Origin of the sequence: Actinomadura sp. NBRC 104425, assembly GCF_030269545.1 — a bacterium.
Taxonomy (GTDB): domain Bacteria; phylum Actinomycetota; class Actinomycetes; order Streptosporangiales; family Streptosporangiaceae; genus Spirillospora; species Spirillospora keratinilytica.
The window spans coordinates 428,757-540,926 of sequence record NZ_BSTN01000001.1; the positions used below are offsets into that span (position 1 = coordinate 428,757).

Consider the following 112,170-nt stretch of genomic DNA (forward strand, 5'->3'; position numbering starts at 1 on the left):
CCAGGCTCAGCAGGAGGTTGGGCGAGGCGGGCGCGGTGGGGCGGTCCGCCGCGCCCATGAGGGCGGCGTGGACGCCGGTCTCCTGGGAGCGGACCGCGCTGTAGCGGACCAGGGCGTCTGCGGCGGCGTTGGCGTAGGCGACGGCGGCGTCGGCGGTGTGCGCCGAGCCGGTGAGCTGGATGAGGGGCGTGTCGGGCGACGTGGACGCCCGGACGTGCTTGGTCGGGTTCGCCCCCCGGGGGACCGGGGGGCTGACGGCCCACGCGAGGGTCTGCCGCTGGACGGCGAGCCTTCCGTACGCCTGGGCGAAGTTGACGGCGAGCTGGTCGGAGCCTTTCTGCTCGGTCACCACGATGACGTGGGACGTCGCCTTGTAGACCGGGGGCGTGACCAGCGCGTGGATAAGGCCGCCCAGGGTCCCCAGCAGCACGACGAGCACGAACAGCGCCGCCCGCGACATCAGGTGGCGGGCGAACCGCCACACGCCCGGCGGCTGACCGGACCGCTTCGGCCAGGGCCGCCGCGGGCGTTCGCCGTCCGGGCGCGGTGACCTCCTCCGCGTCACCAGCGCCAGGGGCGACCTCCCCCGGGACGGCTTGGTTTCGGGCCGTTCGCGGTCGATGGACTTAGAGTCCGGCATTCTCCGCCCTTTCGTACTGTTGCGGCACCCCCGCCGCCCGGGCCCTCCTGCCCGGGCGGTTGCGGTGGCTCTCATACAGTTCGGCAAGCGCCTTCGCGTGGACGCGGATGTCGTAGTACTGCACGGCTTCGGGTGTGGGCCACCGTGTGGAACCTTGGCTCAGGCACAGGGCCAGTGCCGCCCGCCAGGCCTCCAGTGCGGCGGGCACGTGCCGCGCCTGGGGCGGGACCTTCCCGGGCGGCAGGTCGTCCAGGGCGGGACAGGCCGTGTAGAGGACGGGGAGCCCGGCGGCGAGGCCCTCGATGACGGAGAGGCCGAACGTCTCCTGCTCGGAGGGGGCGGCCAGCACGTCCATGGCGGAGAGCATGTCGGGCACGTGGCCGGTGTCCCCCGCGAACATCGTCCGCGCCGCCGCGCCGCAGGCGTCCGCGAGGCGTTGGAGCGCCGCGCGCTGGGGGCCGTCCCCCACGATCAGCAGCAGCCCGTCGTCGAGATGGGCGAACGCCTGGATGAGCAGGTCGAAGCGTTTGGTCGGGACCAGCCGCCCCACAGCGCCGAAGACGAAGGCGTTCGGGTCGAGGCCGAGCCGCGCGCGGACGCGTGCCCGCCGCTCGGCGTGAAAGGCGAACGCATCCGCGTCGAGGCCGTTCGGGATCACCGTGATGCGACCGGGGGGCACGCCCCAGCCGCGCAGGCGTTCGGCCACGGTCGGGGACACCGCGACGGTCACCGTGCCCAGGCGTTCGGTGGCGGTGTACAGCATCCGCACCGCGGCCGTGGTGGCGCGGCCCTCGATGTGCCCGTGCCCCAGGGAGTGCTCTGTGGCGACGACCGTCCGCACTCCCGCCATGCGCGCGGCGACGCGTCCGAACACGCACGCCCGGTAGAGGTGGGTGTGGACGACGTCGTAGCACCCGGCGCGGATCAGCCGTACGAGTTCGGGCAGGGCGGTCAGGTCCCGGTTGCCGCGCATGCCGACCTCGTATACGGGCACGCCGCGGTCCCGCAGCGCGTCGGCGACGGGGCCGGGCCGCGACAGCACCGCGACCTCGTGGTCGACCAGCCCGGACGTGTGCCGCACCACGTCCAGCAGCTGCCGCTCGGCGCCGCCGCGTCCGAGCCCTGTGATGATGTGCAGGACCCGGGTCATATCCGCGTCCTCCACCGCAGCTGGTGCCGCACGACCTTCACGCGCATGCGCAGGCCGCCGTCCCGTTCGCCGATGTAGGTGCGGGCCAGGGCGTGCACGTCGTAGGTGTCGGACCAGATGGCGCACCCGTAGTCGTAGCCGGCGGCGCGTACCGCGTCGATCTCACGGCGGCCGACGTGGCCGTAGGGGTAGGCGAATCCGGTCACCGGTTCCTCGATGACTTCTTCGAGGAGGGCGCGGCTGCGGCGCAGCTCGGTGCACAGCTCGTCGTCGTCGGTGTCCGGGAGGGAGACGTGCCGCAGCCCATGGGAAGCGACCTCCATGCCCATGGCGCGCACCTGGCAGATCTGGTCCGCCGTCATCAGGGGCTTGCACGGCCCCTCGTCCCAGGTGTTGTAGGAACCGATGCGTTCGGCGACCACGAACACGGTCGCGGTGAAACCGAACCGCAGCAACGTGGGGACGACCCGTACCGCGAAGTCGGCGTAGCCGTCGTCGAACGTCAGGCCCACCAGGCCCCGCACTCCCCCGCCGGTCTCGGCGCGCCGCAGCTCGCGCATGCTCACCCCGCGCAGGCCCCGCGACTTGAGCCAGCGCATCTGACGCGTGAACTGCGCCGGCGACACCGTGATCAGGTGCGGGTCGTCGTCCGTGCGGCCCACCGAGTGGTACATCAGAATCCACGGCATTCTGGTGCGCGGTCCGTCCGCCGGTCGCCGTTGTTCCGCCGGCTGCTGCTCCTGCGGTTGCTGCTCCTCCGACTGGCGCGGCCGCATCGGCTGCTGTTCCACCTGCTGCTCTCGCCCCACCGGCTGTCCTTGGATCACCGGACTCCCCCTCGATCAAGACGACTGACGACACGACTGGTGGCCCGAACGACGAAGGGGAAGTAGAACTCCAGCGGGCTCGTTCCTTCTCCTGTGGCCGCCCCCCGCGCCGGGTTGGTGAACCCTCGGCACGCGCACGCCACCAGCAGCGACGTACCGAACACCGCGAGCAAGACGACGCCTCCCAGCACGAGCAGGAGGACGGGGGGCATGCTCTCCGCGAGCCCCTCCTGCAGGAGGTACCCGGCGGCGGCGGCGGGCGCGGCCGCGAACAGCAGCGTGGTGAAGTCCTTCCCGGTGCGGCGCAGGGACAGCGGTGCCACGCGCGTGCGCATGCCCACGAACAGCAGGACGGCCGCGACGCTGATGCCCAGCGCGTTGGCCGCTGCGAGACCGGCCACCCCGAACGCGCCCAGGGTCGCGACGCCCACGACCGCGGTGACCACCAGACCGACGGCGACGCACACGACCGGGTACCAGCGGGGCGTGCGGTTGGCGAAGAACCCGCGTCCGGCCACGGCGACCATCGCCTGCCCCAGGAGGCCCAGCGAGTAGACGCGCATGGCGAGCGCGGTGGTGTCGGTGTCGGTCTCGGTGAAGCGGCCGTGCTGGAACAGGATCGCGATGACCGACGGCGCGAACGCGACCAGGAACGCCGTCGAGCAGAGCACCATGGCGCCCACCCCGACCACGTCCGTCTCCATGCGCCGGCGGATCTGCCCCACGTCGCCGTCGGCCGATGCCCGCGCCAGCCGGGGGAACGTCACCGTCACCAGCAGCAGCGCCAGCATCACCGGCACCTGCGCCACCTTCTGGGCGTAGTTGAGGTAGGAGATCGAGCCTTCGGCCAGGGACGACCCCAGGAACCGCTCGACCAGCGTCTGGGCCTGGCGGGTCAGGCTCCAGATGACGATGGGGGCGAGAGCGGCCAGCCCCACGATGGCCGCCTGGCCGCCCGCCTCGCCCGGCTCCGTCCGGGCGGAGGTGCGGGCCGGCGTCAGGCAGCGCGCGAAGGTCGGCGTCACCATCGCGACCATGAGCAGGCTGCCGATCGCGACGCCCAGGGCCGCGCTGGTGACGCCCAGCGGCCCGTGGAACGCACCGATCATCGCCAGGATGCCCACGTTGTAGGCGGCGTAGATCGCCGCGGGCGGGCCGAAGCAGTGGTGGGCCCGCAGGGTCGCGGCCATGAACCCGGCGATGCCGAACGTCAGGATGGTCAGCGACGTGAACCGCACGCAGCGGATCGCGTCGGCGGGGTCGTCCAGGCCGGGGGCGAGCACGGCGACCAGGTACGGCGCCGCCAGGGCGGTCAGCAGGGCCGTCAGGGCCAGCAGGGCGGCGAGGCGGGACAGCGCGGCGGCCACCAGCGGCCGCACGCCGCCGTGCCGGTGCAGGGCGTAGCTGATGGCGGGCGTCACCGCCAGCGCCATGGCGTCCTCGATCAGCAGCGGCGACACCGTCTCGGGGATCGTCCAGCCGACCAGGAACGCGTCGGTGCCGCTGCTGGCCCCGAAGTGGTGCGCCAGGGTCAGGTCGCGCAGGAATCCCAGCAGCGTCCCCGTGCCGATGAGAAGCCCGGAGAGGGCCGTGGCGCGCCCGATGGACACCCTGCGTACGGGTGCGGCTTCAACGGCCGTCATCGGCGCCTCCAGGTGCGCGGCGGCCGCCTCGCGGCGCGGGCCCTCCGGTCGGCCCGCCGGAACGTGCGGCTTGCGATCCTTCGAGCCCGGCGGCGCCGTCCGCCCACGGCGGACCGAGGGCGATCACGGCGGTCAGCCCGATCATCACCGATGTCAGCACGGACGTGGGCCCTCCCAGGTCTCCGTACAGGAAATCGACCAGCAGCGCCGTCATGAACCCGGCCGCGACCAGCCACAGCGGGTCCCGGCGCGCGCACTTGAGGGAGCCGCCCGGCGGACGCAGCAGCCCCCACAGCAGGGTCGCCACCAGCACCGCGAACCCGGTGAACCCCAGCAGCCCCTGCTCGCTGAGGATGAGCAGGTACTCGTTGTGCGGTGACAGCAGCGGCTGGCGGACGAAGCCGTTGACCGAGTCGGCGGTGTCGCTGGCCGCCGACAACTGGAGCGGCGCGTAGGTGTCGCGGTAGGCGGCGAAGTTCTTGACCCCCACCCCCGCCGCGGGGTGGTCCTGCCAGATGCCGGCGGCCGTGCTCCACAGGCTGTAGCGGTCGACCACCGACTGGTCGGGGGTGCTCGTCGTCTCGGTGATGGACCGGGCGCGTTCCACGAGCGTCTGCGAAGCGATCCCCAGTCCGCCGACCATGACGACCGCGACGGCGCCCGCACAGACCGCGACGCGCAGCGCCAGCATCCGGCTGTAGAGCACCACCATCACCGTCAGAGCCGCCCCTACCGCGATCCAGTGGCCCCGGCTCAGCGCCAGGGCCAGCGCCACCGCCAGGACGCCGAACGCGCACCACAGGAAGGCGGTGAGCGCGTCGGCCCGCCGTCGGGGCAGCGCACCGGCCCGCCGTCGGGACGGCGCCGTCAGCAGGAACGCCAGGGCGATGACGAGCCCGTAACCGGCGACGGACGCCAGGGCCATGACGTCCATCGCGCCGAACGTCCCGACGGCCCGCACGCCGCGCCCCCCGTAGGAGGCGCCCGTGCCCGTGGCCACCTGGACGATCCCGTACACCGCCTCGAACAGCCCGGCGGCCAGCACGGCACCGCACACCAGCACCAGGTGGCGGCGCTCCCGGACGGCCAGCATCACCGCCAGCGGGACCAGCGCGAAGACCTGCAGGAACCGGGCCGCCCCCACCAGGCTCACCGGGATGTCCGTGGACAGGACCGTCGTCACGCCCAGCGCGGCGATCAGCGGACCGAACGCGAGGAGCGCGCGCGGAGGCAGCCTGCGCCGTCCCAGCACCACCGCGAGGGCGGCCACCGCGACGAGCACGGCGCTGGCCACGTCGGCCGGTGTCACCTGCACCGTCGCGTCCAGGTCGGCCGGCCCCCGGGGCAAGCACACGCACACCACCGTGGCGGCGATGAGCGCGGGCGGAACGAACGCCGTCCTCATCACGGCGCCTTCACCACGGCCTGCAGGGTCAGCAGCAGAATCTTCAGGTCGCCCCAGAAGGACCAGTTGTCGATGTAGTGGTTGTCGTACCTGGCGCGCAGTTCGATCGAGGTGTCGCCGCGGAGCCCGTGGATCTGGGACCAGCCGGTGATGCCGGCGGGCACCCTGTGCCGCATGGCGTAGCCGGTGTACTCGTCGGAGAACCGCTTGACGAAGTGGGGACGCTCGGGGCGCGGCCCGACGAGGCTCATGTCGCCCCGCAGCACGTTCCACAACTGCGGCAGCTCGTCCAGGGAGGAGCGCCGCAGGAACCTTCCGACCGGCCCCATGCGGTCGTCGCCGTCGACGCTCCAGCGAGTGTCGGACTCCTTCTCGTCGGCGGGCTTGAGCGTGCGGAACTTCAGCACCATGAAGGTCCGGCCCCCGGCACCGACCCGGCGCTGCCTGAACAGCACCCCGGGGCCGCCCTCGATGCGCACCGCGATCGCGCAGGCCGCCATGAGCGGCCAGACGGCGGCGAGGGCGAGCGCGGCGACGAGGACGTCGAAGGCGCGCTTGGCCGACCACGAGGGGAGCCCGTGGGGGCGGTGCGGGATCGCCACGCAGGGGATGCCGCGCAGATGCTCCGCGCGCGTCCCGGCACCGGAGATGAGTTCCACGGTCGAGGGCACGAGGAGCACCTCGCACCCCAGCGCTCCGCAGACCCGGGCCACCACCTCGATGTGGCGGCGCGGCACCTCCTCGGCGACGATGACCGCGGTTGTGACGCCGTGCGCCCCGATGACGCGGCGCAGGTCGAGCAGGCCGCCGAGGACGCGGGTGTGCCCCTCCGTCTGCGGCACCGATCCGTAGCACACCAGCTGCCCCACGGGCCGCAGGCCGAACTCGGCGTGTCGCTGCAGCACGTCGAGCACGTGGCCGGTGAACGGGCCGCTTCCTATGACGAGGGCGGACGGCGCGGCGATCCGCCTCTTGCGCCATGTCCGCACCGCCGCGTAGCACAGGGACCGGGCCGCCAGCGCCGTCACGCAGAACAGGAAGGCGACCCGCAGGCCGAGCGCGCAGGTGTCGGAGAACGGCGTCCACGGGCTGCTCAGAAATGCCAGTGCGGCGACCATCCCGGCGACGAGCGCGGGGATCATCATCGCCCGCAGGTCGTCCAGCAGGGAAAGCGCCCGGCGGCGCTGGTAGAGCGCGCCGGAAAGGCCGCACGACGCGACCGCCAAGGCGGCGGCACCGAATACCGCGACGGGCCGCGAGGCCCCTGCGGACAGGGCCGCGAGCGTCATCGCGGCCCCGTCCACCGCGGGCAGGAAGAATGAGAAGAAGACGCTTTCGCGCCGTCCGCCCCGGGCGGATCGGGAAAGGCCTGGAACGGCGGCGATATCGGCTTCGATTTCCTCTGTGGAAAGCGTCGCCGCCGCCGGGGCGGTCCGCCCGTTCCGCTGCGGAGCGGTCTTCGCACTCAGCCCCTGGGCTCCCATCTCGCGCACCCCTTCAAAGACAAGAACTCACCGGCGAGTGACGTCCGAGAACAACGAATGAGGCCGGATGGAAGCGGTGCTGCGAACACCGCCCGGCCGGTGCCCGTTTCGTGTCGGCGGGCCCGTGACTCAGGATGACACCGGAGCGGCGAAGTACACCTGGCCACCTGATTTCTTTAACAAGATCAACCGTTCCCTTGATCAAGGCGCCGAATGTCCGGCACGCCCTTTTCGCGCCCCGGACAGGCCGCGGCGGAACACCATTTCAAAAACGCCGGAAAATGCCGCAACCGGCACCGGGGCCGCAAGCCGGATGAGCACGGCGTCTCCTCCGGCGGCAGACATATCCGCGCACCGCGGCGGGCACGGCGCGACGTTCTCCTCGAATTCCGGCTTATGCCGCCACCGGCATTCCAGCGCGGCAATAGCGCATCCCGCCCCCGATCCGGCCGACGACCGGCTTATGCGCGCACCCGGGCTCATCCGCACAGCCCGGGATCAGCCAGATGACCCGGCGAAGCGAACCGGTGCCATCGCCCGCCGGGGCCGTCAGCCCAGGGCGGTCGGGCGCCCGTTGCCGTTCCACAGGATCCGGGCGGCCATGCGCGCGACCAGCTCGGCGGCGAGCGCATGGGCCAGCGGATCGTCCATCATGTCGCAGGATTCCAGGAATGTCAGGGCTTGTTCGAGTTCTTCGGGCGACATTCGGTTCGGCGGTTTGCGCGCCCAGCCGAAGCGGCTCAGCCGATCGCGTTCGAAGCCGTCCACTCCGCGTCCCTCCGCGCCGCGGCCCAGAATCGCTCCCCGGCGTCATCCTCTCCTCCGTGCCCGGCAATCAGTCGGCCAACAAGATGCCAATACGGCCGCCCCGGCGTGGAAGGTGGGTATGACCACGGGCGACAGGCCCGGCGATTGTTCACCGGCCGCCCGGATTCCGGTGGTGCGTCCGAGCCGACAACCCGTTTCAGGCTAGTGGAAACGCACCCCGCGACCGGCGACCCGAATGGCCGGAGTGTGGCGCCCATGTTTCCCGAATCCTCGGCTGGAAGTGGAATTGTCTGCTCACTCGTTCATCAGATTCGGCATGGCGGCGCTCGGCGGCGCGCTCACGGCGGCGCTCGCGCCCGGCGCACCGACGGCGACCGCGACTCCGACCGCGATGGCGGCCGCACCCGCGGCACCAGGGGCACCCAGAGCACCCGCGGCGACGGCGGCACCCGCCGTGCCCGCGCGCCCCGCCGTGTCCGCGAAACCCGCGGCGGCCCGTGCGCGCGGCCCCGGGCGCCGTTCCGCCACCACGACGCTCCTCATCATTCCGCGCCTGCACAAGCGGCTGCGGGTCAGAGAAGGCGTGTCGCAGCGCGTGCTGGCCCGGGGCGTGGGCCACTACCCGGGCACGGCGCGTCCCGGCGCGATCGGCAACGTGGTGCTGCTCGGCCACCGCACGACGCACACGGCGCCGTTCCGGCGGCTGCACCGGTTGCGCAACGGTGATCCGCTCGTGCTGGCGCGGGGGACGCAGCGGCACACCTACCGGGTGTACCGGAAGACGGTGATGTCGCCGCGCCGGCGGTCGGTGCTCGCGCCGGTGCCGTTCCGGCCGGCCGCCGCGCCGCGCACCCGGTTGCTCACGCTGATCACGTGCCATCCGCCGGGCTCGGAAAGGCAGCGGCTGGTCGTCCTGGCCAAGAGCGATGCGGGGTGAGCATGGACAGCAGCACACGGCGCCGCCGGACGGGCGGGCACGGGCGCACGGTCGTGTTGGGCCTGGCGGCGCTGGGGGCGCTCGGTGCGCTGGTCACGGCGGGGCCGTCGGCGCGCGCGCCCGCGCCGGCGGACCGGGCGGCGCCCAGCCGCGCGCCGGACCCGCCGGCGGCGGCCGGGGCACCGGGCACGCGCGCGTCGCGGATCGCCGCCGTGCCGTGCCCGCGGGAGGCGCTGCGGGTCGTGCGCATGCCCCACGTCATCGACATGACCCGGTGCGACCCGCGGTCCGCGCTGGTGGAGGGGCCGGACGGCCTGGGCGCCGTGGTGCCCGCCGACGGCTCCTCGGTGGCGGCGTCCAGGCTCGGCACCCGGCCCGGGGAGGGCATGCGGTCGCTGGTCGTGCAGGTCGATCTCGCCAAGAAGCTGGTCGTGGTGTCCGACCGGGAGCCCGGCGCGCCGAGGGAGGCCTCCGGCCCGGCGGCGACCCGCGGGCCGGACCCGGTCCGCGCCGTGACCGCCGCTCCCCCTTCCAACCCTCCGGCTCCGGCCGTCGCGCCCATCCCGGCGTGCAGGGACTCCGCCTACCGGCACGACGGCGCCCCGATCCCGTCCAAGCGCCGCGGCCGCGCGGTGCTGAAATGGTGGTACTACCCGGGCGACGGCCGGGTGCGCAGGCTGAGCGTCGCGCAGCAGAAGAGGGCGTTCACCCGGGGGGTCCGCATCGCCGCGGAGGGACGCAACAACTGCCGCCTGGGGCGGATCGCCGTCCGCCAGGTCCTGCTGGGGAACACCTGGCGTCCGCCCGGAGTCATCTCCAGCGGGGCGTGCGGCCTGGCCGACGGGCGCAACGTCCGCGGCTGGATGCGGTTCACCAGCGGCGAGACGATCCTCGGCCTGACCTGCAAGTGGTTCCGCAGAGGCAAAGTGGTCGAAGGCGACGTCGCCCTCAACGGCGCCGGAGTGACCTGGACGACCAGCAGCAGGCGCTGCCGCGGCAACACCTATGACGCGGTCGGCGTCGCCGCGCACGAGAACCTGCACCACATGGGCCTCGCCCACGTCGACGGCTCCGCCCACCGCAACCTCACGATGTTCCCGGCCATCGGCGCCTGCGAGTTCCACTGGCGCACCCTGGGCCGGGGGGACTTCCTCGGCTTGAAGCGCTACTACGGCGCCCGCTGAACAACGACCGCGCGCCGTGCGAGGGGATCGCCGCGGGCCGTGCCGCAGGACGCCCCCGGACGCCAGCATCCCCGCCCGCACTTAACGAAGATCGGCCCGTAACCTGGCGCCGATTTTGATCCGTAACAGTTTGAGCACGGCGTGTTACTGAAAGGTATCTGTGCGCGGGCCCCGTTCCCTCGTCCGTCGCGGAACGGGGCCGTAACCGTCGATTCTCGCCACGGGGGCGTGGCCGCGCCATGCCCTGCGTGCGAGCAACCGTGCTCAGGAAACCGTGCTCACGAAAGGGACCCGCGATGAAGGCGAACAAGGCACGCAAGTCGTCGAACAAGGCTCGTCGGCCGCAGCGCAGGACGTCGCGGATCGGCACGTGGGCCAAGTGGGGCGCCACCGGTCTGACCGCGGTCGTCACGCTCGCCGGCTCGATCGCCGCGATCGCGATGCTCCGCTCCTGGTTCGCCCGGCCGAGCACGCAGCGCCGCGACTGGTCCGCCGCGACCCACGGCGACCGGCGGGAAGAGGCGCAGCGCGCATCCATGTGAGCACGTCCCGCCCCCGCGGTCCGCACGCGCCGCTCCGGGACGGGCAGCCCCGTCCCCGCGGCCGGGCCGCACCGATTCGGCGGCGACGTGGCCGGTCCGTCCGGCGACGTCGCCGGCGCGAAGGGTCAGCAACTTTCCTCCGTGGTTCCGGCCCGGTGCGCCACCATCCGCACCCCCGCACATCACGAAAGATCTCTCTTCCCCATCGCGGTGACCGGCCGGCGTGATCGGCCGGACGGGCGGCCGACGGCACGACGGCCCGGCGGCCCGCGGGTGCCGGCCGTGCCGCGCGAGTGGGGCCGACTGCTCCCGGAGGTGACCCGTGAAGATCGCCATGATCTCCGCACACGCCAGCCCGCTGGCCGTCCGCGCCGCCGACCCGGACGAGGAGGGCGACGCCGAGGCCGGACCCGCCGAACCGGGCGTGCAGCACGTGTTCGTCGCCGACCTGGCGGCGCGGCTGGGGGCGCAGGGTCACCACGTCACCGTCTACACCCGCCGCGACGACCCGGACCTGCCCGCGCGGGTGCGGCTGGAGCCCGGGGTGACCGTCGAGCACGTGCCCGCCGGGCCGGCCAGGCCGATCCCGCGTGACCAGCTGCTCCCCTGGATCCCCGACTTCGGCCACTACCTGGGCGAACGCTGGGTCGACGACCAGCCCGAGATCACCCACGCGCACTTTTGGATGAGCGGCTTGGCCGCCCTCCAGGCCATCCGGCATCTCGGCGGGCGGCGCGTCCCGATGGTTCAGGCCTACCACGCGCTGGGCACGGTCGAGCACCGGCACGGCGGGGCGGAGGACACCGGGCCGGCCGGACGCATCCGGCTGGAACGCGCCATCGGCCAGGCCGCCGACGCGGTGATCGCGACGAGCTCGGAGCAGGCCGAGGAGCTGGTGCGCATGGGGGTGCCGCGCGAGCGCATCACGATCGTCCCGTGCGGGGTGGACCTGGAGTTCTTCAGCCCGGACGGGCCGGCCGACCCGTCCCGGCGGGGGCGGCGGCTGCTCATGCTGTCGCGGCTGGGCGAACGCCACGGCGTGGACACCGCGATCCAGGCGCTCCCCCGGATCCCCGGCGCGGAGCTGATCGTCGCCGGGGGCCCGCCGTACGAGCGGATCGACGAGGACCCGGACGTGCAGCGGCTGCGCCGGCTGGCCGAGGAGGCCGGGGTCGCCCGGCGGGTGGCGTTCCTGGGGCGGGTGACCCGGGCGGAGGTGCCCCGGCTGCTGCGGTCGGCGGACCTGGTGGTGACCCTGCCCTGGTACGAACCGTTCGGCATGGTGCCCCTGGAGGCGATGGCCTGCGGCGTGCCGGTCGTCGCCACCGCCGTCGGCGGTCACCTGGACACCGTCATCGACGGTGTCACCGGGGTGCACGTGGCACCGCGCAAGCCCGAGCAGACGGCCCGTGTCATCCGGTCGCTGCTCGCCGACCCCACCCGCCGCGCGGCCATGGGTTTCGCGGGCAGCGACCGTGCCCGCTCCCGGTATTCGTGGGACCGCATCGCCCTGGAGACCGTCAAGGCGTACCGGCGTGCGCTGGCGCGTGCCCGGGTCCCCGCATGATCAATTCGCCGCCGGTAAAAACTCAGGTAAAACTTTCGACATCGGGGGGTGCGCCGCCCGGTGCGCGCCAGCCCTTCCCGCCCAAGGGATTCGCGTCAACGCAGGGCTCGCGGGCCGGTGCGGGTGAACGGTCAAATGCCGGGCAAGCCTTGCTAACGTCGAGGTCATGCGAGACAAGCCGTCGCATGCCTTGGCCGGTGTCGCCCGGAGCGTGGGAAACGCCGGGACGGCCGCCATGGCGAGCATACCCGGGCTGCTGGCAGCGGTGGACCAGCACGCCGCCGCGGTGCGCGACCTGCTCGCCGCGTCCGGAAAGACGCTCGACGCCGCATCGCTCGGCGAATACCTGGTCGGTTTCACCGAGTCCGCACTGGAGCGCGGCTGGACGCCCGGCGACACCCGCGACTGGGAGTTCGTGCGGATCGTCGCCGTCTGCTGGCTGATGACACGCCACGACTACTGAGCCCCCGGCGCGACCCCTGACGTCACGCGGGCCCGGACACCGAGCGCCGCCGCCCGCCGTAGCGGCAGGTGATCGGCAGACCACTCGTCGCATGGTTCCGGCCGCTCGTCGCACCGGACGGCCGTCGCGCGTACATACCCGGGCGTAGTGCCTATTTTCGTGCCCGTCGCCGGGTGACCCGGGTCACAGGGGTCCTCGGGGAGGCGCCGTCGGCGGGGCCGACGGGCGACCGTCCCGCACCGGTGCCCGTGGGCTCCGCATGCCCGGCCCCGGCGGCCACGGAGGGGGGAGGGGGCACGCCCACTCACCGGCCCACGGGCGTGCCTCCTCCGTGCGCGGGCCCCTTCCTCCTGCGCGGCCCCTCAGTGCTCCTCTCCCCGCCCCCTCTTTCGGTTTACTGCCGCCCTTTCCGGAAAGCGGGACCGAAGAGGAAGAAAAGGAGGAGCCATGCCGAAGACCACCAAGAGTGGCAAACCGCGGAAGGAAGAGCTCCCGAGCACCCTCCAGCGCTCCAGCAGGGAGGCCCAGGAGACCTTCGCCAAGGCCCACGACAGCGCGGTCGAGACGTACGGCGAGGGCCAGCGGGCGCACCGCACCGCGTACGCGGCGCTCAAGCACAAGTTCGAAAAGCGCGGCGACCGCTGGGTCGAGAAGGCCCGCAAGGGACCGTCCGACCCGCGCGCCAAGAACCCCAGGGCCCGCCAGGGCGAGGGCCGGAGCTTCGGCGGCGTCGACGTCGAGGGCCACTCCAAGCAGGAGCTCTACAAGCGGGCCGCCGAACTGGACGTGCAGGGCCGCTCGCACATGTCCAAGGAGGAACTGGCCGCGGCCATCGCGCGCAAACAGGGGTAGGAGCGGTCATGCCGATGGACGAGCGCACGAAGGCGACGGTGCGCGCCCTGCTGGACCGGCACCCCCGCGGCTACGTCGCCGAGGAGACCGGCTTCACCGTCACCGCCACCGCGGCCGGGCTGTTCCGGTTGCTGTGCCTGTCGGTGCTGGCCGACGACACCGCCCCGTCGCGGGAGGCCGTCGAGGCCACCCGCGCGCTGCTGGCGCGCCGCTGGGACAGCGCGCCCGAGATGAGCAGGACCGGCGACCGCGAACGCGCCGAGGTGATCGCCCGGGCCGGGTACCGCCACGCCGGACGGGCCGCCCGGCTGCTCGGCGCGGCCACCCGCATGGTCGTCGACCGGTACGGCGGCGACCTGCGCAACCTGCGCCGGGCCGCGGGCGGCGACCACGACCGCCTGGCCGATCTGCTGGCGGAGATCCCCGGCATGGACGAGGCGGGCCGCGCGGTCTTCCTCCGCGACGCCCAGATGTTCTGGCCGGAGGCGGGGCCGTTCATGGACCGGCATGCCGTCCGCGCCGCCGAGCGGCTGCACCTGCCGTCCGACGGCGGCACGCTGCTGCGCGACGTGGCCCGCGGCGGCGGCAGCGAGGAGCTGTCGTGGCTGGTCGGCGCGTTGGCGCTCGTCGACGCGCACAACGAGTACGACCGCATCCGCACCTCCGCCCGGGTGTGAGCCGGGCGGGCGCCCCGCGTCCCAGCGCAGGGCGCCCGGCCCGTGCCGAACCTGCGGAGACCGCCCCCTACTCGCCGTTCCACCAGCGGGCGACGGCGGCCTTCAGACCGCCGCGCGACGCCGGGGCCTGAGCGGGCGCCGGCTGCTGCTGGACGGCGCCCGGGGCGTAGCCGCCCGGCTGCGCCTGCGCCGCGGCCGCTTCGGCCTGCTGCTCCATCGCGTCGTTCTGCGCGCCCCACGACTTGTCGGCGTCCCGGACGGGCGGGAACTTGACCGGCAGCGCCTGCAAGGACCGGTGGAACGGTCCTGGCCGCCACTGCAACTGGTCGGCGGGGACGGCGAGCTCGACGTCGGGCAGGCCGTCCAGCAGCCGCTCGATCGCCACCGACGCGATGAGCCGCGCGTGGTTCTTGGCGGGGCAGGCGTGCGGACCCGCCCCCCACGAGAGGTGGGCGCGGTTGCCCGCCCGCTCGTCGGTGGCCTTGGCGGGGTCGGTGTTGGCGGCGGCGAAGCTGATGACGATCGGCGTGTTGGCGGGCAGCACCGTCCCCATGAACTCCATCTCGCGGGACAGGTAGCGGGCCGCGTAGTTGGCGATCGGCGGGTCGGTCCAGAGGATCTCGTCGAGGGCGTCCTCCACGGGGAGGCTGCCGCCGGACAGGTCGCCGGCGAACCGGTCATCGGCCAGCAGCAGCCGCAGCCCGTTGGCGATGAGGTTCTGGGTGGGCTCGGTACCGCCGCCCATCAGCACCACCAGCTGGTGCGCCATCTCCTCGTCGGTCAGCCGCGCCGGGTGGGCGATCAGCCAGGAGGTGATGTCGGCGCCCGGCCGCTGCCGCTTCAGCGCCACCAGCCGCATGACGCCGTCGGTCAGCGCCGCGTTGCCCTTGTCGACGTCCTCCATCTCCCAGATGGCGCTCATCCCGTACATCAGCTGCTGGGCGATGTCCGGCGGGCAGCCGAACAGCTCCATGAACACCAGCAGCGGCAGCACGACCGCGTAGTCCTTCAGCAGGTCCGCCTCGCCCATCGAGGCCATCAGGCGGATCAGCTTGTCGGCGTTGCGCTCGACATAGCCGCGCAGCGTGGTGTTGTCGACCCGGGCGAACGCGTCGGTGATGGCGCCGCGCAGCCGCGCATGGACGGTGCCGTCGGTGAACAGCGCGTTCGGCCGGTAGCCCATCATCGGCAGCAGCGGGCAGTCGGGCGGCACCGTCTGCTGCCAGCCGCGCGGGTCGTGCATGAACGTCAGGTCGTCGCGCAGCACCTCAAGGGTCGCGTCGTACCCGATGGCGAGCATCGCCGGGACGCCCGGGGCCAGCTCCACGGGCGCGAACTGCCCGTGCACGCGCATCTTGGCGTAGGCGGCATGCGGGTCGGCGGCGAACTCGGGCCCGTAGATGGGTATGCGGTCGCCGGTGTGCACCGGGCACCCCGACGCCCCGGACCCCTGCCGGGCGGAACCCGCGGCGGTGCGGGCCTGGTCGTCGTGCAGGCGTTCGTTCGTCATGACGCCTCCCGGTCCATGGCGATCAGATGGTCCACCAGCGCGATCAGCGCCCGCGCCGACGAGGCCCGGTCGCGGGCGTCGCAGGTGACCAGCGGTGTGGCGGGATGCAGGTCGAGGGCCTCGCGGACCTCCTCCTCGGGGAACACCGGGGCGCCGTCGAAGGCGTTGACGGCCACCGCGTACGGCAGGCCGTGCCGCTCCACCAGGTCCATGACCTCGAAGGACTGGTCCAGGCGGCGGGTGTCCACCAGCACCAGGGCGCCGAGCGCCCCGCGCGACAGGTCCTCCCACAGCCGCTTGAACCGGCCCTGCCCCGGCGTCCCGAACAGGTACAGCACCAGCCGGTCGCTGAGGGTGAGCCGCCCGAAGTCCATGGCCACGGTGGTGTGGGTCTTGTCGGGGACGCCGGACAGGTCGTCGACGGGCGCCCCGGCCTGCGTCATCCGCTCCTCGGTGCGCAGCGGCCTGATCTCCGACAGGGTGCCCACCAGCGTCGTCTTGCCGACCGCGAAGTGCCCCACGATCAGCAACTTCACCGACTGGCGCACCGAGTCGCGCACGTACATGCCGCCGGCGCCCGTGCCGGGCGCGCCCGCGGCGACGCTCTCAGAGGAGAGCACGGAGTCCATCGAGCACCTCCTGCAGGAGCCCCAGCTGCTCGGGCCGCGACGAGTCCGGGCCCGCGGCCCGGGTGGTGATGTGGCCGCTGTCCACCAGGTCGGACAGCAGGACCTTGGTGACGCTCACCGGCAGGTCCAGATGGCCGGAGACCTCGGCCACCGACAGCGCGCCGCCCCGGCACAGGTTGACGATGCGGCGCTTTTCGGGGCTCAGCCCGGTCAGCGGCAGATCACCGGCGGCCGTGACCAGGGTCACCAGGTCGAAGATGTTGCGTGTCGGGCGCGCCCGGCCGCCGGTCACCACGTGCGGCCGGACCAGCGCCCGCCGGTTTTTCGGCGTCATCATGTGCCGGCACCCTGCCTCGGCGGGGTGGACAGCTCCTTGCCCAGCCGCTGCACCAGCTCCTGCAGCCGGTACGACACGGCCTCCATGTCCACGTGCTGGGTGGCCGAGACGGCCAGGTACGCGCCCGGGCCCGCGGCGACGAGGAACACGTAGCCGTCGTCGAACTCACTGACCGTCTGCCGCCACATCGTGTTCGGGTCGCCGCAGAACTCGGCGGTGCTGCGGGCCAGCGACTGCAGGCCCGCCATGCCCGCGGCCTGCCGTTCGGCCTCGTCGCGGTCGATGCGCGCGGAGTGGGCGATCAGCAGCCCGTCGGCCGACAGCAGGATCGCGTACCGCGTCTCGGGCATGCGCAGCGCGTCATCGAGCATCCAGCCGAGCTTGTTGTCCACGAAATCGGTCATGACCGGATGTTCCCTTCACTGTCGGCTTCGTGCTGGCCGGCCGCCCGCTCGGTCCCGTCCGAGACGGACGCGGCACGACCGGACCGCGTTCCCCGCTGCCACGCGCCCAGGCCCGCGGCGCTCCGGCGCGACGGCGGCTCGGCGCCGGCGCCGCCGCCGGCGGCCGGTTCCTCCGCCGCCGGGGCCGGTGGGGCGGCGATGAGCCGGCGGCGCTTGGGCAGCCCGCCGGGCGTGGACTCCACGGCGACCGGTTCGGCCTGTTCGCCGGCCCCCACCTGAGCCGGCTGCGCTTCGTCGGACGACGCGTCAGGCTCGGGCGACACGGCGGGTCCCTCCTGCTCGTTCGTCGGGACGGCGGTCAGCAGCGTGTTCGGCAGGAACACCACCGCGCGGACGCCGCCGTACGGCGACCGGGTGTCCACCGACACGGTGAATCCGTAGCGGGCCGACAGCACCCCGGCGACGGCGAAGCCGACCTGCGGCGGGTCGCCGATGCGGTTGATGTCGACGCTCTCCATGCCGTTCAGCAGCCGGGTGGCCCGCTGGATCTCCTCCCCGTTCATCGCCACCCCGGCGTCGTCGATCATGATGGCCACGCCGTTGTGCGCCATCTGGAAGTTGACTTCGACCATGGTGTTCGGCTGGGAGTGCCGGGCGGCGTTGTCCAGCAGTTCGGCCAGCACCAGCACGACCGGCTCCACGGCGCGGCTGACGACCGCGACGTTCACCTCCGAGTTGAGCTGGATCCGCAGGTAGTCGCGGATCCGGGAGACCGCGCCGCGCACCACGTCCGACAGCGCCGAGGCCTGCCGCTGCTGGCCCGGCCACGACCCGCACAGCACGGCGGTGGCCTGGGCGCGCCGTCCCAGCTGGGCGTTCATGTGGTCCAGGCGCAGCAGGTCGGCCAGCACCTCGGGGTCGTCGTGGCGCTCCTGCATGTCGGTCAGCGCGAGCTGCTGCTCGTTGGTCAGGCTCTGCACGGTGCGCATCATCGCGCGCAGCGTGACCTTGGCCGCCCGGTCGGCGCGGACCCGGGCGCGCTCCACGCTCTCGGTGAACAGGTCCAGCACCGTCTGCACGTCCTGACCGAACGGCGTGCCGGTCAGCCACTGCTCGTGCAGTGGCCTCGACACCGTCACCGGCCGCCCGTCGAGCTGGTCGCGCAGCTCGGGAAGCCGCGTACCGGCCAGATGCCGCAGCTCCTCATCGCGCCGCCGCAGCTCGTCCAGCAGCGACTCGACCCGTCCGCGGTACCGGTCGGAGACGTGCCGCTCTCGGACGAGCACGACCGCGAGGACGACGATGCCGATGGCGGCGCCGGCGAGCGCCGCCACCAAGAGGGGTTGCTCCATCAGGTCCTCAGTTGGGTGGATTGGTCAATCGTGGCGATTGCGCGATTATGTCGCGGATCACAGTGTTTTGCAGGCATTACCGCACGTGTCCTCGACCACGCAGGCCACATGCACCCCAGCAGCCTCGCCCGAGCTTGCCGGCCACGGATTCGCATGCGCCGCCCCTGCCGACGACCCGTCTCACCTCCTGGTGTGGTACGCACACCCGCATTCCGGCGGTTCAACCTCCGAGACCCCGAAACCCAACCCCAGAAAGGAACGAATACGAACAAATCGGAAACAGCATTGCGCCCGACACCATGACGGGCGGCCCCGGGGGCGCGCCGTCCCATCGAGCGGCGCCCCCAGCCAGAACCCGACGGCCTCGGTCGCGCCCGCCCGCCACCACCGACGCCCGCGTCGCGACCATCCGCCCCCGAGCGGCCCGCACCCGACGGCGAGTCGCACCCGCGCGACCGCCTCGTTCCCTGCGACGCGGCATCCCGAATCCGGTGCGGCGCCGCGACTCTGCGCACGCACATCCAATGAAGAGCCCTGACCGAGGGCGCCCAGAATCGCAACGACTTCGCACCGCCGAAGTTATCCAGAATTTATTTTCGTCTGCTATCCTGGTTTTTGCAAATGGTCTGTGGCGATTAGCATCGCGTTCCCCGGTTCATTCGGAAGGGAGCACGATGCGAAACGGACAGCCCAGCCGGACTGCTCTGTCGACTGCGGCGGCGCGCGCCGCGCACCTCGTCGTCGACAACGAGCCGCACATCCTGCACGACACCGTCGCGGCCACGCTGATCGGCGACCAGGCCGAGGAGATGCTCGGCTACCACCGCGCGTACGGCGACCACCCGATTCTGTCCTGCACGCGCGCCCTGGTCACCACCCGCAGCGCCTACACCGAACGGGTGCTGGCCGACCGTTCACCGGACCAGTACGTGATCCTCGGCGCGGGCCTGGACACGTTCGCCCACCGCCACTGCGGCCCGCGGGTCTTCGAGGTGGACCACCCGGCCACGCAGGAATGGAAGCGCACACTTATCGCGCAGGCGGGCCTGCCCATTCCCGAGCATCTCGCCTTCGTTCCCGTCGACCTGGAAACCGACTCCCTCCTCGACCGGCTCACCGCCGCCGGATTCGACCCGCGCCGCTCCACCCTCGTGGGCTGGCTGGGCGTCACCATGTACCTCACCCGCGACGCCATATCCGCCACTCTGGCGGAACTCGGCCGCCTTTCCCCCGGCTCGGAAGTCGTCATGGAGTACTCGCTGCCCGCGGAGCTGCGGGACGATTTGGGCAACGAGTACGCCGCCATGGCCTCCGAGGTCGTCCGCGAGAGCAACGAGCCCTACCTGACCTCCTTGTCTCCCGACGAGGTCACCGCGCTGATGGGGCGCCACGGCCTGGAGGTCCTCCGCCACGTCACCATGCACGACGCCGTCCCCCCGTCCATGTGGACCCGGACCGACGTCCTCCGCCCCTTCGTCGGCTCCCACCTGGCCCACGCCACCGTCTCCGCAACCCTTGCCTCACCCCGCTGACGAGTCGAGAACCTGGCCGTGCGCACCATGGTCCGCAACCGCTCGCTCGCCCGCGCGATCTCCGACGCATCGTGGCGTGAGCTGCGGTCGATGCTGGAGTACAAGTGCGGCTGGTACGGGCGCCGACTGCTGGTCGCAGACCGCTGGTACCCGTCCTCCAAGCGGTGCTCGACGTGCGGCACCGCGCAGGACACGATGCCGCTGGACGTCCGGACGTGGCAGTGCGCCTGCGGCGCGGTCCACGACCGCGACGTCAACGCCGCCAAGAACCTCCTCGCCGCCGGGCCGGCGGAGAGCTGAAACGCCTGTGGAGCTGGTGTCAGACCTCGAACGGGAGTCCTCTCGGGGCGAGGCGACCGGCTGTGAAGCAGGAAGACCGACCGGCGACGGTCGGAATCCCCCGCCTTCAGGCGGGGGAGGAGGTCAACTGGCACCGCCGATCCGGTCGGAGGAGGAGGTCCGACCCCTGATTCCGGGACCTCGACATGGGTTGAGGTCGAGTCGCCCGTCGCACCGGCATCGTCGCGCGAGGGCTTGACACTTTGCGCGACCGCGCCCGCACGGCTTGAATGGCCAGGCGGCGACGAGGAGCGAGCAGCGTGGGCATCGACATCGACAAGGCGAGGGCGGACACACCGGGCTGCGCGCGGGTGGCGCACTTCAACAACGCGGGCGCGGCGCTGCCGCCCCGGCCGGTGATCGACGCGGTGAACCGCCATCTGGAACTGGAGGCGCTGACCGGCGGGTACGAGGCGTACGAGCAGGCGTCCGCGGCGGTCGGGCGGTTCTACGACGCGGTGGCCGGGCTGCTGGGCGCCGATCCCGGCGAGCTCGCCTACGTGGAGAACGCCACCCGGGCCTGGGACATGGCGTTCTACGCGATCCCGTTCCGCCGCGGCGACCGGATCCTCACCACCACCAGCGAGTACGCCAGCAACGCCATCGCCTACCAGCAGGTCGCGCGGGCGCGCGGGGTCCGCGTGGAGGTGGTGCCGGACGACGCCGACGGCCAGATCTCCCTGGAGGCGCTGGCGGCCGAGCTGGCCAGGGGGGACGTGCGGCTGGTGTCGCTCAACCACGTTCCGACGCACAACGGCCTGGTCAACCCGGCGGCCGAGGTGGGCCGGCTGACGCGGGCGGCGGGCGCGCTGTTCCTGCTGGACGCCTGCCAGTCGGTCGGGCAGCTCGCCGTGGACGTGCGGCAGATCGGCTGCGACATGCTGTCGGCGACGGGCCGCAAGTTCCTGCGGGGGCCGCGCGGCACGGGCCTTCTGTACGTGCGGCGGGACGTTGTGCGGACGCTGGAGCCGCCGTTCCTCGACCTGCACTCGGCCACCTGGACGGCACCGCAGGAGTACGTCGTCCGCGACGACGCCCGCCGGTTCGAGACGTGGGAACGCTACGTCGCCGGGCAGATCGGCCTGGGCGTGGCCGCCGACTACGCCTCCGCGCTGGGGGTCGCGGCCATCGAGGCGCGTGTGACGGCCCTGGCCGCCGGGCTGCGCGACGAGCTCGCGGCCCGTCCGGGGGTGCGCGTCCTGGATCGCGGGGTGCGTCGATCGGGCATCGTCACGTTCACCGTGGACGGGCACGAGGCCGCCGACGTCAAGCTCGCGCTGCGGGAGCAGGGCGTCAACGTGAGCGTCACCAGCGGGCAGCAGCGTTTCGACCCCGGCGGCGGCGTCAGTGCCGTACGGGCGTCGGTGCACTACTACAACACCGAGGACGAGGTGGAGCGCCTGCTGCGCGCCCTGCCGCGTCCCGCCTAGCGTCCGCGCACAGGCGTGCTGTGTCCGGTCGTTCCCAGCTGACCGCCCCGAGTCGGCAAAGCCTTCGCCTGCCCCGGCGATCACCGGTGGACGCCGGGAAGGGGCGAACGCATGACCACCGTGCTCCTGGGGTGCCTGGCCGTCTTCGGGACGGGAGCGGCGGCGGTCGCGGGGGCGCTGCTGATCCAGCGGACGGTCCCCGCCCGGGTGCGGTACGACTTCGGGATGTACGGGGCGCTCACCACCGCCCTGGTGGTCTCCGCGTTCCTGCTGTCGGCGGTGGCGACGGGCCTGTTCGTCTGGGAGGCCGTCAACCGGGCGAACACCGGCGTGGTGCAGGAGGCCGACGCCCTGCTCGACCTGTACTGGTACACCCGGACGATCGAAGGTCCGGAGGCGGTGCGGCTGCGCAGCGACCTGCGCGACTACACCAACCATGTCATCCAGGTGGAATGGCCGACGATGGACGAGATGGGGACGCTGAACCCCCGCTCCTGGCAGCTGGCGAGGCAGTTGCGCCTCGACGTCCTCAGCATCTCCCCCAAGGGCGGCGGTGCCGCCATCCGGTACCAGGACGCGTTGCGGGCGGTCAACTCCGTGTTCGACGCGCGGCGCTCGCGCGGGGCGCTGATCACGACCCGGATCCCCCCGCTGATGTGGCTTGCGCTGCTGTCCACCGGATTGCTGGTGGTGGTGCTGCCGATGCTGCGGGGCGATCCGCGTCCGGCGGTTCGGGTCGTGTTGGCGGTGGTGGGCGCGGCCACCGTCGCGTTCGTGGTATTCCTCCTCTACGAGGTCAACGTGCCCTTCACCGGCAACGTCAAGGTCACCCCGGCGCCGTTGGAGGAAGCGTTGCGCTCGTTCGCCGATATCGATGCGTTCCCGGGGAACCGGCCCTGACCAGCGATCGTTCAAGGCCGTGCACGCAGGTCGCCCCGGGGGCGGACCCGCGCATCTTGACAGATGCACGGGGTCGTCGGCGAGACCGTTCCGCCCGCCTGCCCGGTTTCCAATTGCCCGGCATGAAGTCGAGGAGGTCGCGCCGTGAATGACGCGTCGCGTGAGCTGGACGACGACGCACGGCACGATCCTGCGGGGGAGCCCCCGCAGGACGGCCCCGAATCCGACGCGAAACCGGACACCGGCTCCGATCAGGGCGGCACCTCGGAAACCGGACGAGAACCGGAGACAGCGACAGAGGAAGCGGAAGAGGCGGGCACGGAGATCGAGCCCGAGGCCGCCGACACCGAGGCACGGCCGGAGGCGGAGGCCGAGTCCGAAGCCGAGTCCGAGCCCTCGGCCGAGCCTGAAGGCGGCGAGGAGGAGCGGGCCGGGGAACAGGACGAGGTTGCGGCTGAGGCGAGCGCGGAGGCGGAGCAGCCGTCCGAGACCGCCGACGAGCCCCCGCAGGAAGACGTCACCGAGGCCGATCCCGAAGCCGAGCGGCGGCAGGAGGAAGCCGAGGCCGACGGGGACGCCGACGAGGACGCCGACGAGGAGCAGGCCGAGGAGCAGCCGGAGCCCTGCGCGGATTCCGCCGAGTCGGCCGAGTCCGCTGAGCACGAGGCGGTCGAGGACGAGGCCGCCGAGGGCGAGCAGCCCGAGCAGGCGGACGAACCAGAAGAAGTCGGCGGACCTGAAGAAGTCGGCGAGCCTGAAGAACCCGGCGAACCCGAGGTAGCCGAGGACGAGCCCCGCCCCGCCGCCGAGCAGGCCGAAGAGGCGCAAGCCGGGGAAACCGAAGAGGACGCGGAAGAAGACGAGGACGGCGACGGCGGCGCCCGGACGCCCACCACGGAGTTCCGGCGGCCGCCCAAGCCGGAGCAGCCGCCCGCCCCGTCCAGCAACGTCACCGTCCCGGACCTGCCGCGCCCGGCGTTCCGCAGGGAACGGCCGGCCGACGCCGAGTTCGGGCCGAGCGCACCCCGGCGGCCCGCCCAGCAGGAGCCGGAACCGGCACCGCAGGAGCCCGCGCCTGCCGCCGAGGACGCCGCGCCCGGCCGTCCCGCCCCCGAGCAGGAGGCGCCCGGGGCTGCGGACGCCCCGCTGCCGTGGCTCGTGGAGGAGCAGCCGCAGTCCCACCAGACAGCATTCCGCTCGGCTCAGCCGACGGTGGAGCAGCCGCTGCCGGAGGCCCCTCCGTTCCGCCCCGAGAGCCTCACGGAGACGACACAGCGAGACCCCCTGCCCCAAACCGCACCGCCTGCGGCGGCAGCGGCGTACACGGCGCCCCCACCGCAGACGGCACCTCCCCCAGCGGTCGTCCAGCCGCACGCACCGCAGGGACCTGCGCAGCCCCCCGCGAAGAAACCGCGCAAGCGGCGCCGCGGCCTGATCACCGTCGTGGCCCTGCTCGTCCTGCTGGCAGGGCTGGTGGCGGGGCAGCTCATCCGGCCGACGCCCGAGCCGACCCTGCGTCTGACCCTGGCGACCACCCAGCACACCTTCGGGGGCGCCGCCCCGTCGCTTCCGTGGCCCCAGTACGGGCAGGCGACCCTCTACGTGGAGGGGGTGGGCTCCATGGGGGCGTCCGGTGGTCAGACGCCGATCCCCACGGCCAGCGTGGCGAAGGTGATGACCGCCTACGTCTTCCTGCGCAACCACCCGCTGCAGCCGGGCGCGCAGGGCCCGACGTTCAGGATCTCCCAGCAGGAGGCCGCGCAGCTTCCCGCGCGCAAGAAGCGCGGCGAGTCGCTCGTCGAGGTGGTGGCGGGGCAGCCGTTCACCGAGCGCAAGGCGCTCGAGGCCCTGATGATCGTGTCGGCGAACAACATCGCGCACGAGCTGGCCCGCTGGGACTCCGGCGACGAGCAGACGTTCGTGCGGAAGATGAACGAGACCGCGCGGTCGCTGGGGATGACCAGCACCACCTACACCGACCCCAGCGGCTACGACTCGCGCACCGTCAGCACGGCGGCCGACCAGGTGAAGCTGCTGACCGCGGCGATGAAGATCCCGGCGTTCGCCGAGATCGTGGCCAACCGCACCTATGTGCCCAACGACGGGCGGCCGGCCCGTGCCGGCGGCAACATCCTGGTCGGCCGGTTCGGGGTGCTCGGCGGCAAGACCGGTTACACCGACGCGGCGGGCGGCAACTTCGTGTTCGCCGCGCGCAAGCAGGTCGGCAACGTCCCCACCACGATCGTGGGCGCGGTCATGGGGCAGCGGTCGACGAGCGCGATGGGCGCGATCGCTGTCGCGCAGCAGCTGATCATCGCCGCCGAGAACGCGCTGACCTCGGTCACGCTGGCCCCGGCGGGCGCACAGGTCGCGGTGGTCGACGACGGTCTGGGCGGAGAGACGCCGCTGCGCGCCGCCACCCCCGTCACGGTGGTCGGGTGGCCCGGACTCACCGTGCCGGTCCGCGTCACCGGGGACCCGCCGCGCCGGGCCGCCGACGGCACGCGGGTCGGCGCCGTGACGGCGGGCGCGGCCGGCACCGCGCTGACCGTGGCCGGCGAGCTGAAGGAGCCGTCCATCCTCAAGCGGCTCCTGCGTCTGGCGTAGCCGGACGCGCCGCCCGGCGAGCGGACCGTCCGCCGGAGGCCGGGCGGCGCGTCAGTGGCCGGCGGCGGCGTTCTCCCTGTCGTCGGCGCCTTCCGGGGCGGTGAGCCAGACGGTCAGCGCCATCTCCAGTTCCAGCCGCGTCTCGGGCGCGTACAGCCGGTCGCCGAACAGCTCCTGCAGCTGGTGCAGGCGGTAGCGCACCGTCTGCGGGTGGACGTGCAGGCGTGCCGCGACCTCGGTCGCGTTGAACCCGTTCTGCAGGCAGGCCAGCAGGGTGCGCGCCAGCCGTTCGCGGTGCCGGGGGCGCACCGCCTTCAGCGGTGCCAGCCGCAGGTCGGCGACGGTCCGCACCAGCTCCTCGTCCTTGAACACCACCAGCGTGGGCATGTGGTCGGCGCAGCGGATGAGCCGGTCGGAAGGCAGGATGCCGCGCCGGGCCAGCGGCAGCGCCTCGCGCGCCCAGCGCAGCGACTTGGCCGCGTCCTCGGTGCGCACGGTGGGGCCGAGCGCGGCGACCCAGTGGCGCAGGGCCGTCTCCAGCATGCGGGCGCGGCCGGGGCCGTCGGGGTCCGGGACGAGCAGGCAGGGGTCGCGCCGGTTGACGTCGGCGAGCACGTCGGGCGGCAGCGACGGCTGGTGGAAGGGCTGGCGGCTGCGCTCGTACAGCACGACGGCGGCGACCGTCCGGGGGACCCGCCACTGCGCCAGGCGGGCCATGTCGGCGATGGCCTGCGGCGCGGCGGGCGGTTCGGCCAGCAGCAGGTCCAGCAGGCGCCGGCGGCGGTGCTCCAGTTCGCCCGCCTCCTGTTCGCGCGCCTTGGTGTAGCCCTCGGTGGCGGCGCGGGCGATCTCGTCCAGGAACGCGAAGATCCCTTCGGCGATGCTGGCCAGCGTGCGGCGGGAGATGTTGTAGTGCTCGGACTCGGCGGCCAGGCGCCGCCAGGCCACCCGGGCGCCCAGCCGCATCGAGGTCTGCAGCACGTCCAGGCTGCGGCCCTCGCGCGCCTCGGCCCAGCCGATCTCCCGGTAGACGGCGGCGACCGACTCCCAGGACGCGTCCGGGTCGGCGATGAGGTCGACGAACTGCCGCAGGGCGCCCTCCACGGCCAGCCGCACCATCCGGGCGTACTCCTCGTCCTGCGGACGGGCGTACTCGGGCACCCCGCGCAGGATCTCGGCGATCATCTCCTCGGCGAGGGCGTCCAGGTGGGGGCGGAAGATCTCGCCGACCTCCGGGGGGACGCCGGCCCAGGGCTTGAGGGGCGGGCGTTCGCCGACGGACGTGGTCACCGTGCGCACCTCCATGCCCGTGCTAAGCGGAGACTGTTGAAAGTACTCGCAAGTAACCTTTGCGGCTTCTGCCGAACCGCAGCATTGGACCGCGCCGTTTGTCAGCCGGGTGACAAACGGCGCCGCGGCCGGCCGCACGGGGCGCCGGGCTCCCCGGCGCGCAGCCTTGAGGTGTCTAGTGCTCCTGGCCGTCCGGTGCGGCGGGGACGGCGGGGGCGGACGCGAGGGCCCCGGCGAGCACCATCCGGCCGGCGGTGCGGACCATCCGGGCGACCTCCTCGACCGGGCGGCGCAGCGACGACAGGCTGACCAGCGCGGCCAGCAGGACATGCCCGAGCACGATCTCGATGTCGTCCCGTTCCGGCACCGGGCCGCCGATCGCCGCCGACAGCCGGTCGCGCACGAACAGGAACAGCACCGTGCGCGCGTCGTCGACGCTGGGGTCGTCCGACGTCACCGCCTGGATGATGGCCGAGGTGAGGGTGCGTTCCTCGGCGGCCACCCGCACGATCCGCTCCAGCAGCGCGGTCAGCCGCTCCACCGGCGTCTCCCCGACCGCCAGCGCGTCGATGTCGGCGGTGATGCGGTGCGCCCAGGTGGCGGCCACCTCGGTGAGCAGGTGGTCCTTGGTGGCGAAGTAGCGGTACACGGTCGCGCGGGCGACTCCGGCGCGGTCGGCGACGTCGTGCATGGTGACGGCGTGGTAGCCGCCCTCGTGCGCGAGCCGGCGGGCGGCGTCGAGCAGCCGTTCGCGGCGGGCCTGCTGCTCCTTGTTCAGCGCCCGCGTCACGGTGATCCGCACATCGCCGGTCACTGCACCTCCCTTTGTCGGAATTGTCCCATCTTCTCGCATCCCGCGCCGCGCGGATCTCCGGAAGCCTGCAAAGCCGAATAAAACGCACAGAGGCCCGCACGGTGGTGCGCTGGTCGGAAGGTTGGACACGCCCGACATTTCGGCCAGCGAGAACTGCCGCGCCGCGACACGTCCCTCAACCCGGGCGCGGTAAAGGAGTCCGTACGGTGGACCACGCCGACTCTCGACATGTGCCGCACCGCCACGCGTCACGCCGAGGCGGCCGGGGCGGCCATCCCGACGGGCGCGCAGGTGCTGCCGATGCACGGCGCCTTCGGGCCAGGCGCGGCCGGGTTTCCGGTGACGCTCACTCGCCGCGAACGGTGACGGGCCGGGCCGCCCGGGCGGTCCGCCCGCTCCACCGTCGCGGCCCGGGCACCGCGGTAGACGTCAGTGGCCGCCGTCCGCCGGGTCGGCCACCGCCTGCTTGGTGGGCAGCGGCAGCTCGAACGAGCCGAGTTGCAGCGCGGCGACCTCCATGCCCACCACGGCCAGCGTCAGCAGGCCGATCACAAGACCGAGCCGCAGGCGGGACATCCGCCGCATCGCACGCGCCGTCACGTCGACCCGGTGCCCCACCGCCGAAAGCCCGCGCACTCATTCCCCCCGGTGCAACAACCCTGCCAAGCAGGCAGAACTCTACACAGTGCAAGATCCGTCCGCAGTCCAAACGAACACGGACACATACGATCAACAACCCTCTGTATCGACAGTCAGCTACAAACACCCCAAATGTCAACCTGAATTCGGCGCGTCGGTGTCCGCCGAGCACGCCGCCTCCGACACACCTGCCGGTACACCCGAGGGAGTACCTCGCATCACTCCTGAGAGCCGATGCCGGGCCGTCCGGATCCCTCGTAGCCTGCAGGAATGAGCACCAGCGCGGGAGGCGCCCACACCCGGGCGCACTGGCCCACGCCGTCGCAGTGGCCCGTATGGCTGGCACCGCTGTTCGTGGCCCTGTTCCAGGTCGGCGGCTCCTTCGGCGCGCAGAGCGGAGGGGAAGGCAGAGGGCCGCAGGGAGGCCCCTGGGGCGATGACGGGCCGTGGGGGCACACCGGGGCGCACGACTACCCCTTCCAGCCTCTGGACGCCTTCGGCGTCGTGCTCCTCCTGGCGGGCCCGGCGGTGCTGCTGCTGCGGCGCCGCCGTCCCGTCCTCACAATGGTCCTGGCGTGGCTCGTCACGGGCCTGTACTTCCTGCGCGGCTACGTCATGGGCCCGGCGGCCGTCTCGGCGGGCGTGGCATTGCTCGGCGTGGTGCTGGCGGGCCGCCGCGTGATCGCCTGGGGCGGCGCCTTCGCCGCCCTCACCGGATACTTCGCCCTCACCGCCGTGATCGGCGTGCCGCTGGAGCGGCGCGGCCACGCGGACACGCTGTTCCCGGTGGAAGAGCCCGACCTGGTGACCATCACGGTCACCGTGACGTGGGCGCTGGTGGTGCTGACCGCCGCCGAGCTGATCCGCATGCGCGGGCAGAAACTGGCCGAGGCCGCGCGCACCCGCGCCGAGGAGGCCAAGCGGCGGGCCAGCGAGGAGCGGCTGCGCATCGCCCGGGAGCTGCACGACGTCCTCGCGCACAACATCTCGATGATCAACGTGCAGGCCGGGGTGGCGCTGCACCTGCTCGACGACGACCCCGGCCCGGCCGGGACGGCGGCGGCGCGCACCGCGCTCGCGGCGATCAAGGAGGCCAGCAAGGAGGCGCTCACCGAGATGCGCTCGGTGATCGGGGTGCTGCGTTCGCAGGGCGAGAGCGCGCCGCGCTCCCCCACCGCCGGACTGGCCCGGCTGGAGGACCTGCTCGACCGGGCCCGCTCGGCCGGGCTCGACGTCCGCGCCGAGATCACCGGCGAGCGGCGGCCGCTGCCCGCGGGCACCGACCTGGCCGCCTACCGCATCGTCCAGGAGTCGCTGACGAACGTGTCGCGGCACGCCGGGCCCGGTCCCGTGACGGTGCGGGTCCGCATCGGCTACGGCGAGCACGAGATCCGCGTGCGGGTGGAGGACGACGGCCGCGGGGTGTCCCTGCTGGACGACCACGCGGGTGGCAGCGGCATCAGCGGCATGCGGGAACGCGCCGCGGCGCTCGGCGGGACGTTCGCCGCGGGCCCGCGGCCGGGCGGCGGGTTCGCCGTCCGTGCGACACTGCCCATCACGGAGGAGCCCGCGCCGGAGGCTCCGGCCGACGCCTCCACCACCGCGGCGCGCGGGCCGGACACCCCAGGGAGTACCGAGTGATCAAGGTTGTGCTCGCCGACGACCAGGTGCTCGTCCGCGCCGGGTTCCGCGCGCTGCTGGACGCCCAGCCCGACATCGAGGTGGTCGGCGAGGTCGGCGACGGCGAGGAGGCCGTGGCGGCGGCCCGGCGGCTGCGTCCCGACGTCATCCTCATGGACATCCGCATGCCCCGCATGGACGGCCTGGCCGCCACCAGGCGGATCTGCTCCGACGAGCGGCTGGACGGCGTGCGGATCGTCATCCTCACCACGTTCGAGCTGGACGAGTACGTCTTCGAGGCGCTGCGCGGCGGCGCGTCCGGCTTCCTGGTCAAGGACACCGAGCCGGTCGAGCTGATCCACGCGGTGCGGGCGGTGGCGGCCGGGGACGCCCTGCTGTCGCCCAGCGTCACCCGCCGGCTGATCGCCGAGTTCGCCGCCCGCGCCAAGGAGCCCGCGCCCTCCCCCCGGCTCAACGCCCTCACCGACCGCGAGCGCGAGGTGATGGCGCTCGTCGGCGAGGGACTGAGCAACGAGGAGATCGCCGAGCGTCTGGTGGTGAGCCCCGCGACCGCCAAGACGCACGTCAGCCGCACCATGGTCAAGCTCGGCGCGCGCGACCGGGCGCAACTGGTGGTGCTGGCGTACGAATCCGGACTTGTCAAACCCGGCTGGCTGCCTTAGAAATTCGCAATCCGCGGCATTTCGGTGTCCGCCGTGCGCTGTTCGGCGGGGGCGCGGACATGACAGGGTGGACGAGAGCCGTCCGCCGCCGGGGTGAGGGAGTCAGGTGACGCACGCCACGAGGATCCTGGCCGTCGACGACCGCGAGGAGAACCTGGTCGCCGTCGCGGCGGTGCTCGACGTGCTGCCGGTCGAGGTGGTGCCGGTCTCGTCCGGGCCGGCCGCCCTCAAGCAACTGCTCAACGACGAGTTCGCGCTGATCCTGCTGGACGTCGTGATGCCGGAGATGGACGGGTTCGAAGTGGCCGGGCGGATCAAGAGCCGCCCCCGCACCCGGGACATCCCGATCATCTTCCTGACCGCGGCGGGCTCGGCCGACGAGCAGGTCTACCGCGGCTACCAGGTCGGCGCCGTCGACTATGTGACCAAGCCGTTCGATCCGTGGCTGCTGCGCGCCAAGGTGTCGGTGTTCGTCGAGCTGCACCGCCGGCATATGCGGCTGCGGCGGCAGGCCGAGCTGCTGCGCCGCGCCGTGTCCGGCGACGCGCAGGCCGGCGAGGGCGACCGGCTGCTGCGGTCGCTCGGCGACCGGCTGGCACGGGTGGAGGACGACGTGGCGCGGCTGCGTTCGCGCCGCGCCGGCCCGCCGGCCGCAGACGACGACCTGGACCGGTTGGAGAGCCACGTCGGCGACCTGCGCGAGGCACTCGACGCGCTCTTCCCCGGCGGCTAGAGCCCCCGGCGCGGCGTGCGGCCGGCGCGGCGTGCGGCCGGCGCGGTCAGCCTCCGGTGAGTTTGCTGCGCAGAATGAAGGCCCCGGCCAGCACGGCGGCCACCACCAGGATCACCGCCACGACGACGTACACCAGCGTGCGCACCTGCTCGCTGACGTCGCCGCGGCGCGCCGCCGAGGACGGCTCCCACCGCCGGAGCGGCTCGGCAGACCGCTCCCACGGCGGCGGCGCGGCCGACCGCGACGACGGCCGCCGCGCCGCCGGCTCCCATTCGGTCTCCAGCAGCGTGCGCGCCTCGGAGTCGGCGCCCCCGGACGGACGCGACGCCCCGCCCGACCGGTACGACGGCGCCGACGGAGACGGCGAGGGCGACGGGGACGACACGGGCGGCGCGGGCGACGGTGAGGGCGCCGCCCCCCTGCCGTCGCGGGGCTCGCCGTAGAACTCGGTCGCGTCGAGCACCGTCTCGTCGGCGCCGCGCCTGTCGTCTCCCGTGCGCGCCGGAGCCGGGACCGACGTCGAGGCCGCCGCGCCGAAACCGCTGCCGGGGTCGTCCACCACGGTCTCGTCGGCGCGCCGCAGGCCGGACGACGCACGGGGCGCCTCCGCCGGGCGGCGTGAGGGCGGGTGCCGCTCGGCGGGCGGACGCGGCGGGGGCACCCGCATCGCCCGAGAGGGCGGCGGGGGAGGCGGGGGCGGCGCCGAGGCGATGCGTGTCAGCAGCGGCATCGCCTGCGCGGCGGTCATCCGGTGCGCAGGCTCGCGGGCCAGCAGCCCGTCCAGCACCGGCGCCAGCGGACCGGCGTTGCGGGACGGCGGCACCGGCTCGCTCAGCGCGGCGGCCAGCGACGCCATCGCGTCCGACCGCTCGTAGGGGGAGCGTCCCTCCACCGCCGCGTACAGGGTGGCGCCCAGCGACCACAGGTCCGAGGCGGGCACGGCCCGCTCGCCGCGCGCCCGCTCCGGCGGGATGTACGCGGGCGAGCCCATGACGAGCCCGGTCTGGGTGAGCGCGGAGTCGCCCTCGGCCTGCGCGATGCCGAAGTCGGTCAGCACCACCCGGCCGGAGTCGGTGATGAGCACGTTGCTCGGCTTGACGTCGCGGTGCAGGATGCCCTTCTCGTGCGCGGCGCGCAGCGCCGACAGCGTCTGCAGGCCGATCTCGGCGACCCGGCGCGGGTCCAGCGGCCCCTGCTCGATGAGGTCCTGCAGGGAGCGGGCGCGCACCAGCTCCATCACGATCCACGGCCGCCCGGACTCCTGCACCACGTCGTGGACGGTGACCACGCCCGGGTGGTTGAGCCGCGCCGACGCCCGCGCCTCCCGGAAGGTGCGCTCGTAGAGCACGTCCCGCTCCTTGGCGGTCAGCCCCGGCGGCAGCACCACTTCCTTGATGGCGACCTCGCGATCCAGCGTGACGTCATAGGCCCGCCATACCGTGCCCATGCCGCCCCGGCCCACCACCTCGTCGAGCCGGTAGCGGTCGGCCAGCAGATGACCCTCTCCCATGACCTTATGGTCCCCCGTCGCGGCCGCGCGCCGCATCGGGCCTCCGCCCGACACGCACGTCGCGGACATGTGTGGTACCGGGACGCCTCGGCCGTCCCGTGGTTCAGCGCACCGCTGTCGGGCGGAACGTGTCCAGGACATTGTTCACGGTTTCCTGGTAGTCGTTCCACCTCGACGCCGGAACCGCGACGAACACCGCATAGGAGCTGCCGCCGACCCGCACGCCGCGGTCGACGGCGCGCGTGCCGCCGCGCGCGCTGAAGGCGAACTCCAGGTCGGCCGCGGGATAGCCGTCCACGCTGGTGGTCCGCAGGTCCAGGCGGGTGTATCCGGGAAGGGCGTTCTTGGCGAGGACCTCGCTCTCCCACTGCATCCAGTGCTCGGTCGGGTCGCCGGTCCAGGGCGTGCGGTCGACCTGCACGTACGCGCCGGTCGCCGGGTCGCGCCAGAAGACGCTGGCGCCGCGTGCGGAGCGCACCCAGCCGGCGGGGACGGCAATGGTGTAGCCGGGGCCGCTCGCGGTGTGGAACCCGGGCGGGGCCGCGGGCGTCGACGCCTCGGACCGGGTCGGGGTGGCGCCGGCCGTGCCGGGGGTCTGCGTCTGTGCCGCCGACTCGGAGGTGGCGACCCGGCCGGTCGGGACGTCGGCGAGCGCGGACCGGGTCACCTGCGGGTCGGCGCCGCTTCCGCGGTCGGGCCACAGGGCGACCGTGACGGCGATGGCGATCGCCGTGACCGCGATCATGGCGCCGACGGTCATCAGCACCAGATGGCGGTCGGAACGCCCGGTTCGTTCGGTTTCGCCGCCGCTCGGCGAGGTGGTGGCGATGTCGTTCGGTGACCACACCTGGCCACCGTCGGGGAGGAACGCGGCCGCGTTCTGCGCCGTGCCGTCCGGCGTGTGGACGGGCGGCACGGGGGCGGACTGCGTGGAAACGTGCGGCGCGGCGACGGGCGAAGGCGCCGGGCGGGCGGGGACGTCCACCGCCGTGGACCCGGCCGCGATCTGCGCCAGCAGCGGCTCGGCCTGCTCGGCGGTCATCCGCCTGCCCAGGTCGCGTTCCAGCAGGCCCAGCAGCACCGGGGTGAGCGGGCCGGCGTTGCGCGGCGGGGGCGGCTCCTCGGTCATGATCGCCGCGAGGACGGCCATGGCGTCGGCGCGGTGGTGCGGCGGCCTGCCCTCGCACGCGGTGTACAGGGTTGCGCCGAGCGCCCACAGGTCCGAGGCGGGCACCGCCCGCTCGCCGCGCAGCCGCTCGGGCGCCATGTACGCGGGCGACCCCACCAGCAGGCCCGTCTTGGTCAGCGTCGCGTCGCCCACCACGTGCGCGATGCCGAAGTCGGTCAGCACGGCCCGGTCGTCGTCGGCGACCAGCACGTTGGCGGGCTTGATGTCGCGGTGCAGGATGCCCACGGCGTGCGCGGCACGCAGCGCCGATGCGATCTGCCGGCCGATACCCGCCGCCCGCGCCGGGGGCAGCGGGCCGTCCTCGTCCACCAGGTCCTGCAGCGACCGCGCGCGCAGCAGCTCCATGACGATCCACGGGCGGTCGTCCTCGTCGACCACGTCGTGGACGGTCACCACGCCCGGGTGGTTGAGCCGCGCCGACGCCCGCGCCTCGCGCAGGGTGCGGACGTGCCGCTCGCGGCGCTCCTCGTCGCTCACCGAGGTGTGCACGACGACCTCCTTGACCGCGACATCGCGGTGGAGGGTCTCGTCGCGGGCCCGCCAGACGGTGCCCATGCCGCCGGTCCCGACCACCGAGACCAGCCGGTAGCGCCCGGCCAGCAGCCGACCGGCGCCCGCTTCCGTGTTGTCCCCCTGCGACATGTGTGGCGACCCTACCGATCTGCGTCGTCGAATCCGCTCATGTTTCTGAAATACGGCCGTAAGGGGGCCGGAAGCCGGGCGCGGGGCCCGGGAGGTCAGTCGTCGTCGGCCTCGAATTCCTCGTAGACGGGGGCGAGCTTGGCGAACGTGTCGTCCCAGGTGTCCTCCGGCGCCACCAGCAGGATCGCGAACCCGAATCCGCCCATGACGAACCCGCGGTTCAGCGCGTGCAGGCGACCCGACTTCCCTTTGTAGGTCCACTCCCAGTCGGCGGCCTTGTCGCCGGACGGGTCGCTGACCGGCTCCCCGTCCTTCACCGGCGCGATCTTGATCTCGTCGTAGCCGGGGAACCGGTCGCGCACCGAGGGGGCGAGGTTCTGCCAGTCCTCCAGCGCGCTCTCGTTCGGGTCGGAGGTCTGGTCGATCTGGATGTACCCCTCGCCGCTCGGCGGGGTGAAGAACACGCTGCTGGGGGACGAGTCGCGCCGTTCGGGGCCCTTCCAGTCCTCGGGGATCGCCGTGGAGAAGTTGTTGCCCCGGTACAGGCGGAAGCCCGCCGGGACGCGGGAGTCCGTCGACGGCGTGGCCGGAGGCGACGACGACGCGGCGGAGCTCGTCGCGGGCGCCGAGCGGACCTGCGCCGTGAAGGACGCGGCCGGCTGGGTGGCGCCGCGCGTGGCGCCCTCGTTGTCGTCCTTGCCGGCCCGGGCCAGGGCGTACCCGGCGACGGCGACCAGCACGATCACCACGATGACGATGGCGATCATGATGCCGCCGCCCAGGGCGGGCGGCCGGCGCGCGGGAGCGGTGGGCGGCTGCCCGCCCACGGGCCGGGTGCCCGGACCTACCGGGGCGGCGTCCGCGCCCATCTCGTTCGCGGCGGCGCTCACGCGGGTGGCGCCGGGGGCCTCGCCAAGCCGTCCGCCGGGCGGGCGGGCGGCGTCCTCGTCGTCCCACCGGTGCGGCTGGGTGTCGAGCCCGGACGACGGCCCGCCGGACTCGGCGGCGCCCGCTCCCACCGGCGCGCCGCCGCCCGGTTCGTCGGCGTACAGGCCGGCGTAGGCGTCCGCGGACGTCGCGTCCGCCGCCGTGTCGGCCGCATCGCCGCCCGCCGGTTCGGACGTGCGGTCCGCCGGGCGGCCCAGCAGCTCCTCCAGCGGCATCTCGACCGCCATCGTGCGCTGGGTGTCGACGGTGTCCATGCGGACGATGTCGTCCAGCAGCGCCCCCGCCTCGATGGCGTCCATGCGCTGGTCGGGGTTCTTGCGCAGCAGGCCCTCGATCACCGGCCTCAGCGGCCCGGCGTTCTCCGGCGGATCGGGGTCCTCGGAGATGACGGCGACCAGCGCGGCCATCGGCTCGGACCGTTCGAACGGCGACTTGCCGTGCAGCATCGCGTACAGCGTGACGCCCAGCGACCACAGGTCCGAGGCGGGCCCGGCGGTGCGGCCGCGGGCCCGTTCGGGGGCGATGTAGGCGGGCGAGCCCATGACCAGGCCGGTCTGGGTGAGGGTGGCGTCGCCGGCCGCGGTGGCGATGCCGAAGTCGGTGAGCACCGCGCGGTCGCCCCGGCTGACCAGCACGTTGGACGGCTTGACGTCGCGGTGCAGCACCCCGGCCTCGTGCGCGGCGTGCAGGGCGGCCAGCATCTGCCGGCCGAGCTCGGCGGCGCGGCGCGGCTCCAGCGGGCCCTCGGTCTTGATGATCTGGTCGAGGGACGGCGCCCGGAGCAGCTCCATGATGATCCAGGGCCGGTCGTCCTCCTCGACCACGTCGTAGACGGTGACGACCCCGGGATGCCCCAGCCGGGCCGCGGTGCGCGCCTCGCGGAAGGTGCGCTTGTGCTGGACCGCGCGCTCCTCGTCGGTGAGACCATGCGGGAGGATGACCTCCTTCACCGCGACGTCACGACCGAGGACCTCATCGTGCGCATGCCAGACCGTGCCCATGCCGCCGCGGCCGACCGGGGTCACCAGTCGGTAACGGCGGGCGAGCAACCGCTCCCCGGTGGTCTCGTTCGGCATATCGGCGACCATATCGACTTTTGCTGACAACCTTGGACCCGACTCGGCGGCCACGGCCCTCACCGGGTAGGACGTCCGCCGCCTGCCCGAAGTTCGCAACGATCATGGGCGGAATCCGCGCGGCGCGTCCGGGCGGGTCCCGCCGCGCGGCGGGCGGAGGCGCGAGGCCGTGACAGCCGGTACAAAGAAGAGAACGCAGCTCGATCGGCGGCCGCACCGGCACGGGCGGCGCGGTGGCGAGCGGCATGGTCGCGATGGGAGCAGCATGACGGACAGGGGCCTGCCCGGCGCGTGGCGGAGCCTGGTCGAGTCGGTGCCGGCGGTCTTCTTCTGGTACACCCGGCTGTCGGGCATCCTGTCGATCCTGTCGTGGCTGTCGTCCGACCTCATCCTGCGCATCGCCGACATCTGGGCGCTGCGCTGGATCTACTACCTCGGGCTGTCGCCGAGCCTGCCGCTCGGCCTGCTGTACATCCTGCTGTCGATGGGGATCCGGCGGCGCAAGAAGGCCGCCTGGCGGATCCTGGTGCTGCTGTTCGGGCTGTACGCGGCGTACTCGGTGCTGATCCTGTTCGCCGTGGTGCTCGACCCTGCCGAGCCGACGGCCAGCGGCGAGATCGTCACCGCCGCGTCGTACTGCGCGGTGCTGGGCCTGCTGGTCGCGGCGCGCGGGCAGTTCACCACGCTGCCCGACCGGGCCAACCGGCGGCTGGCCGCCATCGTGTTCTCGGTGTGGCTGGTGGTCAGCGGCGGCGTCGGCACGCTGCTGGTGTTCCTCACCGACCGGGACGCGGGCGGCAGCGGGTGGACCCACCCGGCCTACGTGGTGCTGCAGACGGTGCTGGGCGCCGGGCTGACCGGCGGCGACCTGAACGTGAACGTGCCCGGCTGGGTCGACACCGTCATCGGCGTGCTGGGCACCGGCCTGCTGGTCATCACGTTCTGGGCGATGTTCCGGCCGGGGCGGCGCGAGGCGGTGCTCAGCGCCGAGGAGGAGCTGGCCGCGCGCACCCTGCTGGCCGAGTACGGCGACCAGGACTCCCTCGGCTACTTCGCGCTGCGCCGCGACAAGGACGTCATCGTGGCGCCCAACGGCAAGGCCGCCATCGCCTACCGGGTGGAGGGCTCGGTGTCGCTGGCCAGCGGCGACCCGCTGGGCGACCCCGAGTCGTGGGACCAGGCGATCGAGGCGTGGCTGAGCGAGTGCCGGGCGCACGCCTGGATCCCCGGCGCGGTCAGCGTGGGCGAGCGCGCCGCGCACGCCTACAAGCGGCACGGGTTCACCGCGCTGGAGCTCGGCGACGAGGCGATCATCGACCTGACCGAGTTCAACCTCGACGGCCGGGAGATGCGGCAGGTCCGCCAGGCGGTGCGGCGGGTCGAGCGGGCCGGGTACTCGGTGCGCATCCGGCGGCACTCGCAGATCCCCGAATGGGAGATGGAGCAGCTGATCCGCAGCGCCGACGCCTGGCGCGGCGAGGAGACCGAGCGCGGCTTTTCGATGGCGCTCGGCCGGCTCGGCGACCCGACCGACGGCCGCTGCGTGATGGTGGAGGCGTTCGACGCCGACGGGCGGCTGCGCGGGCTGCTCAGCTTCGTCCCGTGGGGCCGCACCGGCCTGTCGCTGGACCTGATGCGCCGCGACCGCACCGCCGAGAACGGGCTGAACGAGTACATGGTCGCCAAGCTGGCCGAGAAGGTGGCCGGGCTGGGCGCCAAGCACCTGTCGCTGAACTTCGCGATGCTGCGCTCGGCGTTCGAGCGCGGCTCGCAGATCGGCGCCGGGCCGGTGGCGCGATTGTCGTACCGGTTCCTGTCGTTCGCGTCCAAGTTCTGGCAGCTGGAGTCGCTGTACCTGGCCAACGCCAAGTACCTGCCCGAGTGGCGGCCGCGGTTCATCTGCTACGAGCAGAGCCGGGATCTGGTGCGGCTCGGCCTGGCGTACGCGCGCGCCGAGGGGTTTCTGCCGAACCTCAACCGGCCCAAGCTGGAGCGCGCCGCCCGCACCGTGCCGCCGCCGCACGTCGTCGCCCGCATCCAGGAGATCGAGGACGCGGCCAAGGGGCCGCGTCCGCCGGTGCGCCGCCTGTCGGAGCAGGAGCGGGTCCGGCACGCCAAGCTCGACCAGATCCGCGCCGCCGGCATGGACCCCTATCCGCTCGGGTTCGACCGCGCCGACTTCGCCGCCGAGATCCGCGCCCGCCACCCGGGTCTTGCGCCCGACACCCGCACCGGCGAGGAGGTCGCGATCGCCGGGCGGGTGGTGCTGGCCCGCGAGCACGGCCGGCTGGTGTTCGCGACGCTGCGCGACGAGACCGGCGACGTGCAGGTGATGCTGGCCGAGGACGCGGTGGGCGCCGAGGCGCTGCGGCGCTGGAAGTCGCTGGTCGACCTCGGCGACCTGGTGGGGGTGACCGGCGAGGTCGTCACGTCCCGCACCGGGGAGCTGTCGGTGCTGGCCGCGTCGTGGACGATGACCGCCAAGTGCCTGCGCCCGCTGCCCAACAAGCGGACCGGCCTGGCCGACCCCGAGGCGCGGGTGCGGCAGCGGTACGTCGACTTCATCGTCAACGACGAGGCCCGCCGGATGCTGCGCATGCGCGGCGACGCGGTGGCCGCCGTGCGCGACACGCTGCGCGAACGCGGCTACCTGGAGGTCGAGACGCCGATGCTGCAGCCGATCCACGGCGGCGCGGCGGCCCGTCCGTTCACCACCCGCATCAACGCCTACAACATGCAGCTGTACCTGCGGATCGCGCCGGAGCTGTACCTCAAGCGGCTGCTGGTCGGCGGGGTCGGCAAGGTGTTCGAGCTGAACCGCAACTTCCGCAACGAGGGCGTGTCCAACCGGCACAACCCCGAGTTCACGATGCTGGAGGCGTACGAGCCGTACGGCAACTACGACACCATGGCCGAGCTGACCCGCGACCTGGTGACGGCGGCGGCCAAGGCGGCGCTCGGCACGACGGTGGTGGTGCGCGACGGCGTCGAGCACGACCTGGCCGAGCCGTGGCGGGAGATCACCGTGTACGGGTCGGTGTCGCAGGCGCTCGGCGAGGAGGTCACCCCCGACACCCCGCAGCGCGTCGTGCGGGAGCTGGCCGACCGGGCGGGCGTGAACGTCGACCCCGGCTGGGGCCAGGGGAAGATCGTGCAGGAGCTGTTCGAGGCGCTGGTCGAGGAGACGCTGGTCGCGCCGACGTTCGTGCGGGACTATCCGGCCGAGACCTCGCCGCTGACCCGGCCGCACCGCGCCGACCCGCGGCTGGCGGAGAAGTGGGACCTGATCGTGTTCGGCCTGGAGCTGGGCACCGCGTACTCGGAGCTGATCGACCCGATCCTGCAGCGGGAGCGGCTCACCGAGCAGTCGCTGCAGGCGGCGGGCGGCGACCCGGAGGCGATGGAGCTGGACGGCGACTTCCTGCGCGCCCTGGAGTACGCGATGCCGCCCGCGGGCGGCATGGGCATGGGCATCGACCGGCTGCTGATCACGCTGACCGGCCGCACCATCCGGGAGACCATCCCGTTCCCGCTGGTGAAGCCGGGTTCGTAGGGGCTCCGGCGGCGTCGGCGGTTCCGGCCGCGGTCACAGGGTGCGGGGGCCGGGGCGGCAGCCGTGTTCGGCGAGCCGGCGGCGGGCCCGGCCGCGCCGCCGGTCCTCGTCGTCGCGGTCGCCGCCCGGCTCGCCCCACAGCACCAGCCACCGTTCGGGCTCGTACTGCAGGCTGTCGGTGAACGACGCGTCGGCCTCGTCGGCGGGGAGGACGTCGCCGGTGCGCAGATCGACCGCGTGCGGGCCGGGCTCGTCCAGCGCGGCGGCCAGCGCGCCGAGATCGACCGGCACCCGCACCGGCTCCGGGCCGCGCGGCGCGCCGAGCGCGGCCGACACCTCGCTCGCCAGTTCGGCGTCGCCGGGAAGGCCGCGGCCGTCCAGTTCCTCCAGACACTTGCGGGCCATCGCCTCGGCGCCGGGCACGTCCTGTTCGAGGGCGGCGACCAGGACGTCCCCGGCGTACTGCAGCACCGGGCCGAGCGGCCGGTCCCGCAGGACGTCCATGCCCGCGGCGCCGTCCCAGCGGTACGCCGCCGCGCGCAGCCGCGCCAGCGACGGCTCGTCCCATCCCGTCACACGTCTGTTTCTACAGAAGCGGCGTCGCCTTGTAACCGGAAACGCCGTTTCCCCGGTGTCCGCCCCCTGTCCGCCGGTGCACCGGCCGTCAGGACAGTGATCTTTTCGGCGCCGGGTGTCGGATTCCGTGGAATTTCCGCGCGAAAGGAGGGGGGCAGGGTGCGCCGGATGGGACGGCTGGGGCAGCATTGTCGATCATGCGTCTGACAATCACCGACCCGGACCGGCTGGGCACGATCATGCTTCCCGGCGGGCGCATGCTCGGCTACGCCGAGCGGGGCCCGGCCGACGGCGTGCCCGTGCTGCTGTGCGGGGGCGCCGGGTGGAGCAGGTGGCTCGGGTTCGACGCGCCGGACATGCGGCTGGTGACGGTGGACCGGCCGGGGCTCGGCGCATCCGATCCGTGCCCCGGCCGCACGCTGCTGGACTGGGCGGACGACGTGGCGCACCTGGTCGCCGAGCTCGGGCTGGACGCGCCGCGCGTGGTGGGCTTCTCGCAGGGCGCGCCGTTCGCGCTGGCGTGCGCCGTCCGCGGCGTCGCGGCGGCGGTCGCGGTGGTGTCCGGCGGCGACGAGCTGGCGCATCCGGTGTTCGCCGAGTGCCTGCCGCCGGACATCCGCGGGCTGGTGGATCTGGTGGCGTCCGACCCGGCCGCCGCCGAGGCCGAGTTCGCCGCGTTCGGCGATCCCGACGCGATGTGGCGGATGAGCGTCGAGGGCAGCCCCGCCGTGGACCGCGACGTGTACCTGCGGCCCGACTTCGAGGCGGCGTTCCGGCGGGCGCTGTCGGAGGGGTTCGCGCAGGGCGCGGGCGGCTACGCGCACGACACGGTGCTGCACTTGTCGCGGTGGCCGTTCGACGTGGCGGACATCGCCGTCCCCGTGGACCTGTGGTACGGCGGCCAGGACACCAACCCCACGCATTCGCCCGACTTCGGCGCGACGCTGGCCCGGCGCATCCCGGGGGCGCGCCGCCACTTCCTGCCCGAGGCTGGCGGCGCGCTTTTGTGGACGCACGCCGAGCAGATCGTGCGGGGCGACCGGTAGCCCCTTCCGCGCCGTGAGAAGGGCCGCCGCCGGTCACGGCGCGTTCGTGCCGCGGTGGACGTCCAGGGCGAAGCGGAGGCGGGCTTCGACGAGGTCGTGCTCGTCGGGCGGGCATGCGAGCCGGGCGCGGGCGGCGGCGATGAGCTGGTCGTCGGTGAGGTCGGGGTCCTGCCGGGCGATGCGGCCGATCAGTTCCACCAGTTCCCGGCGCTTGTAGGTGGCGATGGACCGCCCCGGAGGCGCGCTCGGCGCGGCGGGCGCGGGCGGGGGTTCGGCGGCCTGGCGCGGGCGGCCGCCCAGAGCGTTGAGCAGCACGGCGAACAGAGGCGCGGTCGGGCTGATCACCTCGCGCAGGCCGGCCGGGAGGTCTGAAGGGGGCGGGGCGCCGTCGGGCATGGGCAGCGGCGGGCCGCCCTCCCCCACCAGGATGACGCGGGGCGCGTGCCACAGCAGGAACAGCGCCTCGGCCCCGGCGCCGTGTTCTCCGTCGATGATGACGGCGTCGAACGCGTCGGGGTCGGGTGCCAGCGCGTCGGGGACGTCCCACAGCGGGAGCACCCAGGCCGGTACCAGGTGCGGCCGGGCGAGCGCCGCTCCCCAGGCGCGGGCGGCGAGCAGTTCGGCGTCCAGGTCGCGGTGCCGCGTCTCGGCCTCGGCGAGCGCCTGGCGCACGCGGGTCTCCGCCGGGGAGCGGGCGTGCTCGGCCAGGCGGCCCGACACATGCGCCCACGTCCACGCCTCGTCCCAGCGTGCGGCCCGTTCCGTCCACGCGGCGTCGCGGGCGGTGGCCGCCAGCGCGTCGGCCAGGCCGGGGTGGACGGCGCGGACGCGGCCGAGCAGCTCCTCGCACCGAACCTGCAGGTCGCGTTCGCGGCGGGCGGCGGCCAGGCCGTCGAGGGCGCGGGCGTAGGCGGCGGCGTCGCGGTCGTCGAGTGCGGCCAGCGCGGCGCGCAGTTCGGGCGGGTCGTCCTCGCCGCGGGGGATGGAGTCGCGCAGCGCGGTCAGGTCGGCGGTGGCCCGTCCGGCGTCCACGCCGAGCAGGGCGCTGCGCAGGCCGGTGAGGTACTCGTGCCACAGCTCCGGGCGGTGCAGCGGGACGTCCAGGCCCGCGCCGTCCAGCAGTGCGGCGGTCTCCTCCAGCGCGGGCAGGGCCGCACGGACGCGCGCCACCCGTTCGTGGGCGCGGTGGAACCGGGCCAGGCGCTCGTGCGGCTGCGCGTCGGCGGGGAAGTCGGCGCCGGTCGCCTCCCACGCCTGCTGCAGCTCCCGGCATGCGTCCAGGGCCTCCAGGTAGGCGCACAGCACGGCCAGCCGGTCGGGCGTGTTGGGCGGGCGGCCGTCCACGCGGGCGCCCGACAGCAGCGGCTCGGCGCGGCGCTGCGGGGCCGGGCGCAGCGGGCCGCGTTTGAGGGCGCCGCCGTCGGCCAGGTAGCCGCGCAGCCCCTCGGCCGCGTCCGCCAGTTCGCGCGGGTCGCCCGGGGGCGGCACGACGCGGCGTCCGGCGGTGGACGCGGCGGCGCGCGCGGCCTCCTCGGCCCGTGCGGCCAGTGCGGCGACCCGCGCCCAGGCGGCGGTGCGGCGCCGGGCGAGGGCGTCGGTGAACGCGCGGGCGGCCTGGTCGCCGGCATCCCAGTCGTCCGGGTCCTCGCTGAGGCCGAGGTCGCGCAGCGTCGCGGTCACCGCCGTCGCGCACGCGTCCAGGCGGGCGAGGGTGGCGACGTCCATCTCGCGCAGCCGCCGCGACAGGCCGGTCTCGGCCTCCTCCGCGCGGGCCCGGGCCTTGGCCTCCTCGTCGATGAGCGTCCGCACGTAGGCGGGGCTGGGCAGCGTGCCGGGGTCGACGTCGCGCTGCGCGGGACGGGCGCGCCGCACGGGCGTCTCGGCGGCGAGCAGCCCCACCAGCTCGGCCGCCTCGGCGGCGGTGAGGGGCGGCTGCGCGGGCAGGTCCGGGCGGGGCGGCAGCCAGGAATGGTCGGCCGCCTCGGCCGCGATCCGCCGTTCCACCTCCGCGCGGGTGCCGCGGTATCCGGGGGCGAGGTCGCAGCGGTCGGCGGCGAGCGTGACGGCGAGGCGTTCGCGCAGTCCGGCGACGGTGCGGGCAGCTTCGTCGCGGCGCAGTTCGAGGGCGGCGACGTGCCGCCGGTGCCGGGACGGGTCGTGTCCGGCTGCGCGGGCGGCCAGGGCCTCGGCGACCCGGTCGCCGTCGCCGGCGCCCGCGCACAGATCGGCGAGGCCGGAGGGCAGGCCGGTCAGCAGCCGCCGCGCGGCCCGCTCGTCGGCGCACGCCACCAGCGCGCGGCGGCCGCGCGCCAGCAGCCCGCAGAGCAGGTCGGCGGCCGTGCCGAGGGCGCGTTCGGGGACGTGCATCAGCGGCCTGCCGCCGAGCGAGGGGTCCAGCAGGCGGGCGAGGCCGCGGGACGTTGTGCCCTCGTGCGAGGAGCCGCTCGTAGTGGTCGGCGAGGGCGGTGCGGCCGGGCGGGCGGACCACCAGCGCGGGCGCGAGCCGTACGTGCGGCTCCGGCGGGGGCGAGACCGGGTCGTCCGGGGGCCACTCCGCGTGGACGGGCACGCCGCCCTCGAACGCCGCCGAGCCCCACGCGCGCAGGACCTCGCAGACCGACGCGCCCAGCCCGAACCCCTGACCGGCGCGTACGGCGTCGCGGACCCGGTCGGCGTGCCCGGCGCGGAAGCCCGGCGCCCCGGTGAGCAGTTCGCGGTCGCGCAGCGCCGTGGGCCCGGTGAGGACGACGTCGACGCGTTCGGTGCGTTCGTCCACCACGACGCCCACCGGCGTGGCCAGCAGGTGGCCGCGGACCGGCGGGCCGTCCCCCGGACGCCACGACAGCAGCCCCGCCGCCAGCACCACCTCGTGCCCGGCGGACGACAGCTCGGCCAGTTCGCGCAGCGTCCGGTACCAGTGCCGCAGCGCCAGCCAGCCGTCGAACTCCTCCAGCACGGCGGGCGGCGTCAGCGGGATGAACGGCACGCTGAACAGCACGTCGCCCGGCCCGGCGTCGGTCTCGACGTAGACGTCGCCGGGCAGTTCGGCCAGCCAGTGGACGCGCTCGCGCCGGGCGGCGCCGCGGGCGGGCGCGCGGCGCACGCGGGCCAGGTCGCGCAGGTACCGCAGCAGCCCGGACGGGTCCGCCGCGCCGCCCCTGGTGTCCACGGCCCTCCTTCCGCCGCGCGTCCCCCGCCTGTCCGACGTCCCGATCTAACACTGCGGGACGTCCGGGTCCAAGCGCGGCGAAATGGCCGGGAGATCACCCCAAATGACCAGGAGAAAATGACGGCGAATCGAGATCGCCGCGGCCCGCGGCCTGCTAGAAACTCCTATCGGTCCTGGCCGCGGGAGAGTGCCACAGGAATCGGGAAACCGGGGAACGCGGCCGGATCGAGGGCGGGCGGCGGCCATGGCACGGGGGGACTCTTCCGCCCGCGCGGGGTCTCGGCGACCTGGACGGGGGCGTCGCCGGGCGGCACCGCGCGGGCGAGACTCGGACTCCATGGCCGCCGCCCGCCTCGTGGCCGACCGGTGCCGGGCCGACCGGTGCCGGGGGCGGGTCAGTGGGCGCGGGCCGCGTGCTTGTCCTCGCTCGGCAGCATCACCCACAGGATCAGGTACACGACGAACTGCGGGCCGGGCAGCACGCACGACAGCACTGCCAGCAGCCGGACCGTCGTCGGGCTCATCTGGAACCGGCGGGCGAGCCCGGCGCACACTCCGCCGATCATCCGTCCGCGGCGGGGGCGGTAGAGACCTTCCATTGTCTTCGTCCCTGTCGATGGAACCGGGCCGGTGGGGCCGGGTGCCCCGCCGTCTGCGGGCCACGTCCACCACGCTACGAACGGGGCGTCCCGGTCCGGATCGGCCGTACGGCCTGTCCTCGCCCCCTACCCGCGGACTAGGGGACGACCCCTACGGGACGACGGTCCGGCCGCCGCCGTCATTTTGCGCGGCGACGAGACCGGGCAGGGACGCCAGGTCGTCCAGGACGAACTGGCAGCGGCGCAGCGCGTCGTCGTCGCGCTGGATGTGGCCCCACGGGCCGCGCCGCAGGAAGGCGACCCGCATCCCGTGGGCGAGCGCGGGCCGCACGTCGTTGTCGATCCTGTCCCCCACGTACAGCACGTGCGCGGGCGGCACACCGGCGTGCTGGGCGCACCGGTCGAAGAACTCCCGGGACGGTTTCTCCACACCCCACACGGCGGAGATGCCGACCACGTCCGCCTCCAGCCCCAGGGCGGCGAACCGCCCGGCGGCCTCGGCGGGCTGGTTGCCCGCGACGCCCACGTACAGCCCCTGCGCGCGCAACGCCGACAGGCACGCGCGCGCGTCGGGATACAGGTCGTCGGGGCCGAACCCGTTGGGCACCCCCGCCTCGGCCCGCTTCTTCTCCTCCGCGGCCAGGTCGAACCCCGGGCGGAAGTAGGAGAACAGGTCGGCGTAGTCTCCGCCGGTGGCCAGCACCGCGCCGAGCTTGGCCAGGAACGTGTGCCTGGGCACGCCCAGCCAGTCGGCCCAGCGGCCGTAGATCTCGCCCTCGTTGATGAGGGTCTCGCCGATGTCGAAGAAGACCGCCTCGATGGGCTTCACGACGAGCCGAGCTCCACGGACTCGCCGGGGGCGAGGCGGCGGAAGTCCTTGCCCGCCTCCTCTCCGGCGGTGGTGACGTGCTTCATCATCACGTTCAGGCCGACGTCGTTGAGCAGCCCGTCATGCACGACGAACGCGCGCTCCGGCCGCACCTCGCGGAGGTAGGCGTACATCTCCGGAACCTTCATCCAGGGCGCGTTGCCGGGCAGGCACAGGGTCGGCACGGGCTCGGAGGGGACGGTCAGCGCGTCCCCCGGGTGGAAGACCTCCCCGTCGACGAGGAAGCCGACGTTGGGGATGGGCGGGACGTCCGGGTGCAGGATCTCGTGGTCCTCCCCGTAGACGTGCACGTCGAAGCCCGCCACCGTCACCGCGTCGCCATGCCCCACCTCGTGCACCCGGCCGCCGAGGTCGGCCAGGCTGCGGGCGACGACGCGGGACGCCCACACCTGGAGGGCGGGGTCGTCGGAGAGGGCCTTGCGCAGCCGGTCGGCGTCGAAGTGGTCGGGGTGCTCGTGGGTGATCAGGACCGCGTTCGCGCCCGTCAGGGCGGCGTCGGCCTCCGGGGTGAACGCCCCGGGGTCGATGACGAGGGTCCGGTCGTCCTTCTGGATCCGCACGCAGGCGTGTCCGAACTTGGTGAGACGCATTGCCTCATTTTTTCACGCCGGCCCCATGCCCGTCGTTCCGCCCCGCCGCCTGAAAACTCAGGTGAGGGCGGCGACGAACGCGCCGATCGCCAGCCCGAACGCGACCATGGTGAGCAGGACGAACGCGGCGACGACCGCGCAGGCAAGACCGCGCGGCTGGTCGCGCCACGACGGTCTGCTTCGGCCCACCCGGCCAGTGTCGCAGAAGACATGTCACAGAAGACACGTCACAGAAGACACAAGGCAGGGCATGACAGACGCCGGGGCGCCGTCCGGCCGCAGCCGGACCGGCGCCCCGGCGCATGCTCCGCCGTTCTCCTGGTCGAGCGGGGTGGGACCAGGACGACGCACCGCCGCACCCGCGGCGGCGTCCCGGCGGGCCCCTGGGACGGGAGTGGTCAGGCGGTCGCCTGGGCGAGGGTGAACGCCACCTCGCCTTGCGCGTCCACCTGCGCGTCCAGGGTCTTGTCGTCCAGCAGCCGCGCCACGACGGGTTCAAGGTAGACCCGGGCGCCCTCCTCCTCGACGATCTGGTCGCCCTCCTCGGGGGCGGACGCGACCGACAGGCGCAGGGCGTCCGAGCCGTCGACACCGGACTCTATGCGGATCCCGGTTTCCGGCGGCAGTTCGGGGTCGGCGGTCACGGTGCGGATGACCTGGACGGCCCCACTGGTCAGCGTGAGCACGATGGGCTCCTCACGTCTCGGTTTCTGGCCGCAGGTCGGCGGGACCAGAGCCCCGCGGACCTGTTCGCCCCACCCTCCCCGGTCATCCGCCCCGGTAAACGTCGCCGCGCCGAATATCCAGGTCAGGAGCCGGGTGCCAGCGCCCGCACCGCCTCCGCGGGCGACAGCCCGCCGCCCACGACCGCCACGATCGGCGTGGTCAGCCCGTTGTCGACGTACTCGCGGATCCGCTCCCGGCACGCCTCGGGCGGGCCGTGCACGATCAGGTCGTCCACCACCTCGTCCGGGATCACCTCCAGCGCCTTCTTGCGGTCGCCCGCCGCCCACGCCTCGTTCATGGGGGCGAGCGCCTCGCCGCGGCCCAGCCACTCATGGAACGCCCGGTAGACCGGGACGGTCATGTACGCGGCGATCATCCAGCGGCCGACGCGGCGGGCCTCGTCGGCGTCGGCGGTGGGGCAGACGAACAGCCGGGCGATCAACTCGGGCTCGTCGCCGATCACTCCGCGCACCGTCCGCACGTCCTTGGGCGACAGCCAGTTGGTGATGGCGCCGTCGGCCTCGCGGGCGGCCAGCCGCAGCATGCCGGGGCGCAGCGCGGCCAGCACGATCGGCGGCGGGGTGTCCGGGGCCTTCTCCAGCCGGAAGCCCTTGACGGAGAACGTGGCGTAGTCCTCGGTGACCTTCTCGCCCGCCAGCGCGCGGCGCAGGAAGCGCAGCGTGTCGCGGACCCGCTTGTACGGCTCGTCGAACGCGATGCCGTTCCAGCGCTGCACGATCGTGTCGGACGAGGTGCCGATGCCCAGCACGAACCGTCCGGGCGCCAGGTCGGCGAGGGTGGCGGCGTGCTGGGCCAGCAGCGCGGGGCCGCGCGTGTAGGCCGGCACGATCGCCGGGCCCAGGCGCAGCCGCGGCGCCCACTGCGAGGCCAGCGCCAGCGGGGTGAAGGCGTCGGCCCCGTTGGTCTCGGCGGACCAGACGTCGGTGTAGCCGAGGTCGGCGAGCCCGGCGACGATCTCGCGGTGCTCGGCCAGCGGCACCCCGGTCATCGGGATGGTCAGGCCCCAGCGGGACATGTGCGTCTCCTTTCCGGCGGTTCCGGCCTGGTGCCGGGTCAGGCGCTGTCGGGGTCAGGCGATGGAGGGGCGGATGCTGGACCCGCCGTCGATGACGAGGGTCTGGCCGGTCATCCAGGAGGCGGCGTCGCTCGCCAGGAACACCGCGGCGCCGGCGATGTCCTCGGGTTCGCCGATCCGGCCGAGCGGCATGTACTTGCTGATCTGCTCCTCGTTGTTCTCCCACAGCGCGCGGGCCAGATGCGTCTTGACCAGGCCGGGCGCGATGCAGTTGACCCGCACCTTCGGCGCCAGCTCCATGGCGAACTGCCGGCTGAGGTGGATCACGGCGGCCTTGGTGGCGTTGTAGTAGCCGATGCCGTGCTCGGTGACCAGGCCGCCGACCGAGGCGATGTTGATGATCGCGCCGCCGCGCTCGCTCATCGACCGCTTCCAGACCAGGCCGGTCCACTGGACGATGGAGAACTGGTTGACCTGGACGGTCTTGTCGGCGCGGGCCTGGTCGATGTCGACCATGGGGCCGAAGTAGGGGTTGGTGCCGGCGTTGTTGACCAGCACGTCCACGGCGCCGAACTCGGCGACGGCCGCGTCCACGCAGGCGGCGGCCTGGTCGGCGTCGCCCACGTGCGCGGCCTTGGCCAGCACGCCGACGCCGGGGTGCGCCGCCTTGATCTCCTCGGCCACCGCGTCCAGCGCGTCCTGCTTGCGCGAGGACAGTACGACGTTGGCGCCTTCGGCGGCCAGCGCGGTCGCGATGGCCTTGCCGATGCCCCGGGACGCCCCGGTGACCAGCGCGGTCTTTCCCTCCAGTCCGGTCCGCATGCGCACTCCTCGTTGCTCGGTGACGGACGATCGCCGTAGCGGCCGAATCCGACTCGGTTTCCTGTCACTGTAGCGAAGTGACTGACCAGTCAGTTAGACCCGGGGGCGTCCGGGTCGGGACGTCCGCCCGGCCGGCGCCCTTGATTTGAACGGGCGCTTGCTTGTTAAGCTTCGGCGGTGAGCACCAAACAGCGGCGTCCGGCCGTCGCAGGCTGGTTCACCACCGGGGACGCTCCGGACGGACCGGGCGTCCGGCTGCTCGGTACCCGGTGCACCGCCTGCGGCACCCCCTACTTCCCCCGCAACGACCTCGCCTGCCGCAACCCCGGCTGCGGCGGCCCCAAGGACGGCTCCGAACTGGAGGAGCACGCGCTGTCCCCGCGCGGGCGGATCTGGTCCTACACCGACGCCCGCTACACACCCCCGCCTCCGTACGTCGCGGCCGACCCGTTCCGCCCGTTCGCCATCGCGGCCGTGGAACTGGAGGCCGAGCGGATGATCGTGCTCGGCCAGGTCGTCCCGGACGTCACCACGGCCGATCTGGCGGTGGGCATGGAGGTCGAGCTGACCGAGGGCGTCCTGTACGAGGACGACGAGGCGCAGTACACCGTCTGGATGTGGCGGCCGAGCGGGAGGCGGGCATGAGCACCGACGTCGCCGTCCTCGGGGCGGGCATGCACCCCTGGGGCAAGTGGGGCCGCGACTTCGTCGAGTACGGCCTGGTCGCGGCGCGCGCGGCGCTCGCCGACGCCGGGCTGACCTGGCCGGAGATCCAGTACGTGGCCGGGGCCGACACCATCCGCAACGGCTACCCCGGCTTCGTCGCGGGCGCCACCTTCGCCCAGGCGCTCGGCTGGTCGGGCGCGCGGGTGTCCAGCTCGTACGCGGCGTGCGCGTCCGGCGCCCAAGCGATCAACGCCGCCCGCGCGCAGATCCTCGCCGGCCTGTGCGACGTGGCGCTCGTGGTCGGGGCCGACGCCGCTCCCAAGGGCTTCTTCCGGCCGGTCGGCGGCGACCGCCCCGGCGACCCCGACTGGCTGCGCTTCCGGCTGCTCGGCGCGTCCAACCCGGTGTACTTCGCCCTGTACGCCCGGCGCCGGATGGCCGTGCACGGCGCCACGCCCGACGACTTCGCCGCCGTCAAGGTCAAGAACGCCCGGCACGGGCTCGCCAACCCCTACGCGCGCTACCGCAAGGAGGTGACCGCCGAGGAGGTCGCCGCCTCCCCCGTGGTCGCCGACCCGCTGCGGCTGCTGGACATCTGCGCCACCAGCGACGGCGGCGCCGCCCTCGTGCTGTCCTCGATGGACTTCGCGCGCTCGCGGGGCGTCGCGTCCCCGGTGCGGATCGCCGGCCTGGCGACGGTCACGCCGACCTTCCCCAAGACGGTGCCGGACCTGCCCGACTTCGCCACCGACTCGGCCCTGGCCGCCCCGCCGCCGGACCGGCCCTTCCGCGCGTCCATCGCCCACGCCGCCTACGTGGAGGCGGGCGTCGGCCCCGAGGACCTGTCGCTGGCCGAGGTGTACGACCTGTCCACGGCGCTGGAGCTGGACTGGTACGAGGACATCGGCCTGTGCGAGCCCGGCGGCGCCGAGCACCTGCTGCGCTCGGGCGCCACCGCGCTGGGCGGCCGGGTGCCGGTCAACCCGTCCGGCGGGCTGGCGTGCTTCGGCGAGGCCGTCCCGGCGCAGGCGATCGCGCAGGTGTGCGAGCTGACCTGGCAGCTGCGGGGCCGCGCCGACGGCCGCCAGGTGGAGGGCGCCCGCGTGGGCCTGGCCGTCAACCAGGGCCTGTTCGGACACGGCTCGGCCGTCATCGCCGTCCGCTAGAGCCCCCGCTGAACCCCGCCGGGCCCACCGCGGCCCGGTGCGCGGCTGCCCGCCGCCCCGCCCGGCATGAGAAGATCGCCGGACAGGGCCGGTGCGGGGCGGAGAGACATGACCGAGGCTAAGGGCGGCGCCGGGCGGGCGCGGGACCCGGCCAGGCTGCCCTCCGGACGGCACCACCTGTCCCGCGACTACGTCGCCCAGCACCAGACGGCCCGCATCGTCGCGGCCGTCATCGAGGTCACCGGAACGGCCGGCTACGCCCAGCTCACCGTCAATGCCATCATCGCCCGCGCCGGAGTCTCCCGGGCCACGTTCTACGTGCATTTCAAGAACAAGGAGGACGCCTTCCTCCGCGCCTACGACGCGACCGTCGAACGGCTGATGGAACACGTCACCAGCGCCTACCGGGGCCAGACCGACGCCCATGGCAGGCTGCGCGCGGGCCTGGCCGCCTTCCTGGAGTTCCTGGCGGCCGAACCGCTGGCCGCACGCACCTGCATCGTGGAGTGCCTGGCCGCCGGCCCGGCCGCCGCCGCTCGCCGGGACGCCGCCAAGCAGGCGTTCGCCCAGGTCGTGGTCGACAACATGCGGGAGCTGCTCCCCCACTACCCCGAGCCGGAGCTGCTGGCCGAGACGATCGTCGGCGGCATCTACGAGGTCGCCTACACCCGCATCCGCCGCGGCGAGACCGCCGAACTCCCCCGCCTGCTCACCGGTCTGCTGGCCGCCTTCGCCGTCCCCGACCCCGACCGCTGGGGCCCCGGCGCGGCTCCCGCCCAGTGACCCGCGCCCGGACAGGGGGCTGGCCGCTTGCGGACAGGTCACGCACACGGCGGGAACAGGCATGCCCGAAAAGGGCGTGACGGAGGCCACATCGCGACCTGCGGCGCCGCACGGTACGTGACGCACCGCACAGCGGACCGTCACCGATAACGCCCGGACACGAATCCGGATTAGCGCCCGAACAAATGGAGCCGCCAACTTACCCGCCAGTAGCGGACGCTTGATAAACACCGGCATTCATGATTCTGTCCCAATGCCCCCGATCACCGGGACGGCCGCGGGCCCAGACCGTTCCGGGCGATCGTTCTCGTCCCCCATTCCGTCAGCCGAAGTGAGGCAGGAATGAAAAAGTTCGGCAGACTCGCTCTCCCCACCCTGGGCGCCTCGGCGCTCGTGATCGCGTCCGCCACCGCCGCACTCGCCTCCGCGAAGATCACCACCACCGACGGCACCCCCTACAGCGGTGAGGTGCGCGCCACCAACGTCGGCAACGTCACCCTCAGCGGAGTCAGCGCGCTCGGCACGATCGTCACCACCTGCACCAGCAGCACCCTCGACGCCTACGTCAACTCCGACGGCACCGGCGGCAGGCTCGACAACGTCGCGCTGTCCGGCTGCACCAACAACCGGAGCGGCACCACCACGATCACCGCCCTCGACCTGCCCTACAGCGGCGGGCAGGTCGACTACGCGCCCGTGTCGGGCGGCCGGGACGCGACGCTGACCATCTTCGCGCCGAACCCCACCGTCCACATCCAGGCCGTGCTGGACCTGCCCACCCTGGGCATCTCGCTGACCTGCCACTACGGCCTGTCCACGTCCACTCCCCTGGTGCTGGACCTGTTCAACGCGACCAAGGACAGCCCGGGCCGGGGCAAGCTCGCCGGTCAGTCGCTGCAGCGGCGGACCAGCCCGGCGCCCGACCCCCGCTGCCCGGCCTCGGTGTCCGCCAACGGCGACTTCCAGATCGTGGCGTACCCGAGCAACGCGAACCTGCAGGTCGGCCCAGGGGGCGGATCCTGACCGATCCGTCGGCCATCCCCGGGACGGACGCGGCCCCCGTGACCGCGTCCCGCAACCGATGTGACGGCCGCACCGCGGACGTCCCGTGACGGACGGGCCGCCTCCCCGCGAGGCGGCCCGTCCCCTCCCTTCCCTCCCCCACCCCGAGTCCCGTGGAGCACGCATGAGATCATCCCTGCGGCGCCTGCTGGCGACGGCGTCCGGCCTGCTGCTCGGCGCCGGGCTGGCGGGCGGCGTCCTCGCCCCGCCCGCCGCGGCCGAGGACATCCCCGACTTCAGCTTCGCCGCCTGCCCCGACCTGCCCGAGGGCGCCGACCCGAACTTCTGGCTGTGCAACGTGGCGATCACCACCGGCGGCACGTTCCAACTCGGCAGCCTGAACCAGAAGATCACCGAGCCGATCACGCTGACCTACGCCAACGGCTTCGACCCCGTCACCCTGGAGGAGAAGGTCGTCTTCGGCGGGTTCAAGGCCGACCGGATGCTGGTGCAGCCGGGCATCTTCGGCGACCCGTTCCTCACCGCCATCTACGCCCAGCCGCGCTACGCCGGGTCGGTCGGGCTCAAGGACGGCAACGTGCAGCTCAACCTGAAGGTCGGCGTGATCAACCCGCTGCTCGGCAGCAGCTGCTCGATCGGCACCGACGCCAACCCGATCAAGCTCAACCTGACCGTCGGCACCACCAACCCGCCGGCGCCCAACAAGCCGATCTCCGGTTCCCCGCCGGAGGTCGTCCAGGACGACCCGCTCGTGCTGAAGACGACCGTGGTGGACAACGCCTTCGCCGTGCCCGCGGCGAGCCGGTGCGGCGCGGGCGGATCGCTGAACTGGGCGGTCAACCTGTACGCGGGGCTGCCCGCGGCGGCGGGGCACAACGCGGCGATCTTCAACCAGTACGTCAGCTCCAAGCCGTACACCGAGCTGCGGAGCTGACACCAGAGTTTCCCCGCTGAACGCACAGGAACCGGCGCGGGACGCCCGCGCCTGCGGCCCGCGCGTCCCGGCCAGGGGCGTGCGGGCCACGACACCTTTGGAGCACAGATGACAAGACCGTTCCACCGGTGGCGGGCCGCGGCGGCGGCCGCCGCGATCACCGCGTCGGCGCTGGTGGCGACGGCGCCGGCCGCGAGCGCCGAGGCCACGCCGATCCCGCCGGAGGTGAACCTGGACGACTGCCCCTCGCTCAGCGAGCTGCCCGAGGGCGCCGACCCGAACTTCTGGCTGTGCACGGTCGTGGTGATCACCGGCGGTCGGCTCCAGTTCGGCAATATCGACCAGAAGATCGACAAGCCGCTTTCGCTCACCTACGCCAACGGCTTCGACCCGGTCACCCTGGAGCAGAAGTTCGTGTTCCGGCCGCTGAAGGGGGAGCCGCTGAAGGTGTCGGGCGGGGTGCTCGGCATCCCCGGCTCCGACGTGCTGCCGTTCCTTGAGCTGCACGCCAAGACGGAGCTGGCCGGCGACCCGCAGGTCAGCCCGGAGGACGACCCCAACACCATCTACCGGATGCGGTTGAAGATCAAGAACATCAACCCGCTGCTCGGCGACTCCTGCTACATCGGCTCCGACAAGGACCCGATCACGCTGAACCTCACCTTCGGCACCACCAACCCGCCGGCGCCCAACAAGCCGATCACCGGCCGGGGCATCGAGCCGCACCCCGACGACCCGACCGTGTTCACCTCCACGGTGGTCGACAACGCCTTCAGCGTGCCGAAGTCGACGGGCTGCGGCCCGTGGGGGCTGCTGAACGGCATCGCCGACTTCCGCGCCGGGCTGCCCGCCAAGGCGGGCACGGCCACCGCCGTCTTCGAGACGATGGCCAAGTTCCGCGGCTACAGCGAAACCTCGGCCTACACGAGTATGGCCAAGGTGCGCGCTGCCCAGTCCAAGATCGAGGCCAAGGCCGAGCAGGCCCGCTGACGCGCTCCTCCTCCCCGCGGTGCTCCCGCCGTCCCCTCCCCGGCGGGGGCACCGCCGCGACGGTCGAAGCGCCGCAACCGGCGGCGGGCCCGTCGGTCGGTAAAGCGGCCCCGGCTCCTTTCGCTGGCATACGATGGGCGGACAGGCATCGACCAGGGGAGACGGCGTTGTCGGAATCGTCGCCATTTTTCGACTGGGCTTCACCGAAGACCTACGCCTTTCCCGTCGACATGGACGCCTACCTCTCCATGCCCGAGGAGATCGCGAGGCATGTGGAGATCCGGGATGGGATGATCATCCACTGCGAGGCGGCGTCTCCCAACCACAACGCGATCGCCCGCAATGTCGAAAGGGCACTGCTCGACGGGGAGGCCAAGCGGCGCCACAAGGAGCCGTGTCTGCGCGTCAACCGCGACGTCGACATGCTGGTCTCAGAGGTGCCGCTGCACTACAAGCGGCCGGACGTCATCGTCTACCGCTGTGTCAAAGAGCCGCGGGGTCGCTGGAAGAGAAAGCCGATGGTCGGCGATACGCTGCTGGTCGTCGAGGTGGTTTCTCCCACGACGGTGACCGCGGACCTGATCGAGAAGCGCGCCGACTACGCGCGGTTCGGCATACCGCACTACTGGATCGTCCGGATGGCCGAAGACGACGGTCCGGCGGTCAGCATCGAGACGCTGAAGCTCGCATCGGACGGGACGTACTCGTCGCACATCACCCACCGCGAGAGCGACAGCTTCGACCTGGCGATCGACGCACTGGCCCCCTTCGCGGTCACCGCGACGTGGGAGCAACTCGACGAAGGCGTCGACTGACCGGCCGCCTCACGTCGGCCGACCGGTTCCGCAGCAGAACGCCCGTCCGGCTCGCCGGGCGGGCGTTGTCGTGTGCCTGTGGCCGAGTTCACCGGCTGATCGGGACGGGGCGGGCGCCGTCCGGCGTTAAATTGCACTGACTGGTCAGTTCAAAAACGCTCGGAGGGAAGCCGTCATGACATCGGAGCCGACGGGCGGGCGCCCGGCCGGGGGGCTCGCCGTCGAGGCCAGGGGCCTGTCGGTGCGCGGGCCGCGCGGCTGGGTGTTCCACGGCGTGGACCTGGAGGTCCCGGCGGGCGGGCTGGCCGCCGTCGCGGGGGCCGCCGGCTCCGGTCGCACGTCCCTGCTGCTCACCCTCGGCGGGCGGATGAAACCCGCGTCGGGCGCCGTCCTGCTCGGCGGGCGGCGGCGCGGCCCGGGCGAGATGCGGCGGCGGACGGCGCTGGGCGTGGTGCCGGGCGTCAACGAGCTCGATCCCGCGCTGACCGTCCGCGAGCACGTGAGCGAGGCGCTCGACCTGCGGGAGGGGCTGCTGGGCCGGTGGCGCGGCCGGGAGGCGCGCATCCGGCGGGCGCTGGAGCGGGTGTGGACCTGGACGTCGCGCCGCGCACGCTCGCGGCCGACCTGGCGCCCGAGCAGGCGGTGCTGCTGGGCGCCGCGCTCGCGCTGGTCGGCGGGCCGGGCCTGCTACTGCTGGACGACGTCGACGAGGGCCTGCCGTTCGAGCGGCAGCGCCGGCTGTGGCGGCGGCTGCACGCGCTCGCCGGTTCGGGCGTCACGATCGTCGCGGCCTGCCATGACGCCGCGCCCGCCGAGGGATCGGCCCAGGTCGTGCGGCTCTCGGAGTTCCGCAAGGAGGCGCTGCTATGAGGATGCCCGCCGTGTCGTCGGCCGGGCTGGAGCTGCGGCGGTTCCAGCGCAACCGGCTCACCCGCATCGCTCTGGCGGCGCTGGTGCTGCTGCCGCTGCTGTACGCCGGTTTGTACCTGTGGTCGTTCTGGGATCCGTATGCCCGGTTGAGCCATGTGCCGGTCGCGCTGGTCGTCGAGGACAGGCCGGCCAAGGCCGGGGACCGGACCGTCCACGCGGGCGCCGACCTGGCCGCCGAGCTCAAGCGGCGCCGGGTGTTCGACTGGCGCACCGTGGACGCGCGGGAGGCGCGCGAGGGCGTCCGGTCGGGCCGCTACTACATGGCGCTGACGATTCCGTCCGACTTCAGCGCGCGGATCGCCGCGCCGTCCGGCGACGGCACGCCCACCCCCGCGGCGCTGCGGCTGCAGCTCAACGACGCCAACAACTACGTCATCGGCACGCTGGCCGAGTCGGCGTTCAAGGAGATCAGTGCGGCGGCGGGCGGGGACGCCACCCGCGGCTACCTCGACCAGATCTTCGTGTCGTTCGGGAAGCTGCACGGCGAGCTGGGCAAGGCCGCCGACGGGGCGGGCCGGCTCGCCGACGGCGCGGGCCAGGCCGAACAGGGTGCGGACAAGCTCGCCGCGGGCGCACGCGAAGCCGAAAAGGGCGCCGGGAAGCTGGGCAACGGCATCGGCGAGGCACAGTCGGGCAGCCGCCGGCTCACCTCGGGCCTGGACGAACTGCACGACGGCACCCGTCGGCTCGCGGAAGGGAACCGGCAGCTCAACGCGGGCGTGCAGCAGCTCGTCACGCGGGTCGACCAGGCCGCCGACGCGGCCGTCCCGGTGCTGCGCGAGAACGCCCCGCAGATCCGGCGCGGCGCGCTGGCGGTGGCCGACGCCGCCGACGCCCTCGCCGACGCCGCCGACGCGCTCCCCGCGCGGACCGGGCAGGCCGTGCGGCGCGCCGAGCAGGCGCAGGCCGACCTGGAGCGGACGCTCCGCGAGCACCCCGAGATCCCCGCGGGCATCCGGCGGGAGCTGCGGCAGGCCGCCGCCGAGGTGGTGGCCGTGGCCCGGCAGGTCGATTCCTACGTCCGCACGCACACCGGCGACCTGCGCAAGGTCGCCGCGCAGGCCAGGTCCGTGGAGCGCGCGGCGCGCAAGATCGCCGCGGACGCGCCGGCGCTGGCCGACCGCATCGACAGGGCGCGGCGTGACGTGGACCGGCTCGGCCAGGGCGCGGCGCAGGCAGCGGCCGGTGCGGCGCAGGTCAACGACGGCACGGGCGAACTGCTGTCGGGCGCGTCCCGGCTGACCGGCGGTCTGGGCGCGCTGTCGGGCGGCGCGGGGGAGCTGCAGTCGGGGCTGGGACGGCTGTCGGGCGGCGCGGTCGATCTGGGGACGGCTCTGGCGCAGATTTCCGACGGCAACCGCGAGCTGGCCGACGGCCTGCACGAGGGCGCGGGCCGGGTCCCCGCGTACGGGGAGGACGAGCGGCGGGCCCGCGCCGACATGATGAGCAGCCCGGTCCGCCTGGCCGGCACCAACGACAACAAGGTCGCCAACTACGGCACCGGTTTCGCGCCGTTCTTCGTGCCGCTGGCGCTGTGGGTGGGCGGCATGGTCGTCTACATGCTGCTGCGTCCGCTGAACCCGCGGGCGCTGGCGGGCACGGCGCCGGGCTGGCGGGTGGCGCTCGCCGGGTGGCTGCCCGCCGTGGCGATCGGGATCGGGCAGGTCGGCGTCGTGCTGGCGGTGCTGCACTTCGGCTTGGGCCTGCACGCGCGGCACTGGGCCGGCCTGGTGGCGTTCCTGTCGCTGGCCTCGGCGGCGTTCCTGGCCGTGATCCAGTGGGTGAACGCGCAGTTCGGCCCGGCGGGGCGCATCGCGGCGCTGGCGCTGCTGATGCTGCAGCTCACCTCGGCCGCGGGCACCTACCCGATCGAGACGAGCCCGGGGTTCTTCCAGGCGGTCCAGCCGTACCTGCCGATGCCGTGGGCGGTGCGCGCCGTCCGGCACCTGATCGCGGGCGGCGATGCGGCCGCGGTGTGGCAGGGTGGTGCCGTGCTGGCGGCGTTCCTGGTCGCAGGGCTGGCGCTGACCGCCCTGGCCGCCCGGCACAACCGGGTGTGGACGGTCAAGCGGCTGCACCCCGCGCTGAAACTGTGACGCGGCGACGGACGGGCGGGAGCGAGGAACGATGAGCCGGACGGCGACCCGGGAGCGGCTGTTCACCGCGGCGGTCGAGCTGATCGCCGAGCACGGTTTCACCGCGACCACCGTCGACCAGATCGCCGAGCGCGCCGGTGTCGCCAAGGGCACCGTGTACTACAACTTCGGCAGCAAGGCGGCGCTGTTCACGGCGCTGCTGGACTACGGCGTGCAACGGCTGGGCGCCCGCCTGCGCGAGGCCGCCGCGGACCGGGCGCCGCTGGACGCGCTGGACGCGGTGGTCGGCGCGGAGCTGGCGTTCATCGGCGAGCACGAGCCGTTCGCCCGCCTGCTGATCGCCGAGGCGTGGCGGTCGGGCGGCGGCGCCTGGCACCAGGCCGCGCTGCTGATCCGCGAGCGCGCCATCGGCGTCGTCGCGGACGTGCTGCGCGCGGCGGTGGCCGCCGGCGACCTGCGCGCCGACCTGGACGTCGAGACGGCCGCGGCCGCCGTGTTCGGCATGGTGCTGACGGTCGCGCTGCACTGGCGGACCCTGGAGCCGGGCCGGCCGCTGGAGGACGTGCACGCCACCCTCGTGGACCTGCTGCGCGGACGCATCGCCGGCGGGGCCCCGGCGGGCTAGTTGCGGGGTCGGTCCTCCAGGTTGCGGATCTCCTCGACGACGTCCGGCATGGCGGCGTTCATGCCGCGCACCCAGTCGAGCAGGAACCGCAGCTGCTCGTCGGAGCAGTGCGCGACGCGTTCGCTGAAGCGGCGGCCGATGGGCTCGAAGTAGCGGGACAGGCGCGCCACGTTCTCCGGCACCGGCTCGACGATGACGCGGCGGCGGTCGTCGGGGTCGCGGGTGCGCTTGACACAGCCCGCCTTCTCCAGCCGGTCGATGACGGCGGTGATGGCGCCGCCGGTGGTGATGCCCATGAGCTGGGCGAGCCGTCCGGGGGTCTGCGGGCCGTCCAGGACGAGCGCGTTGATGGCCTGCGCGTCGGTGACGTTCAGGCCCGCCTTGGACGCGGTGGCGTGGTGCAGCAGCACCGTCCACATCGTGCTGCGCTGGGTGGCCTCCTGCAGCTCGCGCTCCAACCGGTAGCGCTCCGGGGTCGACACGCCGTCACCTCATCCACCGAAAACTCGGATAGCGAGAGACTCTTAGTGAGAGCCACTCCTGTGACGCCATCCTAGCCGCTCGGCGGATCCCCGTTGCCCGCCCGACCGGATCAAGGGGACCGGTCGGCCGCCTCGGCGACCTGCCGGGCCCAACGGTAGTCGGCCTTGCCGGCGGGCGACCGCTTGATCTCCGCGACGAACGCGTACGTCCGCGGCACCTTGTACCCCGACAGGTTCGCCCGGCAGTGCGCGTCCAGCTCCCCGGGCGTCGGCCGCTGCCCGCCGTACGGCTGGACGACGGCGGCGACCCGGCTCCCCCAGCGCTCGTCCGGCACGCCGGCGACGACCGCGTCGAACACCTTCGGATGCCCCTTGAGGACGGCCTCGACCTCCTCCGGGAACACCTTCTCCCCGCCGGTGTTGATGGCCTGCGAGCCGCGTCCGAACACCGCGATGCTGCCGTCCGCCTCGACGGTGGCGATGTCACCGGTGAGCAGCCACCGCCTGCCGTCCACGACCGGGAACGTGCGGGCGGTCTTCTCCGGGTCGTTGTAGTAGCCGCGCGCGATGTGCCCGGTGCGCGCGACCTGCCCGATGACACCGGACCCCGGTTTGACGGGTTCCAGCCGGTCGTCCAGCACGGCCAGGTCGTCCACGTCCGCCGTGAAACGCAGCCCCTTCTCCGGCGTGGAGCCCGCGACGGCCTCGGCGGTGGACCCCGACTCGGTGGACCCGAACCGGTCCATGATGACCACGTTCGGCAGCAGCTCGCCGAGCCGCTCGCGCACCGCCCCGGTCAGGATCGCGCCGGTCGACACGAACGCCAGCAGCGAGGAGGTGTCGTACGACCCGCGGGCCAGCGCGTCGGCCATCGGCCGGGCCATCGCGTCGCCGGTGACGGTCAGCGAGTTCACCTTCTGCCGCTCGATCGTCCGCCACACCGCGTCCGGGTCGAACCGCCGCAGGTAGACGATGGTGGCCCCCATGAACCAGCCGATGAACGTGGCCATCTGCGCGGCGCCGTGCATCAGCGGCGCCACCGGCATCATCACCAGCGGGCCGCTCGACCGGGCCTGCTCCACCACGTCCTCGGGGCGTTCCGGACGCGGCTGCGTCGGGTTGTAGAAGGCCAGCAGCATGTCCTTCATGCCCCACATCACGCCCTTGGGCATGCCGGTCGTGCCGCCGGTGTAGATGATGTAGGTGTCGTCCTGCGAACGCGGCGGAAACCCGCGCGTCTGCGGCCGGCCGCGCAGCGCCTCGTCGTAGGCCACCGCCCCGGCGATCTCGGGCGGGCCGCCGACGGCGATCAGGTGCCGCAGCGCCGGCACCCGCGGCACGGTCGCCGCCACCCGCTCCTCGAACTCCACGTCGTACAGCAGCGCCACCATGTCGGAGTCGCGGTAGAGGTAGAGCAGCTCGTTCTCCACGTACCGGTAGTTGACGTTGATCGGCACGGCGCGGATCTTCAGCGCGGCCAGGATCGCGGCCGCGTACTCCAGGCAGTTGTAGAGCTGGACGCCCACGTGCTGCCCGGCCCGCACCCCCGCCGCCTCCAGGTGGTGGGCGAGCCGGTTGGCGTGCGCGTCCAGCTCGGCGTAGGTGAGGCGGGGACCGTCCCCATCGGGGCCGGCGCACACCAGCGCGACGCGCTCCCCGATCGCGTCGGCGACTCCCTCGAACAGATCGGCGTGGTTGAACTCCATCGGGGCGCCTCCCGCGGGGCGGTTCAGGGCTGGTCGGAACCGACGATCCACATCGAGAAGAACTGGGCGCCGCCGCCGTAGGCGTGGCCGAGGGCGCGGCGCGCGCCGTCCACCTGGTGCTCCCCGGCCATGCCGCGCACCTGCAGCGCGGCCTCGGCGAACCGGATCATCCCGGACGCGCCGATCGGGTTGGACGACAGCACGCCGCCCGAGGCGTTCCAGGGAATGTCGCCGTCCAGCGCGGTGGCGCCCGCCTCGGTGAGCTTCCAGCCCTCCCCCTCGCCGCAGAAGCCCAGGTTCTCCAGCCACATCGGCTCATACCAGGAGAACGGCACGTACACCTCGGCCACGTCGATCTCGCGGCGCGGGTCGGTGATCCCGGCCTGCCGGTAGACGTCGGCGGCGCAGTCCCGGCCGGCCCGCGGGTTCACCGTGTCGCGTCCGGCGAAGAAGATCGGCTCGGAGCGCATGGCGGTGCCGTGCACCCAGGCGGGCGGGTTCGGCGCCGCCTTCGCCGCGTCCGCGCTCGCCAGCACCATCGCGCAGGCGCCGTCGGACGACGGGCAGGTCTCCAGGTAGCGGATCGGCTCCCACAGCATCGGCGTGGACTCGACCATTTCCCGCGAGATGCCGGGGATCTTCAGGTGCGCGTACGGGTTCTTCAGCGCGTTGCGCCGGTCCTTGACGGCGACGAGCGTGCCGATGTGGTCGGGCGCGCCCGACCTGCGCATGTACGCGCGGATGTGCGGGGCGAAGTAGCCGCCCGCGCCCACCACCAGCGACGCGGAGAACGGCGTGCTGACCGTCAGCGCCCACGTGGCGTTGGACTCCGACTGCTTCTCCCACGCCACCGTCAGCACCCGCTCGTGCACCCCGGCCTGGATGAGGCCCGCCGCGACGATCGCGGTGCTGCCGCCCACCGACCCGGCGGTGTGCACCCGCATGATGGGCTTGCCGCGGGCGCCGAGCGCGTCCGCCAGGTACGCCTCGGGCATCACCATGCCCTCGAACAGGTCGGGCGCCTTGCCGATGACGACCGCGTCGATGTCCTTCCACGTCAGGCCCGCGTCGTCGAGCGCGCGCCGCGCCGCCTCCCGGACCAGCCCGGCCACCGACACGTCGAGGCGCCTGGTCTTGTATGCGGTCTGCCCCACCCCGATGACGGCGCACGGATCACCCATTGGTCTCTCCCGACAGGACGCACACGAGGTTCTGCTGCAGGCACGGGCCGGACGCGGCGTGGGCGAGCGCACGCGTGGCCGACCCGTCGTGGATGCGGGCGGCGGCCTCGCCGATGCGGATGAGGCCGGTCGCCATCACCGGGTTCGCCGACAGCGCCCCGCCGGACGGGTTCACCGCCACCGAGTCGTCCAGGCCGAGGGCCTCGCGCAGGATCAGTTCTTCGTGGCTGAACTGGGCGTGCAGCTCGGCGACCTGGACGTCTTCGGCGCCCGCCTTGCGCGCGGCGGTCCGCGCCGACTCCGACCGCGTCAGGTCCCGCGCGCCCGGCGAGTGCGCCTCGGCGCGGTGGTCGATGCCGGTGATCCATGCGGGGCGTTCGCACAGCTCGCGTGCCCTGTCGCCGGCGGCCAGCACGATCGCCGCCGCGCCGTCGGTGACGGGCGCGATGTCGTAGGGCCGCAGCGGCGCCACCTCGTAGCCTTCGTCGCCGGGGTCGGGCAGGTGCAGCGCGTACGGGTTGTCGCGGCCCGCCGCCCGCGACCTGGCGGCGACGGCGCGCAGGTCGTCCTCCTTGGCACCCGCCCGCTCCAGGTACGCGCGGGCCTGCACCGCCGCCAGCGACACCTGGTCGACGCCCAGCGGCGCCAGGTAGTACGGGTCGAGCTGGTGGGTGAAGATCTCCGGCAGGACGCCCTGGCTGCCCTTGCCGAACCCGTACACCAGCGCGGTGTCGACGTCGCCGTGCCGCAGCCGCACCCACGCCTCGTACAGCGCCCACGCCGCGTCCATCTCCACGTGGCTCTCGGAGATCGGCGGCCAGGCGCCCACCGCGTCCAGCGCCGACACGAACGAGAACGGCGCCCCCACCAGGTAGTCGCACGACCCCGAGCAGGTGAAGCCGAACCTGTCCAGGCCCGTGCGCTGCTTGATCTCGCCGATGACGGGCGCGAGCATCTCCACCTCGGTCAGCCCGCCGTCCTGCGCGGAGTGCCGCGTCTGCGCGAACGCGACGACCGCGATCTCGGTGTTCATGGCCTCGCCTCCGGGCCGCGGGTTCACACGTAGTCCTTGATGCGTTCGTACGGGACGTCGGGCTCGTCGAGGGGCTCGAACCACTTGATGTTGTCCATGGACGCAACCCATTCCTCGCGCGGCCGCCACACGGCCTTGACGCGCATGCCGATGCGGACCCGGTCGGCGGGGATCCCGGCGACGAGCGCCAGCATCGTCAGGTCGGCGCCGTCCAGCAGGACGTAAGCCGACACGAACGGCACCTCGGGGGCGCGCGGGTCGGGCAGGTTGTTGACGGCGAACGTGGTGACGGTGCCGGTGTCGGCGACCTGCACCTCCTCGGTGGTCGGCACGCCGTCGCGCGGGCACAGGCCCTTCATCGGCACGATGACCTGCCCGCACTCCGGGCACCGGTGGCCGAGGATGCGGCCTTCGGCGATGCCCTGCAGGAACCGGTCGAGGGCGCGGCCGGGGCGCAGCCGGTACTCCAGCCGCGTCGGCGCGTTGATCAGCGTGACCTCGGGGCGGAAGCATTCGATGTCTCCGATCGATCCGGTGCGCTCCTGCCGCCACTTGGGCCGCACGCGCATGCCGGTCTTCAAAAAGCGCGGCGGGTCGGCGCCCTCCTCGAACACGCCCACGTCCAGCGCGTGCAGCAGGGCGGTGTCGGCGCCGTCGGGTTGGATCAGCGCCCACGCGAACGGGCGGTCGAGCGGGTGCGCGGGGCGCGGCCTGGGCACCCACGACCAGCTCCGCACCGTCCCGGCGGGGCCGACCTCGACGAACTCGCCGGTCACGGCCTCGCCGTCGTCCGGGTCGTACTCGGCGGGCGGGACGAGCACCCGGCCGCCCGCGGTGCGCACCCCCACCAGCCGGCCGTCGCGCAGCTCGGTCAGGAACCGTCCGATGACCGGCCCCACCGACCGCGTGTAACCGCCGGGGAACTCCACAACATGTGCGGCCTCAGATGACACTCTCACGGCCCTCCCAGTACGGGGCGCGCAGCTTGCGCTTGAGCAGCTTGCCGTTGGGTTCGCGCGGCATCGCGTCGATGAAGTCGATCGATCTGGGCCATTTCATCCGCGCCAGCCGTCCCTCCAGGGACCGCAGGATCTCCTCGGCCAGGGCGGGCCCGGGCTCGACGCCGGGGGCGGGCTCGACCACCGCCTTGATCTGCTCGCCCCACTCCTCGTCGGGGATGCCGAACACGGCGACGTCGGCGACCTTGGGATGCAGGATGATCTCGTTCTCTATCTCGGCGGGGTAGATGTTGGCACCGCCCGAGATGATCATGTCGGCCTTGCGGTCGGACAGGAACAGGAACCCGTCGTCGGTGAGGTATCCGACGTCGCCCACGGTGAAGTAGCCGCGCAGCCGGTTGCGTTCGGTCTTCTCCCGGTCGCCCTTGTACTCGAAGTCGACCCCGGCCATCTTCATGTAGATCGTGCCGGGGGTGCCGCGGGGAACCTCGACGCCGTCGTCGTCCACGATCAGCAGCTCGCTGATCGGCCACGCCTTGCCGACCGTGCCGGGGTGCTTGCGCCAGTCCTCCGGGCTCGCGATCGTCCCGCCGCCCTCGGTGGCGGCGTAGTACTCCCAGATGCAGTCGCCCCACCAGTCGAGCATCTTCTGCTTGAGCGGCACCGGGCACGGCGCCGCCGCGTGGATCGCCCACTTCATCGACGACACGTCGTACCGGCGGCGCACGTCCTCCGGCAGTGAGAGCAGCCGTTTGAAGTGCGTCGGCACCATGTGCGTGCTGGTGATCGAGTACCTGTCGATGAGGCGCAGGCACTCCTCGGCGTCCCACCGGTCCATGTAGACGAGGGTGTGCCCCATGTGCAGGGCGCAGCCGCCGAACTGGGTGACCGCCGTGTGGTAGTTGGGCGAGGTCACCAGGTGCGCCTGCGGCGTGCCCCCGGCGGGACGCCCCGGTGTCATGCCGAACAGCGTGAGCAGGAACGTCTGGAGCTCGTAGCTGTCATCGGGGTCCATACCGGCCAGTGCGCGCCGCACGCCCTTGGGCCGCCCGGTCGTCCCGGACGTGTAGTGCATGGTGGCGCCGTTGCTGCGGTCGGCGGGCAGGGTGCCCGGCTGCCCGTCCACCAGTTCCCCAACGGGGCGGAAACCGGGGACGTCACCGAACGCGAACCTGCGCTCCGGGTCGAGCCCGGCCTCGTCGGCGGCCCGCGCGCCCTCTCCCGCGTACCGCTCGTGGACGAAGAACGCCTTGGCCTCGCTGTCGGCGACGATGTAGCCGATCTCCGGGCCGGTCAGATGCCAGTTGACCGGCGTGTAGTACCAGCCCGCCTGCAGCGCCGCCAGGTACAGCACCAGGCCGTCCACCCCGTTGGGCACCAGCCCGCACACGCCGTCGCCGGTGCCCAGCCCCAGCCCGCGCAGCCCGTGGACGAGCCGGTTCGCCAGTGCCAGCAGCTCGCCGGCGGTGTACTCGGTGCCGTCCGGATCGACGGCCGCCACCCACCCGGGATCGGCCTGCGCCAGCCGCCAGAAGCCCAACGATCCCATCGGTTCTCCCTCGGTGATCGCCTCGGTCCACCCCGGACGCGGACGCCCGGCGAAAAAAGTAGATCACGTTCTCATTTGTCCGATCAAGCCCTGTCGGCGCGCCGATCTTGTTACTAGAATCCGTTCTCGTTTAGGAGGGAACCATGCTGCCCATCTCCACCGAGCACTGCACGGTCGAGCAGGACGGCCACGTCGTGACCGTCACCATGAACCGGCCCGCGGCCCGCAACGCGCTCAGCTCGGCCATGCTGGTCGGCCTCGCCGAAGCCTGGGCCTACATCTCCGAGACTCCCGAGGTCCGCGTCGGCATCCTCACCGGCGCCGAGGGCCACTTCTGCTCCGGCGCCGACCTGAAGGCGATGGGCGCCCCGCCGTCCGACCCGCGCGTCGCCGAGCGCATGCGGCAGATCCCCGACTTCCACTGGAAGGGCCTGCTGCGCGACGGCCGACCCACCAAACCGCTGATCGCCGCCGTCGAGGGCTACGCCGTCGCGGGCGGCACCGAACTGCTCATCGGCACCGACCTGCGGGTCGTCGCCGAGGACGCCACGCTCGGCCTGTACGAGGCGCGGCGCGGCCTGTTCCCGATGGGCGGCGCGGCGATCCGCCTGCCCCGCCAGATCGGCTACGCCCACGCCATGGACATCCTGCTGACGGGCCGTTCCGTCACCCCGCAGGAGGCGCTCGCCATGGGGCTGATCAACAAGGTGGTCCCGTCCGGGAGCGCCCTGACCGCCGCCCGCGAGCTGGCCGACCAGATCGCCGCCTGCGGCCCGCTCGCCGTCCAGGCCATCCTCCGCGTGTACCGCGAGACCGAGCACCTGCCCGAGTCCGCGGCCCTCAAAATCTCCGACGAGATCGGCTGGCCCGTCATCGGCTCCGAGGACGCCAAGGAGGGCACCCGCGCCTTCCGCGAGAAGCGCCCCCCGGTCTACAAGGGCCACTGACCCCGCCGCGCCCCCGCACCCGTTTTCCCGGTGCACCCGCCTGCTGCACGCGGGCGCCGCCGGTTTTCGCCCGCCTCATGAACGACCCGCAGGCATGGCTGCCCCGCCATGTCGCCGAACACTGCTGGGACGTGCTCCGCGCTCCCGACGGCAACAGCTGCGGCGCCCCCGCCCTTCACCTACCACGGCGCCTGAACCGCCGCATCGGGGGTCGGTTCAGTCTGCGGCCGCCGGGACCGTTGCGGTGTGGAGCACCTCCCGGGCCTGCTCCGCGGCGCGGGCGGTGCTCTCGCCGACGAAATCGAGGAAGCGGGCGGCGCCCTCCAGGCGGGCCGCGGCCGGGGTGCCGCGGCCGAGGATGCCGACGCCCTGCCGTGCGGTCTCGGCGACCTGGGCGAGAGACCGGGCACTGGCGATCATCGACTGGTACCAGACGTCGTCGTCGACGACATAGCGCTCGCGACGGCCTTCGCCGCGCTCCCGGCGGACCAGGCCCTGCTCCTCCAGGAAGGCGATCGCCTTGGACACCGACGCCGGGCTGACCTGCAGGCGCCGGACGAGTTCGGCGGCGGTGAGGCTGCCGGAGTCGGTGGTGTAGAGGCAGGCCAGCACCCGGGCCGTCATCCTCGGCGTGCCCGTGGCCATGAAGACGCTGGTCAGCACCTCCTCGAACGCGCGCACCGCCTCGGCGTCGCGTCCGTGCGGCAGCGGCTCCGGCCGCGCGCCCCGGGAGGCGGCGGACCCGCGCCGACGCGTGCGGCGCCGGGTGGCGTGGTGGGCCAGGTCGGCGCGGTAGGCGGTGGGGCCGCCGTTGCGCATCACCTCACGCGTGACCGTGGAGGTCGGACGGCCGAGGCGGCGGGCGATCTCGGCGTAGGCCAGCCCGTCGGCCAGCCCCACCGCGATCTGCCGCCGCTCCTGCTGGGTGAGCCTGCCTCCCGGCATGACGCCCCTTTCATGCCCCACGGGTCGTCCATGGCGCCGCTCGGTGTTCCCTGACGCCCGCACCATAGCGTTCACCGTCACTGCATTGCAACGAAAGAGCACCCATGCGTTGCATTGAATTGCAGACCGTTGCAACGATTACAGCGTCTTTGCCTGCATAGACACGCCACAGACGCGAAGCTGTTGTTGTACATATTTGGAAAGCAACGTAGCGTTTTCAGTGTTCGAAACGAAACCGCAGGCACGAGGAGAGCCCGATGCACACGTTCGACACCCCCGCCCCCATCTCCGCCGTCCTGGACGTCCCCGCCGGGCGCGTCCAGGTCATCGCCGCGGACCGGGCCGACACCGCGGTGGAGATCCGGCCCGCGAACGCCTCCAAAAGCCGCGACGTGAAGGCGGCGGAGCAGACCGGGGTCGCATACGCCGACGGGGTGCTGCGGATTGAGACGCCGCAGAAGAACCAGTACCTCGGCCCCTCCGGGGCCATCGAGGTGACGATCCAGTTGCCCGCCGGCTCCCGGGTCGAGGGCAGGGCGGCCGGTGCCGAGTTCCGGACCGTCGGCCGCCTCGGCGACGTCGCCTTCGACGGCGCCTACCGCCAGATCAAGCTGGACGAGGCCGCAAGCGTCCGCCTCACCGCGACCGACGGGGACGTCGAGGTCGGCAGGCTGGGCGGCCCCACGGAGATCAGCACCCAGCGGGGCGACATCCGCATCGCCGAGGCCGTGCGCGGCAAGGTCGTGCTCCGCACCCGGTCCGGCGACATCTCGGTCGGCGCCGCCCCCGGCGTCTCGGCCTCACTGAACGCCGGTACCGGACACGGCCGCGTCAGCAACGCCCTCAACAACGACGGCACCGCCGTCCTCGACATCCACGCCACCACCTCCCACGGCGACATCGCCGCCCGCAGCCTCTGACGGAGCGCCACCATCACCAACCCGCCCATCGAGGCGAACGAGCTGCGCAAGTCCTACCGCGACAAAGTCGTGCTGGACGGCGTCGACCTGGCCGCCCCTGAAGGGACGGTCAGGTTCGCTCTAGGCCCCGCACGGCGGTTGCGTCGCCGTGCGGGGCCACCTTGTTTTCGCTTGACTCCGTTCTCGCCGTGTAATGGTGTTCGTGTGGACCTGACCGCGATCAACCTTGAGCAACCCCGCCCGGCGTACCGGATCATCGCGAACGCGATCATCGCGGAGATCAAAGCCGAGCGGCTCAAACCTGGTCAGCGCATCCCATCCGCGCGGAGCATCGCGGAAGGTGTCGGCGTGTCCCTCCGCACCGCCGACGCGACACTACGCGTGCTCCGCGAAGGCGGATGGACTGTCAGCGTGCATGGTCTCGGGACGTTCGTTGCCGAGGATTTGAGCAGCGCTGAACAAGACGACCTCAAATAGGAAACGGGGACACCCCCTGAGAACTGAGTGCCGCCCGTTGCGGTCATGCACGCACCGGCGGACGGTACACGGCCGCGACGCCAACGTGGTCTACGTCGTCCCCGGCATCCTGCTCATGGCGGCCGCGACCGGAAGCGCCGTCATGGTCGCCACCGACATGACCGGAGGCGTCATCGCCCGCTTCCGCACCATGCGGATCTCCCGCGCGTCGGTCCTCACCGGCCATGTCGTCGCCGGCGCCGTCCAGCAGCTCCTTTGCGCGGCGGTCCTCGTCGGCATCGCCCTGGCCATCGGGTTCCGCCCCGACGCCACGCCCGTCGAATGGCCGGCCGCCACCGGCCTGTTCGCCCTCTTCGCGATGGCCGTCACCTGGCTCGCGGTCGCCCTCGGCCTGAAGTCCCCGCCCCCGAGGCCGCCGGCAACGCCCCAATGCGCCTGGTCTTCCCGCCCTTCCTCGGCAACGGCTTCGTTCCCACCGACTCCATGCCCGCCGCCCTGCGCTGGTTCGCCAAGTACCAGCCGGAGACCGTCCGCGGCCTCCTCCTCGGCGCCCCGGTCGGCAACAGCGCCGCCATCGCCTGGTGCGCCGGGATGGCCGGCGTCTCGATCCCTCCAGGGTGATGATGCGGCCTGATCTGCGGCGACCCCGTCAAGGGCGTGCTGGGGTTGCGATACCTCCAGGGTGATGATGCGGCTTCGAGGGCGAAGCCGCAGGTGGGCGCGGCTTGCGCATGGCCCCTACCTGCGGGCCGGGCACACTTTCAACGCGTCCTGACCAAGTCCCGCCCGATCAGGGCCGTCAGCCCCTCCGCCCCGACGGCCCTGAGGTATGTCAAGGGTGGCGGGCGGCCCGGCATCACGCGAAGGCCGCGCCGATGGCGTCGCCGATCTCGTTCAGCACGTCACGCGCGACCTGGACGTCGCGGGTGAAGGACAGGAACGCGTGGGGCACACCCGCGACCGGTCGGTGCGTCACCGGCACCCCGGCCGCGCGGAGAGCGTCCGCGTACCGGATGCCCTGGTCACGCAGCAGGTCGTACTCGGCAGTGACGATGAACGCGGCCGGAAGCCCGGTCAGGTCCCGCTCGCGCAGCGGGGAGACGCGGGGATCGGCGCCCTCGTCGGGGGTGTTCAGGTAGGCGCCCCAGAACCATTCGAGCCAAGGGCGCGTCAGCAGGGGGCCTGCGGCGTGGTCATACATCGATGGGCTGTCATCGAAACGGTCGGTTGCGGGGTAGGCGAGGGCCTGGAAGGTGACGGCCGGTCCGCCGCGCCGCTTCGCTTCCTGCGCGGTGACAGCGGCGAGGTTGCCTCCTGCGCTCTCCCCGAACAGGGCGATGCGCTGCGGATCGGCACCGAAGGAGCTCGCGTTCCGCGCTACCCACTGCAGCGCCGCGTAGGCGTCTTCGACAGCGCCCGGGAACCGGTGCTCCGGTGCCAGGCGGTAGTCGACGGAGACGACGATGGTCTTCGACCGCGTCGCGACGACCCTGGCGTAGTGGTCCTGGCTATCGAGGTCGCCGAACACCCAGCCGCCGCCGTGGAAGAACACCGTCACCGGCGCAAGCGAACCCACCGGAACCGTCTCGGGCGTGTAGATGCGGACCGGGACGTCGTGGTCGCCGTTGCGGAAGGCCGTGTCGCGAACCTCCCGGACCGGGACGACGTCACCGGCGAACGAGGCGAACGCGCGGCCGGCGGCGCGGTTCTCCGCCACGGTGAGGGTGTTGGGTGCGGGCGCGGGGGTCGCGGCCAGGTCGTCGAGCACGGCCTGGATCTGGGGGTCGAGGGCCATGGGCTTCACCTTTCGAGCGATCTTGGAATGAACACTCCAACCGTACGAGCGACGAGATTGGAAAGTCAATTCCAATGCTTGGTAGGCTGGCTCACATGCAGACGCGCGGTGTCGAGACCCAGAGCAAGGCGGCGAGCACCGAGGGCGGCCGCCGCACGCGAGACCGCATCCTGCGCGCCGCCGCCGAGCTGATGTTCAAGCAGGGCGTCGCCGGCACGAGCATCCCCGATGTGCAACGCCACGCCCAGGTGAGCGCCTCGCAGATCTACCACTACTTCGGCGACAAGAAGGGCCTCACGGCGGCGGTGATCGAGTACCAGAGCACCGTGAAGCTCGAACAGCAGCGGCCCCTGCTCGACAACCTCGACAGCATCGACGCACTGCGTGAATGGTGCGAACGCGCCGCCGTCCGCCTGGACGCGGTGCGCTGCGCCGGAGGGTGCGAGATCGGCTCGCTCGCGAGCGAACTGTCGGACAGCGACCCCTCAGCCCGCCTCGGCCTGGCCAAGGCGTTCGCCGAGTGGCAGGCGGCGATCGAATCCGGGCTCACCCGCATGCGCGAGCGCGGTGACCTGCCGCCCGACGAGGACGTCGCGGCGCTCGCGGTCGCACTGCTGGCCGCGATCCAAGGCGGCATGCTCCTGTCGCAGGTGAACCAAGACGCCACCCCGTACCGCCGCGCGGTCAACGTGGTCATCGACCACATCGCCGACCGCGTCGCCGCCGCCCGAGCCGTACGCCCCACCGACCACTGAACACAGCCCAGTCCCCCGCTCTGGCGCGCCGAGCGCCCACCACCAGCACCCGCCGTCGCAGCACCAGGGCGTGTCCGGTGGATCATGATGGGCCTGCGACAGTGCGCTTTTTCCAAGGGGTTTCCGGCCTGCTGCTGGCAGGCGAGCTCGGTGTGGCGGCTGTCCGCACTGCCGGTCGGTACAGCTTTCGGCACATTGCGACGTCGGTGGAGCGCCGCATCGGACATGGGCGGGCGGCCGCCTTCCCGGCGCACGGCAGGGCCGCCCGCCTGTACTCAAGAACTGATTGCCAAGATCCGCAGGAAATGGCCTGACGTTCCGCTGCGGTTGCTCTCGAATGCGGGTTGAACAGCAGCCGGAGCGTCCGCCAGCTGCTGCGGACCCGTGGCACCCCCGCCATCATCTGCAACCTGCGCTGGGTGACAAAACGCATCTTCCACCGCATACCGCCGTTTGCACTGAGTAGCCAGATGAATGCGTATAGTGTCCCGTGCATGCCATCGCAGCTACACGACATACCGGCCGAGCTGTTCCGATGGTCCCCCCGGATCGCCGGACACCTCCTGACCGAAATGGGAATTGAGATCTCCGAGATACACGACGCCTCGGAGGTCTCCGAATCATGCACCGACCACAAGACCAGCGAATACATGGCCGACGCCGCCGTCCTGCTCAAAACCCAGGACGGCCCCTGGGGCGTGGTCGTCGAGGTGCAGCGCAACGACAGACTCCACGACAAGCAGTACACCTGGCCGCTGTACCTGGCCACACTCCGCGCCCGCCACGAATGCCCCGCCACCCTCCTGGTGATCGCCCCCCAACCCGCCGTCGCCCGCGCCTGCGCGGCCACCATCGAGACCGGCCACCCCGGATACGACCTCACCCCCCTGGTGCTGCGCCCCGAACACGTCCCGGTGATGACCGACCCGGACGCCATCGCCGCCGACCCGGCCATGGGCGTGCTGTCGGCGATGTTCCACGCCGGCCCCGACGACACCCTGGACGCGGTCGTCCAGGGGCACGACAAGATCGCAGAAGCGGACCGGCTGACAGCACGCCGTTACTATGACTGGGTGAGCGCCCTGCTCCCCGAGGCGGCCCGCAAGACCCTGAGGGAGAAGATGAAGACCGCATCCCGCTGGTACAGCGAAGACGCCCAAGCCTGGATCGCCGAAGGAATCGCCGAAGGCAAGGCCCAGGGCAAGGCTGAAGGCAAGGCCGAGATCCTCCTGCAGATTCTGCGCAGCCGAGGCATCGACATCACCGAGGAGCAGCAGCAGCGCATCAGCGAGTGCAGGAACCTCGAACAGATCGAGGCGTGGGTCGACCGTGCACTCACCGCAACATCGGCCGACGAACTGTTCGACTGACACCACGGGCACGAACGTCCAACTCGGCCTGAACCGCGTGGCTCAGGCCGCTGACGTGCCCGGCATAGGTGAACGGGCGTCGTCGAAGTACAGCGCAACGACACGCTCGACAAGACACGCGAGGCGGCCGGGAAGACCTTGGGGAAGATGAAGACCGCATCCCGCTGGTACAGCGAAGACGCCCAAGTCTGGATCGCCGAAGGAATCGCCGAGGGCAGGATCGAAGGGGAAGCCAAGAGCGTGCTGCTGATCCTGGAGGCCCGCGGCATCACGGTGACGGACGAGCAGCGGCAGCGGGTCCTCACATGCACGGACCTCCAGCAACTGGAGACATGGGTCCGCCGAGCCGCCACGATCTCCTCAGCCGACGAACTGTTCAACTGACACAACAGACACAAACGTCCAACACGGCCTGAGCCGCGAGGCTCAGGCCGCTGGGGTGCCCTCGGGCGTCATCGAGTGCAGCGCAACAACTGCGTGTTTCCTCAGGAGGTGTTCGAGGGCAAGTCAGCTGCCAGGTTCGCGGTAGAAGCCAGGCTGCCGGAGGTCACCAGCGGCAAGACCCGCAACGAGGACGGCAGTCATACGTTCCGTCTGTCGCATCATGCGAGCAATTCATGGGCGGCCGCTACGCCCCGGTTCTGACCTGAGAGTTTGCGGCGCAAGCCCCGGCCTTCAGGCCGAAGTTAGCCGCACCTTCAGCCCGGTCGCCGCTGCTGCTCGACGTACTGCCGGACGATTTCCAGTGGCGCACCGCCACACGATGCGGCCAAGTGCGAGGGCGACCACAGGTGATTGCGATGTGTCCGGACCTGGTGGTGCTTGCGCAGTAGCCGGGACGACACACCTTTCAGCGAGTTCACCAGCGTCGCCACCGCAACCTTCGGCGGGTACTCCACCAGCAGGTAAAACCGATCAGCGCCTCAACGACAGCCACTTCAACACATGTGCTACTAGAGTCCTCACCTGAATGGCTGGACTTGCGCCAGAGAGGGTCGGCGTGCTTCACGGTGTTTCCTTGATCGACTCCGGATTCGCCACGGAAGCATCACCTGTCGATCACCGACACTCCCGTTAGCAGTCGCTCCGGCGCCCCTTTCCATGGCGAGCGATCACTACAGCTTCAGCGGTCGCCAGACTTGATCTGCGACAGGAGAGCAGCGAACGCAGACCGGGCGAGGCGCAGGTGAGGGCCGTCGGGGTCCTTGGAATCCCGAACGCCGATCACTGCTTCAAGGGCAGCCACTTCAACACATGTGCTGCTGGACTCCTCCCCGGAATAGCTCGACTTGCGCCAGACGGGGGCGTGGCGATTCATAGCGCCTCCAAGATCGACTTGATCAGTGTCCCAGACTCACCGACCGGGAGTGCTTCACCTTTGATCATGTCGAATCGTACAGCCAGACGGTGCACGTCGATAGGCCGCGCTACTACTCCACCGAGCCCCAATGCCCCCTCGACAAAGGCGACGTCGTTCCCCTCTGCGAAACCAAGAACGGTAAAGCCGCTGGACACGTAGACCGGAGCGCCGCTGGGAATGACCTGCACAGTGTTGCGGGGCTCGTTGGCGCTCTTGAGCAGGTGTGCGAGTTGTTCTCGCATCACCTCGGGTCCGCCGACCGGATCACGCAGCGCCGTTTCCTTGATCAGCACCGTGATGAACGGCGGTTCGTCTCGCTGGAGGATGTCCTGGCGGCCCATGCGAGCGGCGACGGCTTGATCGAGAACGTCCGCACGTTGCCCGGCGCTCAGCAGCTGCCGGGCGTACCGCTCGGTCTGGAAGAGCCCGGGAATGTGGAGCGGGTCGTAGATGCGGACGGAGTCGGCCTGGGCCTCTTGCTCCGAGTAGTTCTGGAACGTGAGGTTCCAACCCGCTTCGCGGATGACGTGCCAGTACTGCTCTTCGAAGTAGTCGGTCTCGTGGAGGCGGTCGAGTTTGACGCTGACGTCGAGGGTCGGGAGGCGGCGGAGGTTCTCGACGGCGGAGATGGTCTTGGGTGAGACGTTGCAGGCCGCGCCGACCTCGGCCTGGCTGAGGCCGTCGCGTTCGCGGTAGCGGCGCATGCGCTGGACGAACGCGGCGGCGCAGCTTTGCTTGGGGTCGAAATCGCGCTCTTCGGGCTCCATGGGGGGCTCCTCGTATCTACCGCGGGCGTGTGTCTGCTCACGTACTTCCGGACCCTAGGTCCGCAGCCGCAGCCTTGAGGGCGCTTTACGGAAAGTGACGAGATGATCACCTGGAGGCAACGTGATCTCTGAGGAGGCGCGTCGGCTGCGGAGAGTCAAGCTGCTGGCGCTGGACGACGTGGGCATGCGAGCGCGGATCATCGACTACACCCTGCGGCCGACGCTGCTGCGCTGCTGGGACCCCGTGCAGATGGGGCCGACCCTGCTGGTGGTGTGCGTACGGACGGCCGAGACCGGCTGCCGGTGGCAGTTCCGCTTCCACCCATCCGGGGAGCTGATCGGTGACGCCGAGGACGTCATGGACCCCGACGACGCCAAGGACGCCGCGCTGACCATCACGGCGGCTCTCATCGTCGGACGGCGGGCCTGACGGCGGCCAGCCGCACCGCCAGCGCGCCCGCCCGCTCCGGCCGACCCGCCGCCGGTACGGCCTGCACCGCCCAACCTCGGACCACCACCACGGCCACCACCGGCACGACCGGCGCCGCCCCGGCCACCCCCAAGACGGCGACCGCCGAACCCACCGGCCCCGCGGACCCGGCCCGCCGCGCCGGCGGCGATGGCGACCGGCGCGGTGCTTGCTCCACGAAGGCGAGCGCGGGCGGCGAGGACGCCCGCCGCGTCAACGACACCGCCACGGCGTTGGATTGTGGCCCTGATCGCGCTGACGGGCGAGATGGTGGAAGCCGAGCAGGATGGGTGGGGGCGGTTGGGTTGGTCCTGCCTTCCTTGCCAACGGGCGGCCGCCATCACGGTTCATGTCGTCGAGTGGGCGGCGTCGCCGTCTCCGTGCTGTTCCCCCGCAGACGTCCTTGAGGCGCGGCGGGGGGCGGTCAGCGGAGGAGGCGGAGGGCGCGCCAGAGCACGTAGCAGGCTAGGGCAGCCGGCAGGAGGGGCGGGCCCAGCAGGCTTGACGCGGCGCGGACGCGTTCCAGGGCCGTGCCCGAGGCATGGCCCGCGAGGGTCAGGCTCGAACCCCATACGCATGCGGCGGCCAGGTTGGTGGCGGCGAAGCGGCGGTAGGGGATGGAGGCGTCCGCCGCCATGCGTGGGAACAGCGTCCGCAGGCCGCCAATGCAGTGGGCGGCGAACGTCACCGTAAGAGGGCGCGTCCGGACGTGGGCGAGCAGGCGGGCATAGCGGGCCCCTGTCAGCCGTGCGGTCAGCCGGCCGTCGCCGCGCGCGTAGCCGTAGTTCGCCCCGGCGGCCGAGGCTGCGACGACCGTGGCCGCGACGGCGCCGAACGGGCGGTCGCCGTACGCGGGATGGGTGAGGAACCCGGCGGTCACGACCGTCGCGGTGCCCGGGAGCAGCAGGCCGGCGAGGAGACCGGACTCGGCGGCCAGGATCAGCGCCACCGTCGCCAGCAGCAGCGGCAGCGGAAGTTCGGCGAGGCGGTCGAGGAGTCCGGTGATGGCGCCGCCTCCTCCCGGCGAGACTGCGGCGAGTCTAGGAGGCGCGGACGCCGCAGCGCGACGAAATGGCCGGTAGTGGGCTGCGCACGTGACGGCACTGACACCGGCGTGCGGTATTGCCGATGATGGGGGCATGGGGAGGCGACCGCTCGCATGGCTGGGCGGCGCCCTCGTTTTCTCCGCCATCGCCGTACTGGGGATGCTGGGTCTGCTTCCCAGCCTGGACGACGCGGACAAGATCGCCAGTGTCGTCGGCGGCACCGCCGGGGTGCTCTCGTTCATCGTGGCGGTGCAGGCGCTGCGGGCCCAGCGCCGCGCTGGCGGTCCGCCGCCCGAGGAGGAGCCCGCGCGCAGGTTCCGGCTCGCGTTGAGCGAGCTGACCGAGGCGGTCCCCGAGCAGTGGCGCGTCGAGGCCGCCACCCGCGGCATCGGCGACAACGACCGGCTGCTGACGTTGCGCTGGTCGGCGCGGTCGGCGTCGGCGCTGTCCGGGGCGGCCGAGGTCCGCGAGCTGAACGGCCCGGAGCAGGTCGTGGCCGCCTACGCCGCCACCGGCGCCGGGCGGCTGGTGATCGTCGGGGGTGTCGGCAGCGGCAAGTCCGCGCTGGCCGTGCTGCTCACCCGCGGTTTGGCCGAGCAGTGGCATGCGCAGGGCGGCACCGCTCCGGCGCCGGTGTACGTCTCGCTCGCGTCCTGGAACCCGGAGGTGGAGGGCCTGCGGAGCTGGCTGGCGCGCCGCCTCGCCGACGACTACCCCTTTCTGCGCAACCGGGCCAGGTTCGGCACGGACGTGCCCGCGCGGCTGGTGCAGCGGCGCGGCGCGCTGCTGTTCGTCATGGACGGGCTGGACGAGATCCCCGCCGACAAGCGCGCCCGCGCCCTGCGCGAGATCGAGCGCGCCGACCTGGCCGACATCGTGCTCACCTGCCGCACCGACGAGTACGACGAGGTGCTGCGCGACAGCGGCATGACCGTGGCCGGTGCGGCGCACGCCACCATCGAGCCCCTCACCGTAGGCGATCTGGATCTGGAGTTCCTCACCTACGGTTATGCGCCCCAGCAGGCGCGGCGGTGGATCCCCGTGCTGGAGCGCGTGCGCCGCCGTCCGCAGGGCCGGCTGGCGCAGACGCTGCGCAGCCCGCTGATGGTGTCGCTGGCCCGCGACGTGTACCAGCATCCCGACCGCAACCCGGCGGAGCTGATCCGCCCGAACGCGTTCCCGACCCAGAAGGCCATCGAGCGGCATCTGGCGCACGCTTTGATCCCGGCGCTGTTCCGGCCGCCTCCTGACGACGATCAGCGCGGCTCCTGGGACAGCCGTGAGGCCGAACGCTGGCTGCGCTACCTTGCCGGGGCCCTGCCGCCGGATGAGAAGCAGATCCGCTGGTGGGAGCTGTCGCAGCTGGCCCGCGGCCCGGACCGGGTGCTGTCGGCGATGTTCGGCGCGGCCGCGATCGGCCCGGCGATCGGCCTCGGTTTCAACCTGCTGTGGGGCCGCTGGGCTGGGCTGGCCATCGGGGCGGTGTTCGCACTGGCCATGGCGGCTGCGGCGATCCGGACGCTGCCGCCGCCGTCGGCCCTGTACTTCGGCAGGCTGCGCAAACTGTGGGCGCCGGTGATGGGCGGGCTTGAGGTCGGCGCCATCGCGGTGGTCGTGTGCAGCATCCGGGAAGGGCTGGCGCTCGGCGTGCCCGCGGGGCTGTTCCTGGGGGTGCCCATCGGTTTCGTGTACGCGTGGGCCGCGCCGGACGCGACCGTCCGCACGGTGACGCCCCGGCGGCTGCTGTACCAGGACATCCGTGTGGCGTTGGTGTTCGGCCTCACCTACGGCGTCACGACCGGCGGTGTGGTGGGGTTCGCCGTGGACGCGTGGTACGGGGCCGCCTTCGGCCTGTTCTGCGGGCTGTCGGGGGCCTTCTTCTACGGCCCGGTGTGGCTGCTGGCGTTCCGCGTTGACAACGTGGGGGCCATCGCGTGGGTGCACTACACGTTCGCGCGGCTCGCCCTGGTGCCGCGCCGCCGACTGCCCTGGCGGACGCTGGCGTTTCTGGAGGAGGCGCACCGCCGCGGGGCGCTGCGGCAGGTGGGGGCCGCGTACGAGTTCCGCCATCAGCTCGTGCGGGAGGCGCTGGCCGGCCCGGCTAACAACCCTTGACGTCCCGGCGCGGGGCGCGCGCCCGGTACACGACGGCCGGTGGCACGTTGGCCCATACGACCGGGCTGACTGCGACGTGGGTGAAGGCCGTGCGCAGCAGCCGCGGCAAGCGGCGGGCAGGCGGCATCCATAGCGCGTGGACGTAGGCGTAGGTGGTGAAGCAGCCGTCATCGGTGAGCGCGGCTTGTACGGCGGTCATGATGGTGCGCTGCTGGGCGTCCGGCATCAACGCCCAGGGGAGGCTGCTGACGACCGCGTCGACGCGTGCGGCGCCCCAGGCGTCCAGTGCCGGGCCGAGTTCGGCGGCGTCGGCGCAGACGACCTCGACGTCGGGCCACCGCCGCGCGACCAGCCGGGCGAGCCGCGGGTTGACCTCCACGGCGAGGTGCCGCCGCGGTTCCCGGTGCCGGATGTGGTCGGTGACGGCGCCGGTGCCGGGCCCGAGTTCGAGCGCGACTCCGCGGCGGGGGACGGCACCGGCGAGGACCTCCGACAGCCGCCGCCCGCTCGGCGCGACGGCTGCGACACGTGCGGGATCCCGAAGGAACTCCCGTAGGAAGACCCCCGCGTCATGGCCCATCACGCGAGCGTACACGCGGCGGATTCGAGGAGCGATGCCCCGCGATGACCGATCCACACCCCTACGGCGCCCATGGGATAAGTGGCTGACAGGAATCCGCCGTGACGTCCGGACAGGGCCGAGAGGACATGTCAGGCACTGATAGTAGCGATATGACTTCAAGGCGCTATCTGTGCTGGTATCTTCGGCGCCAGAGTGTGATGACGCGGCCGACGACGGCCCAGGACGAGAGCATCCCCACGAGTACGCTGGCAGCCATGCCCGCTCAGCCCGTGGACCCCGCGCCCGAGCAGCCGCACGACCCCGGCTACGACCCGGCCGCGATCTTTCAGGCGCTGCCGCCGCGGTTCCGGAAGGACTTCCGGGCCGACTATGACGCGGCCCTGGAAGCAGCACACGACTTCGACCAGTTCAAGCGCATTCGCGAAGTACTGCATCTTTGGCGCCTGCGCTCGGTGGCGTATTCCCATCCCCACTACGAGGAGGCCATCCGGGCCGCCAAGGAAGGACGGGACGAAGAGTTCGTCGGGGCCGACCAGATTCCCGGCTGGGCGGGACGCCTGTGACACTCAAGTTCGGCGGGTTCTTCGGGCGCGCACTGCTGGAGTTGAACGGCCTGCCCGAGGAGGTAGTGCACGGGCCGCTCCTGGAGCGGATCTTGGAGCTGCTTGAGGCTCCCTGGGACTCCGTGCCGGTGCGGCGCGGCGAGACCTTCGTGCGGCAGGCGTTCTTCGGGGACGACGCCCAGGGGCTTTTGACGTTCTAAGTCCTCGAAGAAGAGGAAATCCTGCGCATCACCGACATCACTTGGCTGGGATGAAGGCACAGGGCGGGGCGGTGGGGGCGCCCCGCCGGCGGGTCAGTCGGCGTTGGTGAGGGTGTTGAGGCGTTCGATGGCCTCGATGTACTCCTCCATGAGTTCGTAGACGACCTGGGCGGCGGGTTTGACCTGGTTCATGGAGCCGACGATCTGGCCGACGGGGAAGGTGGCCAGTTCGCCGTCGCCGGAGCGGTTGATGCGGCGCAGGGCGTCGGAGATCAGCATGAACTGCATGGGCATCGGCAGCGGGCCGGGGGATTTCTCGCTCTCCCACGCCTCGGTCCAGGCGGTCTTCAGCATGCGGGCGGGCTTGCCCGTCCAGGAGCGGGAGCGGACGGTGTCGCGGGAGGTGGCCGCCAGGAGCTTGGCGCGCTGCCGCTCGGGGGTGTCGGCCTCGTCGACGGTGAGCCAGATGGAGCCGGTCCACACGCCGTCGGCGCCCAGGGCCATGCCCGCGGCGACCTGCCGGCCGCTGCCGATGCCGCCGGCGGCCAGGACGATGGTGTCGGCGCCGACCGCGTCGACCACCTCGGGGATCAGCACCATGGTGGACACGTCGCCGGTGTGACCGCCCGCCTCGGTGCCCTGGGCGACGATGATGTCGACGCCGACCGCGACCTGCTTGCGGGCGTGCCGGGCGTTGGAGGCCAGGCCCGCGACCTTCACGCCGCGCCGGTGGGCCTGCTCGACGACGTCGGCGGGCGGCGGGCCGAGGGCGTTGGCCAGCAGCGCGATCGGGTGCCGGAGGGCGACCTCGACCTGCGGGCGGCCGGTGGCGTCGGTCCAGCCGAGCAGCACCTTGCCCGCGCCCTCCTCGCCGAGCGGTTCCACGCCGTGCTCGGCCAGCAGGTCCTCGACGAACTGCCGGTGCCGGTCGGGGATCATGCTCTGCAGCCGGGCGACCAGTTCGGACGCGTCGCCCACGTCGGCGCCCTCGTATTTGGCGGGCATCACCACGTCGACGCCGTAGGGCCTGCCGCCGACGTGCTCGTCGATCCACTTCAGCTCGAGTTCGAGCTCCTCGGGAGTGAAGTACAGGGCGCCGAGGACGCCCATGCCGCCGGCGCGGCTCACCGCCGCGACCACGTCGCGGCAGTGACTGAACGCGAAGATCGGGTACTCGATGCCGAACAGTTCGGTGACTCGGGTCCGCACAGCCTCGACCATAAGCGCCGGACACCGAAACTGCAACAGGTTCTATTTACGTTTTGGTTTGGTTGGTCGGCGTTGGAAGCCGTTCTTAGAACGGGTATCAGCCGTGCCGGGCGGCGTAGGAGCCGGGCGGGGCCGGCGGGCGGCGGGGCGGGGCCTGCGCGGCGGGGCTCCGGGACGGGGCGGCCCCGGAGGCGGCGCCGCCCGCGGAAGGCTCGGCGGCCGCGGCGGCCGTCGGGGCCTTGGCGCGCGGCGCAGGCGGCGGCGACGGTGCGGACGGTGCCGGCGGCGGCCCGGCGGCGGGCTTGGGCGCGGCGGGCACCGTCTTGAAACGGCCGTCGGGGCGGCGCGGCGGCGGGGGCGCGGTCGGGCGGCGCGAGGCGGCGGTGAGGGCCAGCCGGCCGCCGACGACCAGCAGGATCAGGCCCGCGGCCAGGGACCCGAACGGCAGGTAGCCGCGGAAGATGGAGATCTTGAGGGCGTTGGCGTTCGCCAGGTCGACCAGGGACTGCTGGTCGCGCTCGATCGTGCTCAGGTCGGCCTGCGCGGTGACCATGCGGCCGCGGCCGTCGGGGGTCTGCACGGTGCTGTAGATGTTCTGCCGATGCCGGACCGGGATGCCGGTGCGCGGGTCCACCCAGACGGTGTTGGTCGCCTGGGTGTAGCGGTCGACCTTCTGCGGCGGGCTGTTCTTGCCCAGGCCGAGCAGGTTGCCGGGGATCTTGACGTCCAGGGACGAGGTCCGGGTGTTGGGGATCTGCTGGACGAACCGGTAGGCGGTCATGCCCTGCACGGTGTCCTCGCCGTCGTAGCGCATCGGCGCCAGCTGCTTGGTCGTCATGTCGAAGAACGGGTAGTCGACCTTCTCGACGCGGCCGAGCGGGAACAGCAGCCCGTACCCCGACATGCGGACGCTGCCGTCGCCGTCGACGTTGACGCCGCAGCAGTTGACCAGCTCGGAGGTGCGGCGGTCGAACGCCATGCGGTAGCTCTGGATCTGGATGGGCTGGTCGGGGTTGGCGGTGTCGACGATGTTGGTCGTGGAGTCCCACACCGCGATGTCGTCGTTGCCGTTGTTGGCGCGCACGTCCCCGCGCAGGGTGTTGGTGGCCAGCAGGGTGGCGCCCGTGCGGGTCTTGAGGGTGGAGGTGTCGAAGTAGGTGGCGTTGCGCGCCTCCAACCGCGTCACCGCGTACCGGTTGAGCGGCGCGACGAGGACCTTGTCGGCCACGTAAAACCGGACCAGCGGGCCCAGCGTCAGGAAGAACGCGCCGAGGCCGATGAGGGCCATTCCGACGGATCGTCGCACGTACACCTCCGGGAGGACCGCCGGATCCGGCGTGGTGCGCGTCACCCTACCGGACCGCTCGGACGGTCCGTCTAATAGGCCGATGCCGCGAACCGCTTTTCGGACGCCCCGATTCGCGAGCTTTGGTCGCTGAACTGAGGAGACGCCCCGCCGTTAGGCTACCGGCAGGTAAGCTCCGGGGCCATGGTCGCCGCGCAGCGCCTCCCGTCCGACGACGGCCTGCCCCAGATCTCGGGGCACCAGAGCACGCTCGACGGGGTGCGCGCGGTCGCCGCATTGGCCGTGGTCGTCTACCACGTGGCCAGTACGTCCGGCGCCATCGGCCGCACCTGGCTGTTCAACGGCGGCCAAGTGGGCGTCCCGCTGTTCTTCACACTGTCGGGGCTGCTGCTCTACCGTCCCTGGGCGGCGGCGGTGCTGCTCGGGCACCCCTCCCCCAGCGTGCTCGGCTATCTGCGCAAGCGGGCGCTGCGCATCCTGCCCGCCTACTGGGTCGTGGTCGTCTGCTTCATGCTGCTGGTGGCGAAAGACCACATCGGCGACACCGGCACGTGGGCGTTCCTGCTCACCCTCACGCACACCTACCTGCCGCACCCGTGGTGGGGCACGAGCCTGGGGCCGTCGCACCTGGGGCAGATGTGGAGCCTGTCGGTGGAGGTCGCCTGGTACGCGCTGCTGCCGGCCACAGCGGCCGTGCTGGGCCGGTACGCGCGGCGCGCCCCGTCCGGGGACGTCGACGCGCGTGCCCACAGGCTGCTGTACGGCCTCGCCGCGTACGCGTTCGTGTCCCTGGCCTACACGGTGGCGATGTTCGTCCCGCAGCCGCGTCCGCTGCTGGGCCTGTGGGTGCCGCGGTTCTTCATCTGGTTCGCGATCGGCATGGCCCTGGCCGTGGTCACGGTGTGGGCGCGGACGGACACGCGCCGCCCGGTCGCGCACGTGTGCCGCACGGTGGCCGACGCGTGGGGCGCGTGCTGGCTCGGCGCGGCCCTGCTGTACGTGATCGCCGCGACCCCGGTGACGGGCCCGCTGGACCTGGTGACGCCCGACGCGCTGTGGACCTCGCTGTTCGACCTGGTGCTGAACGGGCTGTGCGCGGTGGCGTTCGTGGCGCCGGTGGCGCTGGCGCCGCCCGGGCACGCGGCGATCGGCGCGGCGCTCGGCAACCCGGTGATGCGTTTCCTCGGCCGCGTCTCCTACGGCGTCTTCCTGTGGCAGATGCTGATCATCGTCGGTTGGTACGAGTGGCGCGATCGGGTGTTCCGGGGCGATCTGCTGCCCGATCTTCCGCTTCTGCTGGCGGCGACCATCGCAGCGGCGACGGTGAGCTACTTGCTGGTGGAGCGGCCGGTTCAGCGGGTGGCGCGGGCGTGGGATCTGCGGACGCAGGCCCGCCGGAGGAATCGGAGCCGGGCGGCCGCCGGTCCGGTGCCGCCCAGTTGAGCCGGATGGCGCCGCCTGCGCGGCGGCGGGCGCCGGGCCGCCACAGCTCGACGGCCAGGCGTCCGACGACGGCCAGGCCGAGCAGCTGTGGGACGAGGCTGTCCAGGGTGCCGGACGGCGACGCCGGATTGCCGGTGATCTCCGGCCACACCGAGGCGATCAGGCATCCCGTCCCGGCCAGCATCAGCACGGCGGGCACCCACGGCGACGCCAGGACCCGGGCGTACGCCGCGTCCCGTGTGCGCGCCCAGCCGCACACCAGCGCGACGGGCAGCGCGACCGCCGCACCGGGCGGCCCGGAGATCAGGCCGCCCAGCCCGGCCGCGGCCGCCAGCGCCGCCCAGGCGGGCCAGCCCAGCCCGGCGGGCAGCGGCCCGTAGTCGGGCCTGCGGCGCCGGGACGGCCACAGCGCGAGCAGCAGCAGGAGGGGCAGCAGCGCCAGCCCGCCCAGCACCGACACCCGCTGGGCGCGGTCGGGCTCGTAGGTGAGCCGGACGACGCCGTGCGTCCCGGCGGGCACGACCCAGCCCTGCTTCCACCCGTCCAGCCGGACGGGCCGCAGTTCGGTGCCGCCGACGGTGGCCCGCCAGCCGCTGTTGTAGTTCTCGTTGACGGTGAGGAACGAGCGGCGGTCGGCGTCGACCTGGACGCGGCGCGTCCCGGCCGACCATTCCAGCACCTGCACGGGCCGATTCGCCGCCGCCGTGCCGGCCGCCGCCGTTGCCGTCGCCGTGCCGTCGCCGACGACGGCGGTCTCGACGCGGTAGGCGTCCTGCGGCGCGGACGCCAGGCGGTTGTCCCCGGCGCGCAGCGCGACCTGCCCGCAGGCGGTGAACCGCAGGGGGCGGCCTTCCAGCACGTCGCCCAGGGTGCCTTCGACGCGCGTGCGCACCGTGACGCCGCCGAGCCGCAGCTCGGGGCCGAGGCCGCAGCCCAGCCGCAGCGGCACCGACCGGATGTCGGGCAGCGCGCGCAGCCCCGGAACGTGCACTTCGCTGATCTGGATGGGCTGCAGGCGCCCGTCGCGGGGGAACGTCAGGGTGAGCCGGTCGGTGGTCATCGGCGCGAACGTCAGCCTGCCCTGCGCGTCGGTCACCACCTCGCGGCTCTGTCCGCCGTACCCCTCCACCCGGACGCGCACCGGGCCGTTGGCGCCGGGCGGCCGCCGCAGGGTGATCGTGGAGACGCGCAGCGGTGTGCGCCATCGCAGCACGTAGGCGGGGGCGTCGTCGTCGGGGTCGGCGATCCAGGCGGTGGCGGGGTCGCCGTCGAACGCCGATCGCGGCTGGGCCGCGGGGTGGTCGGAGATGACGGAGGTGGCGGCCACCCAGGGACCGCCGCGCGCGGTGGTGTACCGCCTGATGAGCCGCCGGTCGGTGAGCACGGCCGTGCCGGACAGCCGCGTGCGGGTCGCCGCCGCGGCCGTGAACGTGCGGTCGAAGCCGCCGCCCTCCTCGTCGCGGACGCCGAGGTCGTCCGAGCACACCCAGCGCTGGGAGCCCTTCATGCAGTCGGGCGCGCCTCCGGGGGTGCGGCTCATCACGTACGTGGACGCCGGGACGTTCGGAAGGCGGTAGGTGCGGCCGGCAGTCAGCCCGTCCACGGCCAGTTCCGCCACGCCCGCGCGGGCCAGCGCCGGGAACGCGGGCTGCGAGGCCAGTGCGGTGATGCGCAGCCGCACCCAGCGGGTCGCGCCCTGCGGGACGCGCAGCTGCTGCGGATTGCCGTCGGCCCGGACGGCCTGCTCGAGGACGCCGCGTTCGGTCTGCACGGCGACGCGCGTGACGGCGGGGCCGAGCTCGTCGTCGCGGACGAACGCGGCGGTCAGCACGCCGATCTCGCGGGCGCGTGCGAAGTCGATCTGGAGCCACTGCCCCACCGGCCCGTTCCAGCCGCCGGTCTTCCAGGCGGTGGCGGGGTTCCCGTCGACGGCGGCGTACGGGGTGGCGGACGGGTCGTGCGCCTGCGGCACCCCGTCGAATCCGGACGCCGACGACGACGCCGTGACGTTGCGGATCCCGGTGTATTCGGCGACGGTGGCGTAACGCTGCCAGCCGTCGTCGAGCACGTCGGACGCCTTGCCGCGTTCGGCGGCGGTCAGGGTGTGCGAGGTGTGGTCCAGCTCGCCGAAGTCGCGCTGCACCAGGCGCGGCGAGTCGCTCACCGCCGCGGATCCGCGCAGGTCGGAGGCGTCGTCGTCGAGCAGGACGGGACGGTCCGGCAGCACGCCGCCGTCCGCCATGGCAAGCAGCGACTCCGGACCGCCGTACACGCGCGGCGGGTCGGTCGCGTCCGCGAGCGTGACCACCGGGTCGGCGCCGGACACCTCGTACACCTCCAGCGGCGCGACCGGCTGGTCGAGGGCCGAGACCGCGTCGTCGACGGCCGCGCCGCCCACCGGCTTGCCGAAGGAGGCGACCCGGCGCAGCCCGGGCGAGGCGTCGAGCGCCTGCCGCACCCGCCCCGGCCAGGCGCCGCGCAGCGTCTCCCGGCGCAGGTCGTTGCGGACCAGGACGTACCGCACGCCCATGCGCCCCAAAAACTGCGCCAGCCCGGGCGAGCCCCGCCCCGATCCGACCTGCCGGTCGACGGCGTCCAGCGCGCGCGTGTAGCCGGGGGAGCCTGCGGGCACCAGCTGGCGCACGCCCCAGCGCGCCGTCAGCAGCGGCTGGACGATGTCGTCCATCGGCCGCCCCCACAGGTACTCGCCGAACGACGACCCGGGCAGCGCCAGCACGGCCTGCCGTCCGGCGCGCGCGTTGAGCCAGGACGCCGCGTCCCGCCAGTACCCGGGCACGTCGGGGAACTCGCCCGGCCCCGAGAGCCCGTGCCGGGCCGCCGTCACGCCGATGCCGCCGACGGCCACGATCGCCGCGGTCTGCGCGGTGAGCAGGGTCCGCGCACGGGACCGCAGGGCTGACGGGGCGCCGGTGCCGCGCCGCGCGGCGGCCGCCATGACGGGCAGGTGCGCCAGGCCGAGCGCCAGCGGCAGCCGCACCACCGCGTCGAACTTGTGCAGGTTGCGCAGCGGCGCCAGCGGCCCGTCCAGCAGGTCGCGCAGCTGCGCGGCGAACGGGCCGGGCAGGTCGCCGCCGTGCCCGACGGTGATGATCGCCAGCCCGGTCAGCAGTGCGACCAGCAGGAACGTGCGTTCGGGCAGCAGCCGGCCGAGCAGCCCGGCCAGGCCGAGCGCCGCGACGACGCCGGTGCAGGCCATCGGCAGCGGGTCGAGCGCCAGGCCGTTGCCGAGCGGCCACCACACGGTGCCGTCCACGACCAGGTAGTTGATCCACCGTTCGGCGCCGCGCAGCACGTTGACCAGCCCGGTCGGGCCGGTCGTGGTGGCGGCCTTCTCGGTGTAGGTGAGCCAGGAGAACCCGTACGTGCCGGTGAGCAGCAGCGGGACCAGCCACCACAGGGACGCCGCCGACACCGCCGCCGACCACCACGCCAGGACGCGCAGGCGGGGGGCGCGGCGCGGCCGGGTCAGCAGGTACAGGATGGGGACGACCAGCACGGCGGCCGTCGCGGTGGCGTTGATGCCGCCGCAGCACGCCACCGCGACCCCGGACCGGGCCGCCGCGCGGATCCGGCCGCCGCCGCGCACCGCGCCGACCAGCGGCAGCACGATCCACGGCAGCATCGCGACCGGCATGTACTCCGACGACAGCTGCCCGAGCGCCGCCACCGCGCCGGGCGCCAGCGCGTACGCCATCCCGGCCAGCAGGCGGCCGCCGGGGGTGCCGATGCCGAGCCGCGCGGCCAGCCGGCGGACGCCGAGGAACGCCGTGCACATCAGCAGCGACAGCCACCACCGCTGGGTGATCCAGGCGGGCATGCCGGCCAGGTCGCCGAGCGCGTAGAACGGGCCCATCGGGAACAGGTAGCCGACGGCCTGGTTCTGCAGCTGGCCGAGCTGCTCGGGGTCCCACAGGTGCAGCGCCCGGCCGAGGAACGCCAGCGGACGCACCGGCATGTCGATCTTTGTGTCGGCGAGGATCATGCCGGGGCGGGTGGAGAAGGCCAGCGCGGTCAGGGCCAGGCAGCACACGGCGGCGCGCAGCCGGTCCCGCAGCCGCGCCGCCGCGTCCCCGGCGTCCGCCCCGGGCGCGGGCGGCGGGGCGGTGGCGGCCGCGTCCCCGGCAGCGGCCGCGTCCGCCTCACCCACGGCCATCTCGCCCCCCGTTCCTGTCCTGGATCCCCACACTTGGTCTCTTCGGCGGCGAGGTCGTCAGGGAGAACCGTCCTCCGGGTGGCCGAGGAGGCGTTCCAGCGGGGTCGCCGTCCGCAGCACCCGCACCGCGCCGCCGTGTTCGGCCACGAGCATGTCGCGGACGGGGCCCTCGACCACCTGCACGGCACCATCATGGGCGACGACGAGCGCGCGCTTGTCGCCGGTGGCCGCCGTCCCCGCGCGGACGGCGGATGTCACCAGGCGGGCCATCCGGTCGGCGGTGCGCGCCCAGTCGAACTCGCCCGCCCAGCGGCGGCACGCGTCGGCGACCTGTTGCCGCCGCGACGGGTCGCCCAGCTCTTTCAGGGCGCGTTCGACGACGTCCGCCAGCGGCTCCCCGGGGGCGGCCAGCCAGCCGGTGACTCCGTCGCGGACCGCGTCGCGCAGGCCGTCGACGTCGTAGGCGACCGTGGGCACGCCGTGCGCCGCGGCCTCGATGACGCTCAGCCCCCACCCTTCGCCCTGGGACGCGCTCAGGTGCAGGTCGGCGCGCGCCACCAGAGCCGCCTTCACGTCCTCGGGCACGTAGCCGTGCAGCGTCACCGTGTGGTCGAGCCCCCGGGCGGCGGCCTCGGCGGCAAGGGCCGCCCGCTCGGGCCCGTCGCCCACGATGTGCAGGCGCAGAGCGGGATGGGAGGCGGCCAGGCGTTCCACCATGTCGAGCAGGCGGCGCGTCCGCTTGTGCGGGACGAGCCGCGTCACGCACACCAGCTCGGGGTCGCCGCGCTCGGGCAGGTCGGCGGGCGGCGTAACGGGAGCGGAGGCCACGCCGTTGGGCACGACATATGTCGGCCCGTCCCAGCCCAACCGGTCCCGCACCGCACGCAGAGTGGACGGTGACACGACCACGAAGGCGTGCCGCCGGTACGTCCACCGGCTGACCGGCCCCTCCAGGAACCGGCCGATCCGCGCCAGCCACCCGGGGAAGTACAGGCCGAACTGGGCGTCGTGCACGTGGTGCACCACGCAGAACACCGGGACCCGGCGGGGCAGCGCCCACGGGGTGAAGAACGGGATGCCGTTCTGGCAGTCGATCACCGCGTCGAGGGACCGGCGCCGCACCGCCGTCCACGCCAGCACCAGCGGGTAGACGGTGAACCGGCCGCCCAGCCGCGTGAACCGCACGCCCTCCACGACCTCGCGGCGGCGCTGCCCGGGGGCCCGGCACGTCACATAGCGGACGCGGGCGCCGCGCGCGGCCAGCCGCCGCGCCAGCTCCCAGGCGTACCGTTCGGCGCCGCCCGCCGCCGGGTGCCGGGGGTCGCGCCAGTTGACGACCGCCAGGCGCAGACCGGCCAGATCGGCTGTCATCCGCGTCCGGCGCCCGCGACGGTCGGCAGCGGGGCGGGCTCCGCGCGGGCGGCGGGCACCGGCGGCCCGACCCGGCCTGCGCGGGCGCGGGCCGCCGGGCCCGTGCGGATGCGCAGCAGGTCGCGCAGGCACTCCAGGGAGTGGCGGCGCACCGAGAACGTGCTGCCCGGACGGTCGTGCCACACCACCGGGACGTCGGTGATCGACGCGCCGCGCCGCACGCAGTGCGCGAGCAGCTCGACGTCGAACGCGAACCCGGTCGTGCGCAGGTCGGCGGCGGCCGCGCGGGCCAGCGGGCCGGCGAAGAACTTGAAGCCGCACTGGGTGTCGGTCACCCCGTCGGCAAGGTCGCGGACGAGCCGGTTGAACACGATGGCGCCCAGGCGGCGCAGCGGCCGGCCGTACCCGTCGACGACCGAGTCGGGGTGGCGCCGCGACCCGACCACGACCGGCCGTCCCGCGCTCAGCAGCGCCAGCACGCGGCGCAGCGCCGACAGCTCCGTGGCCATGTCGGCGTCGCAGAACCCCACGTAGGGCGCGCGGGTGGCGAGCATTCCGGTGCGCACGGCCGCGCCCTTGCCGCGCCGCTCGCACGACAGCAGCCGGACCGGGACGGGCCCGTCCCAGCCGCGCACGATGGCGGCGGTGCCGTCGGTGCTGGCGTTGTCGACGACGATGACGCCCGCGGCGACGGGCAGGGCGGCGAGCTCGGCGCACAGCCGCGACAGCCCCGCCGGGAGCCGCTCGGCCTCGTTGTAGGCCGGGACGACGATTTCGAGGACGGCGGGGCCGGAGGTGGGTGCGGCCATGGGGCCTCCGGACGGCGGACGGCGGTGGCGCCGCGGTCAGCGGGAACCGTAGTTGTAGAGCGGCTTGATGACCGGGTCCTTCTGGGAGGCGCTGGCGAGCTGCACCGCGCCGAACGAGGCGACGGCTGCCAGCAGGACGCCGACCAGAGCGGAGATCGCGATGCGCATCAGTCGACCCTTCGACGGGGGTTACGGCCGAGTAGCGGGGTGCCCAGAGTAATGGCTGAGCCCAGCCATGACCAGACGATCGCGATACCCGTGACGATCCAGGCGCCCGCGACGGCCGCGGTCGGCACCCGTTCGTCCCGCACGTCCGCCGCGCCGTCGATGCGGTACAGGACGAGGTCGCGGCCGCGCAGCACGACCTTTGCGCCGGCGAGCCGCCGCGCCTGCGAGCCTGCGTTGGCGGGGTCGTCGACGGCGACGTAGCGGACGCCTTCGCGGCGCAGCGCCTCGGTCAGCGCGGCGCCCGACCGGATCAGCGGGTCGAGGCGGACCGCGCGCGGGTCCTCCGCCGCGACGGTGGTGCCGTCCACGGTCACCGCGTCGTTGGCGATGACCCTGCGGTGCAGGTAGCGGGGCAGCGGGTCCAGGACGCGCCGCCCGTGGTTCCACTGCGGGCTCCGGTAGGCGGCCCAGGGAAGCAGCAGCACCACCCCGGGCTGCTCGTCGGCGTGGACGATGTCGCGTGCCCGCGCCCAGTCGTCCGGGTAGTCGACGGCGCGCAGCTGCCCGGCGGCGCCCCACGCCAGCGACGGCAGCAGCACCACCGGGGCGAGCACCGCGCCCGCCGTGACCGCGCCCAAGCGCGCTTGCGCGGCCCGGTCGGCGGCCACGCCCAGCCCCACGGCGACGACGACGGCCAGGGGCGCCGCGTACTGCTGCCCGTCGCGGAACACCGCGAACCCGGACCACAGCCCGATCAGCCCCTCCAGCACGGGCGCCGCCACAGCGCCCAGGGCCGCCACCGCGAACCCGACCGCCGCCGCCCCCGCCAGACCGCGTTGCCAGGGGGCGTCGGTGTTCGCACACCACCGCCCGTAGGCGAACAACGCCACCAGCACGACGGCCAGCCACACCCCTGAGGTGACGGCGTTGCCGTATGCGGCGGGCACGGTCTCGCCGTTCCAGACGCCGCCGAGCAGCAGCAGGCTGCCGAGCGTCCCGAACGGGGTGTCCGCGCGCGCGGCGAACGCCTCCACCGCGCCGCCGTCCCCCGGCACGCCCCCGGCGCGCAGCAGCCCCGGCACGAGCCAGGGCAGGCTCAGCACGGCCAGCGCCAGGACGACCCGCAGCACCCCCGCGCCACGGCGCCGCGCCGCCGCCACGGCCAGCGCGGTGATGCCGGACACGGTCAGCGCGGCGAACCCCCCGATCGCCGCGGGCAGCAACGCGCGTACCAGGCGCCGCCCGCCGCCCCGTGCGTCCGCGTCCGCCGCCGCTGCCGCCACCCACGGCAGCGCCGCGTACCCCAGCAGCAGCGCCCACTGCCCCAGCAGCAGGCGCTCGGCGACGAACGGGTTCCAGGCGTAGCAGACCCCGGCCGCGAGCCTCGGCAGTATGCGCGGCGAGGGGACCAGCGACGCCGCCGCCATGCACGCCATGACGAAGACGGCGAGCAGGACGACTTTCTGTGCCACGTCCCCCGGGAGGACGGTGGCGAGCGCCGCGGCGAACGCGTCGCTGGGGACGTGCCGGGGCACCGTCCCGGTCACCCCGAACGTCCACGGCGTGAACCCGGGGTCGGGCACGAACACCATGTCGTACGACAGCACGAACCCGGGCGCCAGGCCGGGGCCGAGCACGAGCAACCCGAGCCCCAGCCCGGTCAAGGCGGGCAGGGGCCACCCCGTCCGCCACGTCCGTCCCCCCGCTGCCATCAGACGTCCGACGTTAACGCCTACCGGCCCGCGATGTCCGTCCGTTCAGTCGCGGGGCAGGCCGAGGATGCGTTCGCCGATGACGTTGAGGTTGACCTCGGTCGTGCCGCCGCCGATGGTCATCGCGCGGGACGCCAGCAGGTGGCGGGTCCACCGGCGGCGCAGCTCGGACTTCCATCCGCCGGTCAGGGCGCCCTCCTCGCCCAGCAGCGTGAAGCCGTACTCGGTGACGCGCTGCCCGTGCTCCATCGCCACCAGCTTGCGGACGTTGGCGGTCGCGCCCGGGTCGGTGCCGGATATCTGCTTGAGGGTGGCGCGCAGGCCCAGCAGCGTGAACGCGTGCTCGTCGCAGGCCAGCCGCCCCAGTTCGTCGCGCACCACCGGGTCGTCGGCCAGGCCCAGCTCGCGGGCCAGCCGCACCAGGCGGGGCAGGTCGCCGCCGAGCTGGAAAGTGCTGGTCAGCCCGACCCGCTCGTTGGCCAGGGTGTTGCGGGCGACCCGCCAGCCCTCCCCCGGCCCGCCGACCACCAGCTCGTCGGGGACGAACACGCCGTCCAGGAACACCTCGTTGAAGACGGCGTCGCCGGTGCATTCGCGCAGCGGGCGGATGTCGATGCCCGCGGAGGCCATGTCGATCAAAAAGTAGGTGAGGCCGTCGTGCTTGGGCCGGTCCGGGTGGCTGCGGGCCAGGCAGATGCCCCACTGCGCGTCCCGGGCAAGCGACGTCCACACCTTCTGCCCGGTGATCCGCCAGCCGCCCTCGACCTTCTCCGCGCGCGTGGACAGCCCGGCCAGGTCCGAGCCGGCGCCGGGCTCGCTGAACAGCTGGCACCAGATGATCTCGCCGCGCAGCGTCGGCGGCAGGAACCGCTCCTTTTGGGCGGGCGTGCCGTACTGCACCAGCGACGGCACCACCCACCCGGCGATCATCAGCGGGACCGGCTGCACGCCCGCCGCGGCCAGCTCCTGCCGGATGACGATCTGCTCGACGGGCCCGGCGTCGCGGCCCCAGGGCTTGGGCAGGTGCGGGGTGACCCAGCCGCCCTCGGCCATCGCGGCGCGCTGCTGCGGGAGGTCCATGGCGGCCATCTCGGCGATCTGCGGCCGGATCCGCTCGCGCAGCGGCGCGGCCTCCTCTTCGGGCAGGTCGATGTCGGCGGGGCGGCGCACGCCCGCGACCGCCAGCTCGGCCACCCGCGCCCGGGCCGCGCTCGCCCGGCCGAGCAGCGCCCGCAGCGAAAGCGCCCGCCGGTAGAGCAGGTGCGCGTCGTGCTCGAAGGTGTAGCCGATGCCGCCGTGCACCTGGATGTTGCCCTCGGCGCAGGTCACGGCGGCGTCGGCGGCGAGCGCGTCGGCCACCGCCACCGCGTACCGGCGCTGCTCGGGCGCGTCGGCGCCGGTCAGCGCGCGGGCGGCGTCCCACACGGCGGCGCGGGCGCGTTCGACGGCGATCAGCATCCGGGCGCACCGGTGCTTGACGCCCTGGAACTGCCCGATGGGGCGGCCGAACTGCTCGCGGGTCTTGGCGTAGGCGACGGCGTCGTCCAGCGCGCGCCCCGCCACACCGCACGCCTCGGCCCCCAGCAGGACGACGACGATCGCGTGTACGTCCACGTCCGGCGCGAGCAGGCGCTCCTCGGGCACGTCGGCGAGCGCGCCGGCGACCGCCGCGACGGGGCGCGTCAGGTCCAGCGACTCCAGTTCCGACACCTCGACCCGGTCGCGGTCGACCACGGCCCAGCGGTCCCCGGCCGGCACGACGAACACGTCGGCGTCCGCCGCGCCCAGCACCGGCGGCCCGCCGAGCCCGCCGAGCGCCACGCAGCCGGCGCGCGAGCCGTCCGCCAGCCCCGGCAGCACCTCGGCCTTGAGCGCCTCGGATCCGCCCGCGTCGATGACGGCGGAGGCCAGGACGGTCGGCAGATAGGCGCCGGGGGCGAGGGCCCGGCCGAGCTCCTCCAGCGCGACGGCCTGTTCGAGCAGGCCGAAGCCCTGGCCGCCGTACCGTTCGGGAAGGTGCAGCCCCGGCAGCCCCTGCGCGGCGAGCGCCGCGCGGAACCCGCTGTCGTCGGCCTCCCGCACGGCCTTGGACGTGACGTGCCGTCCGGTGAGCCCGCGGACCGCCTCGGCCAGCCGTTCGTGTTCCTCAGTCAGCCCGATCGCCATGCCCGGCCCCTTCTCCTCGGCGTGCGGCGCACAGCCTAATAGAACGCCATTCGGTTGCCGAGGGGAAGACCGCCCCCAAGGGCGGTGAAGAGGCCGGCGGCGCCGGTCAGGTGGTGCCGGTGCGGGACGCGGGCTTCAGCCCGGACAGGAACCGATTGACGTCCGGCCACTTCTTGCGGTGCGTGTTCGGCACCGACGCGAACACCACCGCCGGGGCGGGCTTGCCGGTGTCGATCACGGCGGTCGCGACCACCTCGCCGGTGGCGCGCACCCCGGCCCGCTTGTAGGTCAGGTACGAGGCGACCAGCCAGCCCTGGCGGCCGCCCACCGGCAGCGCCTGCGACGCCAGCGGCGACGACTTGTGCGGGAACTGGTAGTACGTGGCCTCGATGTCCTTGGCGGCCAAGGCGGCCACGGACCGGACGCTCGACGGCCCGTCGTAGGAGCCGCGCAGCGCCGGGGCGAGCGTGCCGGTGAGCAGCTGCCCGTACCAGATCCGCCCGCCGTTGCGCTCGGTGACCAGGATCTGCTGCCCCGACCAGCCCGACACCGCCAGCTTGTTCTGCTTGGTCGGCACCTGCCAGGGCTGGGCCAGCCGCGGGTACGACAGGCCCGCCTGGGCGTCGGTGACCTGCGCCAGCACCTTGCTGGGCTGCCCGGGGAAGCGGCGCAGCGGACGGTCGGCGGGCAGCGACACCGCGGGCTCCTGGACGCCGCGCGTCGTCGCCCCCTTCTCCTCGCCGGAGCCGGAGTCGTCGTCGCGCTGCTTGACGTAGTAGACGGCGCCCGCCGCCAGCAGCCCCAGCACGAGCAGCCCGACGCCGCCGTACAGCGCCAGCCGCGACCGGCCGCGGTCCTCGTCGACGTCCGGGGCGGTGGAGCCGCCCAGCTTGGCGTCGGCGGCCGCCTCGTCGGCCATCCACGCGGGCATCTGCCAGTTGCCGCTGCTGGGGCGGCCCGGCTTGGCGGGGGTCGCGGTGTTCGACGTCGGCGCCTGGTACCGCGGGTCGGCGGCGCCGTCCGCGTCCGGCCCGGCCCCGTCGAACAGCTCGCCTTCCCACCGGTCGGCCTGCCCGGCCTGCTCGCCCTGCTCGTCGTTCGCCGACCGCTCGGCCCGGTCGCCGGACCCGGCGGCCGCCGCCCCGGCGGGGGCCTTGGCGGCCCCGGCCTTGGCGGGCTTGGCGTCCGGTATGGGCGCGACCTTGACGTCCTCGGCCTCCGGCGGCGTGGCGCCCGAGCGCTCTCCCCTCTCGCTACCGTCGCTCATCTCGGTCCAGCGCGCGTCGCGCTCCCCCTGATCGGACATGCGGCACACGTTACGCGAAGATCACTGGGGGCACTGCCGCCCCCAGTCACACTCAGGAAACAATCAGACGTTCCCGCACCATCAGTGTGGCGCCCGCCACGGCGGCGGGCATCATCACCACCGCCGCCAGCGGCACCATGAACGTGACGAACGTCGCCACGCCGAACCCGACGGCCAGCGGCCGGTACCGGCGCAGCACCGCGAGCCGGTCCCGGCGCAGCAGGCCGCGGCGTTCCAGCGCCACGGAGGTCAGCTCAACGGCCAGCAGGGAGCCCGACACGCACGCCGCCACCACCGGCACCACGGTCTGGCCGACGACGGGCAGGAACCCGCAGGCGAAGAAGAGCACGGCGAACAGCAGGGCGATCAGGCCCATCACGATCGCGTCGCCGATCGCCCGCCCGATCTGGGTGAGCAGCGGCACGTCCGGCTCCGGCGGGGCGCCGCCCTGCGACTCCTCCACCCGCACCGAGATCGCCTCGTAGAACGGGTCGCCCACCAGCAGCGTCACCGCGGTGAACGTCACCACCGCCAGGAACAGCGCCGCCCCGAAGATCGCCACACCGGCGACGATCCGCGTGGCGTCCCGCAGCCCGGACGACCAGCCGTCGGCGAACGGCGTCACCCACCCGGCCAGGTCGCCCAGGTTCCACGCCAGCGCGACCAGCCCCGCCGCGTACACCGCGAGCACGATCAACGCCGGGATCAGCCCGAACAGCCACTGCGCGGGGCGCCGCGCCACCCAGGCCAGCCCCCGGAACAGGTAGCCGACCCCGTTGAACAGGTCCTTGAACCACGACGGGCGGGGCGCCTCCGCGCCGCCCGGCATGTTCACCTGGCCCATCGGCCCCTGCGGGCCCGCCGCGCCGTGCGGGCCCGTCTGCACCGGTCGCCCCGTCCGGCCGGGGACGCCCGGCCCGTGCTGCTCGTACGGCTGAACCATGGCCCCAACCTAGCGGCCTCGGGATCACTCCGCGATCAGTGCGTTGCGCTCCGCTGCCGACCTGCGCGCCCTGCGAAGGTACCGGCGGTCCCGTCCTGCCGGTTTATGCGATCATGGTGTGATCAACGTCTCCCCGCGCCGGTGAGGGTGATGCGCATGTCCGGCGTTTCGGATCGCCGTCCGGAGTCGTTCTCGCCCGCACTGGCGTGGGTGGTGGTGCTCGCCTCGCTCGCGTTCGCCGTGTTCGGGCTGGGCCAGGCGGTCCGCGAGGACCGCGCGGCCGACCGCGCCGCGGCCGGGGACGGCCGTGCGGGCGCGTTCGTCGCCGAGTCGCGCAGCTGCGGCCGCGGCGGCTGCTTCTGGTACGGGACGTTCACTCCCGACGGCGCCCCGCAGGACGGCACCTCCGGCGTCCGGCTGCGCGGCGTGGACGCGGACGCCGTCGCCCGCGGCGACCGGGTTCCCGCCCTCGACGTGGGGGCACACGACTCCGTGTACGCGGCGGACGGCTCCCCGGAGCGGGGCGAGGCCGTCTCGGCACTGGTGTTCGGGCTGGTGTTCGGCGCCATCGGTCTCGTCGGCGCGGCGGTCTTGGCCCTGCGGACGCCGTGGGCCGAGCTGCCCGGGCGCCTGCGGGCCTTCGACCCGGCCGATGCCCTGCGATCCCGGGCCCGCGAGCTGTTCACCGCGGACCGCTGGGGCTGGAGCGCCTGGGGCCCGTCCGCGGTGCCGGTGAAGATCGTCCGAGCGCCGGCGCGGACCTGCGGCTGGGCGCTGGCGTATCCGTTCGTGCTGCCGGCGGCGATCGGCTCCGCCTGGGCAGGCTCGGAGTTGCTGCTGCACGACGACCCCGCCGGTTTCGACGAACTGCTGTTCAACCTGTTCCTCGCCGCCGCGCTGGCGGTGCCCGTCACCCTGGCGGTGCAGATCGGCCGGATGCTGCTGCTGCGCCCGAGGCTGCGGGTGCTCGACGACGAGATCGTCATTCGAGACGGCGTGCTGCTGTGGAAGGCGGCGCGGATCCGGCGTGCGGACATCGCCGCCGTCCGGGCGACCGGCGAGTCCTCCGGCGCTTATCTGGGCGCGGACGGGCATGCCGAACTGACGCCGTTCCGGGAACCGCTCAACCTCGATCTTCTGCTCCGCACCGGCGTGCGTCTGCCCGGACGGCGCCGCAGGTGGGGCAACTGGATCTGGCTCATCCACCCGGGCATGGACCGGCGCCTGGCCGACCGCCCTCTGCTGCCCCGGCGCGGCGAGCGGTACCGCCGGATCTCGTTGCGCGTCAGCGACCCGGAACGGGTGGCGGGCGACCTGCGCCGCTGGCTGGGCGTCCCGGAGACGCCGCCCCGCCAGCCGGGCTTCGAGCCCGCCGACCACTTCCTGCACGGCAGGCGCGCCGTCCACACCGGCACCGGCGACCGGTCGATCACGATCAAGGAGACGTCACCGCAGCCCGTGCTCGCCGAGATCGCCAACGACGGCGCCGCTCGCCTGCGCGTCCTCGCGGGCCGCACCGGCCTGCGCCCGGGGGCGCCGCCGACGTCGGTGCCCGGCGGCGCGTCCGCCCGGTTCGTCGTCGACGGCGGGGCGCGGCTGCGGGTCAAGGCGGCGGGCGCCTGGACGGTCGCGTTCGGCGACGCGGAAACGGCCCGCGCGTTCGACCGGACGATCTCCGGCCGCGGATGCGACGTGGTCGGATACGAGGGGCCGCCCGGCATCGGCATCCTCACCGAAGGCGGAGCCGATGAGGTGCTCCTGCGCGGCCCCGATCTCACCCTCCGCCACAGCGTGGGGCAGGTCGTCCCCGTCGAGCGGCGGGGACCGCAGCCGGCCGCGCTCGCCTCCGTCTGCTCGTTCGCCGTCCCCACCGGAGCCGTCCTGGAAGTGCGTGCGGACGGCGACTGGACCATCGAGATCCTGCCGCTGCGGCAGATACCGGACACCCCGGACCTGCTGGTTGGGCCGGGCGCAGACCATGTCCACCCGTTCGGCGCCTCTTCCGTGCAGGGCGCCCACCCGGCGGTGCTGCTCTACACCGGCCCTTCGGCGCGCCTGGAGACGTCCTTCCTCGGGAAGGGCGGCTTCACCGTGCACCGCCTCACCGAGGGGCTCGCACCGGCCGACGATGACGGTGCGCCGATCGACCTGCAGCCGTGGACGCTGCTCCAGGTCGGCACCAGCGGCTCCGGCCGCTGGCGGCTGCGCGCGGCCATCACGGCGGGCACCGACCGCCACACCGAATCAGGACTTGAGGAGGGCGCGCCCGCGCGGTGATCCGCGTCCACCGCCTGTCTTGAGCACCGGCGGTGGACGCGGAGCCGCAGCGCGTCACCGGGTCACCACTGCTCGGCGCGCTCCTCGGCCAGCAGCCTCAGGCCGGAGTCGGTGCGCTCGTAGCGGTTCATCACCGACAGCGGCGGCGAGTACACGTGCACGCTCACGGCGGGCGCCGTCGAGGTGTTGCGCACGTCGTGGATGTAGTCGGGGCCGAACGCGCGCGTCTGCCCCGTGCCGACCTGCCGCGTGCCGCCCAGGTCGTCCTCCTCCAGCTCCCCCAGCGCGACGGCGAACGCGCCGCGCGAGCCGCCGTGGTCGTGCAGGCCGGTGGACTGGCCGGGCAGCCAGCTGATCAGCCAGACCTCGTGGTCCTCGTCCTGGTGCAGCCGCTCGTACCAGCGCCCGTCGGGGTTGAGCCGCACGCGCCACAGCCAGTCGCTCGGGTCGGCGGCCAGCGCGCTCGCCATCTCGGCCAGCCTGTTCGCGGTCGCGGGCGTGGTGGTGGGCGCGGTCGTGCTCGCGGTCATGGTGTTTCGGTCCCTTTCCTCGTCGCTTCGGCTCGGCTCAACGCTCGGCGCGGCGACACAGGTCGCTGGCCTGCCGCCGGAAGTCGACGTGCAGGCGCGACCAGAGGGAAGTTCCGGGACGCATGGCGACCAGCATACCGGTTTCCGGACCATGCCAGTCGGAATTGTGGGTTGACCTTAGCGGCACCCCGCCTCGCGGGCGGGGTGCGGCGGTCACGCGCCGTCGGGGGCGGGAGACGAGTCCAACAGGGCGCGCAGCACGTAGGGCATGACGCCGCCGTGCAGGTAGTGCTGGACCTCGCGGGGGTATCGAGCCGCATCGGCGAGGTCGCCGCCCGGCGGCCGGCCCGGGCGGCAGTGATCGGCTCGCTGGACTCGGCCGTCGCCGACTCGGTGCCGGCACCAGCGCCCCCGACACCACGTAGAGGGTGATGGCCGCGATGCTGACCCACTTGAGCCGGCCGAGGTCGAGCTTGCGCAGCCGGGTGGCCTTGCCCCGCACCGAGACGAACTGCTGCGCGTCCCGCAGCAGCTTGACCTGCAAGACCACCAGCAGCGCCGCGACCATTTGCTTCGTTATAACCTATTACCTCAACCCCCGGGCAAGATCTTTTGGTCGGCCCCCTTCCCCCGTTCCGTCCGGACCAGGATGTTTGCGCCCTACAGGCGGGATGCCCCGGCCCGGCAAGTGGGTCGGTCCAGGCGACAGCGGTGGTGTAGGCTATAAGCGTGACCGACGCGATGGGGGGCCCATGAGCCAGCCGACGGAGCCCATGACCAAGGCCGAGTTCGCCTACGTGCAGGTCCGGGAGCGGATCCTGTCGGGCGAGCTCCCCCCGGGGTCGGTCATCCCCCAGGCGAAACTCGCGCGTGACATCGGCATCAGCACCACCCCGTTGCGCGAGGCGCTGCGCCGCCTCAAGAGCGACGGCCTGGTCGATCTGGACGCCCACCGGGACGCCCGGGTGACGCCGCTGACCGCGGAGGAGGCCCGGGACCTGCTGGAGATCCGGCGTTCACTCGACCCGCTGGCGGCCGCGCTGGCCGCCGAACGCCGCACCAAGGACGACATCCGCGCCCTGCGCGAGTCCGCCCACGGCCTGCGCCCCCTGCCCGGCGAGCCGACGGTCGAGCAGCTGGTCGCGCACCGCCGGTTCCACGCCGCGATCTACCGCGCCTCCCACAACGACCTGCTCATCAGCACCCTTGACGGGCTGTGGGACAAGGCCGACCGGTACCGGCGGCTCGCCCTGGAGGTCGAACGCAGCCAGGCCGAACGCGACAAGAAGGCGGCCGAGCACCAGGCGCTGCTGGACTGCGTCATCGGCGGCGACGCCGAGGGCGCCGCCGCGGTGATGCGCGAGCACATCGACACCAGCCTGGGCGTCCAGGCGGCCCGCCGGCTCCGCACGGCCTCCGCCGCGGACGGGGAGACCCGACCGGCCGCCGCCCTGCTGCAGGACGCCTGAGACCGGGCACGCCTCCCCGGCTCAGCGGGGGAGACTGCGACGACATCCACGCGACACCCGCGAAGGGCGGATCGACCGCGTCACACCCCGGCTGTCGCGCGCGGCCGCACCGACCCGCCGCGCTCCCATGTGCGCAGGGGGCGCCTCACTCGGTGCCGGAGCCGACCTTCCACAGCCGCACCGTGTGATCGACATGGCCGGTGGCCAGGGTCCTGCCGTCCGGGCTGAAGGCGACCGCGTCGACCGTCATCACACGGACCTTGTAGGTGGTGGGCCGGTTGGTGGCCAGATCCCACACCCACGTCGTGCCGTCGGCGTCACCCGCGGCCAGGTACTTGCCGTCCGAGCTGTAGGTGAGCGACTTGATCCAGTTGGCGGCGTTGTCGAAGGTGCCGATCATGCGCTTGCCCGCCACACTCCACAGGCGCACCTTGTTGTCGCCTCCGCCGGACGCCAGGGTCTTGCCGTCCGGGCTGAACGCCACCGCGAAGACGCCGTCGTCGTGGGTGCCGAGCTCCGCGATGTTCCGCGCGGTCGCCACGTCCCACAGCGTCACCGGGTTCTCGTTGCTGCCGATCGCCAGGATCTTGCCGTCGGGGCTGAACGCGACCGACTCGGCGTTGTAGGCCAGGCCCTCCAGCTCGGCGCGCACCCGCCGGGTGGACATGTCCCACAGCTTCATGGAGGGGCTGCCGCTGTCGGCGGCGGCCAGGATCCTGCCGTCCGGGCTGAACGCCAGGGAGGAGATGCGGATGCTCCTGTCCTTGAGGACGGCGCCGGCCTGCCTGGTCCTGGTGTCCCACAGCTGGACCCCGTCGCCCTCCCCGGCGGCGGCCAGGATCCTGCCGTCGGGGCTGTAGGCCACCGAGTAGACCGCTTCCCCGTAGTCGTCCAGAACGGCGACGGCGCGTTCGCCGGAGACGTCCCACAGCCGCACCGTGCCGTCCATGGCGCCCGAGGCGAGGGTCTTGCCGTCCGGGCTGAACGCCACCGCATGCACGTCGTCGGTGTGGCCCTTGAGGACGGTGCTCTCGGACTCGCCGGAGGTGAGCAGGCGGTCCGCCGCCCAGACGCCCCCACCCACGGCCGCGCCGGCCACGACGACGAACCCGCCGAGCAGGACGGCGCGGCGCCCCGTCTTGCGGCGCGGCGGCGGGCCGCCCTGCGGCATCCCGGCCACCGGCGGAGGCATCGGCCCGACGCCCGCGCCCGGCTGGGCGTGCGGGACGGCCGGGGCGGCCGGCGGCACGTTCGGGGCGGGGGCGGCGCCCACCGGCCACGGCTGCGGGGTCTGGACGCCGGGGGCGGGGTGGACGGGCTGCGGCACGCCCGGGTAGGGGGCGGCGGGAGCCGGATTCGCCGGCGGGGGCGTCGGGACCGGGTTCGGGGCCGGCGTCGGCGACCAGGACGGCGGCTGCTCCATGGGCGGCACGGGGCCGGCGGAGGCCAGGGCCCGCAGCCGCGCCGCCACCTCCTCGGCCGAAGCGGGCCGGTCGGCGGGGTTCTTGGCGAGCAGCCACAGGACGAGCCGGTCCAGCTCCGCGGGGATGTCGGGTCGGCGCCGGGACGGCGGCACCGGCTCGGCGGTCAGGTGCTGCCGCATCAGCGCGGGCACCGTCTCGCCGTCGAACGGCGCGTCGCCGGTCAGCAGCGCATACAGGGTGCAGCCGAAGGCGTACAGATCGGTGCGGGCGTCGGCGGGCCGACCCTCGTACTGCTCGGGCGCCATGTAGGCGGGCGTGCCCAGCATCCCGCCGGTGGCGGTGAGCCGGCCGGTGGCGTCGACGGACCGGGAGATCCCGAAGTCGCAGATCTTCACGCCGCCCTCGGCGAGCTCCATGAGGTTGGCGGGCTTGATGTCGCGGTGCACCACGCCCCTGCGGTGCGCGTAGGCCAGCGCGTCCGCCACCGCGGCCCCCGTCTCCACGACCCGGTCGACGGGCAGGCCGCGGGGGTTGCGGGCCAGGATCTCGGTGTAGTCGGTGCCGTCCAGCAGCTCCATCACGAAGAACGGGTGACCGTCGTGCTCCCCGATGTCGTGGACCACGGTGATCCCCGGGTGCTGCAGCTGCGCGGCGTTCTCGGCCTCCCGCCGCAGCCGAGCGACCACGGTGGACGAGCCGTACATGCTCCCCAGGACGATCTTGACTGCGACCCGCCGCCGCAATTGCGTGTCCTCGGCGGCCCACACCTCTCCCATGCCGCCTTGGCCGAGCCGCTTGGTGAGCCGGTATCTACCGGCGAGCACCTCTCCGGTTTCCACGCCCCTGTCCCTTCCTCGGCAACCGCCACCGTCGCCGGGCGGCATAAATCACACCACCGGCCGCTGACGTTCTGCAAACACATCGCGGACCCATATTGACTACGGACCGGACGGCTCCGGATCGCCTGTGCCGCGGCCCCTCGAACGGCCGTTGGGAAAGGCACCGACGTGCTCGGCCGCCGAACTGCTGCGACCGATACGTCACTGATCGTTAACAAACGCTTCCACTCAGCGGAAGAGGATCCGCGGCAACGCGCTGACCCGCCGAGACCATGGACGCCACCCCGTTTCGTGAGGCAGTTCACAGGAGGTCGCTTATGGCGTCCCACCCCGCTCGTGCCTGGGCGCTGCCGCTCTGCTGGGCGGCCGTGCTCCTGGACGGCTTCGACCTGGTGGTGCTCGGCACGGTCATCCCCGTCCTACTGCGCGAGCACGTCTGGGACATGACCCCGGGCACCGCGTCGGCGGTGTCCACGGCCGGCCTGGTCGGCATGACCATCGGCGCGCTGGCGATCGGCGCGATCACCGACATCGTCGGCCGCCGCAAGGCACTGATCATCGCGGTGACCGCCTTCTCGGTGTTCACCGTCCTGTGCGCGGTCGCGCCGTCGGCCGCGGTGTTCGGACTGCTGCGCTTCCTGGCCGGTCTCGGGCTGGGCGGCTGCCTGCCCACCGCGATCACCCTGGTCGGTGAGCACGCCCGGCAGGAACGCAGCAGCAGCGCCACCACGACGATCATGACCGGCTACCACGTCGGTGCCGTCCTCACCGCCCTGCTGGGCATGGCGGTCATCCCGTCGCTGGGCTGGCGCGCCATGTTCGTGATCGGCGCCCTGCCCGCGCTGGTGCTGGTGCCGCTCATGGTGCGGTACCTGCCCGAGTCCACCTCGTTCCTGGCCGCCCGCGCGTCCGGTGCAGCGAAGCCGGCCGCCACCGCCACGGTGGGCACCCTGTTCCGGGGCGGCCTGCTGCGCACGACGCTGGCGTTCTGGGTGGCCTCTTTCATGGGGCTGCTGCTGGTGTACGGCCTGAACACCTGGCTGCCGGAGATCATGCGGCAGGCCGGCTACCCGCTCGGCGCCGCGCTGAGCCTGCTGCTCACCCTGAACCTCGGCGCCATCGCCGGCCTGTTCCTCGCCGGATACGTGGCCGACCGCAGGGGCGTGCGCCCGGCGACGATCGGCTGGTTCGGCGCCGCGGCGGTGTTCCTGGCGCTGCTCAGCATCAAGCTGCCGAGCGTCGGCCTGTACGCGGCGGTCTTCCTCGCGGGCTGCTTCGTGTTCAGCGCACAGGTCCTCGTCTACGCCGCCGTCAGCCGCGCCTACCCGGTGGCGAGCCGCGCGACCGGCCTCGGCGCCGTGGCCGGAGTCGGACGCATCGGCGCGATCTGCGGCCCGCTGCTCGGCGGCTCCCTGCTGTCGGCCGGACTCGCTTATCCCTGGGGCTTCTACGCGTTCGCCCTGATCGGCGCCCTGGGTGCGGCCGCGATGACCTTCACGTCAATCCGCCACGAGCCCGCACCCGCCGAACGAACCCCAGCAGCCGTCCACTCCTAACCCCGCGCCCCGGGCCGTCCCCCACCCCGACGGCCCGGGGCCCACTCACACCCCCGACCGGCCCCTCAGGGATCACCCCCGGAAGAGATCCAGAACAAGCCGAAGGAAACAGCCCCCGCACAGGGGCCCCGCGACCACACATCGCCCCCAGACACACAACAGGCCCTGTGCGGAGGCAAGCGCAGCTCACCAAGCACAGGGCCCGACGCAAGTCTCCAGGAGGTCCCCCCGGAGAACCCGGAACAAGTCGAACGAAGCGGCCCCGCAAGGCGGCGACCACACATCCCCAGACACGCAAGCGAGCCCCGCGCGCAGGCGAGCGCAGCTCACCAAGCAGGGTCCAACGGGGGCCTAGGAGGTCACCCTGCGAAACGAGCCGAGGGAAGCAGCCCCCGTCAGGGACCGCAACCACGCGTCCCCCACAAAGCACAACAGATGGCGAGCGCAGTGCGCCGAGCACAGAGCCCAACAGGGGTCGTAGGGAGAACCCCCCTCCGGCACACGGAACAAGTCGAACGAACCGCCCCCCGCAAAAGGCCCCGAGACCACACGTCGCCCCCCAGACACACAACAGGCCCTGGGCGGAGCCGAGCACGGCCCACAAAGCACAGACCCCAACTGGGATGCCGGAGGTCACACCCCCAGGAGACCCCGAAACGCGGTAGCGGAAGCACCCCGCAAGAAGCCGCAACCGCACAGCCCACGAGGCACAGCGCGCCCTACACGCGGACAAACACAGCCCACCGCCCCCCAGCGCACAAGCCTCAGGGACACCCCCGAAGACTCCAGAACGAGTTGAACGAAGCGGTCCCGCAAGGCTCGCGTCACACATCGCCCCCAGACACGCAACAGGCCCTGTGCGGAGGCGAGCGCGGCTCGCCGAGCACAGGGCCCAACGGGGGTCCAGGGGGTCGCCCCCCTGGGACAGATTCGGAACGAGTCGCGGGAAGCGGCCCCGCAGGGGCCGCGACCACACGTCGCCCACGAAGTGGAGGTGGCGGGAATCGAACCCGCGTCCTTCATACGGCACCGTTGGGTACCGTTGGGCACCGTTGCCTAAGACGCTCTGACCAGCGCCTTAGACGGTTCTGGACGTTGACTTACGTTGATCAGAGTTGACCGTCTTCCGTCATTTTGCGGGCGTAAAGTGGGCGCGCCCGCCCCAGCCTGGACGGCCGCCGTCAACCCATGAAGGCGGCCCCGGACGCGGTGACTCCACCACCGGCCGGGGCCTGATCAGCGAACGGAGCGCTGACTATGTCCGATCGTCTCATCCGAGTGACCGCCGCGCTCGTCGTGGTCACGGTCGCCGCGATCGCGGCTGTGATCTCCTACCGGCACGCCTACACGTTGGCCGTCCAGCACGGCGAGACCGGCACGACGGCCGCGCTCGTCCCCGTGACCGCCGACGGGCTTCTCCTCGTCGCCGGCCTGGTGATGCTCGACTCGGCCCGGCGGGACGCACCGCCCCCGGGCCTGGCGCGGCTGGCGCTCGCGCTCGGCATCGTGGCGACCATCGCGGCGAACCTCGCCCACGGCGTCGCTCACGGCGTCGTGGGCGCCCTGGTGGCCGCGTGGCCCGCCGTGACCCTGATCCTGACCGTCGAGCTGCTCATGGGGCTCATCAGGGCCCGGCAGGGCGTCCGGCCCGCCGAGGCGATGGCGATGCCGGCAGAGGCGGAGGCGGTCGAGCCCGAGCCGTGGCCCGACGGCCCGGTCGGCATGGAGTGGTGGGACGTGCTCCCGGCCCTCGCGACCACCCGTGAGGCCGACCCCGCACCGGTCGCGACCGCGGTCGCGGGACCGGATGATCTCGCCGAGCTGATCGCGACCGCCCGGGCCCGCTTCGCCGAGGTGCTCGCGACCGGTGGTCTCCCGTCGGTCCGGGCGCTGCGCCGGGAGCTGCGCATCGGCCACCCGCGCGCCGTTCGCGTCCGTGCCGCCCTGGAGGCCGAGAGCGCCCGTGAGAGCGCTCGTGAGAGCGCTCGTGAGCCGGTCGCGACCGCTCGCGAGAGCACCCCCGAGGGGGGCGTGTCCGGTCGCGAGAGCGGCGAGAGCAGCGCCGCGTGACGCATAAGGCCCGGGCGCGTGGGGCCTGGAATCCGTGGCCCCCCCATTAGGAGATGTAGAATCAACATGACCTATGGAGTCCGGCCCGTGCGCGCGGGGACGGAAATTCCGATGGATTCCATCGCCTTTTCGTGCGCCCCGTGCGCACGTGGGCAGGGGGGAAACTCCCGCAGATCTGCGGGAACACTTATGGACTCTCCGCATTGAACGGCTTCACGCCGTTACCGTGCGGCCCGTGCGCACGTGGGCAGGGGAGGGCGTCCATGGGCGTGGACACCCCTGGTGGCCGTCCGCCCCGGCGTGTGGGGCGGCGGTCTACTCGTCGCCGGCCTAGTCGCCGTCCTCGGCCCGGTCGTCGTCCGGCTGGGCCTTCACGAACATCCCCCGCCCCGGTGACGACTCGATCAGACCCTCGTCCTTCAGCACGGCCAGCGACTTGCGGATGGTCTTCTGGTTCAGCCCGAACTCGCGCTCCATGTCCATGAGCGACGGCAGGCGCTTACCCGGGGCGATCTCGCCCTTGGCGATGCGCTCCCTCAGGATGTCGGCGAGCTGCAGGTACGGCGCCCTGACGTCGTCATGGTTGATCGACATGGCCCGGAACGTACGTGGCCACGGGTGGCCAAACCAAGGTAGGGCATACCCTGGCCCACCATGGTGAACCTGTGTAGCATCCCGTGCACGTCCCGCTACGGCGGGGCGGTGCGCGCGGGCTGCCCGTCCTCTGGCAGGTCCTAGGCATCTCCATGGCGGGGGCCCGCGCGCCGCCGGCACCGATGGGAGGACGACATGGCGGACGGGCTGCCTGAGCTACCGGAGTGGGACGTGTCCTGCGACGACGACGGCCGGTGGTTGGCCCGGCGACGCGGCGGCCTGTCCCGCTATCAGCTCGAGTACGGGTGCCGCCTGCTCGTCGGCGCCAGCAGCTTCGGGGAGCTGGAGCTCGCGGTCACCGCCGAGCGCATCAAGGCGACGATCGTCGCCGCGGCCGAGGAGCTGGCCCGCGGCATGGCAGAGGCCGATCTCAAACGCCGCGCCGACCAGGACGGCGCGGCCACGTAGACCCCGCGGCCCTGGGGGTTGGGGGCATACTCCCCGGGGCCGCGGTTCCAGACGGCCGCGCCCCCGTGTGTGTGTAGGGGTACCTCCCGGGGGCGCGGCCGCACGAAATTGGTGCAGATCTGCACTAATTGATTCACCCGAGAGTGATCGGCCAGATGCGCTCCGTCTACTCGGACTAAGGCAGATCTGCCACCATGCCCGGGGGTAGGCGGTCGGCCCACCACCGCCACTCGGCGATGAACGCGTCCGGCCAGTCCGAGTGCGACGACGCGACCAGCGCGGCGTACTTCTCGCCTTCCCAGCCCGCCATGCCGTAGTCGAGCGCGCCGTCTCCCCGCCAGCGCCACCAGACCGACCACAGCAGCGCGCACTCCTCGCACAACAGGCCGCGATCCTGTCGGCACTCGTCCAGGGTGGCCAGCACCCGCCGAACCTCGGACACCGCGACGACGAGCGCGTCCACCGTCTCCCAAGTCATCACCCGGACACCGTTCCCGCCGCTGCCGACGCGCACCGTCCCGGCGTACCGGACCGGCACCGCATCGAGCGCCTCGAGTGCGGCGAGCAGCGCGGGCGCCCGGTCCTCGTGCCGACCGCCGCGCTGCCGACGCTCAAGACGCACGGCCCCACCTCGCCCGCGCGGCCCGCTGAGCCCGCCGAGACCGCGGCGACAGCCCGGCCGGAGTGTCCCCACCCACCAAGCCGGTCGGCAGGCCACTCGCAGCGACCACACGGCCGAGGATGGCGCGCTGCTGCCGCTCCTCCTGCACCAGCCTGAGCCACCGCGCGTCGTCGCCGGCCTCCTCGGCGGCGGCCATGCGGTCGCGCAACGCGGCCATGCGGTCGACGGCGCGGCAGACCTCGGCCACCAGCTCAACCTCCCACGGGTCGAGCTGTAGCGGCCCGTCCGGCATGTCGGCCAGCGCCTCGCCGATCCTGCGCCAGAGCGCCCTACCGGCCGCGCCGAGATCGGACGGCGGCCGCGAAGTCGCCATCGCAACGGTCTCCCTTCGTGAGCCAAGCATCGCGCCCTGTCAGAGGCGCTATGCCGAAACGATTTCGAAAACGGCCCCGGGGGAGGGGGTGCCCAGGGTGGTCACCCCCCACCCCATCAGGAGCTGCCGGTCAGCGCGAGCTTGAAGACCCGGTCGGCGTCGACCAGGGCGGCACCCGCGAATGTCGAAATGGCGACGACGTCGGAGAGCACGGACGGGTCGAAGTCGCGCACGGTGCGAAGTGCGATGCCCTGACTGACCGACGCGGCGGCGCTGGCGGCGCCGTCCGGGATGGCGGGTGCGCGGTTGCCCCATACGATCCCGGATCGGTGGTAGGCGACGGCCGTCCCGGCGGTGAGGGCGTTGGACTCGACGACGTTGAAGCCCCTGTAGCGGCCGATGGTGGCGTCGCGCAGGGCGCCCGGGCTTCCGGCCGCCGAGACGTCGCTCAGGTTGTCCAGGCGCAGCAGCACCGTAGCGAACTGCGGGGACACGGCGAGGTATCGGTCGCCGGTGGGGACGTTGGCGCTGCCGAGCGCCTCACGCGCGGCGAGGACGGCGTCTTCCACGGTCGACGCGGTGACGGTCGCGTCGTCGGTGGGCAGGGCGTTCATCACCCCGGCGACCTGGTCCTCAGCGCCGGCGGCGACGGCGGCCGCCATGGGCTGGAGCACCTGCGCGCCGAAGTCGACAAGCTCCAAGGTGAGCTGCTCGTCGGAGACGCGTGTGGCGTCGTACAGGTGCTCGACGGTCACGCTGACCGCCGTCTCGTCGAGCGGCGTGTAGGTGATGGTGGCGCCGGGGGTTGCCTGCGTCTTGGCGGTGCGAGGCTGCCGGACCCTGACGGTGATGGTGTCGCCGTTGTCGCCCGCGAACTCGGTGCCGGGGATCGCGGCGACGGTGCCGGGCAGGACGACACTCCGGGCGAGCAGCTCGACGGCGAGACTGGAGATGGACGATGCGGTGAGCAGAGCCATGGCCGGATTCCTTGACGGTTGTGGTGAACGGTTCGTGGTTTCCGTCCGGTCCGTCGCGGAATCCGGCCGGGGCGCGTCGCGCGCTGTTCAGCGCCTCATGATCTGGTCGGCGATGTCGGCGGCGCTGGGGGCGTTGGTGCCGTAGGGGTCGGCGCCGCCTCTGAGCGCCTCGGTGGGGCGCCGTTTCGGCGGCCCGGAGGGTGCGGGGCGGAACGCCTCGGTGAGGGCGTCGGCGGCGGCCTCCAGCTCTTCCCGGGTCTCACCGGTCAGGAACCGGGCCTGTGCCTCGGTCAGGCCCTTGGCCGCGGCGACTTCGCGTCGCAGGGCGGCGGCCTGCATCTCGGCCATCTTGGCGCGCACTTCGGCGAGTTCCTTCTCGGCGGCCTTGCGAGCCTCGCGCTCACGCTGCAGGGCCTTGATGCCGTTCTCGCCGAGCGGCGCGTCCTCCCGGTCGGCGCCGGTCTGGGTGCTGTTCTCCTGATCAGCCATCGCGGCCTCTCTCCTTTGATCGTAGCGGACAGTTGGTGACCACGGCGAACGACACGTCGCGTACGGCCAGCGGGGCGCCATCGGCGTCGGTCTCGGCGACCGTGAAGGCGAGCCGTTCGCCGTGCGCCTGGTCGACGGGCAGGCCGAGGTCCCGCAGGACGGCGAGCAGTGCCTCGTCGGGCTCGCAGGGGTCGGAGCGTGTGCCGAGGACGGTCACGGCGTCTCCGTGCCGTCGGTCTCGATGACCCGCTTGACGAGTTGCTCGTCGTCGCGGGCGGCGCACAGCGCGACGATGAACCGCAGGCAGTCGGTTTCGTCGGTCACCTTGATGCCGGTCATGATCAGTCCGTTTCGAATCCGTTTGCCGCGGTGAACCGCGGCGGCTGTGGAGTGGGCAGGAAGTCGTCGGGCCGGTCCCGGATGACCTTCTCGACGTAGGCCAGGGTGTTCGTTCGGCCCGGCCCGATCTGCCGGGCGACGGCGGCGGCGTGGTTCCGGTCGATGGTCCGGCCGCGGGTCTCTTTCAGAACGCTGATGATCTTGTCGATCACCTGAGAAGAGATCTGATCTTGATCTGAGAAGAGATCTGATCTGTGTCCCGCTGTGGGACTAGCGCTAGTCCCGCTCTGGGACTGGTCTGGTCCCGCTGTGGGACTAGCCTGGTCCCGCTCCGGGACTAGTCCCGCTGTGGGATTAGTGATGCGGTAGGTCGTGCGAGCGCGCTTGGACCGGGCGTCGTCGACGTCCGGACGCGCCCGGATCACCCATCCCTCGGCCTCAAGTCGGTTCAACTCCCGGGCCACCGTCGACCGGCCCAGCCCCGTAGCGCGGGCGAGGCCGGTCAAACTCGGCGAGTACTTGCCAGTGTCGAGCGTCCGGGCGTCCGCATGGACGAGCAGCACCAACAGCAGGAGCCTGGACATCGGAGGAAGGTCCGACGCCAGCACCGCGCGCTCGACGTCCCACCGGCTCGTCATGCGTTCCCGGTCTCCTGTTCACGGCGCAGCGCTTCGGCACACAGCTCGACCAGGGCGGCGCGGCGCGGCGAGTCATTGGGCAGCTCGCGAAACGACTTGTCGCCGCTCTGAACGGCACCCCAGGTGCTGGGCGGGACGTAGCCGTTCCACTGTTCGGGACGGGCGTAGCAGAGGGGCGGGGCGGTGAGCCGGTCGGCGAGATCGGCGTAGGCGAGGACGCGCCTGCGGCGCTGTGCCGCATGCTCGTGTGCCTTCACCCGCGCCGACTCCCACGTCGCGCGCATGTTGCGGCGCCCGCGGCGTACCATGGGCACGACGA

At 73.0% G+C, this 112,170-nt stretch carries 106 protein-coding genes and 5 pseudogenes (2 of these 111 running past the window's edge); 48 read left to right on the top strand and 63 right to left on the bottom strand.

Annotation, left to right across the window (positions count from 1 at the left end; all coding sequences use genetic code 11):
• The 7 genes from QSK22_RS01960 to QSK22_RS01990 form a co-directional block, all read right to left on the bottom strand.
• A protein-coding gene (locus tag QSK22_RS01960) for a Wzz/FepE/Etk N-terminal domain-containing protein (RefSeq protein ID WP_285492147.1) crosses the window boundary here: on the bottom strand, positions 1-640 show its 5' portion. It extends 230 nt beyond the left edge of the window; only the first 640 of its 870 coding nucleotides appear in the window; it begins with the start codon at positions 638-640; its stop codon lies off the left edge, out of view.
• Positions 627-1,790, bottom strand: coding sequence for a glycosyltransferase (locus tag QSK22_RS01965; RefSeq protein ID WP_285492148.1), 1,164 nt, complete (start codon positions 1,788-1,790; stop codon positions 627-629). Before QSK22_RS01965 ends, QSK22_RS01960 begins: the two co-directional genes overlap by 14 nt.
• Positions 1,787-2,599 (bottom strand): polysaccharide deacetylase family protein, encoded by an 813-nt coding sequence (locus QSK22_RS01970; RefSeq protein WP_285492149.1) that lies wholly within the window; start codon positions 2,597-2,599, stop codon positions 1,787-1,789. Before QSK22_RS01970 ends, QSK22_RS01965 begins: the two co-directional genes overlap by 4 nt.
• A 14-nt stretch (positions 2,600-2,613) precedes the next feature.
• A complete protein-coding gene (locus QSK22_RS01975; protein ID WP_285492150.1) occupies positions 2,614-4,260 on the bottom strand; it encodes a lipid II flippase MurJ in 1,647 nt (548 codons plus the stop codon).
• The gene (locus QSK22_RS01980; protein ID WP_285492151.1) at positions 4,247-5,665 is read right to left on the bottom strand and encodes an O-antigen ligase family protein; all 1,419 of its coding nucleotides are present in this window, start codon (positions 5,663-5,665) and stop codon (positions 4,247-4,249) included. The genes QSK22_RS01975 and QSK22_RS01980 overlap by 14 nt, the downstream gene beginning before the upstream one ends.
• A complete protein-coding gene (locus tag QSK22_RS01985; RefSeq protein ID WP_285492152.1) occupies positions 5,665-6,954 on the bottom strand; it encodes a sugar transferase in 1,290 nt (429 codons plus the stop codon). Before QSK22_RS01985 ends, QSK22_RS01980 begins: the two co-directional genes overlap by 1 nt.
• 744 nt (positions 6,955-7,698) lie before the next feature.
• Positions 7,699-7,917, bottom strand: coding sequence for a hypothetical protein (locus tag QSK22_RS01990; RefSeq protein ID WP_285492153.1), 219 nt, complete (start codon positions 7,915-7,917; stop codon positions 7,699-7,701).
• 472 nt (positions 7,918-8,389) lie between these two features.
• Here QSK22_RS01990 and QSK22_RS01995 point away from each other — a divergent pair, with 472 nt between their 5' ends.
• From QSK22_RS01995 to QSK22_RS02025, 7 genes are all read left to right on the top strand, one after another.
• The gene (locus QSK22_RS01995; protein WP_285492154.1) at positions 8,390-8,854 is read left to right on the top strand and encodes a class E sortase; all 465 of its coding nucleotides are present in this window, start codon (positions 8,390-8,392) and stop codon (positions 8,852-8,854) included.
• A 2-nt stretch (positions 8,855-8,856) separates the two neighbouring features.
• Positions 8,857-10,038, top strand: coding sequence for a hypothetical protein (locus QSK22_RS02000; protein ID WP_285492155.1), 1,182 nt, complete (start codon positions 8,857-8,859; stop codon positions 10,036-10,038).
• 296 nt (positions 10,039-10,334) lie between these two features.
• Complete coding sequence (locus tag QSK22_RS02005; RefSeq protein ID WP_285492156.1) at positions 10,335-10,580, top strand: hypothetical protein; 246 nt, start codon at positions 10,335-10,337, stop codon at positions 10,578-10,580.
• 322 nt (positions 10,581-10,902) lie between these two features.
• Positions 10,903-12,147 carry a glycosyltransferase gene (locus QSK22_RS02010; protein WP_285492157.1) on the top strand — a complete coding sequence of 415 codons (1,245 nt, stop codon included), beginning with the start codon at positions 10,903-10,905 and terminating at the stop codon, positions 12,145-12,147.
• A 235-nt stretch (positions 12,148-12,382) separates the two neighbouring features.
• On the top strand, positions 12,383-12,610 hold the full coding sequence (locus QSK22_RS02015) for a DUF6401 family natural product biosynthesis protein (protein WP_285492158.1): 228 nt from the start codon (positions 12,383-12,385) through the stop codon (positions 12,608-12,610).
• Between the two features lie 447 nt (positions 12,611-13,057).
• On the top strand, positions 13,058-13,462 hold the full coding sequence (locus QSK22_RS02020; RefSeq protein WP_285492159.1) for a ChaB family protein: 405 nt from the start codon (positions 13,058-13,060) through the stop codon (positions 13,460-13,462).
• An 8-nt stretch (positions 13,463-13,470) separates the two neighbouring features.
• A complete protein-coding gene (locus tag QSK22_RS02025) occupies positions 13,471-14,139 on the top strand; it encodes an HhH-GDP family DNA glycosylase (protein WP_285492160.1) in 669 nt (222 codons plus the stop codon).
• Positions 14,140-14,206: 67 nt separating this feature from the next.
• Here the strand turns inward: QSK22_RS02025 and QSK22_RS02030 are convergent, their stop codons facing one another.
• Genes QSK22_RS02030 through QSK22_RS02050 form a run of 5 tightly spaced genes read right to left on the bottom strand, consistent with a single transcriptional unit; the run spans position 14,207 to position 18,371 of the window.
• The gene (locus QSK22_RS02030) at positions 14,207-15,649 is read right to left on the bottom strand and encodes a cytochrome P450 (protein WP_285492161.1); all 1,443 of its coding nucleotides are present in this window, start codon (positions 15,647-15,649) and stop codon (positions 14,207-14,209) included.
• Entirely contained in the window at positions 15,646-16,215 is a 570-nt protein-coding gene (locus QSK22_RS02035) for a GTP-binding protein (RefSeq protein WP_285492388.1), read from the bottom strand. Before QSK22_RS02035 ends, QSK22_RS02030 begins: the two co-directional genes overlap by 4 nt.
• Positions 16,216-16,255: 40 nt before the next feature.
• Positions 16,256-16,615, bottom strand: a complete 360-nt coding sequence (locus tag QSK22_RS02040) for a DUF742 domain-containing protein (RefSeq protein ID WP_285492162.1) — start codon at positions 16,613-16,615, stop codon at positions 16,256-16,258.
• Positions 16,612-17,019, bottom strand: coding sequence for a roadblock/LC7 domain-containing protein (locus tag QSK22_RS02045; RefSeq protein WP_285492163.1), 408 nt, complete (start codon positions 17,017-17,019; stop codon positions 16,612-16,614). Before QSK22_RS02045 ends, QSK22_RS02040 begins: the two co-directional genes overlap by 4 nt.
• A complete protein-coding gene (locus QSK22_RS02050) occupies positions 17,016-18,371 on the bottom strand; it encodes an ATP-binding protein (RefSeq protein WP_285492164.1) in 1,356 nt (451 codons plus the stop codon). Before QSK22_RS02050 ends, QSK22_RS02045 begins: the two co-directional genes overlap by 4 nt.
• A 674-nt stretch (positions 18,372-19,045) precedes the next feature.
• On the opposite strand from QSK22_RS02050, the gene QSK22_RS02055 reads away from it, so the two are divergent.
• From QSK22_RS02055 to QSK22_RS02075, 5 genes and pseudogenes are all read left to right on the top strand, one after another.
• Complete coding sequence (locus tag QSK22_RS02055; protein WP_285492165.1) at positions 19,046-19,903, top strand: class I SAM-dependent methyltransferase; 858 nt, start codon at positions 19,046-19,048, stop codon at positions 19,901-19,903.
• Between the two features lie 3 nt (positions 19,904-19,906).
• Positions 19,907-20,373 (top strand): annotated as a pseudogene (locus tag QSK22_RS33640) (RNA-guided endonuclease InsQ/TnpB family protein); the annotation flags it as partial.
• Between the two features lie 129 nt (positions 20,374-20,502).
• Positions 20,503-21,672 (top strand): aminotransferase class V-fold PLP-dependent enzyme, encoded by a 1,170-nt coding sequence (locus QSK22_RS02065; RefSeq protein ID WP_285492166.1) that lies wholly within the window; start codon positions 20,503-20,505, stop codon positions 21,670-21,672.
• A gap of 111 nt (positions 21,673-21,783) precedes the next feature.
• Positions 21,784-22,572 (top strand): bestrophin-like domain, encoded by a 789-nt coding sequence (locus QSK22_RS02070; RefSeq protein ID WP_285492167.1) that lies wholly within the window; start codon positions 21,784-21,786, stop codon positions 22,570-22,572.
• Positions 22,573-22,716: 144 nt separating this feature from the next.
• Positions 22,717-25,179, top strand: a complete 2,463-nt coding sequence (locus QSK22_RS02075; protein WP_285492168.1) for a D-alanyl-D-alanine carboxypeptidase family protein — start codon at positions 22,717-22,719, stop codon at positions 25,177-25,179.
• A 51-nt stretch (positions 25,180-25,230) separates the two neighbouring features.
• Here QSK22_RS02075 and QSK22_RS02080 read toward each other — a convergent pair whose 3' ends face one another.
• From QSK22_RS02080 to QSK22_RS02090, 3 genes are all read right to left on the bottom strand, one after another.
• Positions 25,231-26,478, bottom strand: coding sequence for a PucR family transcriptional regulator (locus QSK22_RS02080; protein ID WP_502872261.1), 1,248 nt, complete (start codon positions 26,476-26,478; stop codon positions 25,231-25,233).
• Between the two features lie 166 nt (positions 26,479-26,644).
• Positions 26,645-27,283, bottom strand: a complete 639-nt coding sequence (locus tag QSK22_RS02085; protein ID WP_285492170.1) for a TetR/AcrR family transcriptional regulator — start codon at positions 27,281-27,283, stop codon at positions 26,645-26,647.
• Between the two features lie 429 nt (positions 27,284-27,712).
• Positions 27,713-27,919, bottom strand: coding sequence for a hypothetical protein (locus QSK22_RS02090; RefSeq protein ID WP_285492171.1), 207 nt, complete (start codon positions 27,917-27,919; stop codon positions 27,713-27,715).
• 273 nt (positions 27,920-28,192) lie between these two features.
• Between QSK22_RS02090 and QSK22_RS02095 the strand changes: the two genes are divergently transcribed.
• From QSK22_RS02095 to QSK22_RS02105, 3 genes are all read left to right on the top strand, one after another.
• Complete coding sequence (locus QSK22_RS02095) at positions 28,193-29,563, top strand: sensor histidine kinase (protein WP_285492172.1); 1,371 nt, start codon at positions 28,193-28,195, stop codon at positions 29,561-29,563.
• Positions 29,560-30,225, top strand: a complete 666-nt coding sequence (locus tag QSK22_RS02100; protein WP_285492173.1) for a response regulator — start codon at positions 29,560-29,562, stop codon at positions 30,223-30,225. The genes QSK22_RS02095 and QSK22_RS02100 overlap by 4 nt, the downstream gene beginning before the upstream one ends.
• 106 nt (positions 30,226-30,331) lie before the next feature.
• A complete protein-coding gene (locus QSK22_RS02105) occupies positions 30,332-30,958 on the top strand; it encodes a response regulator (protein ID WP_285492174.1) in 627 nt (208 codons plus the stop codon).
• A gap of 46 nt (positions 30,959-31,004) precedes the next feature.
• On the opposite strand, the gene QSK22_RS02110 is transcribed toward QSK22_RS02105, so the two are convergent.
• The 3 genes from QSK22_RS02110 to QSK22_RS02120 all read right to left on the bottom strand — a co-directional run bounded on the left by QSK22_RS02110 (position 31,005) and on the right by QSK22_RS02120 (position 36,323).
• A complete protein-coding gene (locus tag QSK22_RS02110) occupies positions 31,005-32,468 on the bottom strand; it encodes a serine/threonine-protein kinase (protein WP_285492175.1) in 1,464 nt (487 codons plus the stop codon).
• Between the two features lie 103 nt (positions 32,469-32,571).
• Positions 32,572-34,299 carry a serine/threonine-protein kinase gene (locus QSK22_RS02115; RefSeq protein WP_285492176.1) on the bottom strand — a complete coding sequence of 576 codons (1,728 nt, stop codon included), beginning with the start codon at positions 34,297-34,299 and terminating at the stop codon, positions 32,572-32,574.
• A gap of 95 nt (positions 34,300-34,394) precedes the next feature.
• Positions 34,395-36,323 (bottom strand): serine/threonine-protein kinase, encoded by a 1,929-nt coding sequence (locus tag QSK22_RS02120; RefSeq protein WP_285492177.1) that lies wholly within the window; start codon positions 36,321-36,323, stop codon positions 34,395-34,397.
• Between the two features lie 265 nt (positions 36,324-36,588).
• Between QSK22_RS02120 and lysX the strand changes: the two genes are divergently transcribed.
• Positions 36,589-39,876 (top strand): bifunctional lysylphosphatidylglycerol synthetase/lysine--tRNA ligase LysX, encoded by a 3,288-nt coding sequence (lysX, locus tag QSK22_RS02125; protein WP_285492178.1) that lies wholly within the window; start codon positions 36,589-36,591, stop codon positions 39,874-39,876.
• A gap of 33 nt (positions 39,877-39,909) precedes the next feature.
• Here the strand turns inward: lysX and QSK22_RS02130 are convergent, their stop codons facing one another.
• Positions 39,910-40,452: a hypothetical protein gene (locus QSK22_RS02130; RefSeq protein ID WP_285492179.1), complete on the bottom strand. Its 543-nt coding sequence runs from the start codon at positions 40,450-40,452 to the stop codon at positions 39,910-39,912.
• A 197-nt stretch (positions 40,453-40,649) separates the two neighbouring features.
• Here QSK22_RS02130 and QSK22_RS02135 point away from each other — a divergent pair, with 197 nt between their 5' ends.
• Positions 40,650-41,498 carry an alpha/beta fold hydrolase gene (locus QSK22_RS02135; protein ID WP_285492180.1) on the top strand — a complete coding sequence of 283 codons (849 nt, stop codon included), beginning with the start codon at positions 40,650-40,652 and terminating at the stop codon, positions 41,496-41,498.
• Between the two features lie 33 nt (positions 41,499-41,531).
• Here the strand turns inward: QSK22_RS02135 and QSK22_RS02140 are convergent, their stop codons facing one another.
• On the bottom strand, positions 41,532-43,865 hold the full coding sequence (locus QSK22_RS02140) for a DEAD/DEAH box helicase family protein (protein WP_285492181.1): 2,334 nt from the start codon (positions 43,863-43,865) through the stop codon (positions 41,532-41,534).
• Between the two features lie 371 nt (positions 43,866-44,236).
• On the opposite strand from QSK22_RS02140, the gene QSK22_RS02145 reads away from it, so the two are divergent.
• Positions 44,237-44,527, top strand: coding sequence for a hypothetical protein (locus QSK22_RS02145; protein ID WP_285492182.1), 291 nt, complete (start codon positions 44,237-44,239; stop codon positions 44,525-44,527).
• 535 nt (positions 44,528-45,062) lie between these two features.
• Here the strand turns inward: QSK22_RS02145 and QSK22_RS02150 are convergent.
• The 7 genes from QSK22_RS02150 to QSK22_RS02180 form a co-directional block, all read right to left on the bottom strand.
• Positions 45,063-45,266 carry a PspC domain-containing protein gene (locus QSK22_RS02150; RefSeq protein ID WP_285492183.1) on the bottom strand — a complete coding sequence of 68 codons (204 nt, stop codon included), beginning with the start codon at positions 45,264-45,266 and terminating at the stop codon, positions 45,063-45,065.
• 151 nt (positions 45,267-45,417) lie between these two features.
• Positions 45,418-46,095 (bottom strand): HAD family hydrolase, encoded by a 678-nt coding sequence (locus QSK22_RS02155; RefSeq protein WP_285492184.1) that lies wholly within the window; start codon positions 46,093-46,095, stop codon positions 45,418-45,420.
• Positions 46,092-46,745, bottom strand: a complete 654-nt coding sequence (locus tag QSK22_RS02160) for an MBL fold metallo-hydrolase (protein WP_285492185.1) — start codon at positions 46,743-46,745, stop codon at positions 46,092-46,094. The genes QSK22_RS02155 and QSK22_RS02160 overlap by 4 nt, the downstream gene beginning before the upstream one ends.
• A 57-nt stretch (positions 46,746-46,802) precedes the next feature.
• Entirely contained in the window at positions 46,803-46,934 is a 132-nt protein-coding gene (locus QSK22_RS02165) for a hypothetical protein (RefSeq protein WP_285492187.1), read from the bottom strand.
• A gap of 209 nt (positions 46,935-47,143) precedes the next feature.
• Positions 47,144-47,431 (bottom strand): Fe-S cluster assembly protein HesB, encoded by a 288-nt coding sequence (locus QSK22_RS02170; protein WP_285492188.1) that lies wholly within the window; start codon positions 47,429-47,431, stop codon positions 47,144-47,146.
• Positions 47,432-47,553: 122 nt separating this feature from the next.
• Positions 47,554-48,507 (bottom strand): LLM class F420-dependent oxidoreductase, encoded by a 954-nt coding sequence (locus QSK22_RS02175; RefSeq protein WP_285492189.1) that lies wholly within the window; start codon positions 48,505-48,507, stop codon positions 47,554-47,556.
• A 54-nt stretch (positions 48,508-48,561) separates the two neighbouring features.
• On the bottom strand, positions 48,562-49,329 hold the full coding sequence (locus QSK22_RS02180) for an SDR family oxidoreductase (protein ID WP_285492190.1): 768 nt from the start codon (positions 49,327-49,329) through the stop codon (positions 48,562-48,564).
• Between the two features lie 177 nt (positions 49,330-49,506).
• On the opposite strand from QSK22_RS02180, the gene QSK22_RS02185 reads away from it, so the two are divergent.
• The 11 genes and pseudogenes from QSK22_RS02185 (at position 49,507) to QSK22_RS02235 (ending at position 59,357) form a co-directional block, all read left to right on the top strand.
• Positions 49,507-49,974, top strand: coding sequence for a Zn-ribbon domain-containing OB-fold protein (locus QSK22_RS02185; RefSeq protein WP_285492191.1), 468 nt, complete (start codon positions 49,507-49,509; stop codon positions 49,972-49,974).
• A complete protein-coding gene (locus QSK22_RS02190; protein ID WP_285492192.1) occupies positions 49,971-51,161 on the top strand; it encodes a lipid-transfer protein in 1,191 nt (396 codons plus the stop codon). Before QSK22_RS02185 ends, QSK22_RS02190 begins: the two co-directional genes overlap by 4 nt.
• Positions 51,162-51,269: 108 nt before the next feature.
• Entirely contained in the window at positions 51,270-51,944 is a 675-nt protein-coding gene (locus QSK22_RS02195; protein WP_285492193.1) for a TetR/AcrR family transcriptional regulator, read from the top strand.
• Positions 51,945-52,286: 342 nt separating this feature from the next.
• Positions 52,287-52,967, top strand: a complete 681-nt coding sequence (locus tag QSK22_RS02200; RefSeq protein WP_285492194.1) for a hypothetical protein — start codon at positions 52,287-52,289, stop codon at positions 52,965-52,967.
• A 163-nt stretch (positions 52,968-53,130) separates the two neighbouring features.
• The gene (locus QSK22_RS02205; protein ID WP_285492195.1) at positions 53,131-53,901 is read left to right on the top strand and encodes a hypothetical protein; all 771 of its coding nucleotides are present in this window, start codon (positions 53,131-53,133) and stop codon (positions 53,899-53,901) included.
• A gap of 108 nt (positions 53,902-54,009) precedes the next feature.
• Positions 54,010-54,891 carry a hypothetical protein gene (locus QSK22_RS02210; RefSeq protein WP_285492196.1) on the top strand — a complete coding sequence of 294 codons (882 nt, stop codon included), beginning with the start codon at positions 54,010-54,012 and terminating at the stop codon, positions 54,889-54,891.
• 167 nt (positions 54,892-55,058) lie between these two features.
• Positions 55,059-55,706, top strand: a complete 648-nt coding sequence (locus tag QSK22_RS02215) for a Uma2 family endonuclease (RefSeq protein WP_285492197.1) — start codon at positions 55,059-55,061, stop codon at positions 55,704-55,706.
• Positions 55,707-55,881: 175 nt separating this feature from the next.
• Positions 55,882-56,232, top strand: a pseudogene (locus QSK22_RS02220) (ATP-binding cassette domain-containing protein); the annotation flags it as partial.
• A 59-nt stretch (positions 56,233-56,291) separates the two neighbouring features.
• Positions 56,292-56,576 carry a hypothetical protein gene (locus QSK22_RS02225; RefSeq protein ID WP_285492198.1) on the top strand — a complete coding sequence of 95 codons (285 nt, stop codon included), beginning with the start codon at positions 56,292-56,294 and terminating at the stop codon, positions 56,574-56,576.
• A complete protein-coding gene (locus QSK22_RS02230) occupies positions 56,573-58,732 on the top strand; it encodes a YhgE/Pip domain-containing protein (protein ID WP_285492199.1) in 2,160 nt (719 codons plus the stop codon). Before QSK22_RS02225 ends, QSK22_RS02230 begins: the two co-directional genes overlap by 4 nt.
• A 31-nt stretch (positions 58,733-58,763) precedes the next feature.
• On the top strand, positions 58,764-59,357 hold the full coding sequence (locus QSK22_RS02235) for a TetR/AcrR family transcriptional regulator (RefSeq protein ID WP_285492200.1): 594 nt from the start codon (positions 58,764-58,766) through the stop codon (positions 59,355-59,357).
• On the opposite strand, the gene QSK22_RS02240 is transcribed toward QSK22_RS02235, so the two are convergent.
• The 6 genes from QSK22_RS02240 to QSK22_RS02265 all read right to left on the bottom strand — a co-directional run bounded on the left by QSK22_RS02240 (position 59,354) and on the right by QSK22_RS02265 (position 66,267).
• The gene (locus QSK22_RS02240) at positions 59,354-59,839 is read right to left on the bottom strand and encodes a MarR family winged helix-turn-helix transcriptional regulator (protein ID WP_285492201.1); all 486 of its coding nucleotides are present in this window, start codon (positions 59,837-59,839) and stop codon (positions 59,354-59,356) included. The two genes, QSK22_RS02235 and QSK22_RS02240, sit on opposite strands and share 4 nt — an antisense overlap.
• Before the next feature lie 110 nt (positions 59,840-59,949).
• Positions 59,950-61,545 carry an acyl-CoA synthetase gene (locus QSK22_RS02245; RefSeq protein WP_285492202.1) on the bottom strand — a complete coding sequence of 532 codons (1,596 nt, stop codon included), beginning with the start codon at positions 61,543-61,545 and terminating at the stop codon, positions 59,950-59,952.
• A 23-nt stretch (positions 61,546-61,568) separates the two neighbouring features.
• Positions 61,569-62,726, bottom strand: a complete 1,158-nt coding sequence (locus tag QSK22_RS02250) for a thiolase family protein (RefSeq protein ID WP_285492203.1) — start codon at positions 62,724-62,726, stop codon at positions 61,569-61,571.
• The gene (locus tag QSK22_RS02255; protein ID WP_285492204.1) at positions 62,719-63,759 is read right to left on the bottom strand and encodes a thiolase family protein; all 1,041 of its coding nucleotides are present in this window, start codon (positions 63,757-63,759) and stop codon (positions 62,719-62,721) included. Before QSK22_RS02255 ends, QSK22_RS02250 begins: the two co-directional genes overlap by 8 nt.
• 23 nt (positions 63,760-63,782) lie before the next feature.
• Positions 63,783-64,712, bottom strand: coding sequence for a Zn-ribbon domain-containing OB-fold protein (locus tag QSK22_RS02260; RefSeq protein ID WP_285492389.1), 930 nt, complete (start codon positions 64,710-64,712; stop codon positions 63,783-63,785).
• On the bottom strand, positions 64,702-66,267 hold the full coding sequence (locus tag QSK22_RS02265; RefSeq protein WP_285492205.1) for an acyl-CoA synthetase: 1,566 nt from the start codon (positions 66,265-66,267) through the stop codon (positions 64,702-64,704). Before QSK22_RS02265 ends, QSK22_RS02260 begins: the two co-directional genes overlap by 11 nt.
• Positions 66,268-66,410: 143 nt before the next feature.
• On the opposite strand from QSK22_RS02265, the gene QSK22_RS02270 reads away from it, so the two are divergent.
• Positions 66,411-67,214, top strand: a complete 804-nt coding sequence (locus QSK22_RS02270; protein ID WP_285492206.1) for a crotonase/enoyl-CoA hydratase family protein — start codon at positions 66,411-66,413, stop codon at positions 67,212-67,214.
• 216 nt (positions 67,215-67,430) lie between these two features.
• Here QSK22_RS02270 and QSK22_RS02275 read toward each other — a convergent pair whose 3' ends face one another.
• Entirely contained in the window at positions 67,431-68,159 is a 729-nt protein-coding gene (locus tag QSK22_RS02275) for a GbsR/MarR family transcriptional regulator (protein ID WP_285492207.1), read from the bottom strand.
• Positions 68,160-68,416: 257 nt separating this feature from the next.
• Between QSK22_RS02275 and QSK22_RS02280 the strand changes: the two genes are divergently transcribed.
• The 4 genes and pseudogenes from QSK22_RS02280 to QSK22_RS02295 all read left to right on the top strand — a co-directional run bounded on the left by QSK22_RS02280 (position 68,417) and on the right by QSK22_RS02295 (position 70,177).
• Positions 68,417-69,079: a DUF4097 family beta strand repeat-containing protein gene (locus QSK22_RS02280; protein ID WP_285492208.1), complete on the top strand. Its 663-nt coding sequence runs from the start codon at positions 68,417-68,419 to the stop codon at positions 69,077-69,079.
• Between the two features lie 204 nt (positions 69,080-69,283).
• Complete coding sequence (locus QSK22_RS02285) at positions 69,284-69,556, top strand: GntR family transcriptional regulator (protein ID WP_285492209.1); 273 nt, start codon at positions 69,284-69,286, stop codon at positions 69,554-69,556.
• A 142-nt stretch (positions 69,557-69,698) separates the two neighbouring features.
• Positions 69,699-69,890: pseudogene (locus tag QSK22_RS02290) on the top strand (ABC transporter permease); the annotation flags it as partial.
• Between the two features lie 95 nt (positions 69,891-69,985).
• Positions 69,986-70,177 (top strand): hypothetical protein, encoded by a 192-nt coding sequence (locus tag QSK22_RS02295; RefSeq protein ID WP_285492396.1) that lies wholly within the window; start codon positions 69,986-69,988, stop codon positions 70,175-70,177.
• A gap of 235 nt (positions 70,178-70,412) precedes the next feature.
• Here QSK22_RS02295 and lipP1 read toward each other — a convergent pair whose 3' ends face one another.
• Positions 70,413-71,351 (bottom strand): LipP1 family hormone-sensitive lipase, encoded by a 939-nt coding sequence (lipP1, locus tag QSK22_RS02300; protein WP_285492210.1) that lies wholly within the window; start codon positions 71,349-71,351, stop codon positions 70,413-70,415.
• Between the two features lie 95 nt (positions 71,352-71,446).
• Between lipP1 and QSK22_RS02305 the strand changes: the two genes are divergently transcribed.
• From QSK22_RS02305 to QSK22_RS02320, 4 genes are all read left to right on the top strand, one after another.
• Positions 71,447-72,106 (top strand): TetR/AcrR family transcriptional regulator, encoded by a 660-nt coding sequence (locus QSK22_RS02305; RefSeq protein WP_285492211.1) that lies wholly within the window; start codon positions 71,447-71,449, stop codon positions 72,104-72,106.
• 572 nt (positions 72,107-72,678) lie between these two features.
• Complete coding sequence (locus QSK22_RS02310; protein ID WP_285492212.1) at positions 72,679-73,476, top strand: RpnC/YadD family protein; 798 nt, start codon at positions 72,679-72,681, stop codon at positions 73,474-73,476.
• Between the two features lie 147 nt (positions 73,477-73,623).
• Positions 73,624-73,860, top strand: coding sequence for a hypothetical protein (locus QSK22_RS02315; RefSeq protein ID WP_285492213.1), 237 nt, complete (start codon positions 73,624-73,626; stop codon positions 73,858-73,860).
• Positions 73,861-73,935: 75 nt separating this feature from the next.
• A complete protein-coding gene (locus QSK22_RS02320; RefSeq protein WP_285492214.1) occupies positions 73,936-74,121 on the top strand; it encodes a hypothetical protein in 186 nt (61 codons plus the stop codon).
• 53 nt (positions 74,122-74,174) lie between these two features.
• Here QSK22_RS02320 and tnpA read toward each other — a convergent pair.
• The 4 genes and pseudogenes from tnpA to QSK22_RS02335 form a co-directional block, all read right to left on the bottom strand.
• Positions 74,175-74,393 (bottom strand): annotated as a pseudogene (gene tnpA, locus QSK22_RS02325) (IS200/IS605 family transposase); the annotation flags it as partial.
• Positions 74,336-74,485 carry a DUF397 domain-containing protein gene (locus QSK22_RS33645; RefSeq protein WP_352231398.1) on the bottom strand — a complete coding sequence of 50 codons (150 nt, stop codon included), beginning with the start codon at positions 74,483-74,485 and terminating at the stop codon, positions 74,336-74,338. The gene QSK22_RS33645 and the pseudogene tnpA, both read right to left, overlap by 58 nt.
• Before the next feature lie 114 nt (positions 74,486-74,599).
• Positions 74,600-74,794 (bottom strand): DUF397 domain-containing protein, encoded by a 195-nt coding sequence (locus tag QSK22_RS02330; RefSeq protein WP_285492215.1) that lies wholly within the window; start codon positions 74,792-74,794, stop codon positions 74,600-74,602.
• A complete protein-coding gene (locus QSK22_RS02335) occupies positions 74,791-75,603 on the bottom strand; it encodes a helix-turn-helix domain-containing protein (protein ID WP_285492216.1) in 813 nt (270 codons plus the stop codon). Before QSK22_RS02335 ends, QSK22_RS02330 begins: the two co-directional genes overlap by 4 nt.
• 121 nt (positions 75,604-75,724) lie before the next feature.
• Here QSK22_RS02335 and QSK22_RS02340 point away from each other — a divergent pair, with 121 nt between their 5' ends.
• Positions 75,725-76,033 carry a hypothetical protein gene (locus QSK22_RS02340; RefSeq protein ID WP_285492217.1) on the top strand — a complete coding sequence of 103 codons (309 nt, stop codon included), beginning with the start codon at positions 75,725-75,727 and terminating at the stop codon, positions 76,031-76,033.
• Here the strand turns inward: QSK22_RS02340 and QSK22_RS02345 are convergent.
• Both QSK22_RS02345 and QSK22_RS02350 read right to left on the bottom strand, forming a co-directional pair.
• Positions 76,011-76,301, bottom strand: coding sequence for a hypothetical protein (locus tag QSK22_RS02345; protein WP_285492218.1), 291 nt, complete (start codon positions 76,299-76,301; stop codon positions 76,011-76,013). The two genes, QSK22_RS02340 and QSK22_RS02345, sit on opposite strands and share 23 nt — an antisense overlap.
• Positions 76,302-76,496: 195 nt before the next feature.
• A complete protein-coding gene (locus QSK22_RS02350) occupies positions 76,497-77,021 on the bottom strand; it encodes a DedA family protein (RefSeq protein ID WP_285492219.1) in 525 nt (174 codons plus the stop codon).
• A gap of 190 nt (positions 77,022-77,211) precedes the next feature.
• Between QSK22_RS02350 and QSK22_RS02355 the strand changes: the two genes are divergently transcribed.
• Complete coding sequence (locus QSK22_RS02355) at positions 77,212-79,233, top strand: NACHT domain-containing protein (protein WP_285492220.1); 2,022 nt, start codon at positions 77,212-77,214, stop codon at positions 79,231-79,233.
• On the opposite strand, the gene QSK22_RS02360 is transcribed toward QSK22_RS02355, so the two are convergent.
• Positions 79,220-79,813: a class I SAM-dependent methyltransferase gene (locus tag QSK22_RS02360; RefSeq protein ID WP_285492221.1), complete on the bottom strand. Its 594-nt coding sequence runs from the start codon at positions 79,811-79,813 to the stop codon at positions 79,220-79,222. The genes QSK22_RS02355 and QSK22_RS02360 overlap by 14 nt on opposite strands.
• Before the next feature lie 257 nt (positions 79,814-80,070).
• Here QSK22_RS02360 and QSK22_RS02365 point away from each other — a divergent pair, with 257 nt between their 5' ends.
• On the top strand, positions 80,071-80,379 hold the full coding sequence (locus tag QSK22_RS02365; RefSeq protein ID WP_285492222.1) for a DUF6247 family protein: 309 nt from the start codon (positions 80,071-80,073) through the stop codon (positions 80,377-80,379).
• Positions 80,376-80,579, top strand: a complete 204-nt coding sequence (locus QSK22_RS02370) for a hypothetical protein (protein WP_285492223.1) — start codon at positions 80,376-80,378, stop codon at positions 80,577-80,579. Before QSK22_RS02365 ends, QSK22_RS02370 begins: the two co-directional genes overlap by 4 nt.
• Before the next feature lie 93 nt (positions 80,580-80,672).
• Here QSK22_RS02370 and QSK22_RS02375 read toward each other — a convergent pair whose 3' ends face one another.
• Both QSK22_RS02375 and pgfA read right to left on the bottom strand, forming a co-directional pair.
• A complete protein-coding gene (locus tag QSK22_RS02375) occupies positions 80,673-81,788 on the bottom strand; it encodes an NAD(P)H-dependent flavin oxidoreductase (protein ID WP_285492224.1) in 1,116 nt (371 codons plus the stop codon).
• A gap of 97 nt (positions 81,789-81,885) precedes the next feature.
• Positions 81,886-83,076 (bottom strand): cell envelope lipid trafficking protein PgfA, encoded by a 1,191-nt coding sequence (gene pgfA, locus QSK22_RS02380; RefSeq protein ID WP_285492225.1) that lies wholly within the window; start codon positions 83,074-83,076, stop codon positions 81,886-81,888.
• A 201-nt stretch (positions 83,077-83,277) separates the two neighbouring features.
• Here pgfA and QSK22_RS02385 point away from each other — a divergent pair, with 201 nt between their 5' ends.
• Entirely contained in the window at positions 83,278-84,537 is a 1,260-nt protein-coding gene (locus tag QSK22_RS02385) for an acyltransferase family protein (RefSeq protein WP_285492227.1), read from the top strand.
• A gap of 1,042 nt (positions 84,538-85,579) precedes the next feature.
• Here the strand turns inward: QSK22_RS02385 and QSK22_RS02390 are convergent.
• The 8 genes and pseudogenes from QSK22_RS02390 to QSK22_RS02425 all read right to left on the bottom strand — a co-directional run.
• Positions 85,580-88,711 (bottom strand): annotated as a pseudogene (locus QSK22_RS02390) (alpha-(1->3)-arabinofuranosyltransferase domain-containing protein); the annotation flags it as partial.
• Between the two features lie 57 nt (positions 88,712-88,768).
• Complete coding sequence (locus tag QSK22_RS02395) at positions 88,769-90,082, bottom strand: glycosyltransferase family 4 protein (RefSeq protein ID WP_285492228.1); 1,314 nt, start codon at positions 90,080-90,082, stop codon at positions 88,769-88,771.
• Positions 90,079-90,891: a glycosyltransferase gene (locus QSK22_RS02400; protein WP_285492229.1), complete on the bottom strand. Its 813-nt coding sequence runs from the start codon at positions 90,889-90,891 to the stop codon at positions 90,079-90,081. The genes QSK22_RS02395 and QSK22_RS02400 overlap by 4 nt, the downstream gene beginning before the upstream one ends.
• A 36-nt stretch (positions 90,892-90,927) precedes the next feature.
• Positions 90,928-91,059: a hypothetical protein gene (locus tag QSK22_RS02405; RefSeq protein WP_285492230.1), complete on the bottom strand. Its 132-nt coding sequence runs from the start codon at positions 91,057-91,059 to the stop codon at positions 90,928-90,930.
• A complete protein-coding gene (locus QSK22_RS02410; RefSeq protein ID WP_285492231.1) occupies positions 91,059-92,771 on the bottom strand; it encodes an MmpA family trehalose lipid delivery protein in 1,713 nt (570 codons plus the stop codon). The genes QSK22_RS02405 and QSK22_RS02410 overlap by 1 nt, the downstream gene beginning before the upstream one ends.
• A 45-nt stretch (positions 92,772-92,816) precedes the next feature.
• Positions 92,817-94,937: an acyl-CoA dehydrogenase family protein gene (locus QSK22_RS02415; protein WP_285492232.1), complete on the bottom strand. Its 2,121-nt coding sequence runs from the start codon at positions 94,935-94,937 to the stop codon at positions 92,817-92,819.
• A 106-nt stretch (positions 94,938-95,043) separates the two neighbouring features.
• Positions 95,044-96,243 (bottom strand): hypothetical protein, encoded by a 1,200-nt coding sequence (locus tag QSK22_RS02420; protein WP_285492233.1) that lies wholly within the window; start codon positions 96,241-96,243, stop codon positions 95,044-95,046.
• Between the two features lie 52 nt (positions 96,244-96,295).
• Entirely contained in the window at positions 96,296-97,186 is an 891-nt protein-coding gene (locus QSK22_RS02425) for an EI24 domain-containing protein (RefSeq protein ID WP_285492234.1), read from the bottom strand.
• 156 nt (positions 97,187-97,342) lie between these two features.
• Between QSK22_RS02425 and QSK22_RS02430 the strand changes: the two genes are divergently transcribed.
• Positions 97,343-99,463, top strand: coding sequence for a hypothetical protein (locus tag QSK22_RS02430; RefSeq protein WP_285492235.1), 2,121 nt, complete (start codon positions 97,343-97,345; stop codon positions 99,461-99,463).
• Between the two features lie 62 nt (positions 99,464-99,525).
• Here the strand turns inward: QSK22_RS02430 and QSK22_RS02435 are convergent, their stop codons facing one another.
• A complete protein-coding gene (locus QSK22_RS02435) occupies positions 99,526-99,993 on the bottom strand; it encodes a cysteine dioxygenase (protein ID WP_285492236.1) in 468 nt (155 codons plus the stop codon).
• 752 nt (positions 99,994-100,745) lie between these two features.
• On the opposite strand from QSK22_RS02435, the gene QSK22_RS02440 reads away from it, so the two are divergent.
• Entirely contained in the window at positions 100,746-101,462 is a 717-nt protein-coding gene (locus QSK22_RS02440; protein ID WP_285492237.1) for a GntR family transcriptional regulator, read from the top strand.
• Between the two features lie 145 nt (positions 101,463-101,607).
• On the opposite strand, the gene QSK22_RS02445 is transcribed toward QSK22_RS02440, so the two are convergent.
• Complete coding sequence (locus tag QSK22_RS02445) at positions 101,608-103,725, bottom strand: WD40 repeat domain-containing serine/threonine protein kinase (RefSeq protein ID WP_285492238.1); 2,118 nt, start codon at positions 103,723-103,725, stop codon at positions 101,608-101,610.
• A gap of 317 nt (positions 103,726-104,042) precedes the next feature.
• On the opposite strand from QSK22_RS02445, the gene QSK22_RS02450 reads away from it, so the two are divergent.
• A complete protein-coding gene (locus QSK22_RS02450) occupies positions 104,043-105,281 on the top strand; it encodes an MFS transporter (protein WP_285492239.1) in 1,239 nt (412 codons plus the stop codon).
• Positions 105,282-106,538: 1,257 nt separating this feature from the next.
• Positions 106,539-107,351 carry a DUF2637 domain-containing protein gene (locus QSK22_RS02455; RefSeq protein ID WP_285492240.1) on the top strand — a complete coding sequence of 271 codons (813 nt, stop codon included), beginning with the start codon at positions 106,539-106,541 and terminating at the stop codon, positions 107,349-107,351.
• 330 nt (positions 107,352-107,681) lie between these two features.
• Here the strand turns inward: QSK22_RS02455 and QSK22_RS02460 are convergent, their stop codons facing one another.
• Positions 107,682-107,945, bottom strand: coding sequence for a GntR family transcriptional regulator (locus tag QSK22_RS02460; protein WP_285492241.1), 264 nt, complete (start codon positions 107,943-107,945; stop codon positions 107,682-107,684).
• A 195-nt stretch (positions 107,946-108,140) separates the two neighbouring features.
• On the opposite strand from QSK22_RS02460, the gene QSK22_RS02465 reads away from it, so the two are divergent.
• Positions 108,141-108,413, top strand: a complete 273-nt coding sequence (locus QSK22_RS02465; protein WP_285492242.1) for a hypothetical protein — start codon at positions 108,141-108,143, stop codon at positions 108,411-108,413.
• Between the two features lie 175 nt (positions 108,414-108,588).
• On the opposite strand, the gene QSK22_RS02470 is transcribed toward QSK22_RS02465, so the two are convergent.
• The 8 genes from QSK22_RS02470 to QSK22_RS02505 form a co-directional block, all read right to left on the bottom strand.
• Positions 108,589-109,035: a hypothetical protein gene (locus QSK22_RS02470; RefSeq protein WP_285492243.1), complete on the bottom strand. Its 447-nt coding sequence runs from the start codon at positions 109,033-109,035 to the stop codon at positions 108,589-108,591.
• Positions 109,025-109,408, bottom strand: coding sequence for a hypothetical protein (locus QSK22_RS02475; RefSeq protein WP_285492244.1), 384 nt, complete (start codon positions 109,406-109,408; stop codon positions 109,025-109,027). Before QSK22_RS02475 ends, QSK22_RS02470 begins: the two co-directional genes overlap by 11 nt.
• 116 nt (positions 109,409-109,524) lie before the next feature.
• Positions 109,525-110,385, bottom strand: coding sequence for a major capsid protein (locus QSK22_RS02480; protein WP_285492245.1), 861 nt, complete (start codon positions 110,383-110,385; stop codon positions 109,525-109,527).
• Between the two features lie 87 nt (positions 110,386-110,472).
• Positions 110,473-110,874 (bottom strand): hypothetical protein, encoded by a 402-nt coding sequence (locus QSK22_RS02485; RefSeq protein WP_285492246.1) that lies wholly within the window; start codon positions 110,872-110,874, stop codon positions 110,473-110,475.
• Positions 110,867-111,091 (bottom strand): hypothetical protein, encoded by a 225-nt coding sequence (locus tag QSK22_RS02490; RefSeq protein WP_285492247.1) that lies wholly within the window; start codon positions 111,089-111,091, stop codon positions 110,867-110,869. The genes QSK22_RS02485 and QSK22_RS02490 overlap by 8 nt, the downstream gene beginning before the upstream one ends.
• Complete coding sequence (locus QSK22_RS02495; protein WP_285492248.1) at positions 111,088-111,213, bottom strand: hypothetical protein; 126 nt, start codon at positions 111,211-111,213, stop codon at positions 111,088-111,090. The genes QSK22_RS02490 and QSK22_RS02495 overlap by 4 nt, the downstream gene beginning before the upstream one ends.
• Positions 111,214-111,215: 2 nt before the next feature.
• Complete coding sequence (locus QSK22_RS02500; protein WP_285492249.1) at positions 111,216-111,851, bottom strand: MarR family transcriptional regulator; 636 nt, start codon at positions 111,849-111,851, stop codon at positions 111,216-111,218.
• Positions 111,848-112,170, bottom strand: the 3' portion of a protein-coding gene (locus QSK22_RS02505) for a hypothetical protein (RefSeq protein WP_285492250.1). 73 nt of this gene lie beyond the right edge of the window; 323 of the gene's 396 nt are visible here — the last part of the coding sequence; its start codon lies off the right edge, out of view; the stop codon is at positions 111,848-111,850. The genes QSK22_RS02500 and QSK22_RS02505 overlap by 4 nt, the downstream gene beginning before the upstream one ends.

Bases quoted from the DNA above. Each gene is read 5' to 3' on its own strand.
- QSK22_RS01965 (WP_285492148.1), bottom strand. From the start codon at position 1,790: ATGACCCGGGTCCTGCACATCATCACAGGGCTCGGACGCGGCGGCGCC.
- QSK22_RS01975 (WP_285492150.1), bottom strand. From the start codon at position 4,260: ATGACGGCCGTTGAAGCCGCACCCGTACGCAGGGTGTCCATCGGGCGC.
- QSK22_RS01980 (WP_285492151.1), bottom strand. From the start codon at position 5,665: ATGAGGACGGCGTTCGTTCCGCCCGCGCTCATCGCCGCCACGGTGGTG.
- QSK22_RS01985 (WP_285492152.1), bottom strand. From the start codon at position 6,954: ATGACGCTCGCGGCCCTGTCCGCAGGGGCCTCGCGGCCCGTCGCGGTA.
- QSK22_RS02000 (WP_285492155.1), top strand. From the start codon at position 8,857: ATGGACAGCAGCACACGGCGCCGCCGGACGGGCGGGCACGGGCGCACG.
- QSK22_RS02005 (WP_285492156.1), top strand. From the start codon at position 10,335: ATGAAGGCGAACAAGGCACGCAAGTCGTCGAACAAGGCTCGTCGGCCG.
- QSK22_RS02015 (WP_285492158.1), top strand. From the start codon at position 12,383: ATGGCGAGCATACCCGGGCTGCTGGCAGCGGTGGACCAGCACGCCGCC.
- QSK22_RS02020 (WP_285492159.1), top strand. From the start codon at position 13,058: ATGCCGAAGACCACCAAGAGTGGCAAACCGCGGAAGGAAGAGCTCCCG.
- QSK22_RS02025 (WP_285492160.1), top strand. From the start codon at position 13,471: ATGCCGATGGACGAGCGCACGAAGGCGACGGTGCGCGCCCTGCTGGAC.
- QSK22_RS02030 (WP_285492161.1), bottom strand. From the start codon at position 15,649: ATGACGAACGAACGCCTGCACGACGACCAGGCCCGCACCGCCGCGGGT.
- QSK22_RS02035 (WP_285492388.1), bottom strand. From the start codon at position 16,215: ATGTACGTGCGCGACTCGGTGCGCCAGTCGGTGAAGTTGCTGATCGTG.
- QSK22_RS02040 (WP_285492162.1), bottom strand. From the start codon at position 16,615: ATGATGACGCCGAAAAACCGGCGGGCGCTGGTCCGGCCGCACGTGGTG.
- QSK22_RS02045 (WP_285492163.1), bottom strand. From the start codon at position 17,019: ATGACCGATTTCGTGGACAACAAGCTCGGCTGGATGCTCGATGACGCG.
- QSK22_RS02050 (WP_285492164.1), bottom strand. From the start codon at position 18,371: ATGGAGCAACCCCTCTTGGTGGCGGCGCTCGCCGGCGCCGCCATCGGC.
- QSK22_RS02055 (WP_285492165.1), top strand. From the start codon at position 19,046: ATGCGAAACGGACAGCCCAGCCGGACTGCTCTGTCGACTGCGGCGGCG.
- QSK22_RS02070 (WP_285492167.1), top strand. From the start codon at position 21,784: ATGACCACCGTGCTCCTGGGGTGCCTGGCCGTCTTCGGGACGGGAGCG.
- QSK22_RS02095 (WP_285492172.1), top strand. From the start codon at position 28,193: ATGAGCACCAGCGCGGGAGGCGCCCACACCCGGGCGCACTGGCCCACG.
- QSK22_RS02110 (WP_285492175.1), bottom strand. From the start codon at position 32,468: ATGGGAGAGGGTCATCTGCTGGCCGACCGCTACCGGCTCGACGAGGTG.
- QSK22_RS02115 (WP_285492176.1), bottom strand. From the start codon at position 34,299: ATGTCGCAGGGGGACAACACGGAAGCGGGCGCCGGTCGGCTGCTGGCC.
- QSK22_RS02120 (WP_285492177.1), bottom strand. From the start codon at position 36,323: ATGCCGAACGAGACCACCGGGGAGCGGTTGCTCGCCCGCCGTTACCGA.
- lysX (WP_285492178.1), top strand. From the start codon at position 36,589: ATGACGGACAGGGGCCTGCCCGGCGCGTGGCGGAGCCTGGTCGAGTCG.
- QSK22_RS02135 (WP_285492180.1), top strand. From the start codon at position 40,650: ATGCGTCTGACAATCACCGACCCGGACCGGCTGGGCACGATCATGCTT.
- QSK22_RS02140 (WP_285492181.1), bottom strand. From the start codon at position 43,865: ATGCACGTCCCCGAACGCGCCCTCGGCACGGCCGCCGACCTGCTCTGC.
- QSK22_RS02150 (WP_285492183.1), bottom strand. From the start codon at position 45,266: ATGGAAGGTCTCTACCGCCCCCGCCGCGGACGGATGATCGGCGGAGTG.
- QSK22_RS02160 (WP_285492185.1), bottom strand. From the start codon at position 46,745: ATGCGTCTCACCAAGTTCGGACACGCCTGCGTGCGGATCCAGAAGGAC.
- QSK22_RS02175 (WP_285492189.1), bottom strand. From the start codon at position 48,507: ATGTCCCGCTGGGGCCTGACCATCCCGATGACCGGGGTGCCGCTGGCC.
- QSK22_RS02180 (WP_285492190.1), bottom strand. From the start codon at position 49,329: ATGCGGACCGGACTGGAGGGAAAGACCGCGCTGGTCACCGGGGCGTCC.
- QSK22_RS02190 (WP_285492192.1), top strand. From the start codon at position 49,971: ATGAGCACCGACGTCGCCGTCCTCGGGGCGGGCATGCACCCCTGGGGC.
- QSK22_RS02195 (WP_285492193.1), top strand. From the start codon at position 51,270: ATGACCGAGGCTAAGGGCGGCGCCGGGCGGGCGCGGGACCCGGCCAGG.
- QSK22_RS02200 (WP_285492194.1), top strand. From the start codon at position 52,287: ATGAAAAAGTTCGGCAGACTCGCTCTCCCCACCCTGGGCGCCTCGGCG.
- QSK22_RS02205 (WP_285492195.1), top strand. From the start codon at position 53,131: ATGAGATCATCCCTGCGGCGCCTGCTGGCGACGGCGTCCGGCCTGCTG.
- QSK22_RS02210 (WP_285492196.1), top strand. From the start codon at position 54,010: ATGACAAGACCGTTCCACCGGTGGCGGGCCGCGGCGGCGGCCGCCGCG.
- QSK22_RS02230 (WP_285492199.1), top strand. From the start codon at position 56,573: ATGAGGATGCCCGCCGTGTCGTCGGCCGGGCTGGAGCTGCGGCGGTTC.
- QSK22_RS02235 (WP_285492200.1), top strand. From the start codon at position 58,764: ATGAGCCGGACGGCGACCCGGGAGCGGCTGTTCACCGCGGCGGTCGAG.
- QSK22_RS02245 (WP_285492202.1), bottom strand. From the start codon at position 61,545: ATGGAGTTCAACCACGCCGATCTGTTCGAGGGAGTCGCCGACGCGATC.
- QSK22_RS02250 (WP_285492203.1), bottom strand. From the start codon at position 62,726: ATGGGTGATCCGTGCGCCGTCATCGGGGTGGGGCAGACCGCATACAAG.
- QSK22_RS02255 (WP_285492204.1), bottom strand. From the start codon at position 63,759: ATGAACACCGAGATCGCGGTCGTCGCGTTCGCGCAGACGCGGCACTCC.
- QSK22_RS02265 (WP_285492205.1), bottom strand. From the start codon at position 66,267: ATGGGATCGTTGGGCTTCTGGCGGCTGGCGCAGGCCGATCCCGGGTGG.
- QSK22_RS02270 (WP_285492206.1), top strand. From the start codon at position 66,411: ATGCTGCCCATCTCCACCGAGCACTGCACGGTCGAGCAGGACGGCCAC.
- QSK22_RS02275 (WP_285492207.1), bottom strand. From the start codon at position 68,159: ATGCCGGGAGGCAGGCTCACCCAGCAGGAGCGGCGGCAGATCGCGGTG.
- QSK22_RS02280 (WP_285492208.1), top strand. From the start codon at position 68,417: ATGCACACGTTCGACACCCCCGCCCCCATCTCCGCCGTCCTGGACGTC.
- QSK22_RS02295 (WP_285492396.1), top strand. From the start codon at position 69,986: ATGCGCCTGGTCTTCCCGCCCTTCCTCGGCAACGGCTTCGTTCCCACC.
- lipP1 (WP_285492210.1), bottom strand. From the start codon at position 71,351: ATGGCCCTCGACCCCCAGATCCAGGCCGTGCTCGACGACCTGGCCGCG.
- QSK22_RS02305 (WP_285492211.1), top strand. From the start codon at position 71,447: ATGCAGACGCGCGGTGTCGAGACCCAGAGCAAGGCGGCGAGCACCGAG.
- QSK22_RS02310 (WP_285492212.1), top strand. From the start codon at position 72,679: ATGGGAATTGAGATCTCCGAGATACACGACGCCTCGGAGGTCTCCGAA.
- QSK22_RS02315 (WP_285492213.1), top strand. From the start codon at position 73,624: ATGAAGACCGCATCCCGCTGGTACAGCGAAGACGCCCAAGTCTGGATC.
- QSK22_RS02330 (WP_285492215.1), bottom strand. From the start codon at position 74,794: ATGAATCGCCACGCCCCCGTCTGGCGCAAGTCGAGCTATTCCGGGGAG.
- QSK22_RS02335 (WP_285492216.1), bottom strand. From the start codon at position 75,603: ATGGAGCCCGAAGAGCGCGATTTCGACCCCAAGCAAAGCTGCGCCGCC.
- QSK22_RS02355 (WP_285492220.1), top strand. From the start codon at position 77,212: ATGGGGAGGCGACCGCTCGCATGGCTGGGCGGCGCCCTCGTTTTCTCC.
- QSK22_RS02360 (WP_285492221.1), bottom strand. From the start codon at position 79,813: ATGGGCCATGACGCGGGGGTCTTCCTACGGGAGTTCCTTCGGGATCCC.
- QSK22_RS02365 (WP_285492222.1), top strand. From the start codon at position 80,071: ATGCCCGCTCAGCCCGTGGACCCCGCGCCCGAGCAGCCGCACGACCCC.
- pgfA (WP_285492225.1), bottom strand. From the start codon at position 83,076: ATGGCCCTCATCGGCCTCGGCGCGTTCTTCCTGACGCTGGGCCCGCTG.
- QSK22_RS02385 (WP_285492227.1), top strand. From the start codon at position 83,278: ATGGTCGCCGCGCAGCGCCTCCCGTCCGACGACGGCCTGCCCCAGATC.
- QSK22_RS02395 (WP_285492228.1), bottom strand. From the start codon at position 90,082: ATGACAGCCGATCTGGCCGGTCTGCGCCTGGCGGTCGTCAACTGGCGC.
- QSK22_RS02400 (WP_285492229.1), bottom strand. From the start codon at position 90,891: ATGGCCGCACCCACCTCCGGCCCCGCCGTCCTCGAAATCGTCGTCCCG.
- QSK22_RS02405 (WP_285492230.1), bottom strand. From the start codon at position 91,059: ATGCGCATCGCGATCTCCGCTCTGGTCGGCGTCCTGCTGGCAGCCGTC.
- QSK22_RS02410 (WP_285492231.1), bottom strand. From the start codon at position 92,771: ATGGCAGCGGGGGGACGGACGTGGCGGACGGGGTGGCCCCTGCCCGCC.
- QSK22_RS02415 (WP_285492232.1), bottom strand. From the start codon at position 94,937: ATGGCGATCGGGCTGACTGAGGAACACGAACGGCTGGCCGAGGCGGTC.
- QSK22_RS02420 (WP_285492233.1), bottom strand. From the start codon at position 96,243: ATGTCCGATCAGGGGGAGCGCGACGCGCGCTGGACCGAGATGAGCGAC.
- QSK22_RS02425 (WP_285492234.1), bottom strand. From the start codon at position 97,186: ATGGTTCAGCCGTACGAGCAGCACGGGCCGGGCGTCCCCGGCCGGACG.
- QSK22_RS02430 (WP_285492235.1), top strand. From the start codon at position 97,343: ATGTCCGGCGTTTCGGATCGCCGTCCGGAGTCGTTCTCGCCCGCACTG.
- QSK22_RS02435 (WP_285492236.1), bottom strand. From the start codon at position 99,993: ATGACCGCGAGCACGACCGCGCCCACCACCACGCCCGCGACCGCGAAC.
- QSK22_RS02440 (WP_285492237.1), top strand. From the start codon at position 100,746: ATGAGCCAGCCGACGGAGCCCATGACCAAGGCCGAGTTCGCCTACGTG.
- QSK22_RS02450 (WP_285492239.1), top strand. From the start codon at position 104,043: ATGGCGTCCCACCCCGCTCGTGCCTGGGCGCTGCCGCTCTGCTGGGCG.
- QSK22_RS02455 (WP_285492240.1), top strand. From the start codon at position 106,539: ATGTCCGATCGTCTCATCCGAGTGACCGCCGCGCTCGTCGTGGTCACG.
- QSK22_RS02460 (WP_285492241.1), bottom strand. From the start codon at position 107,945: ATGTCGATCAACCATGACGACGTCAGGGCGCCGTACCTGCAGCTCGCC.
- QSK22_RS02465 (WP_285492242.1), top strand. From the start codon at position 108,141: ATGGCGGACGGGCTGCCTGAGCTACCGGAGTGGGACGTGTCCTGCGAC.
- QSK22_RS02475 (WP_285492244.1), bottom strand. From the start codon at position 109,408: ATGGCGACTTCGCGGCCGCCGTCCGATCTCGGCGCGGCCGGTAGGGCG.
- QSK22_RS02480 (WP_285492245.1), bottom strand. From the start codon at position 110,385: ATGGCTCTGCTCACCGCATCGTCCATCTCCAGTCTCGCCGTCGAGCTG.
- QSK22_RS02485 (WP_285492246.1), bottom strand. From the start codon at position 110,874: ATGGCTGATCAGGAGAACAGCACCCAGACCGGCGCCGACCGGGAGGAC.
- QSK22_RS02495 (WP_285492248.1), bottom strand. From the start codon at position 111,213: ATGACCGGCATCAAGGTGACCGACGAAACCGACTGCCTGCGGTTCATC.
- QSK22_RS02500 (WP_285492249.1), bottom strand. From the start codon at position 111,851: ATGACGAGCCGGTGGGACGTCGAGCGCGCGGTGCTGGCGTCGGACCTT.